Here is a 115,343-nt window from a genome sequence, read left to right on the forward strand (position 1 = left end):
AGCAAGACACTGGATAATCTGGCACACTCGACAATCAGCTATGCAGAATTCAAAGATACGCTCAATTTGATGATACGGAACAAATTGATTACACAAGAGTTTGCATCGTATTATATGGGTGTGAGAGATGATTTAACTAGATAAAAACAAGTTGAAACGGACTTTTGATACGGTTTCACAAGTTAAGCGTTGCAAACACCTATATTTACTTGTGAAAACGACACAAAAGTCCGTTTTTGCGTGCGATTCACAAGTTAATACTTAATAATATATAGTAAAAAATAAATTTGACATAATTTTTGAAAGAAAAAAGGCTGTTTTTTCAGTTTGCGTTTTCCTTAGACTTGAGTTATCTTAATTACGAGTTAAAAATAATTAAAAAAATTAAGGAAAAGGAGAATACGAGTATGGAAGTTACAGCAGAAGATTTAGGAAAGCGTTCATTTTGTGAGGCAGTCATGCGTGCAAGATTGCCAAAGGCAGTATTCAAGGAATTAAAGAAGACAATTGATTACGGTGCACCGCTTGACGCAGCGATTGCTGATTCCGTAGCGATTGCCATGCGGGAGTGGGCAAAGGAGCTCGGCGCAACACACTATACACACTGGTTCCATCCACTCACAAACCTGACAGCAGAGAAACATGATTCCTTCATGGATCCGGTTGGCGATGGTACATTCATCACAGAGTTCACAGGTAAGGAATTGATCAAGGCTGAGCCAGATGGTTCTTCCTTCCCTTCCGGTGGTATCCGTGAGACATGTGCAGCAAGAGGTTATACAGTCTGGGATTGTACATCTCCTGCATTTGTCAAAGAGATTCCGGATGGCTGTAAGGTTCTTTGTATTCCAACTATTTTCATTTCATATACAGGTGAGTCTCTGGATCACAAGACACCGCTTCTTCGTTCCATGGATGCAGTCAGCAAGCAGGCACTTCGTATCCTGAAGCTTTTCGGTAAGACACCAGCGAAGGTAACTGCTTCCGTTGGACCAGAGCAGGAGTATTTCCTGATTGACAAGGATAAGTTCAATCAGAGACTTGACCTGAAGCTGACCGGACGTACATTGTTTGGCGCACCGGCACCAAAGGGACAGGAACTTGACGATCAGTACTTCGGTGTGATCAAGGATAAGGTTTCTCATTTCATGAGAGAGCTGAACAAGGATCTGTGGGAGTATGGTATTCCAGCGAAGACACAGCATAACGAGGTTGCTCCTTCTCAGCATGAGATCGCACCAATCTATGGTACAACCAATGTAGCAACGGATCAGAACCAGTTGCTGATGGAGACATTGAAGAAGGTTGCAGAGAGAAACGGATTTGCTTGTCTGCTCCATGAGAAACCGTTTGCAGGAGTTAATGGTTCTGGTAAGCATAACAACTGGTCTATCTCAACATCTGATGGTGAGAACCTGATCGATCCGGGCAAGGAGCCAGAGAAGAACCTGCAGTTCCAGGTATTCTTAGCTGCAATTCTGGAGTCTGTTGATAATCATGCTGCATTGCTTCGTCTGTCTGCAAGCTCTGCTGGTAACGATCACAGACTTGGTGCAAATGAGGCACCTCCAGCAATCATTTCTGCTTACCTTGGTGACCAGCTTGCCGATGTAGTTGATCAGATCATTGCAAATGGAGAGGCAACCAGCAGCTTGAAGGGTAAGGTTTATAAGTCAGGATGTTCTGTAATTCCTGAGTTCAAGATGGATGCAACCGATCGTAACCGTACATCACCATTTGCATTTACTGGTAATAAGTTTGAGTTCCGTATGGTTGGTAGTACACAGTGTATTGCACAGCCAATGATGACGTTGAATACAATCGTTGCTGATACACTCTGCAACTTTGCAGATGAGCTGGAGAAGGCAGATGATTTCGAAGCGGCTGCAAAGAAGCTGGTTGCTGATAAGTTAAGAGAGCATCAGAGAATCATTTTCAACGGAAATGGTTATTCTGAGGAGTGGATCAAGGAAGCAGAGCGCCGTGGACTTCCAAATATCAAGTGCATGGTTGATGCGGTTGAGTATCTTGCTACACCAGAGAATATTGCAATGTTCGAGAAGCATGGTGTTATGTCTAAGCGTGAGCTGGTTGCAAGAGGCGTTGTTATGTATGAGAACTACGCAAAGCAGATCAACATTGAGGCTCTGACAATGATCGAGATGTCTAAGAAGCAGATCATCCCGGCTGTTATGAAGTACGAGGGTACTCTGGCTGCTTCTGTGAAGGATCTGAAGGATCTTGGTATCAGCGCAGATACACAGATGGAGATTCTTTCTACGATCGATACAAAGCTTGCTGAACTTAAGAAAGCAACCGCAGAGTTGGAGGATATCGTAGCAAAGGCTAAGGAAAAGGAAGATGATCCAAAGGCTTGGGCTAAGTATTATCATGATGTGGTATTTGCTTTCTTCGACACCGTTCGTAAGCCGGCAGATGAGCTTGAAAAGATGGTGGATGCAAAGGCATGGCCATTCCCTACATACGAAGAGCTGTTGTTTGAACAGTAGAATATGCTATAGACCGTTTGGTTTATATATTTTCCCCCAGGGGCTGCTTAGGCAGCCCCTATTTGCGTAATAGGAGATATTATGCGGAATGTTTTCAGCATTGAAAGTGGATTTTTCAGATTTGAATTGGGATTTTGGTTTAGCGAGATGAGTTTTTCTGTTGGGGCGATGGCAAATGGGCTTAGAATGGAGTATAATTATGGAAAAGCCCACGACGTGGGCGTAGAAAGTAGAAAATAAGCGGAAAACCCCACCCTGGAAGCTAATCGGTATGTGCCGGAGAGAAAACTGGGTGTGGGAGTAAGATGGTGAGCGGGAAAACCCACAACGTGGGCGTAGGTAGAGAAAAGCAAGCGGAAAAACCCACCCTGGAATCTAATCAGCGTGTGTATGAGTGAAAAATGGGCGTGGAAGTAAGATGGTGAGCGGGAAAACCCATGACGTGGGTGTAGGTAGAGAAAAGCAAACGGAAAACCCCACGCCGGAAGCAAATCGGTATGTGCTGGAGAGAAAACTGGGCGTGGAAGCGGGATTGTAAGCGTGGAAACCCACAACGTGGGCGTAGGTAGAGAAAAGCAAGCAGAAAACCCACTCCGGAAATGTGAGACAGATTCCGGAACGGATATGCACATATAAAAAGATAAGAAGAGGATGAGACATGAAAATAAAGAACGTTATATTTGACTGTAATGGCACGATGATCTTTGATGGCAAATATCATGATATTGCATGGCGGACGTATGTGAGTAAACTGGCTGGCAGGGAGCTCACAAAGGAAGAGTTTCAGCATCAGATTCCGATAAGAAGCTGCTTCAGGATACAGGCGTGTGTAATTATCTGATTGAAGATTATACACAGGTGGATGAATTTTTGAGCCGGATGAGCTACAATTAAATATGCAATGAACAGAAATATGAGATATGGCATGAATAGAAATGAGAAGCTAGGATGAACTGAAATTATATTGGATATATAGAGCGGAATCTGTTAAAATAGGGTAGCAGATAAAGCTATGTTGTTGTACGAATCAAGGCAGAACAGTAATGTTTTGCTATGGAGTGATAAAATATGGAGAATACAATCAGGAGGATAAAAACATGCAGGTAACTATTTCAGATGCAATTCGTTATATCGGAGTGGATGATAAGGACATTGACTTGTTTGAGAGTCAGTATGTGATACCGGAAGGTGTATCGTACAATTCATATGTGATTCTGGATGAGAAGATTGCAGTTATGGATACGGTTGATGCCAGAGGAATGGAAGGCTGGGAGGATAAGCTGCTTCAGACATTGAACGGAAAGAAGCCGGAGTATCTGATTATCTCGCATTTGGAGCCGGATCATGCGGGAAGCATCGGAAGAATGGTCGAACTTTTCCCTGAGGTGAAGCTGGTTGCGAGTGCAAAGGCAATTGCGATGCTGCCACAGTTCTTCGAGGATAGATTGGATGCACAGGAGAAGATTGCGGTCAAAGAGGGCGAAGAGTTATCCCTTGGAACCCATACATTGGTGTTCTATATGGCACCGATGGTACACTGGCCGGAGGTTATGGTTACTTATGAGAAGAGCGAGAAAGTGCTTTTCTCAGCGGATGGATTTGGTAAGTTTGGCGCGCTTTCCCTCACAGAAAATGAGGATTGGGCGTGCGAGGCAAGACGGTATTATTTTAATATCGTCGGTAAATATGGTATGCCGGTGCAGACACTTCTGAAGAAGGCGGCAGGACTTGATATCGAGACAATCTGTCCGTTGCACGGTCCGGTATTGAAGGAAAATCTTGGATATTATATTGGACTCTACGATACATGGAGCAAGTATGAGCCGGAGAATAAAGGCGTGCTTGTTGCGTATGCATCGATCCATGGCAATACGGCGAAGGCAGCTAAAAAGCTTGCAGACATGCTTCGCGCAGAGGGGGTAGAGAAGGTCGTTGTCAGTGATCTGGCAAGAGAGGATATGGCGGAAGTGATTGAGGATGCATTCCGCTATGACCGCATGGTACTCTGTGCAGCAAGCTATGATGGCGGGGTATTCCCATGTATGCAGGATTTCCTGAATCATCTGCAGTCAAAGGCATACCAGAAGCGAACAGTCGGTATTCTGGAGAATGGAAGCTGGGCACCATGTGCCGCCCGCACGATGAAGACGATTCTTTCTACGATGAAAGATGTCACAATCGTGGAGCCAACTGTTACGATCATGTCTACGATGAAGGAATCTGATTACCCGGCGATGGAAGCGTTAGTGGATGCAATCAAGTAAAGCAGAATGAAACACCCCGTTTCTATTCATATATTGAATCGCGATTGCGTGAAAATTGTAGATAGAAGTTGGACATAATACAAATTCTAAAGCAGACCATTGGAGTATATCTGCGTAGAATTTTGTATTATGACAACCTCATTCAATATGTGTATCGCAATCGCGGGTATTACTTTGACAAAGAAAAGAAAGAGGAATGTAAGTGAAGAATTTGTACATCGCAGAGAAACCCAGCGTTGCCCGTGAGTTTGCGAAAGCGCTAGGCATGAAGGGGGCTGCAACTGCCGGTGCGCGGGACGGATATTTGGAAAATGAGGATACGATCGTGACATGGTGTGTCGGGCATCTGATTACGATGAGTTATCCGGAAGTTTATGATCCTACTTTGAAAAAATGGAGTTTTGACACAATTCCGTTTGTACCGGAAGAATATAAATATGAGATTATCGGTGCGTCAAGCAAGCAGTTTCAGGTGGTAAGTAAGCTGCTAAATCGCGAGGATGTCGGACGTATCTATGTCTGTACCGACTCAGGGCGAGAGGGAGAATATATCTACCGTCTTGTGGAGCAGATGGCAGGCGTGGACAAAAGTAAAAAAGACCGGAGGCGTGTGTGGATTGATTCACAGACCGAGGAAGAGATTATGCGCGGAATCCGCGAGGCAAAAGAGCTTTCTGCCTATGATAATCTGAGTGATGCGGCATATCTGCGGGCACAGGAGGATTACCTGATGGGAATTAATTTCTCACGGGCACTGTCGCTCAAATACAGTTATACCGTGAAGAATTATCTCGGTATGGATCGTTGTGTGATTGCAGTAGGTCGTGTCATGACGTGTGTGCTGGGAATGATCGTCAAGCGTGAACGGGAAATCCGTCAGTTTGTGCCGACACCGTTCTACCGGGTGCTTGCGAACACAGAAGGCTTTGAGGCTGAGTGGAAGACTACGAAGGAATCCGCATATCTGGATTCTCCGCTTTTATATAAAGAAAATGGATTCAAAAAAGAAGAGAGTGCCAAGCAACTGATTACAGAATTGTCTGCGGATGCACCAATTGAGTTGATCGTGCAGAAAGTAGAGAAAAAAACAGAGAAAAAAGCACCGCCGATGTTATATAACTTAGCGGAGCTTCAAAATGACTGCTCTCGGTTGTTTAAGATCAGTCCGACTGATACGTTGAATACCGTGCAGACACTCTATGAGCGGAAGCTGGTAACATATCCAAGAACCGATGCCCGTGTGCTTTCCACAGCGGTTGCAAAAGAAATCGGTAAAAATATCGGTGGCTTGCAGAAATATGAACCACTTGCACAGTATGCACAGCTGATCATGCAGCAGGGGGCGTACAAGGGCGTTGCAAAGTCCAAATATGTAAATGATAAGCAGATCACGGACCACTATGCAATCATTCCGACCGGACAGGGACTTGGAAATCTGAACGGGTTAAATGATATTCAGCGGAAAGTGTATGATATTATTGCACGGCGGTTTTTGAGTATTTTCTTTCCGGCAGCAGAGTATGAGAAGGTCAGTCTGGTTCTGACAAGAAAAATTCGTACCGTAGCGGGCGAGAAAGAAGACGGCGCCGAAAGCTTTTTTGCAAATTTCAAACGGATGACAAAACCGGGGTATTTACTGATTGCGGGAATGCCATCGGACAAGAAGCAGGAAGAACAGAAACTGACGGATGAAGAACTTGCTGCGTTTGCAGCTTTGAAAAAGGGAGATGCGATTCCGGTCAAGGACTTTAACATCAAGGAAGGTGAGACTTCACCACCGAAACGGTATTCTTCCGGAACATTGATTCTGGCGATGGAAAATGCCGGACAGCTGATTGAGGATGAAGAACTCCGAAGCCAGATCAAGGGCAGCGGAATCGGCACAAGTGCTACCCGTGACAGCATCATCACGAAGCTTGTGACGAACAAGTATATTGCGTTAAATAAGAAAACGCAGATTGTGACACCGACATTTCTTGGTGAGATTATCTACGATGTGTGCTTGAATTCCATTCAGAGCCTGCTCTGGGCGGAGATGACAGCGTCGTGGGAGAAAGGACTTTCCGGCGTTGCGGAGGGAACCATTTCAAAGGATGAGTATACAGCCAAGATGAACAAATTTGTCTGTGATAATACAAATGCTGTGAAGCAGATACGAAATCAGAATCAAATTACGCGGTTGTTTGACCGGACGAAGCCTTTTTATGAGAAGGCAGGTGCGAAGAAGGCTGTGAAGAAATCATAGATATGTTGAAGAAAGAGCACAACAAGATGACATATATGTATGAGATAAGCAGAATAGATGATGTATATGCATGAAATAAGTTTCATGTGTATGGTGTGAATCTGTATACATAACAGGAAAAAATATGGCAATAGAAAGATGGAGGATGGAAAATGAAAAGTGTAAATGCAGTGACAATCAAGGAATTATACGATCTTACCCATACGGAGGCAAAATCTTTGATGGAAAGTTACATCTATCCGTGGGAGGTGCTTCCGCATATCGGAGAATTTATCGTAAAGCTTGGCGAATCCCTTCCGAAAGATGAGTATACAGAGGTAGCGGAACATGTGTGGGTACATAAGACAGCAAAGGTATTTGCATCCGCCTATCTGGCAGGACCGACAATCATAGGCGCAGAGACAGAAGTGCGTCAGTGTGCGTTTGTTCGAGGAAATGCGCTGGTTGGAAAAGGATGTGTGATCGGTAATTCCACAGAGTTAAAGAATGTGATCATCTTCGATAATGTGCAGGTGCCACACTATAACTATGTAGGTGATTCTATTCTGGGATTTAAGTCTCATATGGGGGCAGGTTCCATCACATCGAATGTGAAAAGTGATAAGACGCTGGTGCATGTGAAAGGAATTGATCCGGAGACAGGAGAGACATTTGATCTGGAAACTGGTCTGAAAAAATTAGGGGCAATGCTTGGAAATCATGTAGAAGTTGGCTGTAATTCTGTATTAAATCCGGGTACGGTCATTGGGTCAAACAGTAATGTCTATCCGCTTTCCCCGGTACGTGGATTTGTACCGGCAGAAAGCATCTATAAGACGGGTGGCGTGATTGTGAAGAAACACGCATAAATAGTTAGTTTGTATCAATCCGGGCAGACTGTGCTGCCTGACGAGCAGCTTCTAATATGAGCAGCGTGGTATACTGGTTGTCGCTTGCGTATGTAACAGAGTCCAGATCTCCGGTGAGTTGTAACTGTTCATTGATAGCATCTACAGAAGGTGTCAACAGTGGATACATGGCGGTAACAGTTTCGTTTGTATTCACAACATCTATATGGGTGACAGCGTGTTTGTCGATGGTCGTCTGTAATTCCAGTGTGGTGCCACCGAGATTTAACTGTGACGTGTAGACACCTGGCTGGTATGTGGCAAATGTTTCTGTTGAGACACTTGTATCTGTAGTATCTTTTTCATCCTCTTTTGGTGAGAACATATACCAGAGCAGCAGGATTAACAGGATACCAAGAACAATAAATATGCCAGTATAGATAAGTTCTTTTGATTTTAAGACGATGATTTTTGTTTTAGAAGACATAACATAAAACTCCCCGTTCAGAATTAGTATAAATATATTCTGAATGGGGAGTTTTTATTACTTACGATAGAAAATAAATACCTACAGAGAAGAATAGCCATGGCTATTGATAATACCTTTGATTGGGATGCCGGCTTTGCAAAGTGGGCAGTCGGCAGCAGAGTGCGTCTCGTAATTCGGAATATCTTCGGTGCGGAAGATCGTATTAATCTGCTCACCATGGATTTCGTCAGCAGCAGAGAAAATCGAAGATACTCCAACGACTTCACCGCCGTAGTATTCGATACACTCGAGCGCGGTCTGTAAGGTTTTTCCGGTTGTGGCAGTTGCTAACAATACAAGAACATGCTTGCCTTTGATCATTGAAAGATAATTCTCACGGAATATAAGCTGGCCGCCTGAGTGCTGCTCCGGGGAAATGATATATGCGGTATTGTGTAGGTTTGCAGATAAGATACCTGTGTTGAGAAGTTCATCTGCAAGATAAGCACCTATCACATTCGTACCGTCCAGACATACTATCGTATCAATGATTGTTGTGGCAGCGTAGCGTGTAGCCAGCAATTTGGCAGCAGCGTGTGCTTCGCTTCGACGGCTCTTCAGGTTCGTCATATCAATATAGTAATTAATATGGGAAGAAGATGTTGCATAGTGCCCAGGTGTTACATTCAGTGAGATTAAGTTGCTGGATGTAGACTGCACCTTAAATGTATTTGTGTTTTCCATAAATATTACCCCTCCTGTGCGTTTTATGACATATTGATATTATAAATGTTATGCGGGATTTATGCAAGTAAAGCAGCTATAATACACAGAAAATTCATCGTATGTTTTCTCCGATTTTAGAGACTCCTACATAGATCTGGGAGATCTTATACCAGGTTGGAAAATCAACAATTCCACTTACCGGCAGGTTAAAGATTGATTGAAAGGCGCGCACGGATTCTGCGGTTGCGGAACCGAAGATGCCATCAACCGTGACAGTCGGGATCGCAGGGTAATTCTGCGCGATGCGGTTTAATTGTTCCTGAATTGTGATGACCGGTTCACCGGAACTTCCGATTGTCAGATCATAGCCCGGATAGGAGGATGGAATTCCGGAGACAATCTCGGCTTCATTGATATACATATCTGTTCCATAATAATAGTGGATGATATCAATTGCGGAAAAACCATCATCCCCGAGTGCTTTGGATCCCCATTGTGTCATCCAGTTTGGACATGACACGCGTTTTCCGTCGCAATATTGTGTGAGAATCGGCTGCTTGATATTTGGACGGGCAAGATAGCGGTTGTAAAGCCGGTCAGCAATGCGTGAGATATTTTCGTAGATAGTTTTGCCATAGATCCATTTGTGGTCGTACGCGGTGGAGGAGGTGATTGTAAAGTTGTACCCTTTGTTCCGGTACCATTCAGTGTATACGCGGTTTAAAGTAAAGGACATGATTGCCAGAATATTTGCCTCGATTGTGCTTTCCGGCCAGGTAGAATAAATCTCACAGCATGCAACGTTTTTGATATAGTCAATGTATGGAACATAATAATCGGTAGCGGTAGAATCACTGGGGACGCCATCGTGCACAACAATTGTCTCCGGGACGACAACACGAGAGAGAACAATTTCTCCGCTTTCAGATAATGGTTTGATTTCTGATTCTGCAATCTTTGGCGGATAATATTCCCAGAGTGTATGCCCACCGATGACGATTGGGTTATAGACATAATCGGGTGTCTGCTTAGATGGCTGTAACACGATGAATTGCAATCCGTTTTCACCGGAGAAAATCTGGACTCCGGAGACAATTTCCTCTTGATAGCCCGGGGCAGAGATTTTTACGTTGTATTCGGCATAGGGCTGGTTGTCAGTTGGCTCCAAGCTGTATTCACGCGGTGGTGCAGAAAGCTCGATATTTCCGGTCTGTCCGTTCTGGTTCGTGGTGGTGGATTCCAGAATCCGGTTTGGATCCCCGGTGTTTGAAATCTCGATGGTGGCAGATGAAAGGGGGGAGTAACTGTCTGTGTCCGTGACTATGACATTAAGATTACCCGTATCACTTGAATATTGATCCATATGATTTTCCATGTCTTTTAATCCATATAATATATGAAAGACGCTGGATATTTATGTAATGAAAAAAATTATAGTATGTTAAGAAAAAACACTTGACAAACAGGACAAAAGCATGTATGATGCAAAAGGTTTGTAAATGAAAAATACTTTACAGGTGATTCAGATGGAGAAGTTTGTACGTCAGTCGTTGCTCTATGATTTTTATGGCGAGCTGTTGACACAGACGCAGAAAAGTATATACGAAGATATTGTGATGAATGACCTGTCCTATTCGGAGCTGGCAAGGGAATACGGAATCTCCAGACAAGGCGTGTTTGATATGATGAAGCGCTGCGACAAGAAGCTGGAGGATTTTGAGAAAAAGTTGAGATTAGTTGAGAAATTTGAGAATGCCAGAGAGAAAGTAGCTGCGATACAGACTGAGATTCAGGCATTGCGGGAACGCAATGAGAATCCAATGCTGGATGAAGCATTTGCGGATATTGATGCGAATCTCACCGGGCTGCTGGATGATTTTTAACAGTTGGATGTTTGATTTTGTTTTGGAGGAGACGCATGGCGTTTGACAGTTTAACAGACAAATTGCAAAACGTATTCCGGAAGCTGAGAAGCAAAGGAACAATTACCGAAGCAGATGTAAAGGAAGCGATGAAGGAAGTAAAACGTGCGCTGTTGGAAGCGGATGTAAACTTCAAGGTCGTAAAACAGTTTATCAATTCCGTCAGTGAGCGTGCGGTCGGAGAGGAAGTCTTAAAAGGATTGAATCCCGGTCAGATGGTAATTAAAATCGTAAAAGAAGAGATGGATAAACTCATGGGATCGGAGACGACCGAGTTGAAGCTGCTTCCGTCGAATGAAATTACGATTATCATGATGTGTGGTCTGCAGGGTGCAGGTAAGACAACAACCGTTGCAAAGCTTGCAGGTAAGTTTAAGAATAAGGGGAAAAAACCATTGCTGGTTGCGTGTGACGTCTATCGTCCGGCAGCAATCAAGCAGTTGGAGATTAATGGTGAGAAAGTCGGTGTTCCGGTATTTTCGATGGGAGACGGACATAAACCGGTAAATATTGCGAAGGCTGCGGTCGAGCATGCCGCAAAAAATGACATCAATCTTGTATTTCTGGATACCGCAGGCCGTCTGCATGTCGATGAAGACATGATGAATGAGCTGGCGGAGATTAAGGAAAATCTGGATGTGACATATACAATTTTGACTGTCGATGCCATGACAGGCCAGGATGCGGTCAATGTAGCAACATCGTTCAATGATAAGATTGGAATTGATGGTGTAATCCTGACAAAGCTTGACGGCGATACCCGTGGCGGTGCCGCACTTTCCATTAAGGCTGTAACCGGAAAACCGATTCTGTATGCCGGTATGGGTGAGAAACTCACGGATCTGGAACAGTTTTATCCGGATCGTATGGCAAGTCGAATCCTTGGTATGGGTGATGTGGAAAGCTTGATCGAAAAAGCGCAGTCTGCAATCGATGAGGAAAAAGCCAAGGAGATGGAAGAGAAATTCAAGAAAGCTTCGTTTGATTTCAATGATTTTCTTGACCAGATGGAACAGATGGAAAAGATGGGCGGTATGAATGATATCCTGAAGATGCTGCCTGGATTTGGCAATAAAAAGCAGCTCCAGAATCTGGAGATAGATGACAATGCAATGAACATGCCGAAGGCAATCATATTGTCGATGACAAAGCAGGAACGCTCGCATCCGGAGATTATCAATCCGAGCCGGAAGAAGCGAATTGCAGATGGTGCAGGAGTTCCGATCAGCGAAGTCAATAAGCTGATCAAACAGTTTGAACAGTCCAAGAAGATGATGAAGCAGATGTCCGGTATGATGGGTGGCAAGCGCCGCGGCGGATTCAAGCTTCCGTTTGGATTTTAATTTTTGATAATAGTATAACTATTATATAGACGAAAGATTTTTAAGGAGGTGAAATTTGACATGGCAGTTAAAATCAGATTAAGAAGAATGGGATATAAGAAGCATCCTTTTTATAGAGTAATCGTTGCTGATTCCAGATCACCAAGAGATGGTAGATTTATCGATGAGATCGGAACATACGATCCAAATCAGGAGCCAGCATCTGTTAAGATTGACTCTGATGCAGCTAAGAAGTGGCTTGCAGATGGTGCTCAGCCTACAGAGACAGTTGCTAAGCTTTTAAAGCAGGCAGGTATCGAGAAGTAAGACTGATGTGCAAGGGAGGTGCAGGTTATGAAGGAATTAGTAGAACTGATTGCAAAATCCCTCGTTGATTATCCGGATGAAGTTGTTGTAAAAGAGACAATCGATGGAGATACCATAACAATCGAACTGAACGTTGCAGGAGATGATATGGGTAAGGTGATCGGCAAACAGGGCCGTATCGCTAAGTCCATTCGTACTGTTGTGAAGGCGGCTGCATCAAAGGGTGATAAAAAGGTAATTGTAGACATCAAATAATTCTTGAGTTCCCGGTGCCAGAAGGCATCGGGAATTATTACTTTATCGGAGGAATTTATGAACGAAGATATGTTTCGGATTGGCGTGATTACATCGACACATGGATTGAAAGGCGAAGTCAAGGTATTTCCGACGACAGACGATCCGACACGGTTTAAGAAACTGAAAAAATGTTTTATCCGTACAAAAAGTGGCGATGTACCAGTAGAGAAAAAATCATGCAAGTTCTTTAAGAATATGGTGATTCTTTCTTTTTCGGAATTTAATGATATAAATGAGATAGAAAAATATAAGGGCTGTGAGTTGTATGTGACAAGAGAAGATGCAGTTCCGCTCGAGGAAGATGAGTTTTATATTGCAGATGTGATCGACTCGGAAGTATTCAAGGATAATGGTGAAAAACTTGGAACTCTGGTGGATGTTATGCAGACAGGCGCAAACGATGTATTTGTCGTGAAGATGGAAAATGACAAGGAAGTATTACTTCCGGTAATCAAAGATTGTGTGCTGGATATCAACGTAGAGGAAAAGAAAGTAATCGTTCATATGTTGAACGGATTACTGGATTAACGACAGCGGAGGCAGATATGAATTTTCATATTATGACATTATTTCCGGAGATGGTGCTTGGCGGTTTAAATGAGAGCATTACCGGAAAGGCAATTGAAAAAGGCCTGATTGGTGTAAATGCTGTAAATATCCGTGATTTTGCGGGAAATCGGTATGGACATGTGGATGATTATACCTATGGTGGAGGTGCCGGTATGCTGATGCAGCCGGGACCTGTGTATGATGCGTATCAGCATGTGCTTGCGCAGATTGCAGCACGCAAGGAAAAAGAAGGAACAAAAGCACAGGACAAAAAAGTACGTGTGCTTTATATGACTCCACAGGGAGAGCCATTTAAACAGTGTATGGCAGAAGAGTATGCGAAGGAAGATGACCTTGTGCTGCTGTGTGGACATTATGAAGGAATCGATGAGCGAGTGCTGGAGATGATTGTGACGGATTATGTATCTATCGGTGATTTCGTGCTGACGGGTGGTGAACTTCCTGCGATGATGATTGTCGATGCAACAAGCCGCCTTGTGCCGGGTGTTCTTGGCAGTGATGAAAGTGCTGTGTATGAAAGTTTCTATGATGGATTACTGGAATATCCGCAGTATACCCGACCGGAAGAATTTATGGGAAAGAAAGTTCCGGAGGTGCTGCTTTCGGGGCACCATAAGAACATCGAAGAGTGGCGGTATGAACAGTCGATGCTGCGGACGAAGGAACGCCGCCCGGACCTTTACGAAGCCTATGTGGAGGCACACTGCGAAGAGTTGGAAAAACGCAGACGGAAAAAGGAAGAAAAAGAACGAAAACGTCTCCGGAGAGAGCAACGTGCAAAAATGCAGACAAATGAATAACAAGCGCTTGTCTTGTAGAGAAATATGGTATATAATTTTCATAATATCGAAAGAAAACGGGAGAGAATAACCATGAAAAAAAGAGTATATATTGCAGCTGCCACACTGGCACTTGCCGGTATGTTTGCAGGATGTGGGAAGAAATCAGCCGATGCAGCGGTTTCAGTAAAAGATGATGTGGTGGAGTTTGTAAACGAAGAACTTCCTGCTGCAAAATCAGATCATGATAGTGCGATAGCTATTTATAATGCATATTTTGCAGATGGTGGTGATCAGGATTTGGAAGCGTTTAAAACATCCCTGGAGGGTACGGCGATTCCTACAATGGAAAACTGTATTACCACAATCTCCAATATTGAGGTTGCAACGGATGAAGTGAAAGCATTGAAGGATTCTTACTTACAGAGTGTACAGAAGGAATGTGAAGCTATGAAGATGGTTGCCTCAGCGATTGATGGAGAAAATGCAGACTATCTGACACAGGCAGACACCTTGATAGGAGAGGCAGCTACGCTTATGAGTGACTATCAGACGAAACTTCAGGCGATTGCAAATGAGCAGGGAATTGTAGTAAATCAGTAATGGCAAGAGGCTGTCGGTATATATCCGGCAGCTTTTTTGATTGAGCAATCTTGTGAGGAATGGGTATGGAGCAGACGGAACGCGAAAAAAAAGAACAGGAATATATAAAACAGTTAAAAAAGAATATGAATCCAGAAGATGTTGCCGGATTGTACCATTTATATTTGAAATTGACACAGAAAAGCTATTTCCGCACAGAAACCGGATTAGGATTTCTTTTGGAATTACGGGAATATCTTATAAAAAACGGATATCAGGTGGAGACGTATTCGGTCGGACAGCAGGAAAAGAAGAAAAAAACAGAGACTCCTTCCGAGCATTTGCAACGAAAATATGAAAAGCTATGTGAAAAACAGGAACAGACAGAACAAGAAGTTGAACGGCTGAATCTGATCCGGATTCGCCTGACAATTGCGGTGGCAGCATTGATTGTAGTTGTGCTGGGGATGATATTCATTGCGATGACGAACAAAAATGTAGGATATTTTCAAGCAGAACAGAAAGTGCAGGACAAATACGCATACTGGGAAGAACAGTTGGATGCGCGTGAAAAGGAACTGCTGGAATGGGAGAACGAACTTTCGGAGCAGCAGAAAAAAGTAAATGCACAAAAAACACAGAATTGACAAAAATACGTGCTATAATCTGGTACATGAAAGAAGAAAAGCAGGAGGAATAGAGATGAATGATTTAAAAGTGCTTGTCGTAGATGATGAGAGCCGTATGAGGAAATTAGTTCGGGACTTCCTTGTAAAAGATGGATATTCGGTCGTGGAAGCAGCGGATGGTGAAGAAGCGGTTGATGTATTCATGGCGGATAAAGATATTTCATTGATTATTCTGGATGTAATGATGCCGAAATTAGATGGGTATGGTGTTGCGGAAGAAGTACGGAAAATGTCGGATGTTCCAATTATCATGCTGACAGCAAAGAGTGATGAAAAAGATGAGCTGCGCGGATTTGATCTTGGAATTGACGAATACATTACAAAACCATTTTCACCAAGAATTCTGGTTGCAAGAGTGGAAGCTGTTCTTCGTAGAACGCAGGCTGATGCAGAAGCAAATGTGATAAATGTGGATGGCATTGAGATGGATATCGCTGCACATCAGGTGAAGGTGGATGGTGAACCAATTGAACTTTCTTACAAAGAATTTGAACTGCTTAATTATTTTTTGCAAAATCGAGGTGTAGCATTGTCAAGAGAGAAAATTTTAAACAATGTATGGAATTATGATTATTTCGGAGATGCCAGGACAATCGATACCCACGTGAAGAAGCTTCGGAGTAAGCTTGGAAGCAAGGGCGATAATATTAAGACGATTTGGGGTATGGGTTATAAGTTCGAAGGCTAAAGCCCGTAACTCTATACGGGTTAAGATATCCATGATGGTTGTTTTTTTCTCTGTATTTATAATTGCAGCATCCTGGCTGTTGTGCAGTTATGTGTTAAGCGGTGTATTCCGTTACAGTATAAAGAATAACCTGATAGCAACCTATGATTCCTGTAACGAATTATTTCGGAATGCAACTGGGGAAGAGTTTGACAACGGTGATTTGTTTGGACAGATTAAAAATCCACAGGATGCGGTTGTTATGATTGTGGATTCAGAAAATGGTAAATTGTATACATCTATCAATGACGAGGGTCAGATGATGGAAGGTATGCGCAGCCTGATGAGCAGTATTCAAAACGAGGATAGCGAGAGTCAGTTTGAAAAGGGTGAGTATATCATCCGAAGAAACCATGATACAGTAACAAATGCAGATTATTATGATTTGATTGGCAGACTGGAAAATGGATACGAAGTATTGCTTCGGACTCCGATTGCACGCGTGGAGTCGGTCATGAAGGTTATGACACACCTGTTTGTGTACATCTGTATCGGACTTATGGTGTTCGGAACGGCATTTATGCTGCTGTTCAGTAATATATTTGCTGCACCGATCAAGCGGATGTCCAAGGCTGCCAAAAGAATGAGCGAACTTGATTTTGATGTAAAAATCCCAGTTACAAGCAACGATGAGATTGGTGAGCTTGGAAACAGTATGAACGAGATGTCAGAGAAACTGGAACATACGATTTCAGAACTCAAGGCAGCAAATATAGAGTTGCAGCGGGATATTGCAGAGCGCCGTAAGATTGACGATATGCGGAAGGAATTTTTGTCGCACGTGTCCCATGAGTTAAAGACACCGATTGCTTTGATTCAGGGGTATGCCGAGGGCCTGAAGGATGATATGTGCGATGACAAGGAGAGCCGGGATTTCTATACGGATGTAATTATAGATGAGTCTCATAAGATGAACACGATGGTCAAGCGACTGCTTGCATTAAATGAGATTGAGTTTGGAGATACGAAACTCAATATTGAGCGGTTTGAACTGGTTGGTTTTGTCAATTCAATTTTGACATCCACCAAGATTCTGGCAGAGGAAAAGGGTGCGGAGATTATATTCGAGGAAGAGCCTCCTGTTTATGTCTGGGCGGATGAATATATGATTGAAGAGGTCTTTACGAATTATCTGACGAATGCAATTCATTATGTTCGAAAAGATGGTGTGATTCGTATCTCATTTAAACCTATGGGGAACGATATCCGGGTCTGCGTCTACAATCAGGGAGATTGGATTGCCGAAGAGGATATTGGCCGTGTATTTGAAAAATTTTATAAGGCGGATAAGGCGCGTACAAGAGAGTATGGCGGAAATGGAATAGGTCTTTCCATCGTTGCAGCAACGATGGAGGCACATGGAAAAAAATATGGTGTAGAAAATGTAGCGGATGGAGTGCTTTTTTACTTTGATTTGGATGCTAATGTGCTTGCCGATAAGTGAAATAAGTGGTAAAATTATACTATTCTTGTGGGTAAAGAAAAAAGGTAATGCATAGGATGCAGGAATGTAGAGTATGAGAAGAAAGCATGAAGCAAAAAAGACAAATAAAGTAACTTGGAAGCGGCGGTTATTGGCGGGACTGCTTGTGGGCAGTATATTTGCGACAACCGGATGCGGACAGGTGATTGATTTGACCGATGAGGAGAATCATCTGATTGCAGAATACGCGGCAGAATTGTTGTTGAAATATGATCGGAATTATGATACCCGTTATAATCCGGATGAGTTGGAGGAGACAACGACAGAGACGGATGCGACAACGGAGGCAACAACAGAAGAGGTGATAACAACAGAAGCTGCTACGACAGAGCAGGAAACTCCTGGCCAAGGACAAACCACGCAGGCTCAGTCCGGTACGGAAGAGACGGTGCAGGAAGAGATTGGGGCAGCTGTGGATCCGGATTTTGATATTGCTGGATTCGTTGGGGAGAGCCGGATATCTGTGCGGTATTCGTATTATATGGTTGTGGATAGTTATCCGTCGTACGATCAGGATGGCATGTATATAGAGGTGCAGGCACCGGAAGGATACAAGCTTTTAGTATTAAAATTTGAAGTAGAGAATAAGACGAATGAGGATCAGGCGGTTGATCTGTATGATAAGGATGTGAACTACAACATAATTGTAGACAACAACCGAAAGACAAAACAGATGCTGACGATTCTTGCAGATGACCTGTATACTTATGACAAGACGATTCAGGCGAGCAGCCGGGAGGAAGCAGTGCTTTTGTATACGGTTTCTGATTCCGTGGCAAACAAATGGACGGATTTGAAATTACAGGTAAAATATAGCGGAACGAGTGCTGTGTTACAGTTGGAACAATAAGAAATGTCTTACATAGAGGGCTTGCATAAAGGAGGGTACATATGGATTCAAATATTTTATTGGAAAGTGGCACAAATGAACTTGAGGTTCTTGAGTTCATTATAAATGGAAATCATTATGGAATCAATGTAGAGAAGGTGCGGGAGATTCTTCCGTATCAGGAAATCACACCGGTTCCAAATTCACATCCTTGCATTGAAGGTATCTTTATGCCGCGTGGGGATATCATTACAGTTATTGATCTGTTCCAGACATTGGGATTCCAAAATCTGGATAAGCAGAATAACTTTTTGATTGTGACGAATTTCAACAATCTGAATATCGCATTTGATGTACAGTCAGTACTTGGCATCAACCGTGTATCATGGAAGGATGTTGTGAAGCCGGATGCAACCGTCAGTGGACCCGGAACCGGAATTGCGACAGGTATTATCAAGAATGAAGATAATTTATTGATTATTCTTGATTTTGAGCGGATTGTGGAGGGTATTTGTCCGGAGACAAGTTTGAAGATTTCTCAGGTGACAGAGTTAGAAGGACGTGAGCGTAACAACATTCCAATCCTGATTGCAGAGGACTCCATGATGCTCTGCAAGCTGATTGAGGATGCACTGCATAAAGCGGGATATACGAAGCTTACAATCAAGAATAACGGACAGGAAGCATGGGATTATCTGTGTGAGCTGAAGAAGAACAATGGTGTGGACTATGGTGCGAAGTGTTTGATTACAGACATTGAGATGCCACAGATGGATGGACATCATCTGATTAAGAAGATTCGTGAGACAGAGGGATTAAAACAGATTCCGATTGTGATATTCTCATCTTTGATCAATGAGGATATGAAGCGTAAGGGCGATCTGCTTGGCGCAGATGCACAGATCAGCAAGCCGGAAATCGGCCAGTTAGTAGGGATTCTCGATAGTCTGGTGGCAAGTCAGATATACGGAACAAAATAAGTAAAATTATGCCGGCGGGTTTCCTGCCGGCATCTGAAATTTATAGCATATGAGGTGAGAAAAATGGATTTGAAGAGTACCGGAAAGACAAAAGAAGAAATCAAAGAGATGTATAATAAATATTTCTATGAGACATTTCAGCGATTTGATTTCATTGCAGAAAAGGGCGAGGATGATTATGTCATCGATGAGACAGGAAAACGGTATCTTGATTTTATGGCCGGTATTGCGGTTAATTCGGCAGGACATTGTAACAAGAAGGTTGTGGAAGCAATCATGGAACAGTGTCAGCAGATGATGCATGCGTCCAACTATTGTTATACGATTCCGATGGTTATGCTTGCGCAGCGTATCTGTGATGCAATTGGTATGGAGAAGATTTATTTCCAGAATTCCGGTGCAGAGGCAAATGAAGTTATGATCAAGCTTGCCAGAAAATATGGAAAGGATAATTTCGGACCAAACCGTTATCATATTGTAACAGCCAAGAATAGTTTTCATGGACGGACACTTGCGACTCTGGCAGCAACCGGACAGCCGGGTACGGCGATCCAGAAAAACTACGATCCGATGATTCCGGGATTTTCTTATGCAGAGTTTAACAATGTACAGTCGTTTGCAGATGCATGTACGAAGGATACAATCGCAATCATGGTTGAACCTGTACAGGGCGAAGGCGGTGTGATTCCGGCAACAAAAGAGTTTTTACAGGGGCTGCGTAAATTGTGCGATGAGCGTAATATGCTGCTTTTGTTTGATGAGGTGCAGACCGGATGGGGAAGAACCGGAAGTTTGATGGCATATATGGGATATGATGTCAAACCGGATTGTGTCAGCATGGCAAAAGCAATGGGTGGCGGAATGCCGATCGGAGCGATGTGTACGAGTGCAAAGCTCGCGCTTACATTTGGACCGGGAGCGCACGGAAGTACGTATGCCGGAAATCCGGTAGCCTGTGCAGCAAGCTATGCACAGATTGGGGAGATCATGGATCAGAAGCTTCCGGAAAATGCAGAAAAAATCGGTGTATATTTCCGTGATAAGTTACAGAATCTGCCATGCCTGAAAGAAGTGCGCGGACGTGGACTTATGATAGGTGTGGAATTTGATAAAGATATAGCGACAGATGTGAAATATCAGGCAGCCGATGAAGGTTTGCTGATTACAGCAGTTCGACCAAATGTAATCCGTCTGGTTCCGCCGCTTAATATTACAGAGAAGGAATGCAACGAAGCGTTTGCAATTTTACATAAGGTTGTATCAAAACTGGTATAATAATGGTAACGTGTTTTTGACAGGAGGCTATGACGATGAAACGTAAAAATGCATGGACAACATACAATAAAAAGCAGTTAGATGAGTTGGATAAGCTTTGCAAGAATTATCTGAAGTTTCTGGATAAAGGAAAAACCGAGCGTGAGTGCGTAAAGCAGATTGTGAAACAGGCAGAAGAAAAAGGCTATGTGAATCTGGCAGATATTACGAAGGATAAGGGGGCCATCAAAGCAGGCGATAAAGTATATAGTGTCTGCATGGATAAGACAGTTGCGCTATTCCAGATAGGAAAGAAGAAGCTTGAAAAGGGTATGAATATCTTGGGCGCGCATATCGATTCGCCTCGTATGGATGTCAAACAGAATCCATTATATGAGAATGAAGAATTTGCCTATCTTGATACTCATTACTATGGAGGCATCAAAAAGTATCAGTGGGTAACATTGCCGCTCGCCTTGCATGGTGTTGTTGTAAAGAAAGATGGAACGGTGATTCCGGTTAATGTCGGTGAAGATAAGAATGATCCTGTATTCTGTGTGACGGATCTGTTGATTCATCTTGCCGGTGAACAGATGGAGAAAAAGGCAAACAAGGTAATTGAGGGAGAAAACTTAGATGTTCTTGTCGGAAGTAAGCCGCTCGAAGGGAAAGAAAAGGATGCAGTCAAAGAGGGTATCCTTGAAATTCTGAAAAACAAATATGATATGACAGAAGAGGATTTCATGTCTGCGGAGATTGAAGTTGTTCCAGCCGGACATGCGCGGGAAGCAGGTCTGGATCACAGTATGATTATGTCGTACGGACAGGATGACCGTGTCTGTGCATATACTTCTCTGGCAGCGATGCTTGAGGTGGATGGAGTGGAAAAGACAACCTGTTGCCTGCTTACTGACAAAGAGGAGATCGGAAGCGTTGGTGCGACAGGTATGCAGTCTCGTTTTTTTGAGAATTCCGTGGCAGAGCTGATGGATGCGATGGGAGAGTTCAGTGAGCTGTCTCTTCGTAGATGTTTGGCAAATTCCAGCATGCTTTCTTCCGATGTAAATGCTGCGTTTGATCCGCTTTTTGCAAGTGCATTTGAGAAGAACAATGCGTCTTATTTTGGACGTGGAGTTGTATTCAGCAAATTTACAGGCTCCAGAGGAAAGTCGGGAAGTAACGATGCAAACGCAGAATACATTGCCCGTATTCGCAAGATGATGGATAAAAATGAAGTATGTTTCCAGACGGCAGAGCTTGGAAAGGTTGATGTCGGTGGAGGCGGAACAATCGCGTATATCCTGTCTCTGTACGGCATGGAAGTCATCGATTGTGGCGTTGCAGTTTTGAATATGCATGCACCTTGGGAGATCACATCAAAGGCAGATGTCTATGAGGCATATAAGTGCTACAAAGTATTCTTAAAAGAAGCGTAATAAATGGAAAGATAAATTGATACCAATATGATGAAAAAGAAACAAAACAATCATAAATTGGCAGCAGAAATTATGGCATTCCTTATGGTATGCCTTTTTCTGCTGTCTTCTTTTGTAAGTACAGTTCCGGTTTTTGCAAAGGATTCATTTCTTTCGGGTTATATGCAATCCGTCTATAATCAGAAATCCGGAATCGGAAGCAATGAAATAAATTGTCTGTATCAGTCTTCTTCCGGATATATATGGGCAGGTACTGATGGCGGACTGTATCGAACCAATGGATCTGGTTTCCAGAGTATTGATCTGTGGGATACAGATCGTACAGACTTGTATTCTATTAATTGTATGCTTCAGGATCAGGATGGGCGAATGTGGATCGGTACAGATAATTATGGCCTGTTTTATATTGAAGACGGTCAGAACCATCATCTGCAGGAAGAATATTATAATGGAGATAAGACAATTTTATCGATTGTGGAAGGTCAGGATGGAACGGTATATGTAGCGTGTACAAGTGGACTTTTCGTGATAGAAAAGGCAGCACAGAATCGTACGGATTCATCGTCTTTTTGTATGAAAGGATATAGTGATGAAACGATTGCAAGTAAAGAGTTTCGTGGGATGGCTGCCAAGGATGATGAAATTTGGGCGCTTGCAAGTGATGGAAAAATATATGTCTTTAACCAGGATGGTATAAAGCATGAAATCACATTAAGGGATGAGACGGTAGAAGCGTGGGAGACGATAAAAGTGTGCGGAGATTCCGTATATGTTGGCAGCAATGGACGTGATATCCGGGTATTTCAGAGTGCTGCCAGCAAAAGAAATCTTGTAGCCGGTGTGGAAGGTATAAATAATTTTATGCAGGATGCTGCAGGACGTCTCTGGGTATGTGCCGATAATGGATATGGATATTTTGATACGCAGTGGAATTTTGTGCATGTCAATGACAGTCAGATTGATACTTATATTTCAGATATGATTCAGGATTACGAAGGTAATTACTGGATTGCATCTTCCAGGGTTGGATTGTTGTTACTTACAAAAAGTAAATTTTCTGATTATAACATGGCTGTAGGTATGCCGGAAGGCATGGTGAATGCTGTTTATGATTATCGGGGAAAGAAATATATTGCAACGGACGAAGGTCTGTATATTTACAATGGAAAAGGAGAGCAGGAGGTTAATGAATTAACCGATTTGCTGTCGGGAATCAGTATACGCCATATTGCAGGAGATCAGTCTGGATCTCTGTGGATTTCTACAAATCGAAAATACGGCGTTGTAAGGTATGACGCAAATGGAACGATTACCAGTTATGGACGTTCGGAGGGACTCCCGGGAATGGCGGTCAACTGTACACTTCCAATGAAAAATGGAAAAATTGCGGTTGCAACAACGGAAGGTCTTGCCATGTTGGATAAAGCGGGAGAAAATACACAGGTATATCATAGTGGAGAGGATCTTCCGGAAGTCAATATACTGGCTTTATTCGAAACAGAGGAAGGTGATTTGCTTTTAGGTACCGATGGAGAGGGTATTTATAATCTGCCGGCAGATAAAAGTACATTTGAACACTACAATACGGAAGATGGCTTGAATTCGGACGTAATTTCCTGTTTTGCACAGGGAAAACAGGGTGTCTGGATAGGTACTGACAGTGGTATATGTTTTTATAATGAGACATTTCGTGCAATCAGTAACGTAGAATATTCAAACAGTATATATGATATTGAAATTGCAAGAGGTTCGGTCTGGATGATAGGATCCAAAGGAATTCTTCGGTCTTCCGAGGATGAACTGTTAGGAAGTAATGGTGTATCAGGACGATATTTTGCAACTGGAGATGGACTGACAAAGACAATCAATACAACCGGAAATGCATGTATGGATACAAGGGGAAAACTGTATATATGCTGTAATGAGGGAATCTCTGTTTTAGATACAGAGAATATCTGGTATAACGAAGTAAAACCGATTATCAAGGTAACACGAATTGATATAGATGGAACATCATATGAGTTTGATGATTTGAATGAAGGACTTGCGATAAAAAAAGATGCTTCGAAGATTACGATTGAATTTGCTGTATTCTCATATACAAACCGAGGAAATATGAAGGTACAGTACAGGTTAGAGGGATTCGAGTCAAATCCGACGGAACTGTATGGAGATGATGTTTTACAGGCGGTATATACGAATCTCGATGGTGGAGTGTATACGTTTACGGTCAGCGCGTATAATGGAGATGGAACAGCCTGTGCAGAACCGCTATCTTTTGTGATTGAGAAGGAAAAAAGTATATTGGAAAACCCGATTACAAGAACATTGCTGTTATTTTGCATTCTTGTAATATTCTTACTTTTGGTTCTGACTGTAATCCGGGTTCGAAGAATGCTGAAGACAAAAACCTCAGCGCTTGAGAAATTGTCGAAAGAGCATGAGGAAGCTGTTAAAACCAGTACCGCGAAAAACGATTATCTTGCAAATATGAGTAATGAGATCAAAACGCCAATTCATGCGATGATGGTGAAGGCGGATGAACTTTTGCATATGGTGGATAAGGATTCTCCGTACCGAAAGGATATCCGTGGCATCTATGACATTGGAAATGATATTCTGGCGAGTGTAGATGATATGATTCTTCTTGCTAAGCTGGAGTCCGGGCGATTTGAATTAGAAGAAAGCAATTATGCTATCTCAGATCTGGCAGCGGATATATCAGAGTTTGCATTGCAGGAGTTGGCAGATAAAGATAAATCAGTCAAGTTTTTTGTGGAACTGGGGGAAGATGTAGCAGATAATTTGATCGGTGATGTAGATAAAATACGGAATATTTTACTGAGACTGATCGATAATGCAATTCGGTACACCAAGCAGGGAAGTATTACGCTGTCTGTGGACAGCTACGAGTACACGGATCATTCCCATCAGGATATATTGAATGTTGTATTTACGATTGCGGATACCGGAATTGGAATTCAGGAAGAACGACTGGATACGTTGTTTGAATTGTATGAAAATGAGGATGCGATCAAGGGAAGTGCATATACCGGCCATGGCGTAGGGCTTGCGATTGCAAAAGGTTATGCAGAGATTCTGCATGCGGATTTGACAGTGGAGAGTGTATATGGAGCCGGATCTACGTTTGTTCTTTCTCTGAATCAGAGACCTGCGGTAAAGTTAAGTAGTGGACAGGTTGTATCTAAGATTGAAGATACCGTGTCGAAGGAAGACGCGGAGAAACTCTGGCTGCCGGAAGTTTCGGCGTTGCTTGTGGATGACGAGGAAGTCAGTATTGAGGTCGGACGAAAAGTACTCACTTCGTTTGATATGAAACTGGATGTAGCCACATCCGGACTCAGTGCAATTGATATGGTTTTAAACCATGAGTATGATGTGGTGTTTATGGATCTTTCTATGCCGATTATGAATGGATTAGAAGCAATGAAGGAAATACGGGAACTGGATGGTATTCAGTATGCGATGCTCCCGATTATTGCGCTGGATTCGGATGCCATCGAGGGAAATCGGGGCAGTCATATCTCAGAAGGATTTACAGACAGTATTGTAAAACCGATTGAACCGCGACGCGTAGCCGCAATATTAAAAGATTGTCTGCCGGGGGATAAATTGCTGGAACGTTCGGATGATATTAAGCTTCTGATCGAGGGCTCACGATTCCGCGAAGGACTTCTAAGATTGCAGGAATCCTTAGATGTGGAAGAGGCGATACAGCGTATTGGTGGTAGTATTGAGGTATATAATAAGCTGATACAGGCATTTTATTCGCAGAACAAAGATGTGGCGGGTACGCTTGCGGAGAAATCCACGAGAGATATCCGTGCATTCAAGACAAAGATTCACTCTATTCGAACTTTGTCAAACAGCATTGGTGCGTATGAGCTTGCCAGATATGCAGCGAAGATGGAAACATCAATTAATGTAGGAAAACGTGAGCAGTTAAAACAGAATCTGCGCGGATTTATTGACGAACTTGTATATCTGCTTTTGATTCTGGAAGATTATGAACGGTTTGTCGATGAAGTGTCAGGAATGACTGATGAAGAATATGCCGCAAAAATGACAAAGCAAAGTGATAAATCTGTGGAGGATTCGTCGGAAGAAAAATCTGTGCCAGAGGATCTTACGATTATTCCAATTGCTTTGTTGGAAGAGATTGTTGCTGAGGCTGAATCAAACGATTTTGAAAGTGCAAAAAAACAATTAGAACGGATTATGCAATATGGTTATGATGGAGATAATCTGGAGTTTTTACAGGCTCTTTCAGAAGTTGTTGTGGCAGAAAATGTGGATGCTGTTAAAGAACTTGTTAACACATACAAGGATTTGAAATTATAGAGATTATCAGACGATATAGGAGGAGCCTGAATGAATATAGTATTAGCTGGAAATACGAAGCCGGTTGCAGAAGGGATAACGGTAGCCGGATTGATCGCGCAGGAACAGTTAGAAACACCGGAACATGTAAAGGTTGCGGTGAACGATGAATTTGTCGAACCGGAACAGTTTTCAACAACGAGATTGCAGGATGGAGACGTGGTGGAATTTCTGACATTTATGGGCGGCGGATGCAGATAGCTGCAAAGAATAGGATATCAACGGGGAAACAGCTTTGATTAGGAGTGTGTTACCGGAATTTTAGCTCGGAGGATAAGGACATGTATGATATTTCACCAGAGGAATTAAAAGATTATAGTGCATATACGATTGTGGATATCAGGGATGATATGTCATATGCATACGGACATCTGCCGGATGCAATCTCTGTGCCGCAGGCAGAGCTTTCCACGTATATCGATGAGTGGAAGGACACAGGGAAGGTACTGATCTATTGTAAACGCGGAGAAGCAAGCGCAGATGCGGTGTTGATGCTGCGGGAAGAGGGAGTAGAAGCTTATAATTTAAAGGGCGGCTATATGGCATGGCTGTTGCTTGCCATGCAGGAACCGGTGGAACAGACAGATGTGGATTTTGCAAAGGATGTAGAGGAAAGCATACGAAAGCGGTTCCGGAAGAAAATCTGGTGTAAGTTCACGAAAGCAATCAATGAATATGAACTTGTGAAACCAGGTGATAACATTGCGGTATGTATCTCCGGAGGGAAGGATTCAATGTTGATGGCGAAGCTGTTTCAGGAGCTGAAACGGCATAATAAGTTTCCGTTTGGCGTACAGTTTCTTGTGATGGATCCGGGGTATAGTCCTGAAAACCGGCAGGTGATTGAGACAAATGCGAAGAACCTGAATATTCCAATCACGATATTTGAGTCGGATATATTCGAGTCGGTCTTTCATGTGGAGAAATCGCCTTGTTATCTGTGTGCGCGTATGCGGCGTGGCCATCTGTACAGTCAGGCGAAGGCACTTGGCTGTAACAAGATTGCTCTGGGACATCATTATGATGACGTGATTGAGACAATCCTGATGGGAATGTTATATGGAGCACAGGTGCAGACGATGATGCCGAAGCTCCATAGCACAAACTTTGAGGGCATGGAGCTGATCCGCCCGCTGTACCTTGTGCGTGAGGATGATATCAAGGCATGGCGCGATGCGAACCATCTGCATTTTATCCAGTGTGCCTGCAAATTTACAGATACCTGTTCTTCGTGTGATAAGGATGGACAGAGCAATTCCAAACGTCTGGAGGTAAAGAAACTGATCCATGAGCTTGCAAAGACGAATCCGTTTGTGGAAGGAAACATCTTCAAGAGCGTGGAAAATGTGAACCTGAGTACGGTGATCGCATACAAGGAAAATGGTGTGAAGCATCATTTCTTAGATGACTATGACAAAGAGTGATGAAATGATAATGAAGCACGTTGATGCGTACGCAGGTCATCATGCTGTCGCGTGGTGACATATGAAATGATGACGGAATATGTTATTTCGGAATTAAAAAATATGTAATGAACAGTTGCGGAACGACATGAAATGAATTTATTCACCAATTGAGAATACAAGAGAAAAAGGAGACGAGAGAAAATGGGAACAATGCTAGAACTTGCAAATGAGATTATAGATGGTAGAAGAATCACAAAGGACGATGATCTGTCGATATTCCTGACATGTGATCTGGATGAGCTGCGGGAAGGTGCAGATAAGATCCGGGAATATTTTATCGGCGAAGATGTAGACTTATGCTCGATTATCAATGGCCGGAGCGGAAGATGTCCGGAAGATTGCAAGTTCTGTGCACAGTCCGCTCACAATCATACCAATTGTGAGATATATGATTTCTTAGATGAAGAGAAGATTATGGAGGCGTGCCGTTTTAACGAGGAACATGGGGTACACCGGTTCTCGATCGTGACAAGTGGACGTGCACTTACCGGGGAAGAATTCGAGAAGGCAATCCATGCATTTGAGCGGATGCATAAGGAATGTAAGATTGACCTTTGCGCGTCTATGGGATTTTTGACACCGGAGCAGCTGCACCGTCTGCATGAGGCAGGGGTGACAAGCTACCATCATAATATTGAGACTTCGAGAAGAAACTTTCCAAATATCTGTACTACACATACTTATGATCAGAAGATCGAGACGTTAAAGGCGGTCAAGGCAGAGGGTATGTGTCCTTGCTCCGGTGGTATCATCGGCATGGGTGAGACTTGGGAGGATCGTCTGAGCATGGCAGTGGATCTGGCAGAAGCAGGTGTAGAGTCTATCCCAATCAATGCACTGATGCCAATCAAGGGAACACCGCTTGAAGACCGGGAGTCTCTTACCGAGGATGATATTCTTCGTACAATTGCATTCTTCCGATATATAAACCCGGAGGCAAATATCCGTCTGGCAGCCGGACGTGCACTCTTGACAAACGATGGTGAGATTGCATTCCAGTCCGGTGCATCTGCGACAATCACAGGTGACATGCTGACAACCGTTGCCTGCGCAACAATCGCAAGCGACAAGGAAATGCTGGCAAAGCTTGGAAGAAATGCAACCCCGGCATATGAAAATGAGAAATAGTTGAAAACAAATTGAAAAAAACTATCAAATAGTCCTATTGACAAATACCCCCTACCGGTATACATTAAATACCCGTAGGGGGTATTTGATGTATGGAAGAAAAGAAAGAAGAAAAGAATTGTCCTTGCTGTTCTGGGAAACATAAAGAACGACAGGAAAAAGAAAAAAAAGATCTGATGAATCGTCTGAAGCGGATCGAAGGACAGGTGCGTGGCATCGAGAATATGCTGGAGAAGGATGCATATTGTACGGATGTATTGATACAGGTGTCTGCGGTTACATCCGCACTCAACAGTTTCAATAAGGTACTGCTTGCGAATCACGTAAAAACCTGTGTGGCAGATAACATCCGTCAGGGAAACGATGAAGTGATCGACGAGTTAGTAAAATTACTACAAAAGTTAATGAAGTGAGAGTAAGAAGGTATAAAGAAAAATTATATATGAGTTGTATGGAATTACCAAATCTAAAGCAGACCGTTGAAGCACGCTGGCACTTAACGAACAGCTGCTTGCTGCTGTGAGTTTAGTACCACTGCGTGTTGAACCGAGCGAGAGCGTGTCTGCGTAGATTGGTAATTCCATACAACTCATTGGAAAGGAGAAAAATTATTACATGGAACAATATAAAGTGAAGGGTATGAGCTGCGCCGCCTGCAGCGCGCGTGTCGAGAAAGCAGTTTCTGCGGTGGACGGCGTGACAAATTGTACCGTGAGCCTGCTTACCAATTCGATGAGTGTGGAAGGAACGGCAGATGCAGCGACGATCATCCGGGCGGTCGAAAAAACCGGCTATAAAGCATCGAAGATGAAAGCCGGAAAGCAGTCCGGCGGTGCGGCAGATGAGGAAGATGCACTGAAAGATACGGAGACACCGTTGATGCGGAAACGTCTGATTGCATCGGTAGTTTTGCTGATTCCGCTCATGTATGTGTCGATGGGACATATGATGTGGAACTGGCCTCTGCCGCCGTTCTTCGAGGGCAATCACGTAGCGATGGGTCTTGTACAGCTTCTGTTTACGATTACGATTATGGTCGTAAACCAGAAGTTCTTCGTAAATGGATTCAAGGGACTTATACACCGGGCACCGAATATGGATACGCTTGTGGCACTTGGCTCTGCTGCATCGTTTATCTACAGTGTGTATGCACTGTTTGCAATGACCGATGCGGTTGTCAAAGAGCAGGAGACACAAGTCATGCACTATATGCATGAGTTTTACTTTGAATCCGCGGCGATGATTCTCACACTCATTACCGTAGGTAAGATGCTCGAAGCAAAATCAAAGGGCAGGACGACCGATGCATTAAAGGGCTTGATGAAACTTGCACCGAAGACAGCAGTTTTAGTGAAGGACGGTGTTGAGCTGACCGTGCCGATCGAGCAGCTCCATATCGGAGATTTGTTTGCGGTCCGTCCGGGCGAGAATATTCCAGTGGATGGATTCGTCAAAGAAGGAAGCAGTGCGGTCAATGAATCCGCACTGACCGGTGAGAGTATCCCGGCCGATAAGAATCCGGGCGATCCGGTATCCGCTGCAACACTCAACCAGTCCGGATATCTGCTCTGTGAGGCAACCCGTGTCGGTGAGGATACGACGCTGTCACAGATTATTCACATGGTAAGTGACGCGGCGGCAACAAAAGCACCGATTGCGAAGGTTGCAGATAAGGTATCCGGCGTATTTGTACCGGTCGTGATCGGTATCGCCATCGTGACATTTATAATCTGGATGCTTGTAGGAAGACCGGTAGGATACTCGCTTGCAAGAGCAATTTCGGTTCTGGTTATCAGTTGTCCGTGTGCACTCGGACTTGCGACTCCGGTTGCCATCATGGTCGGAAATGGTGTGGGTGCAAAGCATGGGATTTTATTTAAGACAGCTGTTTCTCTGGAGGAGACAGGAAAGGTACAAATCGTGGCACTCGATAAGACCGGTACGATCACAAAGGGCGAACCACGTGTAACGGATATCTATCCGGTTGGCTGTAAGGAATCCTATCTGATGCATGCCGCATATGCATTGGAACAAAAAAGTGAGCATCCGCTTGCGAAGGCGATCATCGCATGGGGCGATGTGAATAACCAGACAGAAGCAGGTGTCGAGGAATTTCAGGCAGTTTCCGGAAATGGTCTGATGGGCGTCCGGAATGGAAAACGTCTGCAGGGTGGAAACTGGAAGTATATTTCCGGGCAGATCAAGATAGCAAAAGAGGAAGAAGCTGAGCTTTGTAAGCAGGCAGATGTCTATGCAACCGAAGGAAAGACACCGTTATTTTTTGCAGAGGATGGAAAAATCCTTGGAATGGTGGCAGTTGCCGATGTGATGAAGGAGGACAGCCCGGAAGCAATCGCGGAGCTTAAAAATATGGGAATCCATGTTGTCATGCTGACCGGTGATAACGAGCAGACCGCACAGGCAATCGGCAGACAGGCAGGCGTGGATGAAGTGATCGCAGGCGTGCTTCCGGATGGTAAGGAGGCTGTGATTACCAATCTGCAGAAGAAAGGAAAGGTTGCGATGGTCGGCGATGGCGTGAACGATGCTCCGGCACTCACACGTGCAGATATGGGTATCGCAATCGGAGCCGGAACGGATATTGCTATTGACGCGGCAGATGTTGTACTGATGAAGAGTAGGCTTCTCGATGTGCCGGCAGCAATCCGGCTTAGCAGGGCAACCTTACGAAATATCCATGAGAACCTTTTTTGGGCATTTATTTACAATATTATAGGAATCCCGCTTGCAGCAGGTGCGTGGATTCATTTATTTGGCTGGACATTGAATCCGATGTTCGGTGCAGCAGCGATGAGTCTGTCAAGCTTTTGTGTTGTGACCAATGCACTTCGTCTGAATCTGTTCAAATTCGGAAAGAAGCAGCGGGAGACAGCATAGGAGAGGTTGACATTCTATATAAATTCATGTAGTTTAAGGAGGAAAACAAAATGGAACAGATTATTGCAAAAATCGATGGTATGATGTGTGGTATGTGCGAGTCGCATATGAATGACATGGTAAGAAATAATTTCAAGGTGAAGAAAGTCAGTTCTTCCCATGCGAAGAAAGAGACTGTAATCGTAGCAGAGGAAGGCTTCGATGATGCAAAATTCACAGAAGAAGTCGAGAAGCTTGGCTACAAGGTGCTTGGCATCGAACATCAGCCGTATGAGAAGAAAGGGCTATTTCACAGAAAATAGCAACGAGTAGATGAACGCGGGAAAGAAACTTAGAAAGTTCATATTTTTAAATGTATTTGCGATGATGGGCATGTCGTGTTATATCCTCGCAGATACATTTTTTATCTCCGTGGCAAATGGACCCCTTGGTATTGCGGCATTGAATCTGACACTGCCGGTCTATGGGTTGTTATTTGCCATTGGTTCGTTAATCGGAATTGGTTCTGCAACGCGGTATTCGCTTTGCAGAATGACTGATAATGAGACATCGAAGCTGTATTTCTCGAATGCTTTGATGTTTGCGGTTCTGATCGGAATCGGATTTACTCTGCTTGGATATTTCTTTCCGGCTTCGATCCTGAAACTGATGGGAGCGGATGCGGATATCCTGTCAATCGGAACCGAATATCTGCAGATTGCGATGCTTTTTTCCCCGTTTTTTATTGCGAACTATGCCTTTACTGCGTTTGTAAGAAACGATAATGCACCGAATATTGCGATGGCGGCAACCTTACTTAGCAGTTTGTTCAATATTGTGTTTGATTATGTATTTATGTTTCCGATGCATATGGGAATGCGTGGCGCGGCACTTGCAACCGGTGTATCCCCCATTGTCAGTATCGGTATCTGCATGATCCATTATTTATCGAAGAAAAATACGATTGTGTTCAAATGGCATCTGCCGAGCTTCAAACTGCTTGCTTCCGCAGCAAGCCTTGGTGTAGTGGCGTTTGTAGGTGAGATCGCGAACAGTATCACGACACTTGTGTTTAATTTTATTCTGCTTGCGTTATCCGGAAATAACGCAGTTGCCGCATATGGAGTGATCGCGAATATCGCACTCGTCGGGACGGCGATTTTTAACGGTGTATCACAGGGATTACAGCCGCTTGCGAGTACTTCTTACGGACAGGGAGATAAAGAAGATGTGCAGAAGATTCTGCGGCAGTCACTTGTGATTGCAGGAATCCTGTCGATCGTGCTTGTGTCTGCGGTGTGGGTGTTTGCACAGAGGCTGGTTGGAATTTTCAACAGTGCGCAGTCGGTGGATTTAGCGAAGTTTGCCGTGCCGGGACTCCGGATTTATTTTTTAGGTTTCTTAGTGGCGGCGGTCAATATTGTGCTGGCGGGATTTTTCAGTGCGACCGGACAGGCGCTTGCATCTTCGCTGATTGCGGTATCACGTGGGATTATTGTAATCAGTCTGATGGCATTCGTGTTGTCTGAGATGTTCGGCGTAACCGGTGTCTGGATGGCATTTCCGGTTACAGAGGTCGTGACATTTGGAATTGCGATGGTGATTCAGGGTGTGAGTAAAAGGAAAGAATAGGAGTGGCGTATGACATTACAACAGCTGCGGTATGCAGTGACAATTGCAGATATGAAATCAATGAACAAGGCAGCAAGTGAGCTATTTGTATCGCAGCCGGCATTATCGAATACAATTCATGATTTAGAGGAAGAATTACAGATAGAGATATTTTTGCGGACGAACCGCGGCATCGTGGTGACGACGGAGGGCGAAGAGTTCTTAAGCTATGCCAGACAGATGGTGGAACTGCAGCAGATGATGGAAGAGAAATACCTTGGTGCCGCAGAACATAAGCGGAAATTTAGTGTATCCATGCAGCATTATTCCTTTGCGGTCGAGGCATTTATTAAGTTGGCGCGGAATTTCTCGCTTGACGAGTATGAGCTTGCTGTCCATGAAACGAAGACGGGAGAGGTCATTGAAAATGTCAAGAACTTCCGGAGTGAACTTGGCATCCTGTATTTGAATAGTTTTAACCAGAAAGCGTTGCAGAAGGTATTCGATGCAAATGAACTGGAATTTAAACCGTTGTTTGATTGTGCGGTCTATGTGTATCTGGCAAGTGGTCATCCGCTTGCAGGGAAGAAATCTATTTCTTTCTCAGAATTGGAGCCATATCCGTGTCTGTCGTTTGAACAGGGAAATAAGAATTCTTTTTATTTCGCAGAAGAGGTATTAAGTAACCTCGAATACAAGCAGACGATCAAGGCGGACGACCGTGCAACGATGTTAAATCTGATGACCGGGTTAAATGGTTATACACTTTGTTCCGGTATTATCTGTGAGGAATTAAACGGAGATGGTTATACGGCAGTGCCGTTTGCAGCCGAAGAGACAATGACAATCGGATATCTGAAACGGAAGGGAATCCCGCTCAGTCATCTTGGAAGCCGATATATTGAGATCTTGAAGCAGTATGAGAAAAACTGCAGATGAAATTTATTCTCATTTTAAAAGCGGGTGGTTTCGTTGACTTTTGAAACATGTCTTATTATAATTTTTCATGGATAAAAGCAAAGAATTAAGGAGGCATTCATAGCAATGAGTGAGTTGATTTATTTAGATAATGCGGCGACAACGAAAGTTGCACCGGAAGTATATGAGGCAATGAATCCATATTTCGAAGAGTACTATGGAAATGCAGCAAGTGTATACCGCTTTGCAGGTGAGAGCAAAAAAGCGGTGGAAGATGCCAGAAAGGAAGTTGCAGATTTCCTTGGTGCTAAGCCAAATGAGATTTATTTTACAGGCGGCGGAAGCGAGTCTGATAACTGGGCATTGAAGGGACTGGCATTTTCACTGCGCAACAAGGGAAAGCATATTATTACATCTGCGATTGAGCATCATGCAATCCTGCATACATGCGAGTATCTTGAGAAGCTTGGCTACGAGATTACCTATGTCGGTGTGGATGAGAATGGTATCCTGAAGCTTGATGAGCTGGAGCAGGCAATCCGTGAGGATACAATCCTGATTTCTGTTATGTTTGCAAATAACGAGATCGGAAGCATTCAGCCGATTAAGGAGATTGGTGAGATTGCGAAGAAGCATAAGGTGTTGTTCCATACGGATGCTGTACAGGCATACGGACATGTGCCGATCAATGTTGATGAATATCATATCGACCTTTTGTCAGCCAGCGGTCATAAGATCAACGGACCGAAGGGAATCGGTATTTTATATGTAAGAAACGGTGTGAAGATCGAGTCATTCGTTCATGGTGGTGCACAGGAGCGTGGGAAGCGTGCCGGTACACACAATACACCGGGTATCGTAGGCTTTGGGCGTGCAACAGCACTTGCAAAAGAGAAGATGGAAGCACGTACAAAGAAGGAAGTCGAGCTGCGTGATTATCTGATCAAGCGTGTCTTAGACGAGGTTCCATATACGAAGTTAAACGGCGACAAGGTAAAACGTCTGCCGAACAACGTGAACTTCAGTTTCCAGTTCATCGAAGGGGAGTCACTTCTGATTATGCTTGACCAGAAGGGCATCTGTGCATCCAGTGGTTCTGCATGTACATCCGGATCACTCGATCCATCGCATGTATTGCTTGCCATTGGTCTGCCACATGAGATTGCACACGGATCACTTCGTCTGACATTATCCGATGAGACAACAAAGGAAGAAATCGACTATACAGTGGAGGCAATCAAGACAGTTGTAGAGCGTCTACGCAGTATGTCACCGCTTTATGAAGACTTCGTGAAGAAGAACAAGCAGTAAGTTCATACACGGGATACTGATTATATTTAGGAGGTAATGACGATGAGTCAGATTATAGATTACAGTGAAGAGGTTATGGAACACTTCACAAACCCAAGAAACGTAGGAGAAATCGAGAATGCCAGTGGTGTCGGTACAGTCGGAAATGCAAAGTGCGGCGATATCATGCGTATTTATCTTGATGTCGATGACAACCAGATCATTCGTGACTGCAAGTTCAAGACATTTGGCTGTGGCGCGGCAGTTGCAACAAGCAGTATGGCAACGGAGATGATCAAGGGCAAATCTATTCAGGAAGCACTGAAGCTTACGAACAAGGCGGTTATGGAAGCACTTGGCGGACTGCCGCCGGTTAAGGTACATTGTTCTCTGCTCGCAGAGGAAGCGGTTCACGCAGCGCTCTGGGATTATGCACAGAAGCATAATATCACGATTGAAGGCCTGAAGCCACCAGTCAATGATATTGATGAGACCGAAGCGTTTTATGAGATGCCGGGTGCAAATGATTAGAAAATAATTTTTGTGTGATGGCTTGCCACAGACGAGTATGTATTGATTTACCGGGGATAGATATATGGGAGGAAATCTGTGATTTATACAAGTATGACAATCAAAGCAATGAAGCTTGCTTACAAAGCACACGAAGGTCAGGTGGATAGAAGCGGTGTGCCGTATATCTTTCATCCGATTCATCTGGCAGAACAGATGGATGAGGAGATAAGCTGCACGGTGGCGCTTCTTCATGATGTCGTGGAAGATACGGAAGTCACACTTGCACAGTTAGAACAGGAATTTCCACCGACTGTAACAGAAGCTGTGCGTCTTCTGACACACGACAAATCCATCGATTATTATGATTATGTCCGGAATTTGAAACCGAATGTGATAGCAAAGAAAGTAAAACTCGCAGATCTCGCGCATAATTCCGATGAGATCCGCTCGAAAGCGGCCGGCTGTTCCGAAAAGCAGATTCTGCATTGGAGAGAAAAGTACAGCCGGGCAAAAGAAATTTTGTTATCTGAGTAAAACATCAGTGGTTCTCTTTGACCTGGGTGCAGGATTCCCGGATGACAAGAGGACATGGAATCTTAGCTTTTAATGGTGTCTTGATGCTTAAGTTCGATGCAACATAGACAAGATTCGCACCATGTTGTCCCATATCATAGGATGGGGCATGGATGGTTGTAAGTGGAGGGGTTATGAATGTACTGGACTCTTCATCGTTGAATCCGACGATGGAGATATCCCGTGGAATTTCATATCCCCTTTCTTTGATTGCTTTCATGGCACCTAATGCAATCGCATCGTTTGCTGCAAATACAGCTGTTGGCAGGTCGCTGCTGTCGAGAAGATCCATCATCATATCATAACCGGACTGCGCGGTGAAGCTGCCTTCCCGCACATACGTCACGGCATCCATTTCCCTATGTTCCATGTATTTCTTATAAGCAACAGTTCTTGCGTCAACAAGACGTTCCCCATCTCCTACATATTCACATCCGACAAGCAAGGCAATCTTCGTATGACCAAGTCCGGTCAGATAGTCCATGACGTCATAGACGGCACGTTCAAAATCAAGCGTCAGGGATGTAATGTTATATTCATCGACAACCATATCCAAAAATACAATATTGCTGCAGATGTCAAGAAATGTATCAATTTCTTTTTTAGAGAACTTTCCGAGACAGATTAATCCATTCACCGAGGCAAGCTGCTTAAGACCATCCGGCTCATTTGGAAAAATACGTACGACGCGGATGGCATTTTTCATACAAAAATCTTCCACACCCTGTCTGACACGGAGATAGTAGCTGTCCTTTAATTCCTGTTCCGCCGTATACCAGAGTACAATTCCCATTGTAAATGTATTTTTTGCCATCGCTTTTGTGCGGGAGGATTTGGTATAGTTCAATTTCCTGGCAATCGCAAGCACATGTTCCCGCGTTTCCGGAGCAACACTTAAGGTAGCATCATTATTTAAAATTCTGGATACGGCGCCTGCCGATACACCAGCTTCTTTTGCAATATCACGAATGGTAGCCATAGAAAACTCCTTTCAAAATGTTTACTAAACAAAATATACCACATATAATATAAAAAAGTCTATATTAATTTGAAAAATATTATAGTAAACTTTAGTAAAATAGTTGACATGTTTACTAAACGCATGATATATTGGGTGTAACAAGGAGGAAACGGTATGATTGTATTCGGAACCGGTTCCGGCGGCTTACTGCAACGAGATAGTTATACATGTGATTAAAGGAGGAACGATATGATACAGACAACAGAATTAAAGAAAAATCTACAGGCAGGTGCATATGATGATGTATTGCTTGATATCTATGTGGATGCAGATGTGCTTCCATATCAGAAGGATCGTTATGTAGCAGCGATTGAAACATACGAGAAGTTATATGGAACAGATGCAGTGGAAATCTACAGTGCACCGGGCAGAAGTGAGGTTGGAGGAAACCACACCGATCATCAGCATGGTGAGGTACTTGCGACATCCATCAACTTAGATGCAATCGCAATCGTGAAAAAGCTTCCGGATATGCAGATCCGTCTTGTATCGGATGGCTATGATGAGATTGTAATTGATGGAAATGATCTTTCTTTGAAGGAAGAGGAGAAGGAAACGACAACCGCTCTGATTAAGGGTGTGCTTGCGGGAGCGAAGGAACGCGGCTACGCAGTTGGTGGATTCCAGGCATATATCACAAGTGATGTCTTGATCGGGGCAGGACTTTCTTCTTCAGCGGCCTTCGAGACAGTGATTGGAACAATTGTTTCTTATCTGTATAATGATGGTGCGATTGATGCAGTCACAATTGCAATTATCGGACAGTATGCAGAGAATGTGTATTTCGGAAAGCCTTGCGGACTGATGGATCAGATGGCATGTTCGGTAGGAAATCTTGTACACATTGATTTTGAAGATGTGAAAAATCCGAAGGTAGAAAAAGTAGAGTTCGATATGAATGCATACGGATACAGCCTTTGTATCACAGATACGAAGGGTTCCCATGCAGACTTGACTGCCGATTATGCAGCTATTCCAACGGAGATGAAAGCAGTTGCATCGTATTTTGGCAAGGAAGTTCTGCTTGGACTTACGATCGAGGATATCTTAAGTCACGCACAGGAGCTACGCGAGAAGCTTGGGGATCGTGCGGTACTTCGTGCCCTGCATTTCTTGTGCGAGGATGTGCGTGTAGAAGAGGAAGTAGATGCGTTAAAGGCAGGTGATATCGATGCGTTCTTGCAGAAGGTAAAGGAATCCGGTGATTCTTCGTTCAAATATCTGCAGAATGTCTACACAAGCCATGATGTGATGCATCAGAATGTGTCACTCGCACTGGCGGTCAGTGAGATTTCGCTTGCAGATGGGGCTGGCGTTGCCCGTGTGCATGGCGGTGGATTCGCAGGTACGATTCAGGCTTTTGTAAAAAATGATGCTGTGTCCGGATATCGTGCAGCGATGGACCGGTTATTCGGTGCAGATTCCTGCAAGGTGCTGAAGATCCGCAAGTATGGCGGTATGAAGGTGCTGGCGTAATTTTTGCGATGGTAGTGATGTGACAGGAAAGAATGTTGATATAGAAGCATGATGATTTGAAAAGCAAGTGACATCACATATATAAAATTTCCGGTTTAGATGAAACGGACGTTTTGATTGTAAAATAAGATGGAAGATAAAGAATGGAGGAATCACTATGATTACAGATTTGATTCGTGAATTAGTGATATATGGTAAAAACAATGGTCTGATCTGCGAGGCAGATGAGGTGTATGCGACGAACCGTCTGCTGGAGTTGTTCGATGTAATGGAGTACGAGGAGAATCCGGAGATTACAGAGTCAAGAGCTGTCTGTGAGATTCTTGAGGATATGATGGTGTATGCGCATGAAAATGGCATTATGAAAGAAGATACCATAACAGCAAAGGATTTGTTCGATACGAAGATTATGGGCTGTATTACGCCACCGCCAAGTGTAGTACGGGCAGAATTTGCGAAGCGTTATGCGGAGAGCCCGAAGGAAGCAACCGATTATTATTATCAGTTCAGTCAGGCTACGAATTATATCCGGAAAGACCGTATCGCAAAGGATGAGAAATGGGTGACAGACACCGAATATGGTCCGATCGACATCACAATCAATTTGTCCAAGCCGGAGAAAGATCCACGCGATATCGCGAAGGCCGGACAGGCGAAGAAATCAGGATATCCGGCTTGCCTGCTCTGCAAGGAGAATGAAGGCTACGCAGGACATTTCTCACACCCGGCAAGACAGAATCACCGTGTAATCCCGATCAAGCTGGATGGACAGAACTATTATTTGCAGTATTCGCCTTACGTATATTACAACGAGCATTGCATTATCTTCAATGAGCAGCATATCCCAATGAAGATTGATTATGCGGTGTTCCGTAAGCTTCTGGATTTTGTCAGACAGTATCCACACTATATGGCTGGTTCCAATGCAGATCTTCCGATCGTTGGAGGTTCTATCTTAAGCCATGATCATTTTCAGGGTGGTGGCTATGTGTTTGCTATGGCAAAGGCAGATTATGAGCGCAAGTTTGTGATTCCGGGATTTGAGAGTGTCACAGCAGGTATCGTGAAATGGCCAATGTCGGTCATCCGCTTACAGGGCGATGATATGGAAGAGATGGCGAAAGCAGCTGACCATATTCTCACAAGCTGGCGGGCATACACGGATGCGGATGCATTTATCTTCAGTGAGACGGACGGTGTTCCCCATAATACAATCACACCGATTGCGCGGATGCACGGGGATAAGCTTGAATTGGACCTTGTGCTTCGGAATAATATCACAACCGATGAATGTCCGTGGGGCGTCTATCATCCATCGGCAGACCTGCATCATATCAAGAAGGAGAATATCGGTCTAATCGAGGTTATGGGACTTGCGGTACTTCCGGCACGTTTGAAAGGCGAGATGGCAGAATTATCCAAGGCTATTTTAGCAGGAGAGGATATCCGCAAGAATGCACAGATTGAGAAGCATGCAGACTGGGTGGATGCATGGATTGATAAGTATGATATTACTGCGGAGAATATCACAGAAATCCTGCACAACGAAATCAGCAAAGTGTTCGTAAAAGTACTTGAATGTGCGGGCGTGTATAAGCGGACAGAAGAGGGACAGGCTGCATTTATGCGGTTTGTGGATTTTTTGTAGGAATAAGGACTGAACATTCTGATAATTATAGTTTTGATTGTGTATATGATTATATAGAATTTTTTAGAAATAATGGCGGAGACAGGAATGCGGTTTATGAAAGGTATTCCTGTTTTCACTTTATGAATTCCTGCTAGCAGGCTGAAATTTTACTGAATTGGAGTAAATGTATGATTTTTGCGGTATTTGCTCCAAATTTGCAAAAACAACGAAAAATTTTATTTGAGTAGATTGCTGCATAATTAGGAATTTACTCCAATTTTAATCAGTAGCAAATTTTCTGTATGGAGCAAGTATATGAAAAAAGAAGAAAATACTCCAAACGCGGACTCAAATAGGGACTCATCCAGTGCGCGAGACGGTGCATGGCGTCTAGTGGACGCCACGCTTATGCACTGATTGAGTCGGCAGACAACAAGATTGAACCTTCGAGCATAGATGTGTTCAAATATAAAAAAAGAGGATGTCTCACCTGGATATCCTCTTATATATAAAATATAAAAGAGCGCGAGACGGGAATCGAACCCGCGACCCCCTCCTTGGCAAGGAGGTGCTCCACCGCTGAGCCACTCGCGCATATAAAACAAATTATTTAATTTTCAGAGAGCGCGAGACGGGGATCGAACCCGCGACCCCCTCCTTGGCAAGGAGGTGCTCCACCGCTGAGCCACTCGCGCATTTTGTCGTTTTGTACTTCGTACCGACGACGTGTTATATATTAGCATAGTAGTTATATATGTGTCAACAATTTTTTGTAAAAAATTTTAAAATTGTAGCTTGCTTTATACAGGTATTTCTCCTATAATTGAGTATCATTATAAAGATTATTATTGAAGGGGCGGTAAAATGTCTGAGAAGATAATAAAGAATCAGGAAGAAACAAAAGAAGAAACAAAGACTGAATCCGAAGAGATTGTAAAAAAAGAAGAAACGAAGACCGGGTCTGAAGAAATCGTAAAAAAAGAAGAAACGAAAACCGGGTCTGAACAGATTGTCAAGAATGAAGGAAAAGAAGTACCTGAGAAAGTGGATGCAAATCCATCGTTCTGGTCAAAGGTAAAGTATTTTTTGAGGTATTCGATTCAGACATGGATTGTACGGTGTTTTCTGATTGCATTTGGTCTGGAGCTTCTCATGGAGATATTGGGAAGGCGGTCGCTTGTACTTGGTGTGAAGTTTATGGTGTCTTCGCCAATCGTATTTTTATATAATACCTCCATTATATTCTTTACTTTATTGTTTGCGTTGTTCTTAAGAAAGCGGGTATTCGGTATCGTGCTGATCAGTATTGTCTGGCTGATCTGCGGTTTTGCAAACTTTGTGGTACTTGGCTATCGTATCACACCATTTGCGGCGATTGACCTTCTGATGGTGAAGGACGTGATATCCATGCTGGACGTATATTTCTCTAAGGTACAGCAGGTGCTTTTGGTCGTGGCAGCGGTGGCGGTGATCGCCGGAATCGTGATTTTGTTCCGGAAATCTCCGAAGTTTGAGGGGAAAAAGCATGTCATGCGGACGATGGTTGTTTGTATTGTTATGTGGATAGGCATTATGCTCTTTACGAACTTTAATGTGAGCCATAACATCATCTCGGACGATTTTGCAAATCTCGGTATGGCATATCAGGATTATGGATTTGCTTATTGCTTCACGAACAGTATTATTGACAATGGTATTTCAAAGCCGGATGATTACGATGAAACGACGATGCTCCATTTGCGGAATAAGCTGAACAGTGAGGAACTGGAAGCAGATACATCGAAGAAAAAGACACCCAATATTATCTGTGTACAGTTAGAATCGTTCTTTGATCCTAAGGTTGTGAAGGGATTGACGCTCTCGGAAGATCCTGTTCCGAATTTTACAAGATTGAAAGAAAAATTCCCGTCCGGATATCTGACGATGCCTGCACTCGGTGCAGGTACCGCAAATTCGGAATTCGAGGTTTTGACAGGCATCCGATCGGCGTATTTTGGAGCAGGAGAGTATCCATACAAGACGACGGTGAATAAAAAACCGATTGAAGGCATGTGCAGCCTGCTTGAGAAGGAAGGCTATCATACTTTCGCCATGCATAACAACAAGTCCTCGTTCTATGACCGGAAGGATGTTTATAATGAGATGGGGTTTGAGCGCTTTATCTCGCTTGAATATATGTACAATGTAGAGAAGACTTCAACCGGTTGGGCGAAGGACGAAATATTGGTCAACAATATTAAAAACTGTCTGCGGAGTACGGAAGGTCAGGATTTTGTATTTACAATCAGCGTGCAGGGACATGGAAAATATCCGGAGGAGTTAGGTGCCTGTGATGAGAAAATCAAAGTCAGCTATCCACAGGATCCAGTGAAGGAAAATCAGCTCACGTATTATGTAAATCAGTTACATGAAATGGATCAGATGATTCATGATTTGATTGATGCACTTGATAGTATAGGAGAAGATTATATTCTGCTTTTATATGGAGATCATCTGCCAACGATCACATTTGATGATGATCAGTTACCGCACAGCCAGTTTCAGACAGAATATATTCTGGTCAATAATATGAATCTGGATATCCCGGATGAAGATATCCGGGCGAGCGAGGTATCGACAAAAATATTTAAAGCATTGAATCTGAATATGGGATATGTGCAGCGGGCACACTGCTTGTATCAGGATAACGAAGAAGAACTTGACCATGCGGTGACATTGCTGGCATATGATATGCTGTTTGGAGATGATTATGTCTATGATGGTCAGTCGCCGGTTCCGGAAGTTGGGGAAAAACCGATGATTATGGGACTGGAGGAGATTGGAATCAGCCGGGTATCAAATGAAGGTGATCATGTCGTAGTCCGTGGTAGAAACTTCAACGAATATTCCAAGGTGTATGATGGAGAGGATGAATTAGACACGCTTTATGTTGACCGCAATACATTGATGGTACAGGGAAAGATATTAAGTGATGGTGCCTTGATTACGGTCAAACAAGTGGATAACTCCGGACATGTGTTAAGCTCGTCTTCGGACTATACATTTCACTGAGATGCAGATCCACTGGTTTAATGACAAAATTAACAACAATTTGGATTTAGTGTTTGAATACTCGATATAGGTATGCTATAATTATCGTTAACCTATTTCAAAATAATACTAAGGAGAGGGCACATGGTACCTGCAATTGATGTAAAGCACATTAACCCTTTTTTGCAGTCGAGTATTTCTATTGTAGAAAGTGTTACTCAGGTGAAGATGACAGTCGGCAAGCCTGAGATGACAGATTTTCATTTACATGACAAATATTATGCAATTCAGGTCGGCGTAGTGGGAGAAATGAAAGGTCAGGTAATTCTGGCAATCCGGGAGAACAATGCAAAGGATATTGCATCCCGTATGATGTTCGGAATGCCGGTCAATGAGTTGGATGAGATGGCATCCTCCGCATTAAATGAACTGGGGAATATGATTATGGGGAACACGGCAACGATTTTTTCCACACTTGGAATTATCATCGATATTACGCCGCCGCTTGCTGTATATGGCAATGACTTACAGTTGAAGTCGGATATAGATGGAATTAAAGTACCTTTGATGTATGGCGGGGAAGAATACATCGGACTTTACATCTGCGTTTACGAGGATAAGTAATACCTGAACCTTCATCGGTTCGAATTACCTAATATAATCAGACTAAAGAAAGGAAAGGAAAAAGACAAATGGGTAAGATTATTGGTAAGGGAATCACATTTGATGATGTTTTATTAGTACCACAGTTTTCAAGTGTTATTCCAAATGACGTTGTTCTATCAACACAGCTCACAAAGAAAATCAGGTTGAATATTCCTCTTATGAGTGCCGGTATGGACACTGTCACAGAGCACAGAATGGCAATTGCCATGGCCAGACAGGGTGGAATCGGAGTTATTCATAAAAACATGTCGATTCAGCAGCAGGCAGAGGAAGTTGATAAAGTAAAACGTTCAGAGAACGGAGTTATCTCTGATCCATTTTCTCTTTCACCGGAGCATACACTTGATGATGCAGATAAGCTGATGGCTAAGTTCCGTATTTCCGGTGTGCCGATTACAGAAAACGGCAAACTGGTAGGTATTATCACGAACCGTGACTTGAAGTTCGAGACAGATTACTCAAAGAAGATCAAGGAGTCCATGACATCTGAGAACCTCATTACAGCAAAAGAGGGTATCACACTCGAGGAGGCAAAGGCAATTTTAGGCAGAGCCAGAAAAGAGAAGCTTCCTATCGTTGACGACAACATGATGTTGAAGGGACTTATCACAATCAAGGATATCGAGAAGCAGATTAAGTATCCAAATGCAGCCAAGGATGCACAGGGCAGACTTCTCTGTGCCGCAGCTGTGGGTGTTACACCGGATATCTGCGACAGAGTAGACGAACTTGTTAAGTCTAAGGTGGATGCAATCGTTATCGATACAGCACATGGACATTCTGAGAATGTTCTTAAGACATTTGCCATGATCAAGGAGAAGTATCCGGATCTTGATGTTATCGCTGGTAACGTAGCTACAAAGTCCGGTACTCAGGCTATGATCGATGCAGGCGTGGATGCCGTAAAGATCGGTATCGGACCTGGTTCTATCTGTACAACGCGTATCGTAGCTGGTATCGGTGTTCCACAGATTACAGCAATCATGCAGGCATATGAGGCAGCACATGCAGCAGGAATCCCAGTTATCGCAGATGGCGGTATCAAGTATTCCGGCGATATCACAAAGGCACTTGCAGCCGGCGCGAATGTATGTATGATGGGCAGCCTGTTCGCGGGTACGGATGAGAGCCCTGGAGATTTCGAGCTGTATCAGGGAAGAAAATACAAGGTATACCGTGGTATGGGTAGTATCGCAGCGATGGAGAATGGTAGTAAAGACCGTTACTTCCAGGCAAATGCAAAGAAGCTTGTACCGGAAGGTGTCGAAGGCCGTGTGGCATACAAGGGTACCGTTGAAGATACTGTATTCCAGTTGATCGGTGGACTTCGTGCAGGTATGGGTTACTGTGGTGCGAAGACAATCGAGGAGCTTCATGAGAAGGCAGAGTTCGTTGAGATTTCAGCTGCTTCTCTGAAGGAGAGCCATCCACATGATATCCAGATTACAAAGGAAGCACCAAACTACAGTGTGGAGTAATCGGAAAATCTCTATATAAAAATCAGAGACATTCTGTGAGAGAAATCTTGCAGGATGTCTTTTTTATGCATTTTTTTCCATATGTATGATTGTATCAAATTCTATACAATTATCCCCCAAAAATATATTTACAAATGATAATTGAAATGTTATATTGCGAAATGGATGGTATTCGAAAGAAACTATACTGGGAAATGAATATGGTGCACACCCCTTTGGTCAGAAGGAAGAGGTGATGGTATGAAGATTGGATTGATTGGAGCTGGCAGAATGGGCTTTACGCTCGGCAGACATTTATCCGATTTCGCGAAGACACATGCAGAGATGCTCTGTGTGGATGGTTTTTACAGTCGGAATCCGGAGAGTGCGAGAGAGGCAGCGAGATTTACTGGTACGAAATACTATGAAGACATGGAGACATTGGTTCAGGCGTGTGATACTATATTTTTAACGGTTCCGGATGGACAGATTGCGAATGTGGCAGACGAGATTGCAGCTAGTTCGGTGTGTCTGGATGGAAAAACGATGATTCATACAAGTGGGGCTTTATCCTCACATATATTTTCTGGTATGGGTAGTCGCGTAAGCGGGTATTCAATACATCCTATTTATGCAGTGAATTCGAAGACGGATTCCTACATACATTTCCAAGACTGTTACATGACAATTGAAGGCGAAGGAACGAAGACACAGGAACTGATATGCCTGTTTGAGAAAATGGGACATACAATCCGACAGATCTCCGCAGACCAAAAGGCAAAATACCATGCATCGGCAGTATTTGCAAGCAATCTGGTGATCGGGCTTTATAAGATGGGGACTTCCCTTCTTTCTGAGTGCGGATTTACACCGGAGGAGGCAGAGCATGCACTGATGCCGCTTTTTGCAAATAATGCAGAGAATATGGAACGCTTTGGCTGCGAGAAGGCGTTGACGGGACCGGTCAGCCGCGGTGATGTGGCAACGGTAGAAAAGCATCTGCAGGCACTTGACGGCGATACGCGAGAGGTGTACCGGCTGCTTTCGAAACAGTTGTGTAATGCGGACAGTCAGGCAATTCAAACTATATTGGATATGAAGGAGTAAACCATGAAAAAAACAGTAACTACTTTTGCAAAGGCAAAGGCTTCCGGCGAGAAGCTTACAATGTTGACAGCATATGATTATTCGACAGCCAAGCTGATGGACGAGGCAGGTGTGGATTCGATTCTGGTTGGCGATTCGTTAGGGAATGTCGTACTTGGATATGAGGACACAGTCTCTGTAACGATGGAGGATATGATTCATCACGGTGCTGCGGTTGCACGTGGTGCGAAGGAAGCTTTGGTGGTGATTGATATGCCGTTTATGTCTTATCAGACATCGGTCTATGATGCAGTTGTAAATGCGGGACGTCTGATGAAGGAAGGTCGTGCCAATGCAGTGAAATTAGAGGGTGGTGTGGAAGTAGCACCACAGATTAAAGCAATCACACAGGCAGGTATCCCGGTGTGTGCACATATCGGGCTTACCCCACAGTCTATCAATGCATTTGGTGGATTCAAAGTACAGGGAAAGACGGAAGCGGCTGCACAGAAGCTGATCGACGATGCGCTTGCCGTACAGGATGCGGGTGCATTTGCAGTGGTACTCGAATGTGTACCGGAGAAGCTGGCTACGCTTGTGACAGAGAAGTTAGATATTCCGACCATCGGTATCGGTGCCGGAAATGGCTGCGACGGACAGGTGCTTGTATATGCAGATATGCTTGGCATGTTCAGTGATTTCACACCGAAGTTTGTAAAGCGGTTTGCAGAGACCGGCGCGATGATGAAGCAGGGATTCGGGCAGTATATCAAGGAAGTAAAGGAAGGCACATATCCTTCCGCAGAGCATACTTATGCGATCGCAGATGATGTAATCGAGAAATTGTACTAAGGTGCGAAAACATTTACGTGTTCTAAAAGAGTTGTGCATAATTTCAAATTCCACGCAGACGCGCTCTCGCTCGGTTTAGTACCAGCGTGCTTCAACGGTCTGCGATAAAATTTGAATTATGTACAACTCCATATACACCTATTATGTTTTCGTTGCTTTACAATAAAACTTTGAATATTGAAAGGAAGAAATAATATGGAAATTGTAACAACAGTGAAGGAAGTTCGGGATAGAGTCAAAGCATGGAAGAAGGAGGGCAAGCAGGTTGGTCTGGTGCCGACAATGGGATATCTGCATGAGGGACATAAGAGCCTGATCGACAAGGCAGTTGCAGAAAATGATGCGGTTGTAGTCAGCGTATTTGTAAATCCAATGCAGTTTGGACCAACCGAGGATCTGGCAAGCTACCCAAGAGATTTAGAGGCAGATGCAAAGCTGTGCGAGGCAGCCGGCGCAAGTCTGATATTCCATCCGGAACCGGAGGAAATGTATAAGGATGGTTTCTGTTCTTTCGTTGATATGAACGGACTTACCAATGCACTGTGTGGATTGTCCCGCCCGGTTCATTTCCGTGGTGTATGTACGGTAGTGAATAAGCTGTTCAATATTGTACAGCCGGATAAGGCATATTTCGGTGAGAAGGATGCACAGCAGCTCGCTGTAATCAAGCGTATGGTTACCGATCTGAACATGGATATCGAAATCGTTGGATGCCCGATCATCCGTGAAGCAGACGGACTTGCAAAGAGCTCTAGAAATACGTATCTCTCTCCGGAGTCCAGAAAGCAGGCAGTGATCTTGTCCAAGGCAATCTTCCTTGGTAAAAAGATGGTAGAAGATGGCGAGCGTGACGCAGCGAAGATCAAGAAGGCTATGACTGACCTGATCAACACAATGCCGCTTGCAACGATCGATTATGTGGAGATCGTAGATGGTATGACTATGCAGAGCATCGACACATTGAAGGGTGACATCTTGTGTGCAATCGCAGTCAATATCGGCGGCGAAGCAAGACTTATTGATAATTTCCACTATACAGTTTAGGAAGAAAAAGGAGATACATGTATGACAGTCAATATGCTGAAAAGTAAAATACATCGCGCAACGGTAAAGCAGGCAGAACTGCAGTATGTCGGCAGCATCACGATTGATGAGGCACTGATGGAGGCGGCTGGCATCTTTGAATATGAGAAGGTGCAGATCGTTGATATCGAAAATGGAAACCGCTTCGAGACTTATGTAATCGCCGGTGAGCGTGAGAGCGGCATGATCTGCTTAAACGGCGCTGCCGCAAGACAGGTGTGTGTCGGAGATAAGATCATCATTATGTGTTATGCAGATATGACGCCGGAAGAGGTACAGACACATAAGCCGAAGGTTGTATTTGTTGATGAGGAGAATAAAATTTCAAGACTGACAAATTACGAGAAACATGGTAGACTAGAGGATATGTGAAATATATCTTGATCAGGAGGGAACATTATGCTTACAGGAAAGAAGATCGTGCTCGGTGTGAGTGGTGGTATCGCAGCCTACAAGATGGCGAATGTTGCAAGCATGCTTTCCAAGCTGCATGCAGACATCCATGTTGTGATGACAGAGAATGCGACACATTTTATCACACCGGAGACATTTGAAGTACTGACAGGAAACCACTGTTATACAGATACATTTGACCGTTGCATGGAACTGCATGTACCCCATATCGCGCTCGGTACGCAGGCGGATGCAATTCTGATTGCACCTGCAAGTGCGGATGTAGTTGGCAAGATCGCGAATGGAATTGCGGATGATATGCTCACAACCTGTGTGCTTCCTGCAACCTGTCCGGTTATGCTTGCCCCATCCATGAATGTACATATGTACGAGAATCCGATCGTGCAGGATAATATGAAGAAACTTGCCTCCTATGGATATGAAATCATCGAGGCTGACGAAGGATATCTGGCTTGCCGGGATATCGGCAAAGGAAAGCTTCCGCCGGAGCATGTACTTGTGGATTATATTATCCGTGCCTGCGCAATGGACAAAGACCTTGCAGGAAAGAAGGTGCTTGTGACAGCGGGTGCCACACGGGAGTCCATTGATCCGGTTCGTTATATCACGAATCATTCGACCGGCAAGATGGGGTATGCATTGGCACGCATGGCGGCATTCCGTGGCGCTAAAGTTACACTTGTGGCAGGACCGACGAATCTGGAAGATCCATTGTTTGTCGATATGGTGAAGGTTGTTACGGCGGAAGATATGTATGAGGCAGTGACAAGCCGAAGCGCGGACATGGATATCATCATCAAGGCAGCGGCGGTTGCCGATTACCGTCCGGAAAATGTCAGCGATGAAAAGATCAAAAAGCAGGATGGCAACATGGCTATTCCGCTTACAAGAACAAAGGATATTTTGGCATATCTTGGCGAGCATAAGAAGGACGGTCAGTTTATCTGCGGATTTTCTATGGAGACGGAACATATGGTAGAAAATTCGAAGAAGAAGTTAGATAAGAAGCATATTGATATGGTTGCTGCAAACAACCTGAAGGTAGCAGGCGCTGGATTCGGTGTCGATACGAATATTATGACACTCATAACAAAAGAGGGAGAAAAAGAACTCCCTCTGATGAGCAAAGAAGATGTCGCAAATGCGATATTGGATGAAATCGTTGCAAAGATAAACTAATCATTTGGTATATCATGAAATCTGCCAGCGAGTTCTTCGGTTTTGACGATATTGATAAACGCATGTGGATCAATCGAACGAATCAGAGGAATGAGCTGGCGTTTTGCTTCTGTATTGATGACAGAGTAGATCAAAGTTTTCTCTTTTTCTTCATAACAGCCGATACCCTGAAACAGCGTGGCATCGTGGTTGGTTGTTTCCCGTATTGCTTTATAGATCTGTTCGGAGTAATCCGAGATGATAAATAATGTTTCTTTTTTGTATCGTTTATAAAGAATCTGAATCGCCTGTGTGCTGCAGAACTGGAAGATGATCGAATAAAGCGCAATCGACCAGCCGAAGAGATAACCGGCCAGAATCAGCAGCATAACATTTCCGAATAATATATAGTTCCAGGCATCGATTCCTTTGCGCTGGGACAGATAGATGCTGATGAAGTCTGTACCGCCGGTTGTCGTGCCGACATTTAAGCACAGACTGATGGCGAATCCGTTGATCAGACCACCGAACACGCTGTTCAGCATGGCATCCTGCGTAAATACATAGGCAGGCAGTATGTCGACGAAAATACTCGACAGAATGATCGTGAGAATTGAGTAGAGCGTGAATTTCCGTCCGATGAATTTGAACCCGATGTAGACCGGGATGATATTTAACAGGACATTTAGCAGTGTATATGGAACATGAATGTGCAGGAATTTCTGGAAGATCTCCTGCAGAAGCAGAGATAATCCGGAGAAACCGCCCGGAAATAATCCCGCAGGACGTGCGAAACAGCACAGATTCCATGCGAAGATGATGGACGCGAGGATAACGATGAAGATCCGGAATACCTGATAGAATTTCGGGTGTTTGTATTCAATGGATTGGAACATGGTGAACCCTCCTTTGCGGTGTGTGGAATTTGTTTCTTTTCTTCAAATTATAAATATAGTATACTATGATTAGTTGAATTTATAAATATGAATTAGGTAAAAAGAGGAACGAAAGTGAAGAAAAACGATAGCATAGAATTAGTGATAGAGGATATGGGAACGGACGGCGAAGGAATCGGACATGTAGCGACTGAGGACGGCAGAAGCATCGCAGTATTCGTGAAGGATGCCGTGATGGGCGATACGATCCGTGCCGCAATCACGAAAGTCAAAAAGCAGTATGTGTATGCGCGATTGGTGGAAGTAATTAAGCCGTCACCATATCGTGTAGAACCGAAATGTCCGGTGGCAAGACCGTGCGGAGGCTGTACCTTGCAGCATGTCAGCTACGAAAAACAGCTTGATTACAAATGGAACAAAGTCAAGAACTGTCTTTCACGTATCGGTGGAATCGAGCATCCGGAAGATCTGATGGAGCCGATCATTGGCATGGAGAATCCGTGGAATTACCGGAACAAAGCGCAGTTCCCGGTGGGACGTGACAAAGACGGAAAGGTTGTAACCGGATTTTATGCAGGCAGAACGCATACGATCATTGACACGCCGCATTGTGATATTCAGGCGGAGGGCAATGATGCGATTATTAAATGTGTGCGGGATTTCCTGCAGGAATATAATATTTCAACTTATGACGAGGAGACGCATACTGGTCTGATGCGCCATATCTTAACGAGGGTAGGATTTACAACCGGTGAGATCATGGTGTGCCTGATTATCAATGGCACGAAGCTCCCACATGCAGACGTGCTGGTGGAGCGGCTGTGCCAGATCGATGGAATGACGAGCATCAGCATCAATATCAATCAGGAAAAGACGAACCGGATTCTGGGAGATACATGCAAGACCTTATGGGGACAGGATTATATTACGGATTATATCGGTGATGTGAAATATCAGATATCACCATTGTCGTTCTATCAGGTAAACCCGGTACAGACAAAGAAACTGTATGACAAAGCCTTGGAATATGCAGATCTTCAGGGTGGGGAGACGGTCTGGGATCTGTACTGCGGTATCGGAACTATTTCGCTGTTCTTGAGCAAAAAGGCGGCGAAGGTGTATGGCGTGGAAATCGTCCCACAGGCAATCGCCGATGCGAAGGTAAATGCGCAGATCAATGGCATCGAAAATGTACAGTTCTTCGTTGGCAAGGCAGAAGAAGTGCTTCCAGCCGAATACAAGGAACACGGCGTATATGCGGATGTGATCGTCGTTGATCCGCCACGTAAGGGCTGTGATGAGACATTATTGCAGACAATCGCAGATATGCAGCCAAAACGGATGGTCTACGTGAGCTGTGATCCGGCAACGCTTGCCAGAGATGTGAAGCGCATGGGTGAGCTTGGGTATCAGGTGGAGAAGGTAGCGGTTGTGGATCAATTTTGTCAAGGGGGGCATGTGGAGACGGTAGTTAAATTGTCCCTAAAAACTGATACACCCAAATTTGAGGTTATTATGAAGCCTGATGAAGAGGGTAATTACACACCGGAGGAAAAGGTGACTTATCAGAAGATTAAGGAGTATGTATTTGAAAAATATGGATTGAAGGTACATTCTCTTTATATCGCACAAATAAAAGACAAATGCGGATTAAATAAAGAGCGTAAAGGGAACAACTGGAAGAAAAATGAAGATGCAAGAGTACCACAATGTACTTTGGAGAAAGAGGCTGCTATCATGGATGCCTTTATGCATTTTGGTATGATATAAAAATATTAAAGTAATGTAAAGATAAGTAGATGAAGTTGTAAAAAGAAGGTTATAATACACCTTCTTTTTTTTATGCAAAAAAATATCAAAAGGAGGATTTGAGAATGGTTACAGAAACAATCAAAACAACAATGAAGGAGTTCGCAGAAGCAGTCAGGGATGCTGTAGAAGCATCTTTGGGAGAGGAATATCAGGTGCAGATAAATGATGTGGTAAGAAATAATGATATGCACTTAACAGGGCTTGTTATCTACAATGGAATTAGTAACATGGCACCGAATATCTATCTGGAAAACTATTTTAGCCATTATCAGGAAGGGATGACAATGGATGAGATAAGTCAGGATATTATCCGTACATATGAGAAATACAGGGTATCAGAGAATTTTGATACAACAATATTCTTTGACTTCAACAGGGTAAAAGACCGTATCTGCTACAAGCTGGTAAATGCTAAGCGGAATCAGGAACGGTTGGCGGATACCCCATGTATGGAGTTTTACGATTTGGTGTTAGTTCCATATATTTTGATTGCAATGGATGAGAATGGTATTCAAAGCTGTCTGGTAAAGGATTATATGCTGGGAGTGTGGGATGTCAGCAAAGAAACCCTGTTTGATTTGGCAAAACAGAATACACAGAGATTATTCTGTAGCAGGGTGGAATCCTTGAAAAATGTAATAATGGGTATTATGAAACCGGAAATGAGTGATGAAGAAGCAGATGAGTTCTATGAAATGAGTGAAGATGTGGAGGAAGCTGTTCCCATGTATGTATGCACGAATTCTTCTAAAATGTATGGTGCAGGTACTATATTCTATGATGGTCTGCTGAAAGACTTTGCAGACCGTATAGGCAGTGATTTTTATATCTTGCCAAGCAGTATTCATGAAACATTGTTTATTCCTGCATCCGCAGGGATGGATGTTGAACTTTTGAAGGAAATGGTGCGAGATGTAAATCATACAGAAGTTTTGCCCAATGAAATCTTATCTGACAATGTGTATTACTATGACCGTAATTCAGACCATGTGGAAATAAGGTAATTCTGAATATAGAGGAACAGAAAATGGGTAAGAATCAGGAAAAAATAAAAGAAGCCCTTGACCGTATTGAAGATGGTCTGGCTGCTATCAATTCAGATGAGAACTGGCTCAGTTATTTGTGTTTTCAAAGCAAGTTTTATAATTACTCATTTGGAAATACAATGCTTATCTATTCGCAGAATCCGCAGGCAACTTATGTGAAAGGATATAAAGCATGGAATCAGCTGGGAAGATATGTTAAGAAGGGAAGCCGGGGACTGGCTATTTTAGCTCCGTGTTTTCGCAAGACGGATAAAATGGAACAGGAGGAAGAAATATTTTATCAGAAATCTGAAGATGAGAAAAAAAAAGAAAGAGTTATTTCTGGCTTCCGTGTCACATATGTTTATGATATTGCTGATACAGAAGGTTCCGATGAATATTTGCCTGTGCTTGTAAAAGGTCTTACAGGAAACAGTAAAAAAGAAAGGACTATTTATGAAAAGATATTGAAAGTCGTATCAAAAGAGCATACAGTGAAGGAAGTCACGGGAACTGCTGCTAAAGGCTCTTACAACCTTGAAACAGGAGTAATTTGCGTCAGGGGTGATTTGGATTATTTGCAGAAAATAAAGACCCTGTTACACGAATACGCACATTCCATTGATTTTACACTTCATCCGGAACAGGATGTAAGACACAACCGCAGGGAATTGATTGCTGAATCGGTGGCTTATGTAGTAGGTGTGAATCTGGGACTTGATACAAGCTCCTATTCCATGAGTTATATCAAAAGCTGGATGCAGGATACGGATGAGTTAAAAATCATTGCTGATACGGTGCAGAAGATATCGGCACTAATTATCAACAATTTTAATGATTTAGAAGATTAAAATGTATTGCATTTCGCAAGCATGCTAACTATAATATAGTTAGATAAGGAGGCGATGATTATGGCTAGGACATCAAGCATATATGCAAGGGTTGAGCCTGAATTAAAAGAACAGGCAGAACTTGTATTAGACCAGTTAGGAATTCCGATGTCTAATGCGGTTGGTATGTTTTTGAGACAGGTTGTTTTGCAACGTGGCATTCCCTTTGATATGAAATTACCCCAAAGTCAGCCATTAGCATATGGTTCGCTTACAAAGGAACAATTTGACGCAGAAATTAACAAAGGAATTAAGGATATAGACGAGGGCAGGGTCTATTCAATAGATGATGTTGAATCAGAAATGCATAGGGATTTTGGTATATGAGTTTTAGAATACAGTTTACGTCTGGTGCAAGACAGGATTTGAGGGATATATTTGAATATATTGCATTTGAATTACTTGTGCCGGATACAGCAAAAGCACAGACAAAGAGAATTATAGACGAAATAAGGACGTTAGATGTGTTCCCTATGCGTTATCCACTGTATGAAGATGAGCCTTGGCACAGCATAGGACTTAGATTTTTTCCTATAGATAATTATTTGATTTTTTATCGGACTGATGAAGAAAAAGAAATTGTGAGTATAGTGCGAATTATGTACGGTGGGAGAGACATTAGCAGACAGTTAAGTGAATAGTATGGTAAAACAGGCAGGTAATGAGTAGTTATCTGCCTGTTTTGTATATCCATTCAAAATGTAATTTATACAATCTAATCATTGGAAGGTTGTCTGTCTGTTTCCTGTATCTTGGAAGAATCTCTTTTTTCCATATCGTGTAGGGCATATTCGCAAGCCTGTATTACAAAACTGGAAAATGATACATTCTGGTTCTGAATAGCAGCTTCTATTCTTTGGATAAGTGGGACAGGAAAACGGATAGTTTTATTTTCGGATTCTTTTTTGTCTTGTTTTAATTGAAATGCCATAGCTTTACCTCCTATATTACCTATGATATTGCAAATGATTTGTAAAAGAAGCACTATACAATGCAATACAAAACGTATTGCAAGTGAAAAAAATTTGTGCTAAAATCGAGAAGATAAGATGGCTAATACAGAGTGAGAAGCCATATTTATAAAAAATGAAAAACTTAGATGAGCCTTGAAAATTGAATATATAGTATCCTTTAAGGGGTCAATCGCCGTTGGCGATGGACTTAGGAACATTTAGAAATTTTAATCACAGCATTAGTACTTATTTTGGCGATGGGGCTATCAATGGTAGCCTGTGTCAGTAATGAAGGCAAAGGAGATAATAACTATGGGTACAATCATATTTGCTCTGATTGTCATCTGGGCGTTTAAAGATGGCTAACCAGACGATTAAAGCATATCAATAACACCTGACTATGCTGGCTCAGAAATCCAAACCAATAAAGTGTATCATGTATACCACTTTGAAAAATATTTAACTCAAAATAGGAAGATAAAAAAGGGGGATAATTATGAAGAAACTAAAGAAATTCATAAAACCAATGTTAATGCTCGCTCTTGTTATCGGAGCTGTATTTGCTATCAATGGCTGTGCCAAACAGACAGATGACGACGGCACACAGACCGTAACCGAAGCTACTGAAACAGACGCAACTGTAACCGATGCAGGGGACACGGACGATAAGACTGACACAGCAAAGACCAAGTCCAAAACTGTCAAGGCAGATGCTGCAAAGACTGGTAAGACTGAGAATGACTCAGACAAAAAGCCATCAACACAGGCACCTGCTACGACTGAGGCACCGACAACTCAGGCTCCTGCTCCTACCACAGAGGCTCCGACAACTCAGGCTCCGAGAACCGAAGAGCCTACAACCGCTCACCAGCATACATGGAAGACTGTTGTAGATAAGGATGAGTGGGATGAGCCAATCTATGAGGAGCAGGATGTGTATGAGAACCACAGCCGCTGGCCTGATGGAACTCTTGCAGATGAATTACGTGACTCTTGTGCAAAACAAAGATGGTGTGCAGACCATTGTGTAAGTTGCTTCCCTAATTGTCCAGACCCAGACCCTGCTGGTAGATGTGCACTTAGAATCCTTTACGGGACAGAGTGGGTTGGTACTGAAAAAGTACAGACTGGTACAAAACACCATGATGCCGTTACACACCAGGAGTGCAGTGTCTGCGGTGCCAGAAAGTAACACATGAAATAAAAGGCTCTGATAGCGATATCAGGGCTTTTTTCATGTTATGCTTTCTTGTGTGGTTCAAGGTTCAGGATAAAAAAGTAATGCCATAACTATGGCTTACAAATATACATAGACAGAAAGGGGAATGAATTATGTCTAAGAATGATATGGCAAAGAGTATTGCCAATGTGCTTGTCAATGAGGCTAAGATTGATGTTATCGACCAGATTCTGGGAGACCATGACACCACCGAAGACCCAGAGACAACCAAACAGAACATCATCAGCAAGCTGATGGCTGAGAGTAATACCGAGGTGTGGGAGCTTTACAAGGAGTCATGTTATGCTTTCTTGTGTGGTTTAAAGTTCAGGATAAAAAAGATATCTAAAAATTATGATACCAAAATTAAAAAGCAGCCCGTCTATAAAAAGTGTACCATTTGATATAAGCAACCCAAAGTAATTTAGTGTATCAAGATGATGAAAAAATCAATCCACTAAGAGCGAATGTACCATAACAAAAAAGCAACCCGTTCTCGATTAGTGTATCAGAGGTATTGAGCAACCCCAAAAAAGAAAATGCACTCTTAATGTCCAAAAACCCAGAGATGGTAAGTGTACCAATGGGCATCAGAAAACCATTTACGATAAGTGTACCAAATGCTAACATCAACCCGAAAAAAAGTGTATCATTGCGAAATAGAACCCCCCAAAGTCGTAAATGTACCAGAGGTATAGAGCAACTCACTGAGTCATAGTGTATCAGAGCTTGATAGGAAACCATAAGATTACAGTGTGTCACCCATAATTAAATAACGTACCTGCAAACTATCCAATTTATAATTCCAGAAACAATGAACGGAATATTAATAGAAAATACAAGGATGGAAAATTCACAAAAACAGAAATACAAAGTGACAATATTCTCACAAAGGTCTGCTTCATGCACGAAAGGTGCGTGGGGTGGACTTTTTTTTTTAAAAATCTATGGTCTTACTGTGACCATAAAATATCCTGTTTGTTGCAAGAGTTGCTGTCAATTTTATGGTCATTTCAAGACCAGATTCGGTCAAAAAATGTCCACTGGCTGGTGTGAAATAATAATCCCAAATTTGGTCAAAATAAAACCACAAAATATCCAATTACAAAAATGGCAATTTTATGGTCTGAATCAGACCTTAAATTATCCAATTAGAATTGCACATCAATTTTATGGTCAAATCCGAACCCAAAATTATCCAATTAGAAAACAACCAAAATTAAATGGTAATATTCAACCCAACCTGAAACCATAAAATATCCAATTAAAAGACAGCCATAGCTTTATTGGATATTTTAAACCCAGCTTGAAACCAAAAACTATCCAATTTACAGATAATTGGTGTCACCAAGGTCAAAATCAGACCATAAATTATCCAATTATCGTTTTATTGGACGTTTTACACCCATAATCAAACCAGAAAGGAGCCAATTATGATATCATATCTCGTCGCTATGTACATCAGCTATAAACTTACACGAAAATTCCTGGAATGGTGGGATAACCGCCATAGGTAACGAAAATAAGCAGTCACGGGGCATTGCCCCTCATGTGACTGCTTATTTTTTTCTCTTGACTGCCATAGGTATTGCTGCAACAAATTAACATATCAGGGCAGATACAGGGCTTAAAACAGCCTCGAAACCGTTCAAATTTAAAAAATTTAAAAGTGTGACAAAATTAAAATCAATCTTAAAAGTGACACACTTTTAAAAAATTTAAATTTGGTGTTGATTCCAGCTTCAAGTGCCGCATGAAGTTAAAGTGAAATCAGCACCGAGACAGGAACGGGAATTAGACTGCACCAAGTCCAGAACCTGTCAGGTTTTACATCGATTAAAACATGAATTTAAAAAATTTAAATTTAACAAAATTCTATCAAAATTCCAAATTTAAAAGTGTGTCACAACCCCCTCATAAAATTTAAATTTAGCCCTAGTCATCACAAGAGTTTACCATGAAGATTTAAAAAATTTAAAAAATTTAAACGCAAATTATAACATAAATTTAAATGCCCTAAACCCAGTCAATCATTGAACTTAGACGTAGTTTGTGAAGTGTTAATTAAAATATTAGGCAAAGAAGTAAAAGGGCATAAGGGGTCGTGACACACTTGTATTTTCGCTCGCTGCCGCTCGTTCAAATGCAAGTGTGCTCGGCATAGCCGAGACGACTGTCCTACGTTCGCTGACGCTCACTTCGGCCACTTTTCTCCATTCGCTGACGCTCATTCCGAAAAGCCCTTACTGCGGTGGTGGCATTCGCCACACACCTTGCCCTACGCTTCGCTTCGGGTGCCCGCAAGGGCTGCCGCCCCTGCACCCCGCTAGGTGGCGGATCTGTTATAAAATGTGCTCAAAATCTGCACTCCATTTATTTAAGTGTGTCATCCATTCTTATAAGAATTATTTGTGTTTAGCAAGCTATAGTCTTATAAAAGACCACAGACTTTGTAAACTCAGCGGGCTTTGCCCGCAGATGAGATATGAAGAGAGAAAACTTTACTCTTGTTCGTGTATCTACAAAATAAAAGATGGAAGGGAGATAATTATGATGGGTACAATTTTGTTTGCTCTGATTGTCATATGGGCTTTTAAGGACGACTGACAGGAATCCTTCAAATTAATTGCAAATTTATAATAACTTATAATAACAGTAGTAGGATAAAATGATGCTTGACAGAGAATTGAGAAAGAGCTAAAAAATTTTAGCTGGCGAACCGTCAGTCTTAGTATTTATCGAGGTATAACGAATAGTCAGAAATTTCATGAAAAATATTCCAACAACGAAAAAATTATCGAGGAATCCCCAATTATCTTAATATCATCGAGAAAATCCGAATTACAAAAATTTAATCGAGAAAAACAATGAAAACTTTTGAAAAAAACATAACTGTCCCAGTGCGTTATTTGATGTTTTATTCAGAAGTTTTTTTATTTCTGAAAAATTCATAATGCAAGGGTCAGCAGGAAGAAGGAGGCGGTAGACGGAAAATAGAACAGCAACCTATAAAAAGCTGTAAAGGAGAAAATGAAATGAATAATAGAATCATAGCAAAGGGGTTAACCCTTTCCAATGATATGTACAAAACAAAGCTTAACAATAATGACATGGTTATAGGTGCCTCCGGTTCCGGAAAAAGTACAGGATATGTGATTCCAAACATCATGCAGGGTAATGAAAGCATGATTATTGCTGACACCAAAAGTATTCTTTACCGGCAACTGCAAAAAAGACTGGAACAAGCGGGCTTTGAAGTACATGTGCTGGATTTTGTGAATCTGGAACATTCATGTAAATACAATCCGCTCGATTATATTCCATTTAACAAAAAAACCGGAAGATACGGAGAAAAGGAGATTATGACTATTGCAAATGCAATGATTCCTACACGGATACAGGATGACACCCTTTGGGAGGACTCGGCTAGGCTCGTACTGGAATGCCTGATTTCGTTCGTACTGGAAACGCTTCCCGGTCATGAAAAGAATATGGCAAGCGTTACCGGACTATATAAGGTTTTAGCAGGCAGTGTCGGATATCGTCTGTTTGAGGAGTTGGAAGCAGAGAATCCTGACAGTTTTGCAGTTAGGCGGTACAAGTCGTTTCAGTCTATTTTTTTTGCGGAACGAACTTGGGGCTGCATTGCACAGTTTGTTTCGGACGCTCTGGATTTGTATGATTTTTCGGATGCATGGACAATGTTTGACGGAACAGGCAGTTTCCGGTTTTGTGATATGGGCAGAAGAAAAACAGCATTGTTTGTCAATGTCAGTGATACGGACAGAACCTTTGACAGGTTGATAAATGTCTTTTATGCACAGGCATTCCATGAGCTTTGTAAAGAGGCAGACAGCCGTAGGAATGGCAGACTAAAGGTGCCGGTAAGAATATTTCTGGATGACTTTGCCACCAATGTATATATTCCGGATTTTGACAAGATTATTTCAAATATCCGTTCAAGGGATATCTCCGTCAGCGTGATTTTACAGAGCATCAGCCAGTTAGAAACTCTGTATTCACCGGAACAGGCAGTTACCATATTAAACGGGTGCGACCATATGTTGTATCTGGGCGGTCAGGATGTTGAGACTGCCGGATATATCAGTGAAAAGGCAAATGTGCCGATGGAACGGATTCTGGATATGGGGCTTGACGATGCCTACCTATTTGAGCGTGGCTCTGCTCCCCGTAAGGTAAATAAAGTCAATTTATACGAAAAGGAGAAGGATGAGAATGGAGACAATGTCACTGGAAACTCTGATAGCAAATGCAAAAGAGAACATAACCAGTCGGGACGCATACATTCAGCAGGCTATAGAGCAGCTAATGAAAGCACCGCTTCGTCTGTTTATTAATCGTTCCCGTAAGAGAGAAGTGAATGACCTGGTAACGATGAAAATCATATTAAAATATCTGAATCTTTCGGATGCGTATCTGGAACAACCGTTCAAGGATTTGATATATCTGATACTGGCATATGCCGGCTCCGAGGATGAGGATAAAAGGATTTCTGCCGGGAATGCAATTATGCATCTCGCAAAGTTGGTATCCGGTAACAACTGGTATATATACAAGAGATAAAGGGGGAATTGCAATGAAGAAATCGCTGGATGAAAGAGTCAGGCTCTGCAATGCCGGGTGTCAGGGATTTTACAGTATGGAGGACAGGTTGCTGAATCTGAAAGTATCTGACATGCTGAAGCATCTGGAAAAGCAGGACAAGGATATTACAAACAGAATACAGAAGGATGAGAGAGAGAATGAAGCCCTTGGAGATGTGATAGAGCAGATGATGGAACCCTTTGTGAATGGGTATATGCCGCAGGAGAAGGTTCCTTATCTTATCTATTTGTTACTGATAGAGCCGTTTGCCATGTGGATAAAAGAAACCGGTTATGTGCCGGATGATGAATTCCTTACCCGGGCCGGTATTATCGGTCTACCGATAGAAACGTCCGGGGATATTCCGTATGGTGAGAATCTGTTCGGTGATGACTGCTATGATTATGACGACTGTGATTGCATAGTATGATATGCTTCATAGCATCCATAACACCGGGCATACCTATGACAATGACCGATATGGAGATAAAGGAAAGGAGAATTACGATGCGAACACCAAAACTAATGAAGGAAACCGCAAGGGGCTGTGAGCTTTACTTTTTAGAGGACAGTTTTTTCCATAACAGGGAAATATTCATGACGGATTATGTAGATGCAGATTCGTCAAATGAATTAATTAAACAGCTTTTATATCTGAATCAGGAAAATCCGGAGAAAGAAATCACCATATATATCAATTCTCCGGGAGGGGAAGTTATCAGCGGACTTGCAGTATATGACTGCATCCGTCTGATGCAGGCACCCATAAGAACTGTCTGTACCGGTATGGCAGCCAGTATGGGTTCCATACTGTTCCTTGCCGGGGATAAAAGAGAGATGCTTCCTCATACGAAAATCATGATTCATGACCCGGCATTTCATAATCTCGATATTGGCGGTGTAAAGCCTTTAGAGATTCAAAAAGAGGTAGACAGAATCATGGAAACAAGGAATATTCTGTGCGGAATTATCGCAGACAGAACAGGAAGGACAAAGGAAGAAGTCTTTGAGAAGACGAAAACAGACAGTTACTTTACGGTTGAGGAAGCCATGGAATTCGGACTGGCAACGGCAGTTGTAAAGTCCCTGTAAGGAGGTGGAATACATATGGAAGCAGGTAACAGAATTCTTGCAAAAGGAGTCAGTGTTTCAAATGATATGCATAGAACCCGGTTAAACAATAATGATGTCATAATCGGTGCCTCCGGCTCCGGGAAAAGTACCGGGTATGTCATTCCGAACATCAGACAAAACAGCGACAGTATGATAATAGCTGATGCTAAGAACAGTCTGTATCGGAATCTGCACAGGGGACTGGAAGCAAAAGGCTATACAGTCAGGGTGTTGGACTTTGTAAATCCTCAAAAATCCTGCCCCTACAATCCCCTTGCTTATATCAGAAGCAACCCTAAGACAGGGAAATGGAAGGAGCAGGATATTATGAGTATAGCGGGCATGATGATTCCGACAAGATGCAAGCGTGACCCGTTCTGGGAAGAATCTGCAAGAATGGTACTGGCAAGCCTGATTGCATTTGTAAAGGAGGCACTTCCGGTAGAAGAGCAGAATATGGTAAGTGTCACAAGACTTTCTAAAATGTTAAACGATACCGAGATGATAGAGGCGATGTTTATTCATTTGGAGGAGGAAGAACCGGACAGTTTTGCAGTCAGAAAGTTCAAATCCTACAGAGAGGTTATGTTTACATCGAAGAAAACATGGTGCTGCATTTTACAGTATTTGAATAAGGCTTTAGCCCTGTATGATTTTGCGGAAATAAGCACCCTATATGGGAAAACTACCACGTTAAAGTTGGAAGAACTTGGTCAGAGAAAGATAGCTCTGTTTGTCAATGTCAGTGATACAGACCGGACATTTGATGTGCTGGTAAATGCCTTTTACACACAGGTGTTCCGGTCTCTGTGTGCGGAGGCAGACAGGAATTCGGATGGAAGGTTACAGGTGCCTGTCCGAATCATTCTGGACGATTTTGCAACGAATGTTGTAATACCGGATTTTGAAAAGACCGTTTCGGTTATCCGTTCCAGAAACCTGTCTGTCAGTATTATTTTGCAGAGCATCAGCCAGTTGGAAACACTATATACGAAGCCACAGGCAGTTACCATATTAAATGGTTGCGACCACATGGTATATCTTGGCGGTCAGGATATCAGCACCGCAGAGTATATCAGCACCAAGGCAAATCAGCCAGTTGAGAATGTCTTAAACATGGAGCTTCATGATGCTTATATATTTGAAAGAGGAGCCAAACCAAGAAAGGTTGAAAAGATGGCAGTTTATTAAACATACAGGATTTGATGAAAGGAGTGAACGTTATGTTTGTGTGTCAGGATAAAATTGAGAAAAATATGTCTCTGCAAAAGGAAGATGTTTTTTATAGTACGATAGGCAGACAGAATAGTGGAAGTATCTATTCCAGGCTTCATAATTGTACAACTTTAAGTTTTCCAAAAACAGGCACAAAATTAGAGGAAAAATCCAATCAGCAAAATTATAACTGTCTGGTTCGTACAATGTCAGAAATGTTACAAAAGTATGCACCGGATATGGAGGTATAAGTTTATGGATGAATTGTTTTGCAGCCGTAAGAATAAGAAGTGCGTAATATACATCCGTGTAAGTTCAGAACGACAGGTGCAGGGCTACAGTCTGGAAGGACAGAAACGGTACCTGAAAGAATGGGCTGAGTTTGAAGGAATGACGGTATTAAATATCTATGTTGAACCGGGCAAAAGTGGAAAATCAATATCCGGGCGAGAAGTGTTTCAACGAATGTTAGATGATATAGCAACAAAAAGTGTGGATGCGGATTTTGTTGTTGTGTTTAAATTATCGAGATTTGGACGAAATGCAAAGGATATTTTAAATTCCCTGACATTTATCCAAAGGTATGGAGTGAATCTGATTTGTAAGGAGGATGGGTTGGATTCCAGCACTTCCATGGGTAAAATGATGATAACTATTTTAGGTGCTGTCGCTGAGATGGAAAGGGAAAATATTCTTACCCAGACTTATCTTGGCAGAACTGAAAAGGCTAAACAGGGTGGATGGAACGGAGGCTTTGCACCTTACGGATATGAGCTTGTAGATGGAAGGCTGGAACGGAAGGAAGAAGAAGCAGCTATTGTTGAACTTATCTTTGATAAATTTGTAAATGGCAGCATGGGATATTCTACAATAGCGGGATATCTAAACAAGCAGGGAATACCCAAAATGCCATCAAGAAATTCACATGGAAGGACCTTTATGGATTGGAATTCAGAACAAATCAAGCGAATGTTGGATAATCCGGTCTATACCGGCAGGGTTGCATTTGGGCGTACCCGATTACAGAAGGTAGAAGGAACAGAGAACGAATACCGCAGGGTAAAAACGGATGATTTTATTTTGAGTGATGAAATAGCACATGAGCCGATTATAAGTGAGGAGTTATTTGAGCAGGCGAGAGTAAAACGTAACTCCACTTCATCTACAGGATATCCATCAGTTGGAAGGAGTAGTAAACATCTGCTATCGGGTATATTAAAATGTCCGATGTGTGGGTCTGCCATGTACTCAGATACTGTCGTTTGGACAAATAAGAATGGCGAACGCAGGGTACGTCGTAAATATCAGTGCGGGCATTATGCAAAGGCAAAGAATGGTCAGTGTAAGAAGAATACGATATTAGCAGACTGGATAGAGAAAGAGGTTATACAATACACAAAGCTGCTGGTTAATAATGAACAGTTTGCAGAGGATGTGAAAAAGCAAATCGGTCAGAAGATGGATGTGTCAGAAATTGATGCAGAGATTGAAGGCTATAAAAAAAGCTTGAAGAAGCTGGAACGCAGCAAAGCAAATCTTGAACATGACATTGATAATATCGTTGCTGACGATAAAAATGCGGCTCGTAAAAGAAATGATATGAACAAGCGTCTTGATAAAATCTATGAAGAAATTTATAGCATTGAAGACCAGATAGAGGGATGCGAGATGAAAAAAGCATCTGTTGAACAGGATGCCCTGACACAGGAGAATGTTTATAAATTACTGTTGGTTTTCGATAAGTTCTTTGATAAAATGAATAAAGAAGACCAGCGTAGATTGATAGAAACAATGATATCAGCGGTATATTTACATCCAAAGGAAACGTGGAAAGATGGCGGTAATCCAATCAAAGAGATTAAGTATACATTTTTGGCAAGTAATGATGCCATGGAAACTTTGAGGGAAAAGTCCCCGTCCGTGGAGACGGTTGTTCTCTTGTCCCAACAAAAACCGGATGATGTAATTGAGGTTGAAATTGAATTAGATGAGCTGGATTTGACTTCGGCTGAGAGTAAGGCGACTTATGCGGAGATTAAGGAATATGTGCTGAAAGAGCACGGGTTGAAGGTGCCTAATCTGTATATTTCACAGGTAAAAAGGAAATGTGGAATAGAGGTTGGGGAGAATTATAACCTGCCTAAGTCTGAAGATAGCAGACAACCTCAGTGTCCGGAAGAAAAGGAAAAAGCGATAAGAGATGCGCTGGAGCATTTTGGGATGATTTAGAGAGGTGAGCACATGGCATTAAACTATACAGTGTATCAGTATGATGGCAGCAGGAACGCTGTTGTTATGACAGATATGGAGGGCAAGGAGCTTGTAATTGACTGTGATTAGGCAGAGGAGCAGGTCGTATTTGATGAGCCAGAGGATGCGGGGATTCTTGTCATACTTGCGAGGAAAGAGCCAGCAAGTTACGTAAGTATTGTAATGCGTCCGGGTGGATTGCAGGATTATGTGGATGTGTGGAATGAGTTGAATTAGTATATTCCTTTGTTGACAAAGGAAAGTCGGAGTGTTAGAATGGCTTTATCTTAAGGAGAGAGGTGAAAAGATGAGAAGATAATTTACTTTTGATTACATGAATGTTTATGCAGTATGAGCGATATCGCCCATACTACTTGTCGTGTTGCCAAAAGTGGATTATATTCTCATAACCTCTCTTTTTGTGTGCATAAAAATGATTACAATGTTGGGTGTATTTCCTTCTTTTGATGAACCATATGAGGTTATAGTATGTAATGGAACTGTTTGGCAACGAATGGTTCTTTTTTTATTGTAACCATGAGAGGAGGAATGTATATGGCACAAATTAGTATAAATAATCTCACCTTTGGATATGAAGGGAGTTTTGATTATATTTTTGAGAATGTTTCATTTTCGATTGATACAAATTGGAAACTAGGTTTTATTGGTAGAAATGGAAAAGGGAAGACAACTTTTTTAAATTTATTACTTGGAAAATATCAGTTTACAGGTTCCATAAGTGCATCAACGAAGTTTGATTATTTTCCTTATGAAATTGCAGAATACCAAAAACAAATGCCTGTGGCAGAATTTATGGAAGATTTGAAGCCAGGGTGTGAAATATGGAGAGTAATTTGTGAGTTGGAAGAGCTATCGGAAAGTTCAGAGATTTTGTATAGACCTTATTGTACCTTAAGTCCCGGAGAGCGTACAAAGATATTACTTGCAGTTTTGTTTTCACAGGAAAATGAGTTTTTATTAATTGATGAACCGACGAATCATCTTGACCAAAATGCAAGGGAGTGTGTGAAGGTGTATTTAGCTTCTAAAAAGGGTTTTATAATGGTTTCTCATGACAGAGATTTGTTGGATGCATGCACAGATCATTGTCTGGTATTGAATCGTTGCAGTATCGAAGTACAAAATGGTAATTTTTCGGTCTGGTGGGAGAATAAGCAACGTAAAGATATATTTGCGATAGCACAAAATGAGAAACACCGAAAGGAGATTCAAAAGTTGAACCATGCGGCAGAACAGGTTGCTAAGTGGGCAGATAAAAATGAACGCACCAAAATAGGATTTGATCCGATAAAAGAACATGACAGATGCTTAAGCACAAGAAGTTTTATAGGAGCCAAAACAAAAAAGATGCAGAGTCGTGTAAAGCAGATGGAAAAACGAATTGAAAGAGAGATTGAGGAAAAGGAGGGTCTTTTAGAAGATATAGAATATCCTAAAGATTTAAAGTTGTTTCAGCTTGTTCATTACAAAAATAGTCTTGTTAATGTAAAAGAGTATAGTTTGCAATATAAAGACTCAGATAAACCAGTGTTTCAAGGGCTGTCTTTTGACATTAAAAAGGGTGATCGTGTTGTATTATCCGGGAAAAATGGAAGTGGAAAGACAACAATTATTAGAAAAATCCTAGAAAAATGTAATTCCAATATAGGTGTTTGTATAATTGAAGAAGGACTATGTGAGGTGGCAAGTGGTCTTGTTATTTCATATGTTGGTCAGGAAACAATCGGACTTAAAGGTAATGTTACAAATTATTGTAAAACGCATGATTTGGATAGGAGTTTATTTTGTACCATACTTCGGCAGCTTGATTTTGGACGAGAGCAGTTTACTAAAAATATGGAAACTTACTCGGAAGGCCAGAAAAAGAAAGTTTTGTTGGCGACTAGTTTACTTACACCGGCACACCTTTATATTTGGGATGAACCATTAAATTACATTGATATTTTTTCGCGGATGCAGTTAGAAAGATTAATTTTAAAGTATGAGCCAACCATGCTATTTGTTGAACATGACAGGAAATTTTGCGAAAAAATAGCAACTAAGGTAATTGAATTATAATTTGAAAGGAGATTTGCTTTATGAAAAATATATTTGTTGAAGGTATTCAAGGATCAGGAAAAAGCACGCTGATAAATAATATTGTGAAGTTTAATCCTGAGTTACATGTATGTAGGGAAGGAGATTATTCTCCGATAGAATTGGCTTGGTGTGCTTTAATGTCGAAGAAGGAATATGAGGCTGTTTTGCAAAAATACAATTCGATAAGGGATGAAATTATAAAAAATACAGTTAGGGAACAAGAGAATTATATCATTACTTACACTAGGATAATTACGGATATTCCGGGATTTTATAAAGATTTGGAGAATTATGAAGTCTATAATGGGCGAAAAACTTTGGCGGAGCTAAAGGAAATTATAGTAACAAGGTTTAAAAATTTTACAGATACAGGATATTTATTTGAATGTTCTTTCTTTCAAAATGTAATAGAGGATTTAATTTTGTTTCATATGCTTAGTGATGAAGAAATTATAGAGTTCTATCGCAATTTATTTAGGTGCATTGATGCAAAGAAGTTTATATTATTTTATCTCTATAGTGATAAGTTGGAAGAGAATATTAAAATAATTCAAAAAGAACGCTGTGATGAGAATGGAAATGAGTTATGGTATCAGATGATGTTAGAATATTTGGTGAACTCTCCCTATGGGAGGAAACATGAATGTAGTGCTTTTGAGGATATGATCAGTCATTTTAAACACAGGCAAGAGTTAGAATTACGTATAGTAAAAGAAATAATAGGTAAAAATGCAGTTATTCTTCCAGCTAAAGAATATGATGTAAATCAAATTAGAACTTTGATTGGTTTTCATAATAAAATCAGTTATAATATAAGGCATATGAACAACAAGGAAATAGCATTGCTAGATGATTTCCTGTATGAAGCAATTTTCATTCCAGAAGGTGTAGATGCACCGCCAAAAGAGATTATAAATGCACCGGAATTACAGATTTATGTGCAGGATTTTGGCAAGCAGGAAGGAGATATTTGTTTTGTTGCTGAAGTTGACAAAAAGATAGTCGGTGCTGTCTGGGTTCGTAATATGGATGATTATGGACATGTAGAAGATGGTGTTCCGTCTTTTGCCATATCGTTATATAGAGAGTATCGAGGTCTTGGGATTGGAACTATGCTGATGAAACGGATGTTGGAAGAGTTAAAAGAAAGAGGGTATCAGAAAACTTCCTTGGCAGTACAGAAAGCAAACTATGCAGTGAAGATGTACAAAAATGTTGGCTTCGAGATTATTGATGAAAACGAAGAAGAATATATTATGATGTACGTGTTTCGGTAATACATAGGTAAGCAATAAAATGGATAGTAAAATGGTTCAATGTATGCGGAGAAAGTCTGATATGGAAAAGAAATGATTAACTGAAAATAGCACGATAATAACACATATTGTTGATGTCAACAATATGTTCATATCAGAATTGCGGACAATTTTTTTGACCGCAAAATGGATGGAGGAGCTTTATGGAAGAAGATAAAAAGAAAGATGAAATTGCAGTAATTGAGATTAATGAAGAATTTATGAAACAAAAATTGTATGAGTTTCGAGGATGCAAAGTTTTATTAGATGCAGATTTGGCTGAAGTATATGGATATGAACTTAAGGCGTTTAATCAGCAGGTAAAAAGAAATATAGAAAGATTTCAAAATGACATGATGTTTCAATTATCTGATGATGAAGTGGAATATTTGCGGTCACAATTTGTGACCGCAAATATAAGTAGCAAATCCCGCAGCAATCCTTATGTTTTTACGGAACAAGGTGTATACATGTTAATGACTGTACTAAAAGGAAAACTTGCGGTAAGACAAAGTATTGCATTGGTAAGAACCTTTAAGAAAATGAAAGATTACATATTAGAAAATCGAGATCTTATTGGTCAGCGGGAAATTCTTCAGTTAAGCATGGAAACTGCTAACAACAGAATCGAAATTAACAAAATCAACTCAGATATGATATCTCTGGAAAAGCAGATTTCAGATGTTGCAGAAGGGCTGAAAGATGTGATAACAAAATCTGAGTTGGCTGATATGATGAACAGCTTTGTTTCAGATGATGATGAAAGGGTTTTCTTATGTGGTGCTTCATCAAAAGATGCCGGGGCACGAATAACCAGTATTGTTGAAGATTATGGAATATTTAAATATGCCCCGGTTATTGCCACGTTGTTGAAAAATCCGACTTTGATTTTACCACAATAGAGTGAAAGATAATGTAAATTTGTAGTATTATCTGCATCATTTTAGTATAATACACCTTAAGATAGCGAAGTATTACTACGTCTGGTATGAATTCATATATGATATTGGTTATCAGGATATTGTGATTTAAGGAGGCAAAATGAATTATTTATTAGAAATCGTTATTTTTAATGTTGTTATTTTCACAATTTGTGGGATTAATATGGCGAAGAAGGGCAAGCTTGGTATGATACAGGAATACCCAAAGGCGATACAGGATCGATGCAGAGAGCTTGGATTGATTCAGGAAAGTTCCGGGAAACTTACGAAGAAAGCTACGATAGGAAAAATTGGATTTTTTATTGGATACATATTTTTGCAGACAGCATTGGCGTATTTCATCGGCGGTGCACGCACATTTTTCGAGGGATGGTTTCATGGATATATCATGTGGATAGCAGAGATGTGGTTTGATGCATTGGTAGTGGATTGTTTGTGGTTTTGCCATAGCAAGAAAATGATAATTCCGGGAACTGAGGATTTGGTGGATGCCTACCATGATTATTGGCATCATATCAAATATGCAGTGATTGGAATGTTCAGTCAGGCAGTGATTGCTCTGCCGGTAGGACTTTTGGTAATGTGGATGTCAGCGAGATAAAGATAGAGGGCTTTCCGAGGTGTCAGGAAGCCCTTTTATAGTATTGCTAATTACGAGGTAGGTGCGGCATAACTCACATTGATTTCACTCCATTGAATCCAGATGGATGTGTTATTTGAACAGTTCATTGCATATCAACCTGCAGAGTTATAGTTACTATCATAGTATGCATAAATGGGGGATATGGATAGATATAAGGATTAAAAATTGCGAATTGGAATTTGTATGATATAATTTAGATTATAGATATTGAGATTATGTAATTAATGTGGAATAGCTTGTAGTATATATTCGATTATGATACAATATCCGAAAAATCGGAAAAACAAAAAAGGGACTAATAAATGGAAATATATGAAAAAATTTTTTCAAGGCTAGAAGAATTGCATATGAGCCAAACAGAACTATCGAAACGAACAGGGATTGCAACTAGCACAATTAGTGATTGGCGAAAGAAAAAGATTAATCCGCAATCAGATAAATTAGTTCCTATTTGCAAAGCTCTTGATGTATCATTGGTGGATTTGTTGTGTAATGAAGATGATAGAAATAACAAGGTATTAGTAAAGACAGATAATGCCAGTGAGATGATAATAATAGAAGAAATATCAAATGCATCCGAAGATATAAAAAACAAGGTATTCCAATATTTCAGATTATTATCTATACGTGATAATTTTACGGAGCAGGAGAAAGTGTCAAAGGATAAAAGAAATATTTCAATTATTCAGGATGTGGATGGGAAAAATATTGTTCTTATAAATGATATTCGTTTTAAATCAAGAAGAAATATTGATTGGGATGAGATAGAGAAAATATTAAGACAATATATTGGAGAATTTTATGAAATATACCAGACTGCTGAAAAAGTGTATATTGGAACAGATTTTCCAGACGAGTACACACATTCTAAATATACAAAAGCTATAAAAGGCGCTAATGAAAAAGCAAAGGCTAATGCAATTACAGCTATAGGTGAACTGATATCAATTGCCGACAATAAAATTGAATATCCGGATTATGAAGGACGGCATGGTAATAAAGCCAAAAACGGATGGTATCGGTATGATACAAGATTTGGAATTCCAATCTATGATGAAAGCGGAGAAATAGAAAGATATAATATTTTCCGAGCAAGATTGTTAATTCGATGTAATGAGAAAAAACAATTATTTTTATATGATATAATTCAAATAAAAAAAGAAACGAGCACGCCGCTTGAGTAAAAACTGTACGGTAGAAAACTTCGTTTCTTTTGTTGAAGTTTACTATATAAATATCAAATTGTCAATTATATTTTTAGAAGTGAATAACCAATCATGAACTACGAAAACATTTTACAATTTAAAGGAACATGGCGTGTGTATCAGGCACGAGTGCTGGATCGGGCGGAGCATTATGTGCGGGATGGCAAGATCCATATCGTGGCGGCTCCGGGTTCGGGAAAGACTACGCTTGGAATTGAACTGATACGCAGGCTGCAGGGAACGGCGCTCGTGCTTGTGCCGACCATTACGATCCGGGAGCAGTGGATCGCGCGGATCAAAGAAGCATTTTTGTGTGATGGTGTGGACGCTGATGCATATTTGTCACAGAGTCTGAAAGAACCGCGGGCGATCACAGTGACTACATATCAGGCACTGCACAGTGCTATGACGCAGATACAGGATGGAGAGGAAGATTATCAGGGATTTTCCCTGTTTCAGGTCTTGCAGGATGCAAAGGTAGATACACTTTGTCTCGACGAATGCCATCATCTGCGAAGCGAGTGGTGGAAATCTCTGGAAAGCTTGAAGGAGAAGCTGATCGATGTGACAACAATCGCACTTACAGCGACACCGCCATATGATTCGACACCTGCCATGTGGAACCGCTATATCGCGATGTGCGGCGAGATTGATGAGGAGATCACGACGCCGGAGCTGGTGAAGGAGGGAAGTCTCTGTCCGCATCAGGATTATGTGTATTTCAATTATCCGACGAAACAGGAAGAAGCGGAAGTGATACGGTATATGCAGGCACATCCGGACTGTGAGGAGTTAGATCCGAAGATAGAGAAGCATCTGACGAATTCCCTTGGGAAGATTGAAAGCATCCGCCAGATTACACAGCATGAATATGCATCACTTCATGGAAGGCTGCATATGCTGATCCTTACGGATTACATACGGAAGGAACATGAAAAATCAATCGGTAACCGGGAAGCAGATGTGAATCTGCTCGGGGTGCTGCCACTCTTTGAGAATCTTCGACGGGATGCGCAGGATATGTGGTCGGACATGCGACTTGGTGTGTTATGTGGAAGCATTATTGTGATACCCGCCGAGGCGAAGGATACGCTAATAAAAACTGTGGGTGATGCAGGCACGGTAACATTCTCGAAGCTTGGAAGTCTGCCGGAGACTGAGTATGTAAAGGTATCCACAGTTGGTGACTCGCATTTCCTGATACCAGCGGTGACACAGTTATTTGCAGATGGATATATTCAGGTGTTGATCGGTACAAAATCGTTGCTTGGCGAAGGCTGGGATTCCCCGTGCATCAATTCCCTGATTCTTGCAAGTACCGTTGGTTCGTTTATGCTCAGTAACCAGATGCGTGGCAGAGCCATCCGCACATGGGACAGGGAACCGGATAAGACAAGCAATATCTGGCATCTGGTATGCTTAAAACCGTGGTATGAGAGTTCTTTCGGGACGAAACCGGAGACGAGCGAGGATTACCGGATGCTCACCAGACGAATGGAACATTTCTTAGGTCTGCACTACACGGAGGATGTGATTGAAAATGGGCTTGCGCGGCTGTCGATCATACAGAAACCATTTACAAAGGCGAATGTCGCGAACATGAATGCCACAATGCTTGCCTTATCTAAGGAGCGGAGCCGCTTACGGGAGCGCTGGAGCCGTTCGCTTACGATCTATCCGAAGATGGAGGTCGTGACAGAGGTGAAGGTGCGGGATAAAGCGGTGCCAAGGGCGGCGTTTCATGATGCGGTAGTAAAGATGATATTCTCGATATTCCTGTTGTGTGCTGCGTGGTATATGGCGGCGCAGACAGGTGCGAAAACCGGGAGTGCGTGGCTTGGAACGCTAGCCGGAATATTTACGTTGGCGGGACTGGGGATGCTTTCATACTGCTTCCCGAAGATGTTTATGCTTGGAAGTCCGTACGAACGGTTGAAGACATTTGGCAAGGGAATCCGGAAGGCACTGGAGAAGCAGAAGCTTTTGGATATGCCGGACAGTACGGTTGTGACGGAGACGCCGGAGGCGTATAAACATGTCGTATATCTGCAGGGCGGAAGCGGGAGAGATGGCGCGCTTTTTTCCCGGTGTGTGAATGAGTTTTTTGCACCGGTTGAGAATCAGAAATACATCTTAGTCAAGCATGGAAGACAAAGAAGCAATGACCGTTTCTTTGCAGTGCCGGATTGTTTTTCGGCGAAGAAGGAACAGGCGGAGCAGTTTGCTGATTGCATGCGTCCATATATTGGCGCGTATGATTGTGTTTATACGCGGGCAGGACAGGGTAATGTTTTGCTGCAGGAGGCACAGAAGGTTGCCTATGCGAATCAGGAAGCACGCTGCAGTATGCGGCGGAAGGTAACAGGAAGAAAGTAGAAAGTTAAGGGAGCGATATCTTTTGGTATCGCTCCCTTTTTATTGTGACAGTGGGACACTCTTCGAGACAGAAGAAGCGTCCCTGATTGGGATTACCATATTTTCAAAGGCGTGCCGCATCTTCGGATGCCGGATCAGAAAATGAATCGCGGGTGTTTTGTTTTTGGATACAAGTACCCATTTTCCTTCATGAATGTAGATCTGGACGTTGCGAAAGGCAGAAGCTGTATTTTCAACAATATGATAGTTAGAATTATGCTTCCGGTATTCGTGAACCAGTTGTAAGTGTTCTGTATAATCCTCCCAACGGTAAAGAATCTCCTTTTCATAGAATAAGCCGGAAAGTGGGAGAACCATTGGTGACTGCTCAAATTCCTCTCTGGACAGAACAGGAATCTCTTCGGTGATGGAGTTATGCGATAAAATGATATTTGCCATAGCTTTCTGATCGGAGACGTATTGCCGGATTTGTTCCTGTTCCACTTGAGGAATCTGATTGTGGCATAAAATACGGTCAAGCAGATCTTCACTTAACGTATGTAACGACAGGGCATATAAAATATAATATCTTGCGCCTTCTTTTTTTGTGTCTTCATTCAGAAAGAAGTTGTATGCCTGTGCACGATCAGCACGATAGATTTCCATGAGTGGTGCTGCCTTTGATAAGAGCCTTTCGGCGCGCTTTTTGTAATAGGCAACTTCATTTTTATTATTGGTCAGATAATACCTTCCTTCAGCATGATAACCGTTGATGGCTTCGCCTGTTAATGCTGCGCTGCCGGATACCTTTAATAGGTTGGAAAAGACAGTACCCTGTGTATTCTTCAGGTAATAAGGAGAAATTTGACCGGACATGTACATTGGAATCCAGCTTTCCAGGCCAAGCATCATTTCGTCAAAAGAACGGTCGATATTATGAATCTGGTTCAGATGAAGTCCTTTCTTAATCATCATTCCCATACCGAACATCCATTTTTTTGGAAATTCCGGATCTTTTGCCATTTCGCTGATTGGCATATCGCTGTACATCGTGACGGGTTCCATGGATTTGGACAGAACCGTTGCTTTTAAAAATGCAAGCTCACTGTCCATCATTTCCTGTAAGCCAAAATAGTTTTTGGATGTTGGGAGCTGGAATGGAACAGACGGCACTTTCAATTCGTCAAAATGAATCGCACAGATGTATTCATCCAGATTGAATTCATCAAGCTTTTCCAGAAAGCTTGTAATCTGATCTTTGGAATGATTTGTACCATTTGCCAGCCAGTTGCAAAGGAGCGTCTGGTAATTGCCCGGATTGGCAAGATCTTCCGGACTGCATCCAAGTATTTCAGCAATTAATGACTTTTGGGAGTCTTCCTGATAGTGGCGTACTACAAAGTGTGATATGCCTGTAATCAATTGCTGGGGGTTAGCCGGCTGTCGTTGTCCGTTCCGAATTCTTGATATATAAGAAGCATCGTAGTTGAGTGACCGGGCAAGTCCGGAGATGTTGACGGAGAGAACTGTGAACAGGGTATCCAGATTTTTCTGCAGGTTTTCCATGCCGGTATTTTTGTTTTTTACATATGGAGCAAAGTCGTCCGTGACTGTCTGGATCGTCAGTCCGGATATTCCTTTTCCTTCTGCCAGCTGCACGATGCCTTTGACGAGACAGGACAGGTTTTCCGAACCTGCATCCGGAGTCCGTTCACCGGAGCGGTAGCGGCTGAGCGTTGCGGCAGAAAGCCCGGAGCTTTCGGACAGCATCTTTGCAGTACAATCCAGAGTATCCATATATTCTGCCAGTTTCTCATTAAAAGTCATGTTATTCTCTCCTTTTATGTGTCAGCTGTTTGTAAATGGCTGTTTGATATTGATTCTATAGGTACGATATACTATACAATAACAATAAAAACAAAAGATTACAACCGCATCTTTCCGTATAGTCATTGACAACCCGGTAAGAATAGACACAAGTCAAAAAAGGATTGTTATAATACAGAAAATAAAGGAAAGGGAGGTTGCTTTTATGGAAAAGATGAAACAAATTATGCGTTTTTTCGCAGTGTTTCTAACACTTGTTATGTTGCTGCCGTGTACAATCTATGCAGAGGAGGGGACAGAAATCACAGATGTCGATATCGAGAATGTCTGGTTCAACTATCAGCCGGGAGATGTTCCAAAAGCATCTGCCACTAAAATGGATCCGTTTTGCGATATGTATGACATCGAATATGAGTGTTGGGAATGCATGGAACAGACGGAACAAAGGTTGGAACCGACAGCATTCTGGTATTCCGATGAATCAAAAAACAACGCACTTGCAGAAGATAAAAAGATTACAAGCTTTGAGGAAGGCAAATCCTACATGTATAGTATATCTCTGAAAGCAAAGGATGGTTATAAATTTGCATCGGATTGTACTATGATGGTAAATGACAGTTTTGTCAATGCAAAAAATGTAAAGGTCAGTGGATCAACGATGTTTGTTGTTGCAATTAATTTCATTGAGCCATCAAAACCGGTACAGCTAAAGAAGATTGATCTGATTGAGCTTAATGGTGCAACGGTTAGTTTTAAGGCCGGGGATAAGCCGGTATTTACAGGGAAAGTACCGGATGGAGTACCATATATTTATCAGTGTGAATGGTGGCTTTGTGGAGATGCAGGCGTGAATTCCGCGGAATTCTGGGATAAAAGCTTTACTGAGCATATCACAGAATTTGAAGCCGGAAAGAAGTATGAATATGGTGCATATTTCAAGGCGGCGGAAGGATATTGCTTCACGTCAGATACGAAATTAAAGATAAATGGCACAGAATACACCTATCATTTACGTGAAGGGGATACGGAGCTGGAAAATCCGGACGAGATGCATACGTTATGGATGATTATAGGATTAACGATGACGCCAGTGGAAACTTCTGCACAATATGAAGTCATTGAAGGCGCAAATGGCTCCTGGACACAGAATACAGATGGAACGCTGAAGGTGCGTGCAAATGGAGATTTTTCAAAGTTTACAGGCGTTAAAGTCGATGGCACACCGGTTGATGCGAAGAATTATACAGCAGTTTCCGGGTCAACGATCGTTACACTGAAACCGGAGTATCTGCAAACGTTGTCTGAGGGAGCCCATACACTGACATTTATCTATGTGGATGGTGAATGCAGTACAAAATTTGCAGTAAAAGCAGCAGCGAAGCAGGCGGATGTGACACCACCGGAAACAGCTGTCAAAACACCAGACCCAAGCAAGCCTGTTGACCAGACAACTCTGAAAAGCCCAAAAACAGGGGATGAAAGCAATCCGTTTGTATGGCTATTGCTGGGTGTTGCTTCTGTGAGTGCCGCGGGAAGTGTGATTTATAAAAAGAAGAAGTAGTTGCTTGTTGAAAATCCGGAGGCGTATCTGCCACCGGATTTTTAATATGCATTCTTTCGTTCCTGCTTCGGTGTGATGTCTCTCCATTTCTTATATTGGCGTATGAAATGGCTGCAATCGTAAAATCCGGTTTCCTGTGCGATATAGTTGATATCAAAATCGGAGTTTAAGAGCAAATCCTGCGCTTTATTCATTCGGATATATTCGATATATTCCTTGCAGGAGCGACCGTAGTTTTCACGGAAAAGCTTTGCAAAATGGGAATAACTCAGATGGCACATGTCTGCAAGAGCCTGTACTTCCAGGAAAACGATTGAAACTTTTACCGATGATGAACGGGATATGAATATTTTTTCTTATATTATGGAGAGACATCAGAGAAATGGTTCGGCAAATGGAAAAATCATGAATTACATGCAGCAGACTTATCGTTATCCAACTAATTTTGAAACTGTGATTTACGCATCACAGCTTTTGCAGGCAGATGCGATACGATATGGAGTCGAACATTTTCGGAGGAATGATAAACAGCGGACAGGAGTTAGTACGGCTTCCGTTTGAATTTCCGAAGTATTTCCGATATGAGAATCCGAATCTACGCGCGTGTGTGGATGGAAATGAGATTACAGTATATGCAGACAACTATGCGAAGAGCATTGAAATATTAAATGATAATGAAGATTTAATTCTGTCGGATAATTACTTTGATTTAAACGCAGGTAGTAAAACAGTGAAAGTAATTCAGGAAAATATAGATCATATAAGATTGCGTAGCGTTTATGATATCTAGTATAATTGAAATTGGAGGAAAAAATAATGGATGCAAAATACAGAATTGATACACAGGAAAATAAAAAATTTATGAAAGATATGACGCAGAGCCTGTTGGAGTTTGGAAAGCATTTCGCATCTCCGGCAGGAAGTGCTTATTACCTTGGAGATGATGGTACACCCTGCGTAGACCGCCCGCGCGAGACTTGGATTACCTGTCGTATGGCACATGTGTATAGTATGGGGTGTATGCTTGGATATCCGGATAGTGATAAATTAGTCGGAAAAGCGTTGAAAGGACTTACGGGGGAATTGCGTGACAAAGAGTTTGGCGGGTGGTATAGTGGTATTACAAGTGATGGAAAAATATTGCCGAACAAACAATGTTATGCACATGCATTTGAGATATTAGCAGCATCGTCCGCGATTCTGGCCCGGAAAATCAGATTTATATCATGCGTTCCAGGCAACGTTGATATCATATAACCGTGTGGACCTGTCTATTGCGTGTGCAATAAAGGAGAAAAAAGATGGAGGATTGGAATGAAGAGTTTAGATGTTATTGCGTTGGGTGAATTATTGATAGATTTCACAGAAAATGGATTTAGTGCATACGGGAATCCGTTGTTAGAAGCAAATCCGGGTGGTGCACCGTGTAATGTGTTGGCGATGCTTCAGAATCTTGGTAAGAAAACGGCATTTATTGGTAAAGTAGGAAAAGACGCATTTGGCGATTATTTAAAGGATACCGTCTGTCAGGTAGGTATTGACGTGACGAACCTGATACAAGATGCAACAGTTCCGACAACGCTGGCATTTGTACATACGGCAACAGATGGGGATCGTAGTTTTTCTTTTTATCGTGAGCCGGGGGCTGATATGATGTTATCGGAATCAGAAATTGATTACAGTCAGATTGCGGATGCAAAAATCTTTCATTTTGGAACCCTGTCAATGACGCATGATGGAGTGCGGGCTGCAACAATAAAAGCGGTGGATTATGCAAAATCACATGGTTTGTTGATTTCATTTGATCCAAACTACCGACCGCTTTTATGGAAAAAGGAAGAGACAGCAAAGGAGATGATGCGGTACGGATGTGAAATCTGCGATATCCTGAAAATCTCGGATGATGAGATTACATTTATTACAGGAAAGGATACCGTGGAAGCGGCAATTCCGGTATTTCGGGAGATGTACCAGCCGAAGCTTATGTGCGTAACCTGTGGGAAGCAGGGAAGTATCGCAATCTACAAAGATATGCAGGTCGCAAGCGATGCGGTGCTTCGTCCGGATACGATAGAGACAACCGGTGCCGGAGATACGTTTATGGCATGCGTGCTGAATTATGTATTGGAACATGGAATCGAGGATTTATCGAAGGATGATCTGTATCAGATGCAGAGATTTGCGGCTATGGCAGCATCGATCATCACAACCAGAAAAGGGGCATTGAAGGTGATGCCGACAAAGGATGAGATTATGGATAAATTATGCATTGCATATATTTGATGAAATGCATTCTAATGTCTACATATTTGTGGTAATATAAGTATATCATTTTATTTAAGGAGTGTGCTGTTTGAAAAAGTACAATGAAATGGAGATTGTGGCATAACCGGGAGGTTTGCAGACAATCACGACAAACCTCCCGCACAGGGTGCATTTGGCGTTGACAAAGTTCAGGAGGATAATAAATATGAGCAAAAACAACATTACGATTCGTTTAGAGAGAAAAGAAGAGTATCGCGAAGTGGAAAACATGGTTCGGGAGAGCTTCTGGAATGTGTATCGCCCGGGATGCATGGAGCATTTCATGCTGCATGAGTTGCGGAAGGACGCGGCGTTTGTGCCGGAGCTTGATTTTGTAATGGAGCTTGACGGGACAATAATCGGACAGATCATGTTTATGCGTGCCGAAATTTGCGCGGATGATGGACAGACAGTGCCGATCATGACGATGGGGCCGATCTGTATCGCACCTGCGTATAAACGGCAAGGGTATGGCAAAATCCTGCTTGATTATTCTGTGAAAAAGGCACGGGAGCTTGGATGTGGGGCTCTTTGCCTGGAAGGAAATATCGATTTCTACGGCAAGAGCGGCTTTACCTATGCGAGCCGGTATGGAATCCGTTATCATGGGGTACCGGAAGGGGAGGATGTTCCATTCTTCTTGTGCAGGGAGCTGCAACGTGGGTATCTGGATGGCATAACCGGCGTGTATGCGCCGCCGGAAGGCTATTTCGTTGCAGAAGAAGCTGTGGAAGCGTTTGACAAGCAGTTTCCGTACAAGGAAAAGAAGAAACTTCCGGGACAGATTTTCTAGATGAATGTATAAGTATGGCGGAGGGGCAGTGCCTCTCCGTTTTGATGTGACAGAGGGACACTGCTTGTGACAGAAGAAGCGTCCCCAAGGAGAGACGATGAATAATTATAGGTTTACGATCAGCTACGATGGCACGCGCTATCATGGCTGGGAAAGTAAAAAAGAAGTGGATACGATCGAAGGGAAACTGGAAACCGTATTCGCCAGAATGACAAATCAGGATGTAAAGATCCATGGAGCAGGGAGAACCGATGCGGGTGTGCATGCAAAGGGGATGGTTGCAAGTGGATTTTTAGATACTACGCTTACACCGGAAGAGATCAAGGCATATGCGAATCATTATCTGCCGGATGATATCTGTGTCAGGGATGTCATGGTGGCATCCGAGCGGTTTCATGCAAGACTCAATGCAAAGGGAAAGGTGTATCAGTATACCTGCTATGTCGGTGATGGAAAGCCGGTGTTTGACCGGATGTATACGTGGGTATTGCCGGAATGGGTTACGAATGGGACACCAGACCGTATGCCGGATATAGAAGCGATGCAAAAGGCAGCAGGCTATCTTACAGGTACACATGATTTCAAAAGCTTTTGTGGAAATAATAAAATGAAGAAGTCCACGGTGCGGACAATCTATGATATTTCGATCATACAGGAGAAAGGGTATCTGCGGATGACCTTTCATGGAAATGGCTTCTTGCAGAATATGGTTCGAATATTGACCGGAACGTTGTTAGAGGTTGGCTATGGACGCAAAGATGCGGGAGATATGGAAGCGATACTTGCGGCCTGTGACAGGCAGACGGCGGGACCGACAGCACCTCCGCATGGCCTTACACTTCTGGAAGTAGAGTATTGAGCAGGACGAAAGGAAGGACACAAGATGTCAGGATATTTGATTAAGGACACAACAAAGGAAGAACGTGAGCAGATCGTAGCGGAATCGCTCGGAAATATTGCGGCAACCTGTGATGGCTGTATGAGTGGCTTAGCGGAGATGTATCAGGATTACATCGATGGGAAGAAGGAACTGCGAGAGATTAATATGGAATTTAATGCCCGTTATGTGAAGGGAGAAGACATGCCACAGCGAAGCAGATGCCCGATGTGATTGAACTATACGTTCATAGACATTTGTACCTGTAGCGGGTACAATGATTGCTAGGTATGAAAAACGGAAGGGGATAAGAGATGGTTAAATGTTTTGTTACAGGCGATAATCATATCGGAAAAAAATACGACCGATATCCGGAGATTCGAGATCTGCTGATTGAAAGCCGGTTTGAGTGTCTGCAGGATATGATCCAATACGCTGAACGGGATAAGTGCGAGTTGTTTATTGTAACGGGGGATTTGTTTGAGAATACAAATACGGTCAAAGTAGCAGATGTAAAGCAAGTTGCTGAAATTCTGGCAGCGTTTTCAGGTACAGTGTTGGTTTTGCCGGGAAATCACGATTATTATACCGGTGATGAAAAGGTGTGGCAGGATTTTGAAAAAGCACTTGCTAAACTTGATCACAATGTTGTTTTGCTGAATAAGTATCAGGCTTATACATTTGATACTATGGATGAGACAGTTGTTGTATATCCTGCATACTGCCAGTCTAAACATTCGGAAAATAATAATCTTGGATGGATCAAACAGGCCCAGATCGATCCGTCAGTGATTAATATAGGAGTTGCCCATGGAGCAATTCAGGGGGTGACACCGGATATGAATGGACAGTATTTTATCATGACAGAGCAGGAACTTCTGGATATCCCTGTGGATGCGTGGATGATTGGGCATACACATATTCCATATCCGAATTGCCTGAAGGAAACGGAAGAGACAACCGGTTATAAGATTTTTAATGCAGGGACACATGTGCAGACAGACCTGAGCAATGCAACCGAGGGAAATGGATTTATTATCTCTATTTCAAAGGAAGATGGAAAGAAAAAGGTATCTGCACGGAAATATGTAAGTGGTAAGATTCGCTTTTATGATCTGAAAGGGCAGATGAAACCACAGTCGGATACGGCACTTTTCGATGGGGTAAGTGACATGCTGAAAGATATTTCATGTAATTCGGTCATTCGAGTGAAACTATCCGGAGCAGTGAAACAGACAGAGTATGAGAAAAAAGAAGAAATCTATAAGGAATTGTTCGGTAAATATCTGACCTATGAAGTGGATGACCGGGAATTAAACGAAGAGATCAGTGTAGAAAAGATACGGGCGGAATATGCACAGACAAGTTTTGCTGCACAGTTTCTGGAACAGTTTATTGGAAATCCGACGGAACTGCAGATGGCTTATGAACTGGTGAAGGCGTGTAAGGATAAATAGGAGGGGAACACTGTTATGAACATACAGAATGTTGGCTGCGATCAGTTTGCCGGGATTCAGCGAAAAAATATTGAGTTTGACCAAGGGTTGAATCTGATTATCGGGGATAATGAAACAGGAAAAAGTACGCTTGTTGATCTTATATATTTTTTGCTTTTTAAAGATGTAAAACTGGATGGGCGAACAGATGTAGAATTTCTTGATAAATATTTTCCTAAGAAAGTGCAGGGACCACAAGGGGATGTGATTGATGGTGTACTGGAGTTTGAAACGGAAAATGGTACATACAAAATAAAAAAAGAATGGGAAAAAGGTGCCGGAACCTGCAGGTTGGTATGTCCGGATGGAACATCCATCAAAAATATAGATCAGATTAATTCGATTTTAACGGAGGAATTGGGTTATTCTGCGGGCGTTTATGATGAAATTATTTTTGCTTCACAGAAACGAAATCAGATGGCAGTGAAAAGCATCATGAGTAAGCTGCAGAAAAAAGCAGATATTGATGAATTGGGACAGACAAGAGATGTTCTGATATCCACGCTCACACAGGCAGCACTTGAGACGGGTGGTGTGTCACTCGATAAGATGGAACAGATGATCAGCCTGCATATGGAGCAGTTGTCCGGGCAGTGGGATCCGAAAGCAGACGCACCAAAGGGCGGTGCTTCCAGGGCGTCCTATAAGAACAAATGGCAGAAGAATGTTGGTGAGATAGCAGCGGCATACTACGAGATGGATGAAGCGCGTGCAAAGCAGCAGGAATGTGAGAGGTTAGAAGAACATGTTGAAAGTGGAAAGCTGCAGATTCGTCAACTGAGAGCAAAGAAGGAAGAAGTGGAGACAAAAAAAGAAGCTTTTCAGAAAGTCATGCGTGTGCTGGAACAGAAAAATCTGTTATGTGCATCTCTCGAAACGGCAGAGAGGGATGTACAGGAACAGGAAAAAATTTACATCAGCTGGCCGAAGTTTGAACACAACCAGGAGCAGGCACACTTGTTTAAGGAGAGACTGGAACAGGCAGTGTTGCGTGAACGTTTTGAGACACTTGCAAATAAACGAGTGATGTATGAGAAGAAGAAACAGGAACTTGATTCACTGAACGTGGTTGATGCGCAGGATGTTACGAATTACAGAACGTGGAGTAATGAAAAACAGAAGGAAGAAAGCAAGCTTGCCGGCATGAATCTGGCAGCGAAAATCAAACAGCTTGGTGATACGGAAATCACTGTGAAATCGATTGCAAACGATGAAGTGATCTCTGGGAAGGACGGATCTATTGCTATTACGGAAGCGGTTGTTGTCCATATCCCGGGTGTGATGGAAATGCAATTGCAGCCACAGGGTGTTGATGTAGAAACGGTGAAAGCGAATATTGTAAAGTATGATGCTAAGCTTCATGAACTTCAGGATAAATACGGAATTAAAGAACTTGAAGATCTGCAGGCAATGGAAAATCAATATATACAGGTTAATACAGAAGCTGCAAATCTTAAGAATCTGTTTGATACGATGCTTGGAGATACGTCATGGGAGACATTACAAAAACAAAATGAAGAGATACCGGTGGATGTAGAGCCAGTAGAAGAAGTGAAGCGGCAGGTGGAGCAGTTATGCGGTCGGAATACGATTGATGCATATATTGGCAGTGTGAGCGCAATTTTAGATGGATATAAGCAAAAATATGAGAGCGAAGATGCCTTAGCTGAAAATATTAGGAAGTTAAAACTGGATATTACATCAAAAAAGGAAAAATTGCAGACGATGGCACAGATTCCGGAAGAATATCAGAATATTACAGATACGGATGCGTATCTGACTGATCTGCAAGGAAAGTCGGATGTGTGTGAGTCAAAGATAAAAGTGCAGGAACAAGATTTGCGTGCTGCGGAGATTGCACTTGGAAAATACGATAAAACAGCAGAGGAATATCACGACGCGTTTACAGAAAAAAGACTTGCGTGGGAAGCAAAAAAGATGGAATATGAGCATTGGGTTCATATTCATGATACATTCCTACAGATGAAAGAAAGTATAGGAGGAAATCCGGTTGAAGATATCGAGAAGAATTTTCGCGTGTATCTTGATGTGATTTCTGACGGAGCGGTGGCGCTCGATTCCATCGATGATAAAATGTCTGTATCGCTTGCCAGTGGAAAGCATATGTTGACATATGATATTTTATCAGAAGGTACTGAGGAGACCGTCTCGCTTGCATTCCGGCTTGCCATGCTGGAGCATTTATTCCCGGAAGGAAATGGACTTGCTGTGTTTGACGATCCATTTGTGGATATGGATGCAAAACGAGTAAAGCAGAGTTGCCGGCTCATCGAGAAGTTTGCAGAGAAAAATCAGGTCATCTTTACAACATGTGATGCAAAATATCAGGATTTAATGCATGGAAACGTGATTTGCTTATAGAAACACTGTATTTTGTAAGACGAAATGATTTGGAGTAGAAACATTGGTAGTTACAGGAAAAGGACATTTGCAGATAATTTGTACCGACCCCCAAAAGTTAGACCAAAAATCTAACGATTGGGAGGTCGGTATTTTTATGGCAAAATATAGTTTTGAATTTAAGAAAAAAGTAGTAATTGCTTATTTGAACGGCGAAGGAGGGTACAACTATCTAGCACAAAAGTACAATGTAAAAAACAAAAGACAAGTGTTAAATTGGGTGGACTATTATAATAAATTCGGCGATGCTGGTTTGATGCGATCAAGAGAAAAAAAGAATTATTCTTTTGAATTTAAGCTTCATGTGGTAGAGTTATATTTATCAAGTGAGGTTTCATATCAGGAGTTAGCATTGTCTCAAGGAATAAATAATGCAGCAATGATTGCTCAATGGGTTCAAGGCTTTCGGATTGCTGGTCCTGACGCATTGAGACCTAAGAAGAAAGGTCGTAAGAAAACATTGAATCAAAAAGACAATCATAAAACTAAAACCTCTTCGTTTGAAGAGCGTGCAGTGGATACCAGCGCAGAACATGTCAAAGAACTTGAAGATGAGTTATTAAAGTTAAGGATAGAGAACGCCTTTTTAAAAGAACTGAGGAGACTGCGTTTAGAGGACGAAGCAAAAATGAGAGATGTGCAAGAGTCATCCACAGCCTCCGAAGAGAATTCAAACTAAAAGATCTTCTCTCATATACAGGTATGCCGAAAGCAACCTACATGTACTGGCAAAAGCGATTTGATAGAGAAAATCCGGATGCTGAATTAGAGGCTAAAATGCTAGAACTACACGCAGAGCACAAAGACTACGGCTATCGAAGAATGAAGGCAGAATTATGCAATCAAGGCTACGTGGTGAATAAAAAGAAAGTACAGAAGTTAATGCAACGACTAAATCTTCAAGTGACATCTTTCACTAGAAAATCTCGTAAGTATAGCTCTTATCGTGGAAAAGTGGGAACAGTTGCTCCGAATAGAATTAGACGACGATTTCACACCAATATACCGCATCAGAAGATTACAACAGATACAACAGAGTTTAAGTATTACGAGATAGATGAAAAAGGACGAATGGTGATGCAGAAGTTATATCTTGACCCATTTATGGATATGTATAATGGAGAAATCATAAGCTTTGGTATTGATAAACGACCATCTGCACAAAGTGTAATGACTGCTCTGGAAGAAGCAATCACAATCACTTCTGATTGTCGGTTTAGGAGAACATTTCACTCGGATCAAGGGTGGGCATATCAGATGAAGACTTACTCTCATAGATTAAGAGAAAATCGTATTTTTCAAAGTATGTCACGGAAAGGGAACTGCTATGATAATTCTGTTATGGAGAACTTCTTTGGATTATTAAAACAGGAAATATACTATGGTGTTGTATACTATAGCTTTGATGAACTTAAATTGGCGATTGAAAAATATATCAAGTATTACAATGAAAAACGTATCAAAGAGAAACTAGGATGGCTCAGCCCTGTACAATACAGGAAACGCCTCTTGGCTGCATAAATGAAAAATGCGAAGTGGAAAATCCACTTCGCAATAAAGTCTAACTTTTGGGGGTCACCTCAATTTGCAGGTGTCTTTTTTGTTTTCAATTATAAAGATGAATCAAACAGAGTACATTGACATGTGTGCTACAAAGTGATATTATTTTGATATCAAAATAAAGTATGCATTGATTCAAAGGGAGGAATTGGTTATGGAAGAGAAAATTTATACTACGAAGCGAAAAGGTATGGCAGTATTGCTAACTGTTTTATTCGTTTATCTGATTGCGATTGCAGGTACTGTATTCGGAGCAGTCAGATATGAGGATTCCGCAGAAACCGGCTATCTGGTACTCATGGTTGTTTCCATCGTTGTGTTATCACTTGGATGGTTTCCACTGATTGGACTTCGGGTGTTGAAGCCACAGGAAGCATTGGTTTTGACGTTGTTTGGCAAGTATGTTGGTACAATCCGCGAAGCTGGTTTTTACTTTGTGAATCCATTTTGTACAGCCATCAATCCGGCAGCAACAACGAAGCTTGCGCAGAGTGGTGATATCCAGCAGACAGCAGCGAAGAGTGCATTTTCCATCTCTGCGGATGGTACATCTGTATCGGTTGATGGTTCTGCATCAGGAAAGAAGATTTCATTAAAAGCGATGACACTGAGCAATGGCAGACAGAAGATCAACGACTGTCTCGGCAATCCGGTTGAGATTGGAATTGCAGTTATCTGGCGTGTAATGGATACAGCAAAGGCAGTTTTCAATGTCGATAACTATAAGGAATATTTATCCCTGCAGTGTGACAGTGCGCTTCGTAATATTGTGCGTGTCTATCCGTATGATGTGGCACCGAATGTTGATACAACTGGTGACGGTGTAGCCGATGAAGGCAGTCTGCGTGGTTCCGCAGAGGTTGTAGCCGGAAGAATCCGTGATGAGATCCAGAGCAAGGTCAATGAGGCAGGCCTTGAGATCGTGGAAGCAAGAATTACATATCTTGCATATGCACCGGAAATTGCATCCGTGATGTTGCAACGGCAGCAGGCATCTGCTATCATAGATGCCAGAAAGATGATCGTAGACGGAGCGGTTGGAATGGTAGAAATGGCGTTAGAAGAATTAAATAAAAAACAGGTCGTTGACTTGGACGAGGAGCGAAAGGCAGCTATGGTTTCAAATCTCTTGGTAGTTTTGTGCGGCAATCATGATGCGCAGCCAATCGTGAACTCAGGAAGCTTATACTAGATGGCAGCGAAAAAACAGATTCCGCTCCGCTTATCGGAAAAACTGTATGCCGATATTGCCGCATGGGCAGAAGATGACTTTCGATCCGTCAACGGACAGATTGAATATCTCCTATCCGAGTGCGTGAGACAACGGAAGAAAGATGGAAAATACGTCTCTGAGGAGATTGACGTTCCACCGGAACTGGATATCAAATAATATGAGACAGGGGGGACACTCTTCATGACAAAAACAACGTTCCCAAGGTAAGGAGGAGTTGAGATGAAAAACCACATTACATTCAAGCAGAAGATTGTTGAGATACTCGCCTATGTTTTGATGTGGGCATCGATTGTGATCGGGATTATATGGTCTGCAAAGCTGCCGGAGGAAATAGCAACACATTTTGACGCGGCTGGAAATGCAGATGGATATGGATCTCCGTATTCCTTCTTATTTTTACCAATCATCATGCTGATTACTTGTGGCATCTGCAGTCTGATCCTGCATTTCCTGCCACCCGATCTGTGGAGCATGCCGGTGAAAGTAAAACCGGAACATGCGGTGCGTGTGTACAGAGACGTTGTCTGGATGATGGTGGGGATGGAATTTTGTTTTGGTGTATTTACGCTTTATAGCACGATAACCGCTTATATGCAGAAGATGGATGGCATGCTTGCAGCAACGTTTATATTCATGGCAGTTTTATTTGGAATTATCATATGGTGTATTGTCGCGTGTGTGCGGCATAACCGGTAGGGCTTAACGAAAACTTAACATGAGAATTACACAGTACAGATAGATTCGAACCGAGGAAACTGATATTTTATAGATAAGATCACATAGTTTAAGTAGAACGATGTATGGTTTTATTGATAACCGGAATTGGAGAATTCGATGAGTCAGAAGCGGTTTCGAACAGGACATCTGAATGATATAGTAAAGCAGGAGCATCGTACATGGTTGATTTTTCCGATCATCATGGGGGTGCTCCTGCTTCGTTATGGATGGGAAATTTTCGCTGTGTCTAAGGCACAGATGATGCTTTCGAATGCACTTGGATTTTTAGTAATCATATTTCTGATTGCGCTGATGTTTGGCTGTATTCCTTTTTATATTCGCAGGGCAAAACTGCTTGGTGCAAAGAAAGAACTGCTTTCGAATTGTACCTTTGTGACGATGCAGGATCTTGATTATTACCGGGATAAACTTACCGGACTGACACCGGGAGAAATCAGTTTACTTGAAGATTTGCAGATTGAGGAAGAAAAGGATCTCAGTGCGTATATTCTCTGGTATGAGCATCTAGGATTGATTCGGGAAACGGAAGATGGGTACATACAGGGAGATCCCAAGCTGGGGGCAAATGAGAAATTGCGGGAGAGTGATCATTTCCTGATCGGGAAACTTTTGGAAGGAACAGCAAAGAAATATCTGCCAGAATGGAAAGAACAAGTCGTGGCAGAAGCAAGAGCAGATGGTTTCCTGAAGAAACGAAGTGGAATCCTTCCATCTGCGATTGAACGTCATGTGAAGATGCTCACGTTTTTCTGGGGAATGCTTTTGATTATCTGTATATTGCTGATTTCATCCGGCATAATGGAGTCGGCGATGCAGGGAGCATATAGCAACATCGCATTTCCATTGCCGGATCAGGTATTCTGGTTTGGCAGGAGATTGAACTGGATGATGGAATGCATGAATATGATAAGTGGAAAGTCAAATGAGGTCGAGTTGATGATCCGCACGCCGCATCTGCTTTCGACGATGGCACTTTGTTTTACTGTATTTGCGCTTTTCTTTTTACTATTGCTGATACCGTTTTTATATTTGAAAATGCGGAGCAGCCAGTTGACAGAGCGTGTTGATTATGTGCGGACAGAACGCGGAAATGAATATGCGGAATATATCTGGGGCATGAAGAATTTTATTCACGATTATTCGTATCTGAATGAGGCTGAAAAGGATGCGCTGGCGCTGTGGGATGATTATCTGATCTACTCAGTTTTGCTGGAGGAAAATATACAGATACAAAAAGAAATCATGGCACATATGGAGGAAAGGATGAAGAAATGATGGATGGAGCATGGATAATAAGAGTTGTAATTATGGCTGTCGTATTAGTATTGGTAATCGTGACGATTTGTATATGTAATCAGTTTATGGTATTAAAGACGCGGGCGGAGAATCAGGCGTCACAGATTGATATTCAGCTTGCCAGACGGGCGGATCTGATTCCGAATCTTGTGGAGATTGTAAAAGGGTATGCAAAGCATGAGAAGGAAACGTTCACAGCCGTGGTAGAGCTTCGAAACCGGATGGCATTGTCAGATACGAGAGCTGAGCGGTATCAGGCAAGTGTTGATCTGAATCAGGCATCCCGTCAGGTGTTTGCAGTGGCAGAACAATACCCGGAATTAAAGGCGAATACAAACTTTCTGCAGCTGCAGACAGAGCTTGCTGAGACCGAAGACCGCGTGAGCAAGGCAAGACAGTTTTATAACGATGCAGCCACGAAATATAACATCGAATTGCAGATGTTTCCGAAATCAATCCTTGCGAAGATATTTCATCTTTCAAAATTATCTCTGCTGGAATTTGGAAAGATGGAGAATCCGGGGATTCGTTTTTAAGATATGCCAAGACTAAATTATAGACAATTTACGAAATAAGTATAAGAAATCATATGAAAAAGTGGAAAATATATCCACTTTTTTTCTTTTATGTTAGAATGTAGTTTGTGACAGTTGTGTCATTGCTTGCCGGTACGCTAGTTTGAAAACCGTATGGAGTAAGACCGGCGATATGAAAAGGAAGATTGTTAATTATGACAGGAGATGAATCATATGAAGCTATCATTGGCGCATACATTACGGCACTATGATAAAAAGAATATAGGGAAAGATATCTTATCGGGACTCATCATCATGGCTGTTTCTATTCCGATTTCGATGGGATATGCCCTGATTGCGGGACTCCCTGCGGTGTATGGCCTGTATGGGTCGGTGTTTCCGATTCTGGCGTTTGCGCTTCTTTCAACGTCACCGCAATTCATATTCGGCGTGGATGCGGCTCCGGCAGCACTGATTGGTACTGCACTGTTGACTTTGCATGTTGAGGCAGGAAGTGAAGAAGCCATGGCGGTTGTTCCGGTGCTTACGTTCTTTGTCGCGGTGTGGCTGCTTGCATTTTCTTTTATGAAGGCGGGAAAGCTCGTCAATTACATATCGGCTCCGGTGATGGGAGGATTTATCACAGGTATCTGCTCGACAATCATTCTTATGCAGGTGCCGAAGCTTCTTGGCGGTACGGCAGGAACCGGAGAGTTTTTTGAACTGGCAAAGCACATCGGACAGACAGCAAAGCATGTGAATGTGCCATCCATCCTCTTAGGCGTGGCATCACTTGTAATCCTGCTTGTTGCAAAAAAACTGGTTCCGAAATTCCCGATGGCAGTTGTTCTGATGGCTGCGGGAGCCTGCTATACGCGGTTTGGAAATGTGCAGGAGCTTGGAATCCAGACACTCTCGAAGGTGGAGACGGGACTTCCGAAGTGGCAGATGCCGGATTTTTCAGTTGTCTCAATCCGGGAGGCTGTGACAGTCAGCCTGTCGGTTGCAGTTGTAATTATGGCGGAGACGTTGCTCGCAGAGAATAATTTTGCACAGAAAAACGGCTACCGTATCGACGATAATCAGGAAATCTTTGCATTCTCCATCGGAAATTTTCTTGCAGCATTTACCGGGTGCTGTCCGATCAATGGTTCCGTATCCCGTACGGCAATGGGCGAACAATATCAGGGAAAGACACAGCTTACCTCACTTGTGGCAGGACTTTCCATGATCGTGCTTTTGCTGTGTGGAACGGGATTTATTGCCTATTTGCCGGTTCCGGTGCTTACCGCGATTGTGATATCGGCATTGCTTGGGGCGACGGAGTTTGATCTGATGGCACGGCTCTGGAAGGTCAGCCGGACGGAATGTATGATCTTTACCGGCGCATTTTTCGGTGTACTCCTGCTTGGTACGATCAATGGTGTTTTGATCGGTATTTTGCTTTCCTTTGCGGAGGTGATCATCCGGACAGCGAAGCCATCCACCTGCTTTCTTGGGATTCAGCCGGGGCATAAGCATTTCCGTGATCTGAAGGAAAGCAGCCAGATTCACGCACTGTCCGGTGTGCTTGTTTACCGGTTCAGCAGCAATCTGTTCTTTGCAAATGTGCAGGTGCTGAAAAATGATATTGAGGATCATATAAAACCGGATACGAAAGCTGTAATCCTTGATGCGGGCGGAATCGGAAGTTTGGATATTACTGCGGCAGACTGCCTGAAGCGTCTGCATCAGTTATTAAAAGAAAAGGGCATCCGGTTCTATATGACAGAACATATTTCGGATGTGAACGAACAGTTAAGGAAGCTTGGACTCGGATATCTGATTGAGGAGGGGTGTGTGCGCAGAACCATCCATATCGCATTGAAGGATATGGGAATCAACCGTCCATATCCGCTGGAGGATGGCGTGGATAATGAGGAGCGCAGTGCATCAAGAAAGCGGGCGGATAACCGGGTGCAGGAATTCGTGTGGGCGTTTGGTTCCGATGCGGAAAAACAGATCGAGCGTCAGATTGAAAAGCAGATTGCACAGTTAAAAGAAAGTGGTGATATCGAGGATCTGCTGCATGGACGATGGGCGCATATGGAGGAACTTGACGAAGATGAGTGGCTGGAACACTTGGAGGAACACCTGAAGGAGATTGTCAATATATCCGGCAAGGATGAACATACCCTTGCGATGCAGATTGAGGAACATAGAAAACAGGTGCATGACCGGATTGCAAAGAATCATCCGGAACTTGCAGAACGTCTCAGGGAGCGCAGACATGTGCTTGATGCACATCTGAAAGAACGCCATCCGAAGGTGTATGAGCTTGTACTGCAGTCGCGGGAGAAGAATGACCGGAATCATTGATTGCTTATATGTGGGAGATGCCGAAATTCTGCTTTGACGATTCGTGTAAAACAGATTGAAACAAACAGGTAACTATGCTAGAATATATACGATTATGTGGCGTATATAGAAATCTATGGCAGACAATGAATCTACACGCGTGAATGTTGTTTGTTGCTGCCGACAGCCCGAAAAACAGGAGGATTTATACGATATGGAACAGTATAAAGAGCAGTTTATTGAATTTATGATCGATTGTAACGTATTGAAGTTTGGTGATTTCGTGACAAAGAGCGGAAGAAAGACACCATTTTTTGTGAATACAGGTTTTTACAGAACAGGTTCCCAGTTAGCACGTCTGGGTGAGTATTATGCGGAGGCAATCAAGGACAAGTTCGGCTTTGATTTCGATGTGCTGTTTGGACCGGCATATAAGGGAATTCCGCTTTCCGTAGCTACAACAATGGCGATTGCCAACAAGTACGATGCGGATATCCGTTACTGCTCAAACCGTAAGGAGATCAAGGACCACGGGGATAAGGGAATCCTGCTTGGAAGTCCAATCAACGATGGTGACAAGGTTGTGATTATCGAAGATGTAACAACCGCAGGTACTTCGATTCAGGAGACACTCCCGATCGTGAAGGCGCAGGGCGATGTCGATGTGCTCGGTCTTGTTGTATCGGTTGACCGTATGGAGCGTGGTCAGGGTGAGAAGAGTGCACTGATGGAAATCGAAGAAAACTATGGATTAAAGACGACTGCAATCGTAACCATGGCAGAGGTGGTAGAGCATCTGTACAACAAGCCTTATAAGGGGAAGGTTGTGATTGATGACACCTTGAAGGCAGCGATTGACGCATATTATGAGCAGTATGGCGTAAAATAGTTTTATTTGCAAGTATGGGAGGTCTAAAGTATGGAGAAGTTATATCATAAGCTCAATACAATCGGAATCAGCAACCTGGTTATAGGAATTGTGACAATTCTTGTCGGAGTTGGTGCAGGTGTTACGATGATCGTGAATGGTGCGCGCCTGATCACAGGCAAGAAAGATATCACGTTTTAGCGAGATTGTGAAAAATAAGTGAACTTACGGAATTGGATTGACAGAACTTTTAAGAGTATGGTACAGTTACCATACTCTTTTTTAACAAATAAATTGAATTCTTTTTTCATTTTTGATAGACATACGAAGAAGTTCCACAGATTTCTACATATGGTAAAGGTATGGAGGAATATGTATGTTTATTTCATTTTTGAAAGATATAATTCACAAATTACAAGTAAATAAAACATGGAAACGCTGGGCTGCATATGGTATCGTAATATTTCTTATCATGCAGAATTATTTCATTCCATTTGCATCGCAGGAGAGTACCTGTGAGATTGATACAGGAACGATTGGGGATGCAACGCATATAGATGCGGATTTTGAAGATGAAAAAGCGGATGTCACGGTGGAGGTGCTGGAAGATGCTGTACAACTATATAGTTCGGCATTAGATTACTATCGAATTACACCGGATACGAAGAATCCATTTGTTGCGTACGCAATGACGATTCCAAGAGGAAGCGGAAAGAAACAGGACAATCTGTGTGCGACATATGTATCAAAGGCGTTGTATGGGTATTATGGTCAAAAGGCTGCTGTGTCGGGAATGACGCGCGTGATTCAAATATCAAATCAACTCGAGGCAACAGAAAACTGGGAATGTGTATATAAAGATGTAAATTGTTTCACATCAGCCAGTACAGATGAACAATTTGATAGATTGTTTGACAGTCTGACAAATAGCGGTGATGTGGTGTGCTTCGTAAATAAAAGCTTTTCGGATCAGGTGCATTGTGCAATCGCAGGTGGTGGATCCGCGCTTGTTGGACATCTTACAAGCTCAGGCTGGGATTCGGTTCGGGCATCATATTATCTGGCAAATGCGGTAGACAAGAGGAAGATATGTACCGGAATGATGGTTTTCAGGTACAAGGAAGTAAAACCACCGGGAACAGTTCAAGTATGCAAGAATTATGATGAATCATTGTATCGGACAGATCCGGTGTTGTATGACATCAGTGGGGCAAATTATGGAGTATATACCAGTGTTTCGGATGCGAAGGCAATGAAAAACGCGGTGGGATATTGTTATATTGAGCCGGGAGAGCCGGGACAGGCTGCAGCGGATAATATATCTACAGTAGCTTACACAGAATTGAATGCTAGTGGAACACCTGTGGAATTGCCGGAAGGAACTTATTACATACGGGAGGTTACGCCACCGGTAAAGGGTGGATGGCTCCTGGACTTAAATATATATGAGACCAGGGTTGTGGCAGGGCAGCATACGCTTCTCGGTCAGCCAAGAAATCAGAATGCAACAGCAATTCATCCTGAAGGCTTTGGATACGAAGATAACAGGATTGTCGGACCGGAAATGCCATATCTTGGATATATTTCTCTATCAAAACAGGTGTTTGATTCGTATAAAGATATGCTATCAGGTAACGAAAATTATACCTATGCAGATATTGAATATACGGTGTACCGTGTGTCCGGAAATCAGCAGACAGATATCGGGGATGTATATGGCGTTTTTAGTATAGATAAACAGGGACAGGGGATTGTTACATCCTGCAGATATGATTCTTTGTGCTTAGGAAAGTCAAGGATGGGACTGCCGCTTGGGTGGTATATGATTCAGGAGACAAAAACGAATGATTGTATGGAATTAAACAAAGAACCAAAGTGGGTTGAGATTACAAACACAGATCAGAATGTGACACATGTGGTGATGGAGGATCTGCCGGTAGTTGCAAGAACAGGCCTGCTGCTTCGTAAATGCGGAGAAGATGGATTACCTGTAGCACATGCATTGTACCAGGTTCAATATTATACTGCACGTATGGATCAGAATCCTTCGGAATTTGGAATACAGGCATCTAAGACATGGATGTTTCAAACGGATGAGCAGGGAGAAATTCATCTTTCACAGGAAGAACCATGGTTTGTAGAAGGTGATTCATTGTTTAAGGATAAAGATGGATCTTTCATATTGCCTGCGGGAACAATCACCGTTCAGGAGATTCAGGCACCAGACGGATATGTGGTGGATCCAACTGTATATGTGAGAAAAATTTTACATGGAAGTGATGGAAGGCAGCTTGCTATCGAACAGGAAATTACGGTAGTAGAGGAAGGTGTTCGTGGAGATATAAAATTTCGGAAGGTGAATGAAGATGGAATGCCTCTTGCAAATATAAAGTTCTCAATTACAGATGTATATGGAGAATCGCATATTGTCTGGACGGATGAGAAAGGTTATTTTTCGTCGGAAGCTTCCTATATCTCACATGAAAAGGATACAAACAGCGGACAGACGGAAAGCGGTATCTGGTTTGGAAGTCTTGATGTGGATGATACAAAGGGCGCGCTGCCATATGGGAAATATACGATTGAAGAGTTACGATGTGAAGCAAATAAAGATAAATATCGTACTATGGAACCACAAACATTTGAGATTACAGAGCATGGAACAGTGATTGATCTCGGCGATTTTGTTGATATGTTTTTCCCGGAAATTCGGACAAAAGCATACTGTGAAGAATCGCAATTCGATTTGGAATCTTTCCGGACGGAGAATCAGATATTCTGTATAGATACGGTTGAGATGGAGAACTTGGATGTGGGACATACGTATACGATTTCCGGGCAGCCGTATCGTAAAGATACAGGTGAAATGTTGGATCAGGAACTATGGAGTTGTTCGGAAGAAAGCTTTCAGGCAACGGCTACGGACGGCTGTGTGGATGTGACGTATACTTTGAAAATGACAGAAGAATTGTATGACACGGAAATTGTATTCTTCGAAACTATGACGGATGAAGCATATCCTGGTGAAGTTGTTGCCAGACATGAAGACCTTGCGGATATGGCACAGACAATCTATATTCCGCCGAAACCGGAGATGCCGCCAGAGCCAGAAGAGGAAGAGCAACCGGTGAAAACATTATCTGCAGTCAGACCGCATGATGTTCAACCGGAAGTAAAGACCGGAGATGATGCACATTTATTTTTGATATTGCTGATTGCTTCTACAAGCCTGGTTGCTGTTGTTATGATGCTGACAATAAAAAGGCGGAAAAAGAAAAAGTAAGAAAAGAAAAGCATCCCCATCTGACGATGGGGATGCTTTTTAACGTTGTAGTGTTTTGTGTTTGCTTAAAAGCTCAATGAAATCTGTCGAGGTTAAAGGCTTAGAGAATAAATATCCCTGTAATGTGTCACAGAACTGAGCTTGCAGAATCTGTAATTGGGCATTGTCCTCAACACCCTCCGCAACTACAGAGATATTCATCTTATGGGCCAGATCAATAATCGAGTCAGCAATGCAACGGTCTTTTTCGTTGCAACAGATACCATCGATGAACGATTTATCAATCTTCAGTGTATCAATTGGAATCTGGGTCAGGTAATTGAAAGAAGAGTAGCCGGTACCAAAGTCATCTAAAGCGATGGAACAGCCAAGCTCCTTCATTTGATTAATCAGCATCAGGTTGTGCTCAAACGAATTCATCAATACACTTTCCGTGATCTCGATTTCCAGATATTTTAAGTCCATTCCTGTTTTTTGTGGGATGTTCTTTATAATATCTATCAGGTGATTATCCTTCAACTGAGTGGTTGAGACGTTTACAGAGACACGCAATGGACCAAAGCCGCTCTTGATCAGTACCTGATTGAAATTGCAGGCTTCAATCAGTGCCCATTCTCCAAGGCTGTTGATAATTCCTGTTTCTTCTGCGATTGGTATAAATTCTGATGGAGAGATAAATCCAACCAATTCGGATTCAATACGCATCAACGCCTCGTAGCCGGTTACCTGACCGCTTTCGACATTAACTTGAGGCTGATATTGTAAGTATATTTCATTTTTATCAATGACGTGAGCCAGAATTTCAGCCAGATCATTTTTTCGGTTGACATCGTCTTCCATATAACTGTCGAAGAAACGATAATTGTTTTTACCGGAATTTTTCGCATTGTACATGGCAATATCGGCATTTTTGATCAGCTCGCTTACAGTCAGTCCGTTATTTGGGAAGACGGCGATACCGACACTCATGGAAACCATTGCTGTTTCGTCATTCAAAACAAATGGATGATGTACAATATTGACAAGCTGGCTGGCAAAATTTTCGAGGTCATCAATCGTATCAAATCGGTTCTTCAGAATCAGGAACTCATCGCCACCGTTTCGTGCCAGAATATCATCCGAAGCGATACAGGAAAGCATACGGTCGGATACGTCCTTTAACAGAAGATCGCCGTAGTCATGTCCGAGTGTATCGTTGATATTCTTGAAGTTATCCAGATCAATGAAGAAGATTGCGTGTTTGCTTGCTCCGACACTTGCGTCGTGGAAAATCTCATAGGCATATTTCATAAAGGCAACACGGTTATATAATCCGGTTAAGCCATCGTGGTAGGCAAGCTGTTCAATATGTGCGTAGTTCTTTTTTAATTCCTGCTCGCTGACTTCCAAAGCTGCCTTGGAAGCGGAGAGTTCTTTGTAGTTGTTGGAGATGATATCCATCATGTTGTTAAACATGCGGGAGAGATCACCAAATTCATCTTCCGAGTCAACATCACATTTGACATCCAGATTACCGGAAGCAGCATCTGTCATATTGTCACGCAAGATGTAAATCGGCTCGGTATATTTTGCTGACAGAATACGGCTCACCCAGATTGCAATCATCAAAATAATAATGAGCGTGATGAGCATCGTAATCGGCAGTGTAGCCAATATCTGCTGATACTGTGTTCCCTGCTCTTTGATCAGATATAACCAATTAGAGTCGGATAATTTACAAAAGCCATAAATATTTTTGAAGGAGGATGCTTTTAGATGTCCATAATCCTCTGTACTATCAGCGCTGTTCAGACAGTTAAATGCCTGTGCTTCCAACTCTCTTTGCCCGGTCAGACCAGTGGAGGAGAAGAGGTAGCCACCATCATTTGTCAGGATGAATGCAGAGCCGTCTTCCGGGATAAAGGAACCAAAATACTTGGAATTGATATTGGCACGGATCAGGCCAACAATCTGATCCTTGATAATAATCGGTGAGACAACATCGATGCTTTCAATCTCGTCGAGAGGAGAACACTGCAGAATCTCGGTTTCCTTGATTTCTTCGACCGGAGTTGTCATATGCTCCTGCCAGTCGGAAGTGTTGGAACTATCAGAGCTTGTTATGTAATAGCCGTTGACATCGTAGAGATAATAGTTGACATTGTGTCCGGTATAATCAGACGCTGTTGTGAACAGTTCTGAGACATTGGTAAAATAAGGAGAATCATTCCCAAGTGTGACACCATTGTAATTTTCTAACACAAGATTCTGGATGTTTGTACCATTGGCGAGCCCTTCAACTTCAGCAATTTGTGAATTTAACTGGGCTTGAAACCCCATACCGTAATTTTTGGCAAGTTCAACTGTGGACTGCGTTGCGAGATCCATATATTTTTTGTAGGATAAATTATATGTAAAGATTGTCAGAAATATCAGTGGCAGAGATGCCATTAAAACAAGCGACAATCGCAATGATTTTTGTATAGACATAAGTATATTCCCCGTTTTCGCAAAGTAATAAAAATATCTATCATAAAGACAATAGACTATATATATTATATAGGATAAAAATGGATTATTCAATGAGAAATGCTGTATTTTTTGCATTTGCGGGATGGTTGCTTTTTGATGAAATATTGTGTATAATAACAAGAAAATTATGACTTTTTGACAGAAGAGAAGAGTTACATGAAGGAGGGGCGTTATGTTTGGAGTTTATTTTGGAAAATATCTCGAAGATGTCGGTGTATTGACGCATGAGCAGTATACGGAAATCGTAGAGGCAAGTCGTACAGCACGTGTGAAGATGGGACTGCTTGCAGTGAGCGAAGGACTTATGACGAAGGAACAGGCAGATGAGGTCAATCAATTACAAGCGATGAAGGATGCCAGATTCGGAGATATTGCAGTGGAGAAGGGGTATCTGACAGAAGATCAGGTAGGAAAGCTTCTGAAAAAGCAGGGTGATTCGTATCTGTTATTTGTGCAGGCGCTTGTAGAGCGGAAGCTTCTTACATTGGAAGATATTCAGAAGTATCTGAATCATTATAAAAAGTCAGAGCGGTATACGGCACTTGAGATTGATGCATTAAAGAGCTCAGATATTGATAAGATCATCCAGATCTTTTTAAAGGACAATCAGGTTCCGGCTGTGGTGAAAGATTATCTTGCATTGCTTGCCAGAAATATGGTTCGTTTTGTGGATAACAAGATTCGTTTCGAGCGGATTGAACGCATTCATACATATACATGCAAATACATTGCAAGCCAGTGCTTTACCGGTGATTACAATTTGTTTATTGGCATCTGTAATGTCGGAACAAAGCCGATTGCAACGGAGTTTGCGAAGGAAGAGTTCGAAGCGATTGATGAGGACAGTCTTGATGCGGTCTGTGAGTTTATCAATGTATGTAACGGATTGTTCGCTTCAAAGGAGTCTCTTGAAGGTGTGCACATTGATATGCTTCCGCCGGAGATGTATACAGATATTACAACGATTAGTTCAGATGGCATGATGTTCCTGCTTCCTTGCTATGTACGTGGTGAGCGTGCAGATGTTGTAATTTGCATGGAAACAAAGTGGAATGTCAGCTAATAAAGCTGATATTAGGAAAGAATCAGATAAATTGAGATAAATAAGGAGAATGATTGATCATGGCAAATATATTGATTGTAGATGATTCCAGAACATCTCGTAAAATTTTAAGAGGACTTTTGGAAGCAAACGGATATGTAGTTGTTGGTGAGGCGAAAAATGGACAGGAAGGTTATGATATGTACGCACAGTACAAGCCGGATCTTGTCACTATGGATATTACAATGCCGGTGATGTCAGGCGTTGACAGCCTGAAGAAAATCAAGGCAGATTTCCCGGATGCAAAGGTTGTTATGGTATCTGCAGCCGGACAGCAGCACAATATGCTGGAGGCAGTACAGAGTGGCGCTTCAGAGTTTATTGCAAAACCTTTTGATGCGGACACAATTCAGAATGTGCTTCAGAATGTACTTGGTAACTGAGAAACATAAGTAAGATGCAGCAAAATGGTCGTATATACAGGATTCGTATATATGACCATTTGTATTGTTTGAATAAAGTCAGTGGAGTCGTTATAATGATAGAGACAGTTGTATCCGTAGATTTAATGGTGGAAGAAGAACTGAAGGTAAAGAAAAATCATCTGACACCGGATTTTCCTACGGGAGAAGAAAAGAGAATCTGTATTGTATCCGGATTGTACGGAGATGAACTGCAGGGACAGTATATCTGTTATGAGGTCATTCGCCGGATCAAGCTGGAGTATGAAAATCTGACCGGAATCGTGGATGTGTATCCGGCATTAAATCCGATGGGACTGGATTCTAAGACAAGAGAGATTCCGGGTTCCGGCATTGACATGAATTCCATATTTCCGGGTTCAAAGTTAGGAGCATTGGGAGAATATACCGCATCCTGCATTTTTGAAGATATCAAGGGAGCGGATGTTTGTATTGATCTGCATGCGAGTAACTTGTATGTACATGAGGTACCACAGGTGCGTATGAATGATGACCGGGTTGATGAGCTGATGCCGATTGCCAAATGTCTGAATGTCGATATGATCTGGATTCATCCGAGCAATTCAGTATTAAATGGAAGCCTTGCGTATTCCTTAAATGAGGTTGGCGTACGTTCGGTTGTGATTGAGTCCGGGGTAGCATACCGGATCAATCAGCAGTATTGCAATGAAATCGTGGATGGACTTTTTGCGCTGATGAAGGAGATGGGAATCTGGAAGGGGGCAACTGTGACACCAAAGAAGGTTCCGATCACAAACGATAAAGATATCCGATATATCAATGCAGAGAGTAGTGGTATTTTTATTCCGGGAGTACAGTTATTTGCACAGGTGAAAAAAGGGGATGAACTTGGAACAGTTGTCAATGTGATTACCGGATCGGTGGAAGAGGTCGTGTATGCCACGGGAGACGGCATGATCTGTTCCATGCGCGATTATCCGGTTATTGAGGAAGGCTCCCTGCTTGCGAGAATCGTGGGAGGAAACGCCTATGAATAAAGAGATTATCTTTTCCATGAACACAGCGTTTCGTGGAGAGTTCAACATTCATGGATATTCATATGGACGCGGCGACAAAGCGGCATGTATTGTCGGTTCTATGCGTGGAAATGAATACCAGCAGTTATATATGTGCTCGCTTTTGGCACAGAGACTGGCAGAGATTGAGGCACAGGGGGATGTGGTAGCCGGAAAGGAAATCCTGCTGATTCCGACACTCAATTACAGTTCGATGAACGCGGAAAAGAAAAAGTGGATTTCTGATGATTCGGATATCAACCGTTCATTTCCGGGTAATATCGAGGGAACTGCGACAAGCCGTATCGCGGCGACTCTGATGGATCGCGTCAAGGATTATACATACGGCATACAGTTTGCTAGCTTTTACCTGCAGGGAATCTCAATTCCGCATGTGCGGATGATGGAGACAGGGACAGAGAGTACAAGTCTTGCAAATCTGTTCGGCATGCCATATGTACTTACCGGGGATACGCGTTCATTTGATACAGCGACACTCAATTACAACTGGCAGAAGATGGGAACGCAGGCATTTTCGGTTTATTCTGCCACAACCGATACGCTGGATGGCGAGAGCGCGAAGATGGCAGTGAGTGCAGTGCTCCGTTTTTTGACACGAATGGGAATCATCCGCTATGAGAGTCATGGTGGATATATTTCAACAACATTAAAAGAAAAGGATCTCGTGTCGGTGCGAGCCGATGAGGCGGGATTTTTCCGTTGTATCGTTGGAGTAAACCAGGAGGTAAAACGTGGGCAGGTGCTTGCGGAAATTATTAACCCAATGGATGGTAATATTAAGGCTGAAATTTTGGCACCGACAGATGGAATTGTATTTTTTGTACAAAATTCCCCACTCGTGTTCCAAAATGTGGTAATATACAAAATTGTAAGACGTATGCACCAGTAACGTGCAGAAAGTAAATTACAAAATTCAGGAGGAAAGTCATGAGCAAGGTTAGACGAATCTATGTAGAAAAGAAAGATGCTTATGCGGTTAAGGCAAAGGACTTAAAAAAGCAGTTCAAGGATTACCTTGGAATCAAAGCTGACAATGTCCGTGTCCTGACACGGTATGACATGGAAGGTGTATCAGAGGATACCTATAATAAAGCGAAGGTTACAATCTTTTCAGAGCCACCGATTGATGTCGTATATGAAGAATCATTTCCGATGAATGAGAAGGAAAAATGCTTCTCACAGGAATATCTTCCGGGACAGTTCGATCAGCGTGCGGATTCTGCGGAGCAGTGTGTTAAGCTTCTGAACGAGGAGGAGACACCGGTCATCAAGACAGCTACAACTTATGTGGTTGAGGGTGATGTGACAGAGGAGCAGATGCAGACAATCCGGGAGTACGTTGTAAACCCAGTTGATTCCCGTATCACAGATGAGACAAAGCCGGAGACATTGGTTACAAACTTCGAGGAACCTGCAGATGTGAAGATATTTGATGGCTTCAAGGATATGCCGGAAGCAGAACTTACAGCATTGTATGATTCTCTCGGGCTTGCTATGACAATCAAGGATTTTGAGCATATACAGAAGTATTTTAAGAATGAGGAACACAGAGATCCATCCATGACGGAAATCCGTGTGCTTGACACATACTGGTCCGACCATTGCCGTCACACAACATTCTCAACAGAGCTTACAAATGTTGCGTTCGATGACGGTTATTACAAGGATGTGATCGCTGAGACATACGACCGTTATGTCGGTGCAACAAAGGAAATGTACAAGGGCAGAGACGATAAGTTTGTCTGCCTGATGGACATCGCGCTTATGGCAATGAAGGAACTTAAAAAGGCCGGTAAGCTTGATGATCAGGAAGAGTCAGACGAGATCAATGCATGTTCTATCGTTGTTCCGGTTAAGGTCGATGGTGTAGAAGAAGAGTGGCTGGTGAGCTTTAAGAACGAGACACACAATCATCCAACAGAGATTGAGCCTTTTGGTGGCGCTGCAACCTGTCTGGGTGGTGCAATCCGTGATCCGCTTTCAGGACGTTCTTATGTATATCAGGCAATGCGTGTAACGGGAGCTGCAGATCCAACCGTGTCATTGAAGGATACCATGCATGGAAAGCTTCCACAGAGAAAGATTGTAAAGGTTGCAGCTGAGGGATACAGCTCATATGGTAACCAAATCGGCCTTGCAACCGGCCTTGTAAAGGAAGTATATCATCCAAATTATGTGGCAAAGCGTATGGAGATAGGTGCTGTTATGGGTGCAGCTCCAAGAAGATGTGTCAAGCGTCTGAATTCTGATCCGGGTGATATCATCATCCTGCTTGGTGGACGTACCGGACGTGATGGCTGTGGTGGAGCAACCGGCTCTTCCAAGGCACATACTGAAAGCTCGATTGAGACATGTGGTGCTGAGGTTCAGAAGGGTAATGCACCAACTGAACGTAAGATTCAGCGTCTGTTCCGCCGGGAAGAGGTTGCTAGCCTGATTAAGAAATGTAACGACTTCGGTGCCGGTGGTGTATCGGTTGCAATCGGTGAGCTTGCCGATGGTTTACAGATTAACCTTGACAAGGTTCCAAAGAAATATGCAGGCCTTGATGGTACGGAACTTGCGATTTCTGAGTCACAGGAGCGTATGGCGGTTGTTGTTGATCCGAAGGATGTCGACAAGATGATGCAGTATGTGGCTGAGGAGAACTTAGAGGCGGTCGCAGTTGCTGTTGTAACAGAAGAGAAGCGTCTCGTGCTTTCATGGAGAGGCAAGGAAATCGTCAATCTGTCCCGTGCATTCCTTGATACAAACGGTGCACATCAGGAGACAGATGTCAAGGTTGCCATGCCGGATGCATCTGCAAAATATTTTGACGAGAAGAAGGATGCTTCGGATGTGAAGAAGCTCTGGTTAGATACACTTTCTGATTTGAACGTCGCTTCCCAGAAGGGACTTGTGGAGATGTTTGATTCTTCCATCGGTGCAGGTACCGTTACAATGCCGTATGGTGGTAAGTACCAGCTTTCTGAGACTCAGACGATGATTGCAAAGCTTCCGGTATTAAAGGGAAAGACCGATACGGTTACTATGATGAGCTATGGCTTTGATCCATATCTGTCAAGCTGGAGCCCATACCACGGTGCTATCTATGCGGTACTGACATCTGTTGCGAAGATTGCTGCAGCTGGTGGAGATGTAAGTAAGATAAGACTGACATTCCAGGAGTATTTTGAGAGACTCGGTACAGATCCATATCGTTGGGGCTTGCCGCTTTCTGCATTGCTCGGCGCATATGATGTACAGATGGGTCTTGGACTTCCTTCTATCGGTGGTAAGGATTCCATGTCTGGTTCCTTCAATGATATTGATGTTCCGCCTACGCTGGTCAGCTTCGCCGTTGATGTAGCAAGTTATCAGGATGTGGTAACTCCGGAACTCAAAAAAGCAGGCAATCAGCTTGTGTGTTTCGATATCAAGCGGGATGCTTATGATAAGCCGGATTATCAGGATGCCATGGATAAATACGAGAAGCTGCATCAGGCAATTACAGAGGGCAAGGTTGTATCAGCTTACGCAATCGGTTTCGGTGGTATGATTGAGGCGATTTCAAAGATGGCATTTGGTAATAAGCTCGGTGTGAAGCTTGCAAAGACCGTTGATGCAGATGATCTTACAGCGAAAAAATATGGTTCTATCATTCTCGAAGTAGAGAAGGACAATGTGACAGAGCTTGGTATTCCATGTACAGTTATCGGTGAAGTACAGGATGCACCGGAGTTCGTATATGGCGATGCTGTAATTGCAATGGATGAAGCATTAGATGCATGGACAAAGAAGCTTGAGAAGGTATTCCCAACAGAGTCCGGCGTGGAGCAGAATGATAAGATTAACGATACATTGAAGATTGTAGACGGAAAGGTAAGTACAGGGGTGTATGATGCCGGTTCCATCTATGTAGCAAAGAATAAAGTCGCAAAACCAAAGGTATTTATTCCGGTATTCCCGGGAACAAACTGTGAATATGATTCAGCAAAGGCATTTGAGAATGCGGGTGCTGAGGTTCAGACAATCGTATTCCGCAATATGGATGCACAGGGTATCCGTGATTCGGTAGATGCATTTACAAAGGCAATCAGTGAGAGTCAGATTATCATGTTCCCAGGTGGATTCTCCGCCGGTGATGAGCCGGATGGTTCCGGAAAGTTCATTGCAACTGCATTCCGGAATGCAAAGATTGCAGATGAGGTTATGAAGCTTCTGCATGAGCGTGATGGACTGGCACTTGGTATTTGTAACGGTTTCCAGGCACTCATCAAGCTTGGTCTTGTTCCTTACGGCGAGATTCGTCCGCAGGAGGATGATTCACCGACACTGACAATCAACAGCATCGGCCGTCATCAGTCCAAGATGGTTTATACTAAGGTTGTTACAAACAAGAGCCCATGGCTGCAGAAGGCAAAGCTTGGCGGTGTGTATACCGTACCAATCTCACATGGTGAAGGACGTTTTGTTGCAAGCAAAGAGTGGACAGAGAAGCTCTTCGCAAATGGACAGGTTGCAACTCAGTATGTCGATATGGATGGCAATCCGACGATGGACGAATATTACAATGTCAATGGTTCTTACTATGCAATCGAGGGTATCACAAGTCCGGATGGACGTGTACTTGGTAAGATGGCACACTCTGAGCGTAAGGGAACAGCAGTGGCAGTAAATATTTACGGAGATCAGGACCAGAAGATTTTTGAGTCCGGAGTTGCTTATTTCTCATAAATAAAGGTTAAGATTGCGGCATGGACACATGTCACGGAAAGGGGATGTGTGTTCATGCCACATTTTATATCTATACAGAATTTACAGGATGCAGGGCTGGATATATATACCAGACTTTCAGAGGTGCAGCTTCTTCGTTACCTGGAACCAAAACCGGGTATCTTTATTGCGGAAAGTCCGATCGTCGTGGAGCGGGCACTTGCTGTCGGGTATCATCCTATCTCAGTCCTGATGGACGAGGAAGAACTGCCCGAACAACAGGCATTGTTGGATCGGTGTGGAGATATTCCAGTTTATACTGCAAAGTTTGATATATTGACGCAGATTACAGGCTTTAAGCTGACGCGTGGAATGTTATGTGCGATGGATCGGAAGAACCTTCCGAAAGCAGGTGCTTTATGTGGAAATATGCACCGGATTGCTGTGCTCGAGGATGTGATGAATCCGACAAATGTCGGTGCGATATTCCGTTCGGCGGCGGCACTTGGCATGGATGCAGTGCTTTTGACACATGGATGTGCCGATCCGTTATATCGCAGAGCAATCCGTGTCAGTATGGGTACGGTGTTTCAGATTCCGTGGACATATCTGCCAAAGTCATCAGAGGATACAGCACAGGTTCTTCATGCACTCGGATTTCCGTGTGTAGCAATGGCACTCCGGGATGATTCGTGTGAAATCTGTGACCCTCGGTTTGAGAAGCTTAATAAGCTCGCTGTGATCCTTGGTACAGAAGGGGAAGGGCTGCGGCAGGAAACAATCATACACAGTGATTATACCGTCAAGATACCGATGACACATGGTGTAGATTCTCTGAATGTGGCGGCTGCGAGCGCGGTCGCGTTTTGGGAATTGGCAAAAAGAGGAACCGTTTAATACGGTTTCTTATTTTTTTATAAAAAAATAAAAAAATAAAAAAATAAAAAAAACAATTGACAAATGATTTTATCGTGTTATAATACATTCAAATCCTACTTAATAAGTAGGAATATAGGGAAATATAAAATGATAGAAAGTATAGAAAAATTCGGAGGTAGACATTATGAGTAAAGTAATTAAAAGCGCGTTGGAATTAATCGGTAATACACCATTGCTTGCAGCAGACCGTTATGCAAAGAAGGCAGGCGTGACAGATGTAAATCTGTTCGTAAAGCTGGAGTACCTGAATCCATCAGGATCCGTAAAGGATCGTATTGCACTAGCTATGATTGAGGATGCTGAGGAAAAGGGAGAGCTTAAGCCGGGCGCAACAATCATTGAGCCAACATCCGGAAATACAGGTATCGGTATTGCAGCTGTTGCAACAGCAAAGGGCTATCGTGCAATCCTGACATTACCTGAGACCATGAGTGTAGAGCGTAGAAATCTTCTGAAGGCATATGGTGCAGAGCTTGTATTGACAGATGGTTCTAAGGGAATGAAGGGTGCTATTGCAAAGGCAGAAGAGTTGAAGGAGTCAATTCCGGGTGCAATCATCCTTGGACAGTTTGATAACCCTGCCAATTCCGAGATGCACAAGAAGACAACCGGACCGGAGATTTGGGAGCAGACAGAGGGCAAGGTTGATATCTTTGTAGCCGGTGTTGGTACAGGTGGAACGCTGACCGGTGTTGGTGAGTATTTGAAGTCTAAGAATCCGGATGTAAAGATTGTGGCAGTAGAACCTGCAACAAGTGCAGTTCTTTCAACAGGTCAGGCCGGATCTCATAAGATTCAGGGAATCGGAGCCGGATTTGTGCCAAAGGTACTGAATACGAAGATTTACGATGAGATTATTACAATCGAGAACGATGATGCATTTGAAGAGGGAAGAGCCTTCGCAAGAGCTGAGGGTGTTCTGGTTGGTATCTCATCCGGCGCGGCATTAAAAGCAGCAGATATTTTAGCAAAAAGACCGGAGAACAAAGGAAAGACAATCGTTGCATTGCTTCCGGATTCCGGTGACAGATATCTGTCTACCGCATTATTTGCAGAGCAGTAAGCGGAGAAAATGAACGGATAAAATATTGTTCGTTATCTTGACTTATGTTAGTGCCGATTATATAATTTTTGGTATCTGCGAACAGCAACGAGACTGAAAATTATGTAATCGGTTACTTTTATGGAGGAATTTGCATGAAAATATCAACAAAGGGAAGATATGCGCTTCGCCTGATGCTGGATTTGGCAGTTTATAATACCGGAGAACCGATTAGTTTAAAAGATGTTGCAAAGAGGCAGAATATATCTGAAAAATATATGGAGCAGATTATTTCTGTATTGAATAAGGCAGGATTTGTGCGTGGAATCCGAGGTGCGCAGGGTGGATATCTGCTTTCCCGTGCACCAAAGGATTATACAGTCGGTATGATCTTACGATTGACGGAAGGCGAACTTGCCCCGGTTGCCTGTGTTGGACAAAATCCAATTGACTGTGATAGAAGAAGTGGCTGCGTGACGGTTCGCATCTGGGAAAGACTTTATGATGCGATATCGGATGTTGTAGACAATATTACATTGCAGGATCTGGTGGATTGGAACAATGAGCAATCGGATCAATATATGATTTAAATCGAATGGGTAATGACGCATCGACATAAAAAAATTTTATATGGAATACTAATCATCTGTATGGTTTTTTTTGGAATCTTTGGTTCGGAAAATCTTCTTCGGGATGGCGAGCGTATGCAATCAGAAACGACGGAACACATGAGTACGACAACTTCGCCAAAGCCGGATGCAACAGAGAAACCGATTGCAGAGATTGAACATACATCGTCAGATGCACAGATGACTGTCCTGGATGTGAGAATTCAGGAGAAGATTAAAACAATGACCTTGGAAGAAAAGGTTGGACAGATGTTTTTCGTAAAAAATGATGGACGCTTCGGACCGGATGAGCTAATGCAATATCCGGTTGGGGGCATTATTTTATTTGCTGGAGATTTGGCAGGTGAGACGGCAGATTCCCTGACGGAGAAGATACAGTCCTTTCAGGAGGCTTCCGATATCCCATTGCTAATAGGAACGGACGAAGAAGGTGGTACGGTTATTCGTGTCAGCAAGTATAGTGCGCTGGCAGATCATACATTTCAATCTCCAAGGTCAATCTATGCATCGGGAGGTATGGATGCGATACGGATGGACACAGAAGAAAAATCAAAACTGTTGTTATCATATGGTATTAATGTCAACTTCGCACCGGTCTGTGATTTGTCCGGAAATAAAAGTGACTTTATATATGAACGTTCTTTTGGAGATGATCCACAAGAGACAGCAGAATATGTCGATACCGTTGTTACCGTGATGCGCTCAGAGAAGATTGGTACGGTATTAAAGCATTTTCCGGGGTATGGCAGTAATGGGGATACCCATGTGAACCGGATTGAGGATACAAGGACGTATGAGCAGTTCGTGACGCAGGATTATATTCCGTTTGAAGCCGGGGTGAATGCAGGGGCAGATTGTATATTAGTCAGCCATAATGTGGTCACGGCAATTGATAACGACTATCCGGCATCCCTGTCAGAGAAGGTGCACGGTGAGATACGGAATGTGCTGCGGTTTGATGGCGTGGTGATTACAGATGATTTAATGATGAACGGCGTGTCTGAGGGTTATGATCTGGAAGAGGCGGCAGTGCGGGCAGTGAAAGCAGGAAATGATATGCTGCTTTCCACAAATTATCAGGAACAGATTAAAGCGGTGATACAGGCAGTTAAAAACGGAGAAATCGATGAGACACAAATTGATGCATCAGTTGCTCGTGTCTTGAAATGGAAAAGCCGGTTGGGACTTGAAATATTATAAGCAGCGGTAGAAAGGAACAGCGAATGAAATTATTACATTGTGCAGATATTCATTTGAATTCTTCTTTGTCTGCGCATCTGGATGGAGATAAGCAGAAGCAGAGAAAAACCGAGATTCTGCATACGTTTCTGCGTATGGTGGATTATGCAGCTGATCAATCGGTGGATGGCATCCTGATTGCCGGAGATCTATTTGATACGAAGAAGATTGACCGATTAACAGGAAATGCAGTGCAATCAGCGATTACTGAACATCCGGAAATTTTATTTTTTTATCTGCGGGGAAATCATGATGCGGATGGATTTCTGCAGTCGTTGGAGAAAATTCCGGATAATCTGAAGCTGTTTGGGGAAACATGGCGTTCGTATGCATGGGAAGAAGATGGCGCAACAATTGTGATTACCGGTGCGGAAAGTTCTGCGCACAACGTACAGACACTATATTCATCACTCAGGCTTGAGCCGAAGCATATCAATCTTGTGATGCTGCATGGACAGGAGACGCCATATGCAAGTGGTGTAAGACAGGATGCTGAGCAGATTCCGCTTGCTGCGCTGCAAAACAAGGGAATTGATTATCTGGCACTTGGACATGTTCATACATATAAGCGGGAGAAACTCGATGCGAGAGGCATCTATGTGTATCCCGGTTGTTTAGAGGGCAGAGGATTTGATGAATGTGGAGTACATGGATTCTGCCTGCTTGATATTGATGCGGCGCATCATAAGATCCAGGATACATTTGTGCCATTTGCAAGCCGCAGATTGTGGGAGGTTTCTGTAGATGTAAGTGCGTGTGCATCTGGTGTGGGTGTCTTGAATGCTATCAGGGAAACGTTACAGGGAATACAGGTGCAGGCTGCCGATATGGTGAAGGTTTGTCTGACTGGAAGCCTGCCTGTGAATGTGGAAGTGGATACAGAACTGCTTGCGATGCAGTTATCACAAGTCTATTTCTATGTGAAAGTTGTAGATCAGACGATACCGGAGATTGACTATGATGCATATGCGTATGATGTGTCATTAAAAGGCGAGTTTGTGCGGCTGGTTCATGCACAGACAGATCTTTCGGACGAGCAGAAGACAAAAATTATTCAGACTGGAATATTGGCACTTGCCGGGGAGGCGTTTGTATGAGATTACTGACCTGTCATATTGAAAATTTTGGAAAGCTTTCGGATTTTTCTTATGATTTTGCAGATGGTTATAATGCGATTGTACTTCCAAACGGCGCAGGAAAAAGTACATTTGCTGCGTTTCTCCGCGTGATGTTCTATGGTTTTGCCGGGGAGACAAAACGGATGGAACTTGAGAAGGAGCGGAAGCGTTACCAGCCGTGGCAGGGTGGCACCTATGGCGGACAGCTAACATTTACGTCGGATGGAAAATACTATCTGCTGTCGCGTGTCTTTGGGAAGACGGCAAAGGGAGACTCTTTCCGGTTACAGGATGCGAATACACTGATTGACAGTATAGATTTTTCGGAACTGATTGGACAGGAGTTATTCGGAATCGATGCAGAGTCATTTACGCGAACCATCTATATCGGACAGACAGAATGCGCGGCGGTTGCGGCGACAGACAGTGTGAGCGCGAAGCTTGGAAGTCAGATGGAAGAAAATGAGGATATGGCATGTTATGACGTGGCGAATAAAAAGCTTGCGGATGCAATCAATCAGCTATCAGATAAACGAAGTACCGGAAAACTTGCGAAGCTTGAGCGGGAAGCACGCATGCTTGCACAGGAGATACAGGCAAAAAACGCTGTGCAGGAAGAAATAGATACGATTTCCGGTCAGTTGACCGCAGTTAAGGCAAATTGGAATGCATGTGTGGCTGGAAACCTGACGGGGGAAAACGATAAGGAAGAAGATGCAAGCCCAACCGGACAGGAACACATCAATACCATGCAGCGCAGGCAAGATGAACGATACGAACAGAAGAAATATAAAGGAATCACAGGCATCATTTTAGGTCTGCTTGTGATCGTGTATGCGTTGCTTGCAGCAGGAAAAGGCTATCGTATGTTAATTCTCATCTGTGGTGGATTCAGCCTGATTGCAGGTGCATGTATGCTGTTTGGCTATGCAATAGTCAGAAAGAAACGACAGATTGAGATAAAAACCGTGCAGCCAAAGCCGCTTTCGGAGAAACAGCAGCAACAGCGGGCGTCAGAGATGGAGACGCTGTCGAGACAGATTTTGCAATATAGCCGGAGACTCGATGAATTAGAGAGTGAGTATGATGCACTGACTGAGAAGGAAAGAAAATTGCAATCTCTTAACGAAGAAGTGATTACGCTTCGGGAAAAGTGTGATATAATACAAAAGACTAAGGCTTTTTTGACGCAGGCAAAGGAAGATTACGGTGCACGTTATCAGGCACCGGTTATGGATGCATTTCAAAGGTATTACCGGATGCTGACAGGTGATGCCGGAACGGCATATGGGCTTTCTGCGACATTTGAGATGGAGAAGCAGGAGCAGGGAATGTATCGAAATATGGGATATTTCAGCCGGGGATATCAGGATCTGACGGGCTTATGCATGCGTCTTGCATTCGCGGATGCAATGTACCGGGACGAAAAGCCATTTCTGATTCTGGATGATCCGTTTGTGAATCTCGATGAGGAAAAAATAGAGCGCGGAAGAGTATTTGTAAGAGAAGTCGCAAAGGAATATCAGGTAATTTATTTTACCTGTCACGAAAACCGTGCGTGATAAAGGGGTATATTATGTACACATATAATAAAAAAGTACTTTTTTCGGATGTGGATGCAACGAGAAGGATGTCATTTGGAAGTCTGATGGATGCCATGCAGGATTGCGTTAACATCAATTCGGAGTCGGTTGGCAGAGGCATTGACTATATGCTTGAGCATAAGCGGACATGGTTCGCAATCAGTTGGAATATTGAGATTCGCCGTATCCCGAAGATGTTCGAGGAGATAAGCGTGAAGACGTGGGCGTATGAATTTGCAACGTCGATAGGCTATCGTAATGTAATTGTCACGGATGAAAATGGCGCGGATATTGTCTGTGCAGATTCAATGTGGACACTTATGGACATGGAGACAAAACATCCGGTTCGGATTGAGGAAGAGGATGCGAAGGGCTATAAGATCGAACCGCGGTATCCGATGGAAAAATGCGGTAGAAAGATCCGTCTGCCAAAGGAATTTGAAGAAGTTGATACAGTTGTTGTACCGAAAGCGGATATCGATTACAACGGACATATGAGCAATGCAAAATA

General features: G+C 42.7%; 104 protein-coding genes and 2 tRNA genes (2 of these 106 cut by a window edge). 95 read left to right on the forward strand and 11 right to left on the reverse strand.

What is annotated here, in order from left to right:
* From KP625_RS01010 to KP625_RS01035, 6 genes are all read left to right on the forward strand, one after another.
* Positions 1 to 144, forward strand: the 3' portion of a protein-coding gene (locus KP625_RS01010; RefSeq protein WP_238298773.1) for a hypothetical protein. Its footprint begins 1,017 nt before the window's first position; only the last 144 of its 1,161 coding nucleotides appear in the window; its start codon lies beyond the left edge, outside the window; its stop codon occupies positions 142 to 144.
* A gap of 263 nt (positions 145 to 407) precedes the next feature.
* Positions 408 to 2,510 (forward strand): glutamine synthetase III family protein, encoded by a 2,103-nt coding sequence (locus KP625_RS01015; RefSeq protein ID WP_238298775.1) that lies wholly within the window; start codon positions 408 to 410, stop codon positions 2,508 to 2,510.
* Positions 2,511 to 3,168: 658 nt separating this feature from the next.
* Positions 3,169 to 3,351 (forward strand): hypothetical protein, encoded by a 183-nt coding sequence (locus KP625_RS01020; protein WP_238298777.1) that lies wholly within the window; start codon positions 3,169 to 3,171, stop codon positions 3,349 to 3,351.
* A 256-nt stretch (positions 3,352 to 3,607) separates the two neighbouring features.
* The gene (locus KP625_RS01025; protein WP_238298778.1) at positions 3,608 to 4,774 is read left to right on the forward strand and encodes an FprA family A-type flavoprotein; all 1,167 of its coding nucleotides are present in this window, start codon (positions 3,608 to 3,610) and stop codon (positions 4,772 to 4,774) included.
* 265 nt (positions 4,775 to 5,039) lie between these two features.
* The gene (locus KP625_RS01030; RefSeq protein ID WP_370641433.1) at positions 5,040 to 7,019 is read left to right on the forward strand and encodes a DNA topoisomerase; all 1,980 of its coding nucleotides are present in this window, start codon (positions 5,040 to 5,042) and stop codon (positions 7,017 to 7,019) included.
* Positions 7,020 to 7,171: 152 nt separating this feature from the next.
* Positions 7,172 to 7,867 (forward strand): UDP-N-acetylglucosamine pyrophosphorylase, encoded by a 696-nt coding sequence (locus tag KP625_RS01035; protein ID WP_238298782.1) that lies wholly within the window; start codon positions 7,172 to 7,174, stop codon positions 7,865 to 7,867.
* 4 nt (positions 7,868 to 7,871) lie between these two features.
* Here the strand turns inward: KP625_RS01035 and KP625_RS01040 are convergent, their stop codons facing one another.
* From KP625_RS01040 to KP625_RS01050, 3 genes are all read right to left on the reverse strand, one after another.
* Entirely contained in the window at positions 7,872 to 8,333 is a 462-nt protein-coding gene (locus KP625_RS01040; RefSeq protein WP_238298784.1) for a hypothetical protein, read from the reverse strand.
* A gap of 81 nt (positions 8,334 to 8,414) precedes the next feature.
* Positions 8,415 to 9,059 carry an orotate phosphoribosyltransferase gene (locus KP625_RS01045; protein ID WP_238298786.1) on the reverse strand — a complete coding sequence of 215 codons (645 nt, stop codon included), beginning with the start codon at positions 9,057 to 9,059 and terminating at the stop codon, positions 8,415 to 8,417.
* Between the two features lie 94 nt (positions 9,060 to 9,153).
* A complete protein-coding gene (locus KP625_RS01050) occupies positions 9,154 to 10,404 on the reverse strand; it encodes a peptidoglycan-binding protein (protein WP_238298788.1) in 1,251 nt (416 codons plus the stop codon).
* A 136-nt stretch (positions 10,405 to 10,540) separates the two neighbouring features.
* Between KP625_RS01050 and ylxM the strand changes: the two genes are divergently transcribed.
* The 26 genes from ylxM to KP625_RS01180 all read left to right on the forward strand — a co-directional run bounded on the left by ylxM (position 10,541) and on the right by KP625_RS01180 (position 36,976).
* A complete protein-coding gene (ylxM, locus tag KP625_RS01055) occupies positions 10,541 to 10,924 on the forward strand; it encodes a YlxM family DNA-binding protein (RefSeq protein ID WP_238298790.1) in 384 nt (127 codons plus the stop codon).
* A 35-nt stretch (positions 10,925 to 10,959) separates the two neighbouring features.
* Complete coding sequence (gene ffh / locus KP625_RS01060; protein WP_177969370.1) at positions 10,960 to 12,306, forward strand: signal recognition particle protein; 1,347 nt, start codon at positions 10,960 to 10,962, stop codon at positions 12,304 to 12,306.
* A 60-nt stretch (positions 12,307 to 12,366) separates the two neighbouring features.
* Positions 12,367 to 12,612 carry a 30S ribosomal protein S16 gene (gene rpsP, locus KP625_RS01065; protein WP_177969371.1) on the forward strand — a complete coding sequence of 82 codons (246 nt, stop codon included), beginning with the start codon at positions 12,367 to 12,369 and terminating at the stop codon, positions 12,610 to 12,612.
* Positions 12,613 to 12,639: 27 nt separating this feature from the next.
* Positions 12,640 to 12,867 (forward strand): KH domain-containing protein, encoded by a 228-nt coding sequence (locus KP625_RS01070; protein WP_021985176.1) that lies wholly within the window; start codon positions 12,640 to 12,642, stop codon positions 12,865 to 12,867.
* Positions 12,868 to 12,924: 57 nt separating this feature from the next.
* A complete protein-coding gene (gene rimM / locus KP625_RS01075; RefSeq protein ID WP_177969372.1) occupies positions 12,925 to 13,437 on the forward strand; it encodes a ribosome maturation factor RimM in 513 nt (170 codons plus the stop codon).
* Positions 13,438 to 13,454: 17 nt separating this feature from the next.
* Positions 13,455 to 14,279 (forward strand): tRNA (guanosine(37)-N1)-methyltransferase TrmD, encoded by an 825-nt coding sequence (gene trmD / locus KP625_RS01080; RefSeq protein ID WP_238298792.1) that lies wholly within the window; start codon positions 13,455 to 13,457, stop codon positions 14,277 to 14,279.
* 72 nt (positions 14,280 to 14,351) lie between these two features.
* Positions 14,352 to 14,861, forward strand: coding sequence for a hypothetical protein (locus KP625_RS01085; protein WP_238298793.1), 510 nt, complete (start codon positions 14,352 to 14,354; stop codon positions 14,859 to 14,861).
* A gap of 65 nt (positions 14,862 to 14,926) precedes the next feature.
* Positions 14,927 to 15,487 carry a hypothetical protein gene (locus KP625_RS01090; RefSeq protein WP_238298795.1) on the forward strand — a complete coding sequence of 187 codons (561 nt, stop codon included), beginning with the start codon at positions 14,927 to 14,929 and terminating at the stop codon, positions 15,485 to 15,487.
* 55 nt (positions 15,488 to 15,542) lie between these two features.
* Positions 15,543 to 16,217, forward strand: coding sequence for a response regulator transcription factor (locus KP625_RS01095; RefSeq protein ID WP_238298797.1), 675 nt, complete (start codon positions 15,543 to 15,545; stop codon positions 16,215 to 16,217).
* 31 nt (positions 16,218 to 16,248) lie between these two features.
* Complete coding sequence (locus tag KP625_RS01100; protein WP_238298799.1) at positions 16,249 to 17,700, forward strand: sensor histidine kinase; 1,452 nt, start codon at positions 16,249 to 16,251, stop codon at positions 17,698 to 17,700.
* Positions 17,701 to 17,773: 73 nt separating this feature from the next.
* Positions 17,774 to 18,589: a hypothetical protein gene (locus KP625_RS01105; RefSeq protein ID WP_238298800.1), complete on the forward strand. Its 816-nt coding sequence runs from the start codon at positions 17,774 to 17,776 to the stop codon at positions 18,587 to 18,589.
* 41 nt (positions 18,590 to 18,630) lie between these two features.
* On the forward strand, positions 18,631 to 19,548 hold the full coding sequence (locus tag KP625_RS01110) for a chemotaxis protein CheV (protein WP_238298802.1): 918 nt from the start codon (positions 18,631 to 18,633) through the stop codon (positions 19,546 to 19,548).
* Between the two features lie 63 nt (positions 19,549 to 19,611).
* Positions 19,612 to 20,823, forward strand: a complete 1,212-nt coding sequence (locus KP625_RS01115) for an aspartate aminotransferase family protein (protein WP_177970362.1) — start codon at positions 19,612 to 19,614, stop codon at positions 20,821 to 20,823.
* A gap of 35 nt (positions 20,824 to 20,858) precedes the next feature.
* On the forward strand, positions 20,859 to 22,238 hold the full coding sequence (locus KP625_RS01120; RefSeq protein WP_238298804.1) for an aminopeptidase: 1,380 nt from the start codon (positions 20,859 to 20,861) through the stop codon (positions 22,236 to 22,238).
* A gap of 27 nt (positions 22,239 to 22,265) precedes the next feature.
* Positions 22,266 to 26,600, forward strand: a complete 4,335-nt coding sequence (locus KP625_RS01125; protein ID WP_238298806.1) for a two-component regulator propeller domain-containing protein — start codon at positions 22,266 to 22,268, stop codon at positions 26,598 to 26,600.
* 30 nt (positions 26,601 to 26,630) lie between these two features.
* Complete coding sequence (thiS, locus tag KP625_RS01130) at positions 26,631 to 26,840, forward strand: sulfur carrier protein ThiS (protein ID WP_238298808.1); 210 nt, start codon at positions 26,631 to 26,633, stop codon at positions 26,838 to 26,840.
* Positions 26,841 to 26,920: 80 nt separating this feature from the next.
* Positions 26,921 to 28,063 carry an ATP-binding protein gene (locus KP625_RS01135; protein WP_238298810.1) on the forward strand — a complete coding sequence of 381 codons (1,143 nt, stop codon included), beginning with the start codon at positions 26,921 to 26,923 and terminating at the stop codon, positions 28,061 to 28,063.
* A 192-nt stretch (positions 28,064 to 28,255) separates the two neighbouring features.
* Positions 28,256 to 29,233 carry a biotin synthase BioB gene (gene bioB / locus KP625_RS01140; RefSeq protein WP_370641434.1) on the forward strand — a complete coding sequence of 326 codons (978 nt, stop codon included), beginning with the start codon at positions 28,256 to 28,258 and terminating at the stop codon, positions 29,231 to 29,233.
* A gap of 92 nt (positions 29,234 to 29,325) precedes the next feature.
* Positions 29,326 to 29,646: a metal-sensing transcriptional repressor gene (locus KP625_RS01145; RefSeq protein ID WP_238298815.1), complete on the forward strand. Its 321-nt coding sequence runs from the start codon at positions 29,326 to 29,328 to the stop codon at positions 29,644 to 29,646.
* 202 nt (positions 29,647 to 29,848) lie between these two features.
* Positions 29,849 to 32,131 carry a heavy metal translocating P-type ATPase gene (locus tag KP625_RS01150; RefSeq protein ID WP_238298817.1) on the forward strand — a complete coding sequence of 761 codons (2,283 nt, stop codon included), beginning with the start codon at positions 29,849 to 29,851 and terminating at the stop codon, positions 32,129 to 32,131.
* A 50-nt stretch (positions 32,132 to 32,181) separates the two neighbouring features.
* Entirely contained in the window at positions 32,182 to 32,433 is a 252-nt protein-coding gene (locus KP625_RS01155) for a heavy-metal-associated domain-containing protein (protein WP_238298819.1), read from the forward strand.
* A gap of 10 nt (positions 32,434 to 32,443) precedes the next feature.
* Complete coding sequence (locus KP625_RS01160) at positions 32,444 to 33,742, forward strand: MATE family efflux transporter (RefSeq protein ID WP_238298821.1); 1,299 nt, start codon at positions 32,444 to 32,446, stop codon at positions 33,740 to 33,742.
* A 9-nt stretch (positions 33,743 to 33,751) separates the two neighbouring features.
* On the forward strand, positions 33,752 to 34,660 hold the full coding sequence (locus tag KP625_RS01165; RefSeq protein ID WP_177970019.1) for a LysR family transcriptional regulator: 909 nt from the start codon (positions 33,752 to 33,754) through the stop codon (positions 34,658 to 34,660).
* Positions 34,661 to 34,765: 105 nt separating this feature from the next.
* On the forward strand, positions 34,766 to 35,950 hold the full coding sequence (gene nifS / locus KP625_RS01170) for a cysteine desulfurase NifS (RefSeq protein WP_238298823.1): 1,185 nt from the start codon (positions 34,766 to 34,768) through the stop codon (positions 35,948 to 35,950).
* Between the two features lie 42 nt (positions 35,951 to 35,992).
* Positions 35,993 to 36,460, forward strand: a complete 468-nt coding sequence (nifU, locus tag KP625_RS01175; RefSeq protein WP_021985154.1) for a Fe-S cluster assembly scaffold protein NifU — start codon at positions 35,993 to 35,995, stop codon at positions 36,458 to 36,460.
* A 78-nt stretch (positions 36,461 to 36,538) separates the two neighbouring features.
* Complete coding sequence (locus KP625_RS01180) at positions 36,539 to 36,976, forward strand: HD domain-containing protein (RefSeq protein ID WP_238298825.1); 438 nt, start codon at positions 36,539 to 36,541, stop codon at positions 36,974 to 36,976.
* A gap of 4 nt (positions 36,977 to 36,980) precedes the next feature.
* Here the strand turns inward: KP625_RS01180 and KP625_RS01185 are convergent, their stop codons facing one another.
* Entirely contained in the window at positions 36,981 to 37,994 is a 1,014-nt protein-coding gene (locus KP625_RS01185; RefSeq protein WP_238298827.1) for a LacI family DNA-binding transcriptional regulator, read from the reverse strand.
* A gap of 231 nt (positions 37,995 to 38,225) precedes the next feature.
* Here KP625_RS01185 and KP625_RS01190 point away from each other — a divergent pair, with 231 nt between their 5' ends.
* Together KP625_RS01190 and galT are read left to right on the forward strand one after the other, a co-directional pair.
* The gene (locus KP625_RS01190; protein ID WP_238298828.1) at positions 38,226 to 39,512 is read left to right on the forward strand and encodes a galactokinase; all 1,287 of its coding nucleotides are present in this window, start codon (positions 38,226 to 38,228) and stop codon (positions 39,510 to 39,512) included.
* A 157-nt stretch (positions 39,513 to 39,669) separates the two neighbouring features.
* A complete protein-coding gene (gene galT / locus KP625_RS01195) occupies positions 39,670 to 41,160 on the forward strand; it encodes a UDP-glucose--hexose-1-phosphate uridylyltransferase (RefSeq protein ID WP_177971383.1) in 1,491 nt (496 codons plus the stop codon).
* A gap of 504 nt (positions 41,161 to 41,664) precedes the next feature.
* On the opposite strand, the gene KP625_RS01200 is transcribed toward galT, so the two are convergent.
* Both KP625_RS01200 and KP625_RS01205 read right to left on the reverse strand, forming a co-directional pair.
* Positions 41,665 to 41,736, reverse strand: a tRNA-Gly gene (locus tag KP625_RS01200).
* A 29-nt stretch (positions 41,737 to 41,765) separates the two neighbouring features.
* A tRNA-Gly gene (locus KP625_RS01205) sits at positions 41,766 to 41,837 on the reverse strand.
* A 169-nt stretch (positions 41,838 to 42,006) separates the two neighbouring features.
* Here KP625_RS01205 and KP625_RS01210 point away from each other — a divergent pair.
* From KP625_RS01210 to coaBC, 8 genes are all read left to right on the forward strand, one after another.
* Positions 42,007 to 44,193 carry an LTA synthase family protein gene (locus KP625_RS01210; RefSeq protein WP_238298830.1) on the forward strand — a complete coding sequence of 729 codons (2,187 nt, stop codon included), beginning with the start codon at positions 42,007 to 42,009 and terminating at the stop codon, positions 44,191 to 44,193.
* Positions 44,194 to 44,316: 123 nt separating this feature from the next.
* Positions 44,317 to 44,796 carry a chemotaxis protein CheX gene (locus KP625_RS01215; protein ID WP_177986339.1) on the forward strand — a complete coding sequence of 160 codons (480 nt, stop codon included), beginning with the start codon at positions 44,317 to 44,319 and terminating at the stop codon, positions 44,794 to 44,796.
* Between the two features lie 68 nt (positions 44,797 to 44,864).
* Positions 44,865 to 46,316, forward strand: coding sequence for an IMP dehydrogenase (guaB, locus tag KP625_RS01220; protein WP_118734236.1), 1,452 nt, complete (start codon positions 44,865 to 44,867; stop codon positions 46,314 to 46,316).
* Positions 46,317 to 46,556: 240 nt separating this feature from the next.
* Positions 46,557 to 47,402: a Rossmann-like and DUF2520 domain-containing protein gene (locus KP625_RS01225; protein WP_238298832.1), complete on the forward strand. Its 846-nt coding sequence runs from the start codon at positions 46,557 to 46,559 to the stop codon at positions 47,400 to 47,402.
* Positions 47,403 to 47,405: 3 nt separating this feature from the next.
* The gene (gene panB, locus KP625_RS01230; protein WP_238298834.1) at positions 47,406 to 48,233 is read left to right on the forward strand and encodes a 3-methyl-2-oxobutanoate hydroxymethyltransferase; all 828 of its coding nucleotides are present in this window, start codon (positions 47,406 to 47,408) and stop codon (positions 48,231 to 48,233) included.
* A 195-nt stretch (positions 48,234 to 48,428) separates the two neighbouring features.
* Positions 48,429 to 49,277: a pantoate--beta-alanine ligase gene (gene panC / locus KP625_RS01235; RefSeq protein ID WP_117781682.1), complete on the forward strand. Its 849-nt coding sequence runs from the start codon at positions 48,429 to 48,431 to the stop codon at positions 49,275 to 49,277.
* Positions 49,278 to 49,298: 21 nt separating this feature from the next.
* Positions 49,299 to 49,688, forward strand: coding sequence for an aspartate 1-decarboxylase (panD, locus tag KP625_RS01240; RefSeq protein WP_117781681.1), 390 nt, complete (start codon positions 49,299 to 49,301; stop codon positions 49,686 to 49,688).
* Between the two features lie 27 nt (positions 49,689 to 49,715).
* On the forward strand, positions 49,716 to 50,909 hold the full coding sequence (gene coaBC, locus KP625_RS01245; protein WP_238298835.1) for a bifunctional phosphopantothenoylcysteine decarboxylase/phosphopantothenate--cysteine ligase CoaBC: 1,194 nt from the start codon (positions 49,716 to 49,718) through the stop codon (positions 50,907 to 50,909).
* On the opposite strand, the gene KP625_RS01250 is transcribed toward coaBC, so the two are convergent.
* Positions 50,906 to 51,784 (reverse strand): YitT family protein, encoded by an 879-nt coding sequence (locus KP625_RS01250; protein ID WP_118734231.1) that lies wholly within the window; start codon positions 51,782 to 51,784, stop codon positions 50,906 to 50,908. The two genes, coaBC and KP625_RS01250, sit on opposite strands and share 4 nt — an antisense overlap.
* 114 nt (positions 51,785 to 51,898) lie before the next feature.
* On the opposite strand from KP625_RS01250, the gene rlmD reads away from it, so the two are divergent.
* From rlmD to KP625_RS01275, 5 genes are all read left to right on the forward strand, one after another.
* A complete protein-coding gene (gene rlmD, locus KP625_RS01255; protein WP_238298836.1) occupies positions 51,899 to 53,554 on the forward strand; it encodes a 23S rRNA (uracil(1939)-C(5))-methyltransferase RlmD in 1,656 nt (551 codons plus the stop codon).
* A 104-nt stretch (positions 53,555 to 53,658) separates the two neighbouring features.
* The gene (locus KP625_RS01260; RefSeq protein WP_178017427.1) at positions 53,659 to 54,600 is read left to right on the forward strand and encodes a DUF5688 family protein; all 942 of its coding nucleotides are present in this window, start codon (positions 53,659 to 53,661) and stop codon (positions 54,598 to 54,600) included.
* A 23-nt stretch (positions 54,601 to 54,623) separates the two neighbouring features.
* Positions 54,624 to 55,472: an ArdC family protein gene (locus KP625_RS01265; RefSeq protein ID WP_178017428.1), complete on the forward strand. Its 849-nt coding sequence runs from the start codon at positions 54,624 to 54,626 to the stop codon at positions 55,470 to 55,472.
* A gap of 60 nt (positions 55,473 to 55,532) precedes the next feature.
* Positions 55,533 to 55,838 carry a type II toxin-antitoxin system RelB/DinJ family antitoxin gene (locus tag KP625_RS01270; protein WP_178017429.1) on the forward strand — a complete coding sequence of 102 codons (306 nt, stop codon included), beginning with the start codon at positions 55,533 to 55,535 and terminating at the stop codon, positions 55,836 to 55,838.
* Complete coding sequence (locus KP625_RS01275) at positions 55,835 to 56,152, forward strand: type II toxin-antitoxin system RelE/ParE family toxin (RefSeq protein ID WP_178017430.1); 318 nt, start codon at positions 55,835 to 55,837, stop codon at positions 56,150 to 56,152. Before KP625_RS01270 ends, KP625_RS01275 begins: the two co-directional genes overlap by 4 nt.
* 74 nt (positions 56,153 to 56,226) lie before the next feature.
* Here KP625_RS01275 and KP625_RS01280 read toward each other — a convergent pair whose 3' ends face one another.
* The gene (locus KP625_RS01280; RefSeq protein WP_238298838.1) at positions 56,227 to 56,442 is read right to left on the reverse strand and encodes a YlcI/YnfO family protein; all 216 of its coding nucleotides are present in this window, start codon (positions 56,440 to 56,442) and stop codon (positions 56,227 to 56,229) included.
* Positions 56,443 to 56,960: 518 nt separating this feature from the next.
* On the opposite strand from KP625_RS01280, the gene KP625_RS01285 reads away from it, so the two are divergent.
* The 16 genes from KP625_RS01285 to KP625_RS01360 all read left to right on the forward strand — a co-directional run bounded on the left by KP625_RS01285 (position 56,961) and on the right by KP625_RS01360 (position 75,426).
* A complete protein-coding gene (locus KP625_RS01285) occupies positions 56,961 to 57,656 on the forward strand; it encodes a hypothetical protein (protein WP_238298840.1) in 696 nt (231 codons plus the stop codon).
* A 140-nt stretch (positions 57,657 to 57,796) separates the two neighbouring features.
* On the forward strand, positions 57,797 to 58,087 hold the full coding sequence (locus KP625_RS01290) for a hypothetical protein (protein WP_238298842.1): 291 nt from the start codon (positions 57,797 to 57,799) through the stop codon (positions 58,085 to 58,087).
* 410 nt (positions 58,088 to 58,497) lie between these two features.
* Positions 58,498 to 58,938 (forward strand): hypothetical protein, encoded by a 441-nt coding sequence (locus tag KP625_RS01295; protein WP_238298844.1) that lies wholly within the window; start codon positions 58,498 to 58,500, stop codon positions 58,936 to 58,938.
* A 1,780-nt stretch (positions 58,939 to 60,718) separates the two neighbouring features.
* Positions 60,719 to 62,041 carry a VirD4-like conjugal transfer protein, CD1115 family gene (locus KP625_RS01300; RefSeq protein ID WP_238298846.1) on the forward strand — a complete coding sequence of 441 codons (1,323 nt, stop codon included), beginning with the start codon at positions 60,719 to 60,721 and terminating at the stop codon, positions 62,039 to 62,041.
* The gene (locus KP625_RS01305) at positions 62,013 to 62,267 is read left to right on the forward strand and encodes a hypothetical protein (protein WP_238298848.1); all 255 of its coding nucleotides are present in this window, start codon (positions 62,013 to 62,015) and stop codon (positions 62,265 to 62,267) included. Before KP625_RS01300 ends, KP625_RS01305 begins: the two co-directional genes overlap by 29 nt.
* A gap of 13 nt (positions 62,268 to 62,280) precedes the next feature.
* On the forward strand, positions 62,281 to 62,718 hold the full coding sequence (locus tag KP625_RS01310) for a hypothetical protein (RefSeq protein ID WP_238298849.1): 438 nt from the start codon (positions 62,281 to 62,283) through the stop codon (positions 62,716 to 62,718).
* A gap of 77 nt (positions 62,719 to 62,795) precedes the next feature.
* Positions 62,796 to 63,380, forward strand: coding sequence for a ClpP family protease (locus KP625_RS01315; RefSeq protein WP_176932378.1), 585 nt, complete (start codon positions 62,796 to 62,798; stop codon positions 63,378 to 63,380).
* 15 nt (positions 63,381 to 63,395) lie between these two features.
* Positions 63,396 to 64,592 carry a VirD4-like conjugal transfer protein, CD1115 family gene (locus KP625_RS01320; protein ID WP_238298851.1) on the forward strand — a complete coding sequence of 399 codons (1,197 nt, stop codon included), beginning with the start codon at positions 63,396 to 63,398 and terminating at the stop codon, positions 64,590 to 64,592.
* A 32-nt stretch (positions 64,593 to 64,624) separates the two neighbouring features.
* A complete protein-coding gene (locus KP625_RS01325) occupies positions 64,625 to 64,867 on the forward strand; it encodes a hypothetical protein (RefSeq protein WP_176931029.1) in 243 nt (80 codons plus the stop codon).
* A gap of 4 nt (positions 64,868 to 64,871) precedes the next feature.
* Positions 64,872 to 66,845, forward strand: coding sequence for a recombinase family protein (locus tag KP625_RS01330; protein ID WP_238298853.1), 1,974 nt, complete (start codon positions 64,872 to 64,874; stop codon positions 66,843 to 66,845).
* 576 nt (positions 66,846 to 67,421) lie between these two features.
* Entirely contained in the window at positions 67,422 to 68,945 is a 1,524-nt protein-coding gene (gene abc-f / locus KP625_RS01335; protein ID WP_238298855.1) for a ribosomal protection-like ABC-F family protein, read from the forward strand.
* A gap of 821 nt (positions 68,946 to 69,766) precedes the next feature.
* Positions 69,767 to 70,243, forward strand: coding sequence for a GNAT family N-acetyltransferase (locus KP625_RS01340; RefSeq protein WP_178920753.1), 477 nt, complete (start codon positions 69,767 to 69,769; stop codon positions 70,241 to 70,243).
* A 182-nt stretch (positions 70,244 to 70,425) separates the two neighbouring features.
* Entirely contained in the window at positions 70,426 to 71,163 is a 738-nt protein-coding gene (locus KP625_RS01345; protein WP_238298857.1) for an ORF6N domain-containing protein, read from the forward strand.
* Between the two features lie 139 nt (positions 71,164 to 71,302).
* The gene (locus KP625_RS01350) at positions 71,303 to 71,803 is read left to right on the forward strand and encodes a hypothetical protein (protein WP_178017224.1); all 501 of its coding nucleotides are present in this window, start codon (positions 71,303 to 71,305) and stop codon (positions 71,801 to 71,803) included.
* A gap of 344 nt (positions 71,804 to 72,147) precedes the next feature.
* Positions 72,148 to 73,029, forward strand: coding sequence for a helix-turn-helix domain-containing protein (locus KP625_RS01355; protein ID WP_238298860.1), 882 nt, complete (start codon positions 72,148 to 72,150; stop codon positions 73,027 to 73,029).
* A 93-nt stretch (positions 73,030 to 73,122) separates the two neighbouring features.
* A complete protein-coding gene (locus KP625_RS01360) occupies positions 73,123 to 75,426 on the forward strand; it encodes a DEAD/DEAH box helicase (RefSeq protein WP_238298862.1) in 2,304 nt (767 codons plus the stop codon).
* A gap of 39 nt (positions 75,427 to 75,465) precedes the next feature.
* On the opposite strand, the gene KP625_RS01365 is transcribed toward KP625_RS01360, so the two are convergent.
* Positions 75,466 to 77,232, reverse strand: a complete 1,767-nt coding sequence (locus tag KP625_RS01365) for a hypothetical protein (RefSeq protein WP_238298864.1) — start codon at positions 77,230 to 77,232, stop codon at positions 75,466 to 75,468.
* Positions 77,233 to 77,437: 205 nt separating this feature from the next.
* On the opposite strand from KP625_RS01365, the gene KP625_RS01370 reads away from it, so the two are divergent.
* Entirely contained in the window at positions 77,438 to 78,793 is a 1,356-nt protein-coding gene (locus KP625_RS01370) for a X2-like carbohydrate binding domain-containing protein (RefSeq protein WP_238298865.1), read from the forward strand.
* 41 nt (positions 78,794 to 78,834) lie between these two features.
* Here the strand turns inward: KP625_RS01370 and KP625_RS01375 are convergent, their stop codons facing one another.
* Positions 78,835 to 79,074, reverse strand: a complete 240-nt coding sequence (locus KP625_RS01375; RefSeq protein WP_238298867.1) for a helix-turn-helix transcriptional regulator — start codon at positions 79,072 to 79,074, stop codon at positions 78,835 to 78,837.
* An 82-nt stretch (positions 79,075 to 79,156) separates the two neighbouring features.
* Between KP625_RS01375 and KP625_RS13635 the strand changes: the two genes are divergently transcribed.
* From KP625_RS13635 to KP625_RS01465, 19 genes are all read left to right on the forward strand, one after another.
* Positions 79,157 to 79,354 (forward strand): hypothetical protein, encoded by a 198-nt coding sequence (locus KP625_RS13635; RefSeq protein ID WP_370641383.1) that lies wholly within the window; start codon positions 79,157 to 79,159, stop codon positions 79,352 to 79,354.
* Positions 79,314 to 79,583 (forward strand): glycoside hydrolase family 2 protein, encoded by a 270-nt coding sequence (locus KP625_RS13640; RefSeq protein ID WP_370641384.1) that lies wholly within the window; start codon positions 79,314 to 79,316, stop codon positions 79,581 to 79,583. Before KP625_RS13635 ends, KP625_RS13640 begins: the two co-directional genes overlap by 41 nt.
* A 26-nt stretch (positions 79,584 to 79,609) precedes the next feature.
* Positions 79,610 to 80,050 (forward strand): AGE family epimerase/isomerase, encoded by a 441-nt coding sequence (locus KP625_RS01385; RefSeq protein WP_238298869.1) that lies wholly within the window; start codon positions 79,610 to 79,612, stop codon positions 80,048 to 80,050.
* A gap of 57 nt (positions 80,051 to 80,107) precedes the next feature.
* Entirely contained in the window at positions 80,108 to 81,076 is a 969-nt protein-coding gene (locus KP625_RS01390; RefSeq protein ID WP_238298871.1) for a carbohydrate kinase family protein, read from the forward strand.
* Between the two features lie 187 nt (positions 81,077 to 81,263).
* Positions 81,264 to 81,890 carry a GNAT family N-acetyltransferase gene (locus KP625_RS01395; protein ID WP_238298872.1) on the forward strand — a complete coding sequence of 209 codons (627 nt, stop codon included), beginning with the start codon at positions 81,264 to 81,266 and terminating at the stop codon, positions 81,888 to 81,890.
* A 97-nt stretch (positions 81,891 to 81,987) separates the two neighbouring features.
* On the forward strand, positions 81,988 to 82,749 hold the full coding sequence (gene truA, locus KP625_RS01400; RefSeq protein WP_238298874.1) for a tRNA pseudouridine(38-40) synthase TruA: 762 nt from the start codon (positions 81,988 to 81,990) through the stop codon (positions 82,747 to 82,749).
* Positions 82,750 to 82,773: 24 nt separating this feature from the next.
* Complete coding sequence (locus tag KP625_RS01405) at positions 82,774 to 83,001, forward strand: purine biosynthesis protein PurH (protein WP_238298876.1); 228 nt, start codon at positions 82,774 to 82,776, stop codon at positions 82,999 to 83,001.
* 80 nt (positions 83,002 to 83,081) lie between these two features.
* Complete coding sequence (locus tag KP625_RS01410; RefSeq protein WP_238298878.1) at positions 83,082 to 84,224, forward strand: metallophosphoesterase family protein; 1,143 nt, start codon at positions 83,082 to 83,084, stop codon at positions 84,222 to 84,224.
* A 15-nt stretch (positions 84,225 to 84,239) separates the two neighbouring features.
* Entirely contained in the window at positions 84,240 to 86,645 is a 2,406-nt protein-coding gene (locus KP625_RS01415) for an AAA family ATPase (RefSeq protein WP_238298880.1), read from the forward strand.
* A gap of 136 nt (positions 86,646 to 86,781) precedes the next feature.
* Positions 86,782 to 88,205 (forward strand): IS3 family transposase gene (locus KP625_RS01420; protein WP_238297613.1). Its coding sequence is split into 2 segments (ribosomal slippage): positions 86,782 to 87,271 and positions 87,271 to 88,205, totalling 1,425 coding nucleotides; the frame shifts between segments, so codons are not numbered across the junction.
* A gap of 193 nt (positions 88,206 to 88,398) precedes the next feature.
* Entirely contained in the window at positions 88,399 to 89,436 is a 1,038-nt protein-coding gene (locus KP625_RS01425; RefSeq protein WP_238298882.1) for an SPFH domain-containing protein, read from the forward strand.
* On the forward strand, positions 89,437 to 89,634 hold the full coding sequence (locus KP625_RS01430; RefSeq protein ID WP_021985103.1) for a hypothetical protein: 198 nt from the start codon (positions 89,437 to 89,439) through the stop codon (positions 89,632 to 89,634). It begins immediately after the preceding gene.
* A 63-nt stretch (positions 89,635 to 89,697) separates the two neighbouring features.
* Positions 89,698 to 90,174, forward strand: a complete 477-nt coding sequence (locus tag KP625_RS01435) for a DUF1648 domain-containing protein (RefSeq protein ID WP_238298884.1) — start codon at positions 89,698 to 89,700, stop codon at positions 90,172 to 90,174.
* 126 nt (positions 90,175 to 90,300) lie between these two features.
* Complete coding sequence (locus KP625_RS01440) at positions 90,301 to 91,491, forward strand: DUF2207 family protein (RefSeq protein WP_238298886.1); 1,191 nt, start codon at positions 90,301 to 90,303, stop codon at positions 91,489 to 91,491.
* 32 nt (positions 91,492 to 91,523) lie between these two features.
* Entirely contained in the window at positions 91,524 to 92,048 is a 525-nt protein-coding gene (locus KP625_RS01445; RefSeq protein WP_238298887.1) for a LemA family protein, read from the forward strand.
* Between the two features lie 213 nt (positions 92,049 to 92,261).
* The gene (locus tag KP625_RS01450) at positions 92,262 to 94,385 is read left to right on the forward strand and encodes a SulP family inorganic anion transporter (RefSeq protein ID WP_238298889.1); all 2,124 of its coding nucleotides are present in this window, start codon (positions 92,262 to 92,264) and stop codon (positions 94,383 to 94,385) included.
* Between the two features lie 193 nt (positions 94,386 to 94,578).
* Entirely contained in the window at positions 94,579 to 95,253 is a 675-nt protein-coding gene (gene pyrE / locus KP625_RS01455; RefSeq protein WP_021985098.1) for an orotate phosphoribosyltransferase, read from the forward strand.
* Between the two features lie 30 nt (positions 95,254 to 95,283).
* Positions 95,284 to 95,433: a hypothetical protein gene (locus KP625_RS01460; protein ID WP_177970106.1), complete on the forward strand. Its 150-nt coding sequence runs from the start codon at positions 95,284 to 95,286 to the stop codon at positions 95,431 to 95,433.
* Between the two features lie 175 nt (positions 95,434 to 95,608).
* Positions 95,609 to 98,515, forward strand: coding sequence for a VaFE repeat-containing surface-anchored protein (locus KP625_RS01465; RefSeq protein ID WP_238298891.1), 2,907 nt, complete (start codon positions 95,609 to 95,611; stop codon positions 98,513 to 98,515).
* A 39-nt stretch (positions 98,516 to 98,554) separates the two neighbouring features.
* Here the strand turns inward: KP625_RS01465 and KP625_RS01470 are convergent, their stop codons facing one another.
* The gene (locus KP625_RS01470) at positions 98,555 to 100,984 is read right to left on the reverse strand and encodes a GGDEF domain-containing protein (protein ID WP_238298893.1); all 2,430 of its coding nucleotides are present in this window, start codon (positions 100,982 to 100,984) and stop codon (positions 98,555 to 98,557) included.
* A 214-nt stretch (positions 100,985 to 101,198) separates the two neighbouring features.
* On the opposite strand from KP625_RS01470, the gene KP625_RS01475 reads away from it, so the two are divergent.
* The 12 genes from KP625_RS01475 to KP625_RS01530 all read left to right on the forward strand — a co-directional run.
* On the forward strand, positions 101,199 to 102,089 hold the full coding sequence (locus KP625_RS01475; protein ID WP_177970185.1) for a chemotaxis protein CheX: 891 nt from the start codon (positions 101,199 to 101,201) through the stop codon (positions 102,087 to 102,089).
* Between the two features lie 59 nt (positions 102,090 to 102,148).
* Positions 102,149 to 102,511 carry a response regulator gene (locus KP625_RS01480; RefSeq protein ID WP_238298895.1) on the forward strand — a complete coding sequence of 121 codons (363 nt, stop codon included), beginning with the start codon at positions 102,149 to 102,151 and terminating at the stop codon, positions 102,509 to 102,511.
* A gap of 95 nt (positions 102,512 to 102,606) precedes the next feature.
* Positions 102,607 to 103,548, forward strand: coding sequence for a M14 family metallopeptidase (locus KP625_RS01485; RefSeq protein WP_177970183.1), 942 nt, complete (start codon positions 102,607 to 102,609; stop codon positions 103,546 to 103,548).
* Entirely contained in the window at positions 103,541 to 104,476 is a 936-nt protein-coding gene (locus KP625_RS01490) for a M14 family metallopeptidase (protein ID WP_177970182.1), read from the forward strand. The genes KP625_RS01485 and KP625_RS01490 overlap by 8 nt, the downstream gene beginning before the upstream one ends.
* A 38-nt stretch (positions 104,477 to 104,514) precedes the next feature.
* Entirely contained in the window at positions 104,515 to 108,303 is a 3,789-nt protein-coding gene (locus KP625_RS01495; RefSeq protein WP_177970181.1) for a phosphoribosylformylglycinamidine synthase, read from the forward strand.
* 54 nt (positions 108,304 to 108,357) lie between these two features.
* A complete protein-coding gene (locus KP625_RS01500) occupies positions 108,358 to 109,179 on the forward strand; it encodes a TrmH family RNA methyltransferase (protein ID WP_238298897.1) in 822 nt (273 codons plus the stop codon).
* 166 nt (positions 109,180 to 109,345) lie between these two features.
* The gene (gene cysK, locus KP625_RS01505) at positions 109,346 to 110,284 is read left to right on the forward strand and encodes a cysteine synthase A (RefSeq protein ID WP_177970179.1); all 939 of its coding nucleotides are present in this window, start codon (positions 109,346 to 109,348) and stop codon (positions 110,282 to 110,284) included.
* Between the two features lie 134 nt (positions 110,285 to 110,418).
* On the forward strand, positions 110,419 to 110,853 hold the full coding sequence (locus tag KP625_RS01510) for an RrF2 family transcriptional regulator (RefSeq protein WP_177970178.1): 435 nt from the start codon (positions 110,419 to 110,421) through the stop codon (positions 110,851 to 110,853).
* Between the two features lie 60 nt (positions 110,854 to 110,913).
* Positions 110,914 to 112,092 carry a glycoside hydrolase family 3 protein gene (locus KP625_RS01515; RefSeq protein WP_238298899.1) on the forward strand — a complete coding sequence of 393 codons (1,179 nt, stop codon included), beginning with the start codon at positions 110,914 to 110,916 and terminating at the stop codon, positions 112,090 to 112,092.
* 23 nt (positions 112,093 to 112,115) lie between these two features.
* Positions 112,116 to 113,228 carry a metallophosphoesterase family protein gene (locus KP625_RS01520; RefSeq protein ID WP_238298901.1) on the forward strand — a complete coding sequence of 371 codons (1,113 nt, stop codon included), beginning with the start codon at positions 112,116 to 112,118 and terminating at the stop codon, positions 113,226 to 113,228.
* Positions 113,225 to 114,811 (forward strand): ATP-binding protein, encoded by a 1,587-nt coding sequence (locus KP625_RS01525; protein WP_238298903.1) that lies wholly within the window; start codon positions 113,225 to 113,227, stop codon positions 114,809 to 114,811. The genes KP625_RS01520 and KP625_RS01525 overlap by 4 nt, the downstream gene beginning before the upstream one ends.
* Positions 114,812 to 114,825: 14 nt before the next feature.
* Positions 114,826 to 115,343: the 5' portion of an acyl-[acyl-carrier-protein] thioesterase gene (locus tag KP625_RS01530; protein ID WP_238298905.1), read on the forward strand. The gene runs 223 nt beyond the window's last position; 518 of the gene's 741 nt are visible here — the first part of the coding sequence; its start codon is at positions 114,826 to 114,828; its stop codon lies off the right edge, out of view.

The organism is Eubacterium sp. MSJ-33, assembly GCF_022174665.1.
In the GTDB taxonomy this organism is placed as follows: domain Bacteria; phylum Bacillota; class Clostridia; order Lachnospirales; family Lachnospiraceae; genus Coprococcus_C.

Excerpts from the sequence above, each read along its gene's own strand:
- KP625_RS01285 (WP_238298840.1), top strand. The coding sequence starts at position 56,961 with ATGAAGAAACTAAAGAAATTCATAAAACCAATGTTAATGCTCGCTCTT.
- KP625_RS01020 (WP_238298777.1), top strand. The coding sequence starts at position 3,169 with ATGAAAATAAAGAACGTTATATTTGACTGTAATGGCACGATGATCTTT.
- KP625_RS01215 (WP_177986339.1), top strand. The coding sequence starts at position 44,317 with ATGGTACCTGCAATTGATGTAAAGCACATTAACCCTTTTTTGCAGTCG.
- KP625_RS01135 (WP_238298810.1), top strand. The coding sequence starts at position 26,921 with ATGTATGATATTTCACCAGAGGAATTAAAAGATTATAGTGCATATACG.
- KP625_RS01520 (WP_238298901.1), top strand. The coding sequence starts at position 112,116 with ATGAAATTATTACATTGTGCAGATATTCATTTGAATTCTTCTTTGTCT.
- KP625_RS01310 (WP_238298849.1), top strand. The coding sequence starts at position 62,281 with ATGAAGAAATCGCTGGATGAAAGAGTCAGGCTCTGCAATGCCGGGTGT.
- KP625_RS01125 (WP_238298806.1), top strand. The coding sequence starts at position 22,266 with ATGATGAAAAAGAAACAAAACAATCATAAATTGGCAGCAGAAATTATG.
- KP625_RS01265 (WP_178017428.1), top strand. The coding sequence starts at position 54,624 with ATGGGTAAGAATCAGGAAAAAATAAAAGAAGCCCTTGACCGTATTGAA.
- KP625_RS01450 (WP_238298889.1), top strand. The coding sequence starts at position 92,262 with ATGAAGCTATCATTGGCGCATACATTACGGCACTATGATAAAAAGAAT.
- KP625_RS13640 (WP_370641384.1), top strand. The coding sequence starts at position 79,314 with ATGATAAACAGCGGACAGGAGTTAGTACGGCTTCCGTTTGAATTTCCG.
- ylxM (WP_238298790.1), top strand. The coding sequence starts at position 10,541 with ATGAAAAATACTTTACAGGTGATTCAGATGGAGAAGTTTGTACGTCAG.
- truA (WP_238298874.1), top strand. The coding sequence starts at position 81,988 with ATGAATAATTATAGGTTTACGATCAGCTACGATGGCACGCGCTATCAT.
- KP625_RS01425 (WP_238298882.1), top strand. The coding sequence starts at position 88,399 with ATGGAAGAGAAAATTTATACTACGAAGCGAAAAGGTATGGCAGTATTG.
- KP625_RS01190 (WP_238298828.1), top strand. The coding sequence starts at position 38,226 with ATGATACAGACAACAGAATTAAAGAAAAATCTACAGGCAGGTGCATAT.
- KP625_RS01250 (WP_118734231.1), bottom strand. The coding sequence starts at position 51,784 with ATGTTCCAATCCATTGAATACAAACACCCGAAATTCTATCAGGTATTC.
- KP625_RS01210 (WP_238298830.1), top strand. The coding sequence starts at position 42,007 with ATGTCTGAGAAGATAATAAAGAATCAGGAAGAAACAAAAGAAGAAACA.
- KP625_RS01345 (WP_238298857.1), top strand. The coding sequence starts at position 70,426 with ATGGAAGAAGATAAAAAGAAAGATGAAATTGCAGTAATTGAGATTAAT.
- KP625_RS01415 (WP_238298880.1), top strand. The coding sequence starts at position 84,240 with ATGAACATACAGAATGTTGGCTGCGATCAGTTTGCCGGGATTCAGCGA.
- KP625_RS01490 (WP_177970182.1), top strand. The coding sequence starts at position 103,541 with ATGAATAAAGAGATTATCTTTTCCATGAACACAGCGTTTCGTGGAGAG.
- panC (WP_117781682.1), top strand. The coding sequence starts at position 48,429 with ATGGAAATTGTAACAACAGTGAAGGAAGTTCGGGATAGAGTCAAAGCA.
- panB (WP_238298834.1), top strand. The coding sequence starts at position 47,406 with ATGAAAAAAACAGTAACTACTTTTGCAAAGGCAAAGGCTTCCGGCGAG.
- KP625_RS01325 (WP_176931029.1), top strand. The coding sequence starts at position 64,625 with ATGTTTGTGTGTCAGGATAAAATTGAGAAAAATATGTCTCTGCAAAAG.
- KP625_RS01410 (WP_238298878.1), top strand. The coding sequence starts at position 83,082 with ATGGTTAAATGTTTTGTTACAGGCGATAATCATATCGGAAAAAAATAC.
- KP625_RS01330 (WP_238298853.1), top strand. The coding sequence starts at position 64,872 with ATGGATGAATTGTTTTGCAGCCGTAAGAATAAGAAGTGCGTAATATAC.
- KP625_RS01300 (WP_238298846.1), top strand. The coding sequence starts at position 60,719 with ATGAATAATAGAATCATAGCAAAGGGGTTAACCCTTTCCAATGATATG.
- KP625_RS01460 (WP_177970106.1), top strand. The coding sequence starts at position 95,284 with ATGGAGAAGTTATATCATAAGCTCAATACAATCGGAATCAGCAACCTG.
- KP625_RS13635 (WP_370641383.1), top strand. The coding sequence starts at position 79,157 with ATGGAGAGACATCAGAGAAATGGTTCGGCAAATGGAAAAATCATGAAT.
- KP625_RS01515 (WP_238298899.1), top strand. The coding sequence starts at position 110,914 with ATGGTTTTTTTTGGAATCTTTGGTTCGGAAAATCTTCTTCGGGATGGC.
- KP625_RS01365 (WP_238298864.1), bottom strand. The coding sequence starts at position 77,232 with ATGACTTTTAATGAGAAACTGGCAGAATATATGGATACTCTGGATTGT.
- KP625_RS01035 (WP_238298782.1), top strand. The coding sequence starts at position 7,172 with ATGAAAAGTGTAAATGCAGTGACAATCAAGGAATTATACGATCTTACC.
- KP625_RS01495 (WP_177970181.1), top strand. The coding sequence starts at position 104,515 with ATGAGCAAGGTTAGACGAATCTATGTAGAAAAGAAAGATGCTTATGCG.
- nifU (WP_021985154.1), top strand. The coding sequence starts at position 35,993 with ATGAGTCAGATTATAGATTACAGTGAAGAGGTTATGGAACACTTCACA.
- nifS (WP_238298823.1), top strand. The coding sequence starts at position 34,766 with ATGAGTGAGTTGATTTATTTAGATAATGCGGCGACAACGAAAGTTGCA.
- abc-f (WP_238298855.1), top strand. The coding sequence starts at position 67,422 with ATGGCACAAATTAGTATAAATAATCTCACCTTTGGATATGAAGGGAGT.
- KP625_RS01145 (WP_238298815.1), top strand. The coding sequence starts at position 29,326 with ATGGAAGAAAAGAAAGAAGAAAAGAATTGTCCTTGCTGTTCTGGGAAA.
- panD (WP_117781681.1), top strand. The coding sequence starts at position 49,299 with ATGACAGTCAATATGCTGAAAAGTAAAATACATCGCGCAACGGTAAAG.
- bioB (WP_370641434.1), top strand. The coding sequence starts at position 28,256 with ATGCTAGAACTTGCAAATGAGATTATAGATGGTAGAAGAATCACAAAG.
- KP625_RS01435 (WP_238298884.1), top strand. The coding sequence starts at position 89,698 with ATGAAAAACCACATTACATTCAAGCAGAAGATTGTTGAGATACTCGCC.
- KP625_RS01025 (WP_238298778.1), top strand. The coding sequence starts at position 3,608 with ATGCAGGTAACTATTTCAGATGCAATTCGTTATATCGGAGTGGATGAT.
- KP625_RS01045 (WP_238298786.1), bottom strand. The coding sequence starts at position 9,059 with ATGGAAAACACAAATACATTTAAGGTGCAGTCTACATCCAGCAACTTA.
- KP625_RS01090 (WP_238298795.1), top strand. The coding sequence starts at position 14,927 with ATGGAGCAGACGGAACGCGAAAAAAAAGAACAGGAATATATAAAACAG.
- KP625_RS01470 (WP_238298893.1), bottom strand. The coding sequence starts at position 100,984 with ATGTCTATACAAAAATCATTGCGATTGTCGCTTGTTTTAATGGCATCT.
- KP625_RS01105 (WP_238298800.1), top strand. The coding sequence starts at position 17,774 with ATGAGAAGAAAGCATGAAGCAAAAAAGACAAATAAAGTAACTTGGAAG.
- KP625_RS01260 (WP_178017427.1), top strand. The coding sequence starts at position 53,659 with ATGGTTACAGAAACAATCAAAACAACAATGAAGGAGTTCGCAGAAGCA.
- KP625_RS01050 (WP_238298788.1), bottom strand. The coding sequence starts at position 10,404 with ATGGATCAATATTCAAGTGATACGGGTAATCTTAATGTCATAGTCACG.
- galT (WP_177971383.1), top strand. The coding sequence starts at position 39,670 with ATGATTACAGATTTGATTCGTGAATTAGTGATATATGGTAAAAACAAT.
- cysK (WP_177970179.1), top strand. The coding sequence starts at position 109,346 with ATGAGTAAAGTAATTAAAAGCGCGTTGGAATTAATCGGTAATACACCA.
- KP625_RS01030 (WP_370641433.1), top strand. The coding sequence starts at position 5,040 with ATGAAGGGGGCTGCAACTGCCGGTGCGCGGGACGGATATTTGGAAAAT.
- KP625_RS01270 (WP_178017429.1), top strand. The coding sequence starts at position 55,533 with ATGGCTAGGACATCAAGCATATATGCAAGGGTTGAGCCTGAATTAAAA.
- KP625_RS01110 (WP_238298802.1), top strand. The coding sequence starts at position 18,631 with ATGGATTCAAATATTTTATTGGAAAGTGGCACAAATGAACTTGAGGTT.
- KP625_RS01070 (WP_021985176.1), top strand. The coding sequence starts at position 12,640 with ATGAAGGAATTAGTAGAACTGATTGCAAAATCCCTCGTTGATTATCCG.
- KP625_RS01305 (WP_238298848.1), top strand. The coding sequence starts at position 62,013 with ATGAAAGCACCGCTTCGTCTGTTTATTAATCGTTCCCGTAAGAGAGAA.
- coaBC (WP_238298835.1), top strand. The coding sequence starts at position 49,716 with ATGCTTACAGGAAAGAAGATCGTGCTCGGTGTGAGTGGTGGTATCGCA.
- KP625_RS01485 (WP_177970183.1), top strand. The coding sequence starts at position 102,607 with ATGATAGAGACAGTTGTATCCGTAGATTTAATGGTGGAAGAAGAACTG.
- trmD (WP_238298792.1), top strand. The coding sequence starts at position 13,455 with ATGAATTTTCATATTATGACATTATTTCCGGAGATGGTGCTTGGCGGT.
- KP625_RS01095 (WP_238298797.1), top strand. The coding sequence starts at position 15,543 with ATGAATGATTTAAAAGTGCTTGTCGTAGATGATGAGAGCCGTATGAGG.
- KP625_RS01115 (WP_177970362.1), top strand. The coding sequence starts at position 19,612 with ATGGATTTGAAGAGTACCGGAAAGACAAAAGAAGAAATCAAAGAGATG.
- KP625_RS01165 (WP_177970019.1), top strand. The coding sequence starts at position 33,752 with ATGACATTACAACAGCTGCGGTATGCAGTGACAATTGCAGATATGAAA.
- thiS (WP_238298808.1), top strand. The coding sequence starts at position 26,631 with ATGAATATAGTATTAGCTGGAAATACGAAGCCGGTTGCAGAAGGGATA.
- KP625_RS01375 (WP_238298867.1), bottom strand. The coding sequence starts at position 79,074 with ATGTGCCATCTGAGTTATTCCCATTTTGCAAAGCTTTTCCGTGAAAAC.
- KP625_RS01510 (WP_177970178.1), top strand. The coding sequence starts at position 110,419 with ATGAAAATATCAACAAAGGGAAGATATGCGCTTCGCCTGATGCTGGAT.
- ffh (WP_177969370.1), top strand. The coding sequence starts at position 10,960 with ATGGCGTTTGACAGTTTAACAGACAAATTGCAAAACGTATTCCGGAAG.
- KP625_RS01350 (WP_178017224.1), top strand. The coding sequence starts at position 71,303 with ATGAATTATTTATTAGAAATCGTTATTTTTAATGTTGTTATTTTCACA.
- KP625_RS01085 (WP_238298793.1), top strand. The coding sequence starts at position 14,352 with ATGAAAAAAAGAGTATATATTGCAGCTGCCACACTGGCACTTGCCGGT.
- KP625_RS01355 (WP_238298860.1), top strand. The coding sequence starts at position 72,148 with ATGGAAATATATGAAAAAATTTTTTCAAGGCTAGAAGAATTGCATATG.
- KP625_RS01100 (WP_238298799.1), top strand. The coding sequence starts at position 16,249 with ATGATGGTTGTTTTTTTCTCTGTATTTATAATTGCAGCATCCTGGCTG.
- KP625_RS01290 (WP_238298842.1), top strand. The coding sequence starts at position 57,797 with ATGTCTAAGAATGATATGGCAAAGAGTATTGCCAATGTGCTTGTCAAT.
- rimM (WP_177969372.1), top strand. The coding sequence starts at position 12,925 with ATGAACGAAGATATGTTTCGGATTGGCGTGATTACATCGACACATGGA.
- guaB (WP_118734236.1), top strand. The coding sequence starts at position 44,865 with ATGGGTAAGATTATTGGTAAGGGAATCACATTTGATGATGTTTTATTA.
- KP625_RS01405 (WP_238298876.1), top strand. The coding sequence starts at position 82,774 with ATGTCAGGATATTTGATTAAGGACACAACAAAGGAAGAACGTGAGCAG.
- KP625_RS01225 (WP_238298832.1), top strand. The coding sequence starts at position 46,557 with ATGAAGATTGGATTGATTGGAGCTGGCAGAATGGGCTTTACGCTCGGC.
- KP625_RS01295 (WP_238298844.1), top strand. The coding sequence starts at position 58,498 with ATGAACGGAATATTAATAGAAAATACAAGGATGGAAAATTCACAAAAA.
- KP625_RS01395 (WP_238298872.1), top strand. The coding sequence starts at position 81,264 with ATGAGCAAAAACAACATTACGATTCGTTTAGAGAGAAAAGAAGAGTAT.
- KP625_RS01385 (WP_238298869.1), top strand. The coding sequence starts at position 79,610 with ATGGATGCAAAATACAGAATTGATACACAGGAAAATAAAAAATTTATG.
- KP625_RS01120 (WP_238298804.1), top strand. The coding sequence starts at position 20,859 with ATGAAACGTAAAAATGCATGGACAACATACAATAAAAAGCAGTTAGAT.
- KP625_RS01185 (WP_238298827.1), bottom strand. The coding sequence starts at position 37,994 with ATGGCTACCATTCGTGATATTGCAAAAGAAGCTGGTGTATCGGCAGGC.
- KP625_RS01015 (WP_238298775.1), top strand. The coding sequence starts at position 408 with ATGGAAGTTACAGCAGAAGATTTAGGAAAGCGTTCATTTTGTGAGGCA.
- KP625_RS01155 (WP_238298819.1), top strand. The coding sequence starts at position 32,182 with ATGGAACAGATTATTGCAAAAATCGATGGTATGATGTGTGGTATGTGC.
- KP625_RS01475 (WP_177970185.1), top strand. The coding sequence starts at position 101,199 with ATGTTTGGAGTTTATTTTGGAAAATATCTCGAAGATGTCGGTGTATTG.
- KP625_RS01315 (WP_176932378.1), top strand. The coding sequence starts at position 62,796 with ATGCGAACACCAAAACTAATGAAGGAAACCGCAAGGGGCTGTGAGCTT.
- KP625_RS01525 (WP_238298903.1), top strand. The coding sequence starts at position 113,225 with ATGAGATTACTGACCTGTCATATTGAAAATTTTGGAAAGCTTTCGGAT.
- KP625_RS01500 (WP_238298897.1), top strand. The coding sequence starts at position 108,358 with ATGCCACATTTTATATCTATACAGAATTTACAGGATGCAGGGCTGGAT.
- KP625_RS01150 (WP_238298817.1), top strand. The coding sequence starts at position 29,849 with ATGGAACAATATAAAGTGAAGGGTATGAGCTGCGCCGCCTGCAGCGCG.
- KP625_RS01280 (WP_238298838.1), bottom strand. The coding sequence starts at position 56,442 with ATGGCATTTCAATTAAAACAAGACAAAAAAGAATCCGAAAATAAAACT.
- KP625_RS01370 (WP_238298865.1), top strand. The coding sequence starts at position 77,438 with ATGGAAAAGATGAAACAAATTATGCGTTTTTTCGCAGTGTTTCTAACA.
- KP625_RS01430 (WP_021985103.1), top strand. The coding sequence starts at position 89,437 with ATGGCAGCGAAAAAACAGATTCCGCTCCGCTTATCGGAAAAACTGTAT.
- KP625_RS01390 (WP_238298871.1), top strand. The coding sequence starts at position 80,108 with ATGAAGAGTTTAGATGTTATTGCGTTGGGTGAATTATTGATAGATTTC.
- KP625_RS01320 (WP_238298851.1), top strand. The coding sequence starts at position 63,396 with ATGGAAGCAGGTAACAGAATTCTTGCAAAAGGAGTCAGTGTTTCAAAT.
- KP625_RS01040 (WP_238298784.1), bottom strand. The coding sequence starts at position 8,333 with ATGTCTTCTAAAACAAAAATCATCGTCTTAAAATCAAAAGAACTTATC.
- KP625_RS01445 (WP_238298887.1), top strand. The coding sequence starts at position 91,524 with ATGGCTGTCGTATTAGTATTGGTAATCGTGACGATTTGTATATGTAAT.
- KP625_RS01480 (WP_238298895.1), top strand. The coding sequence starts at position 102,149 with ATGGCAAATATATTGATTGTAGATGATTCCAGAACATCTCGTAAAATT.
- KP625_RS01465 (WP_238298891.1), top strand. The coding sequence starts at position 95,609 with ATGTTTATTTCATTTTTGAAAGATATAATTCACAAATTACAAGTAAAT.
- rpsP (WP_177969371.1), top strand. The coding sequence starts at position 12,367 with ATGGCAGTTAAAATCAGATTAAGAAGAATGGGATATAAGAAGCATCCT.
- KP625_RS01360 (WP_238298862.1), top strand. The coding sequence starts at position 73,123 with ATGAACTACGAAAACATTTTACAATTTAAAGGAACATGGCGTGTGTAT.
- KP625_RS01275 (WP_178017430.1), top strand. The coding sequence starts at position 55,835 with ATGAGTTTTAGAATACAGTTTACGTCTGGTGCAAGACAGGATTTGAGG.
- pyrE (WP_021985098.1), top strand. The coding sequence starts at position 94,579 with ATGGAACAGTATAAAGAGCAGTTTATTGAATTTATGATCGATTGTAAC.
- KP625_RS01160 (WP_238298821.1), top strand. The coding sequence starts at position 32,444 with ATGAACGCGGGAAAGAAACTTAGAAAGTTCATATTTTTAAATGTATTT.